The sequence below is a fragment of the Streptomyces sp. NPDC015220 genome (assembly GCF_043079345.1).
In the GTDB taxonomy this organism is placed as follows: Bacteria; Actinomycetota; Actinomycetes; order Streptomycetales; family Streptomycetaceae; genus Streptomyces.
This window is the reverse complement of record NZ_JBIBUK010000013.1, coordinates 112,085-222,901: the sequence shown is the minus strand read 5'-3', so window position 1 is coordinate 222,901 and position 110,817 is coordinate 112,085. Positions and strand designations below refer to the sequence as shown.

The following is a 110,817-nucleotide window of genomic DNA, read 5'->3' as shown; positions in this document are numbered from 1 at the left end:
CGCCGCAGCGCCGGCCTTCTGCCCCACAGCACCCTGAAGGTCTACGACAACGCCGGCCACGGCCTCTACGTCACCCACGCCGACCGGCTCAACGCCGACCTGCGCGAGTTCATGACCACGACCTGAACCGGACCGGCGGCCACGACACACCGGCACCCGCGGCGCCGCTGACCCGGCCGGTGTCCTGAGCCGAGACCGCGCAGCGGCTGTCCTCGGCGCCGAACGGCCGGCGAATGCTCGTGGCTGGATGTTCCTCCTGTCAGGCGTGATCTCGCCGGTTCGGCTGCCCTCGCGCTTCACTACCGGGAGCGGCCACTTGTTACTCTTTGCTGTCATGCGAGCCCTCTTCCCAGGATCCTTCGACCCGGTCACTCAAGGGCACCAGGACGTACTCCGGCGAGCTGCCCTCCTGTTCGACGAGGTCGTCGTGTGCGTGATGGTCAATCCGAACAAGACCGGCCGCTCTCCCATCACGGAACGGCTGGACCGGCTCCGCGCGGCAGCAACCGGCTTGAGCAACGTCACGGTCGACTCCCACACCGGCGGCCTGCTGGTCGACTACTGCCGCCAGAAGGGAATCGACGTCGTCATCCGCGGAGTCCGCGGCGCTTCCGACCTGGACCACGAAATTCCGATGGCCCGCATGAACCACGAACTGGCCGGAGTCGAAACGTTCTTCATCGCCGCAGACCCTGCCCTGGCCCACATCTCCTCCACCCTCGTCACCACGATGGGACAACATGGCCGTGTCCCCGAATGACGATTCGAGCGAGCTTCTTCCAGCGGGTGGGGGCGGCTACGCGCCGGCCACGCGGTGAGCGGCCCGCTGGACGCCGTCCTGGGTCAGTCGGCCGTCCCCGCCGGGACGAACGCCACTGGTCACCGGAGCAACGCGGTGTTGTCATGGGTAGGGAGACGGGTGTGGACGAGCAGGCGGGGAGGCCGCGGTCACGCCCCGTCGCGAAGTGGAGGAGGCCGATGCCATGCCGCACCGCCGCACTGTCGGTGACGTGATGACCGAGGAGGTCATCACCCTCCGCCCCGACACACCGCTCCACGAGATCGCCGCCTTGCTGGACGCCAACGACGTCGCCGCGGCCCCGGTCGTCGACGACGAGGGCGTTCCCATCGGCGTCGTGTCCGCGTCCGACGTGCTGCGGCACGAGACCGGCATGCCCGATCCGCAGGGGCGGGACGGGGACGACGAGCACGCCTGGGGCAAGGCTCGGGCCCGGACCGCGGGCGCGCTCATGAGCAGGCCCGTCTTCACCGCCCGTGCTGACTGGACGATCCCCCGGGCCGCGCGGGAACTCCGCAGCCGGCACGTCAAGCAGCTGCCGGTGGTCGGCGACCACGGACTCCTGACCGGCATCGTCAGCCGCAGCGACCTGCTGGACACCTTCATCCGCTCCGACGCCGAGATCCGCGGCGAGGTCGAGCGGGACGTCCTGGGGCGCATCCTCGGTCTGGAGAAGGGCGCCGTCGCGGTCGATGTCCGGGACGGCGCCGTCACCCTGCGGGGTCATGTCCCGGATCCGCGTCTCGTCCCGGTGGTCGTGGGCCTGTGCCAGGGCGTCGCCGGTGTCGTCGCCGTCGACGCCCACCTTGCGGCCGTCCGGACGGACTAGGCGGGCTGTCCCGGGCAGATGCAGGCCTTCTGGGTCCGGTGTGGATCCGGCGGTACGGTGAGGCCGCGTGCAGGACCGCTCCCGTCGAGCCGCCGCTGCCGGGGCGGGTCCGGCCGTTCGGAGGACCGCGCCTCTCCCGGGTCCTCCGATGGGGCTGACGGCGTGGTGATCCAGGTGCCGGCGGAGGCGGCCGCGGCCTGATCAGAGCATCGCGAGCGCTTTGTCCATACGCCGTGACGTGCCCTTGTGGGTGACCCGTCTGCTCAGGGTCTCCGGTTCCGTCCGCGCTGCCCGGTCCCCGAGCAGAGCCAGCGCGACGATGCCCGCCTCGGCCACCTGAGGCGAGCGGGGAGCGTCTTTGGACCGGTGGTCCAGAGAGGTCTCGACGAGGCCGACGAGGGCAGGGACGGTGTCCGGCAGAGGCGGAAGGAGGGAAAGCATCCAAGCGAGTCCACGGAGCGCGTGGGAGTTGTAGGGGTCGAAACACGCGCGCCCGGGACAGCCTGCCGGTCAAGATCCAGACGCAGCATCGTCGGCCCCCTTGGGCGGCTGAACCACACGAAGGGCTCACCACGTCCGGCAGAACAGCGTGGGGATCAGTTACGGCAACCTCAGGGCCGGCCTCCGTTCACCCGCACCGATCAAGCTGCGCCTCATGAAACGGGTCGCCCCTGTCCTCGCCCTCGCTCTGTCCGCGCTGCTCGCCGCCTCGGTGCCCGCCCACGCCACCGGCTCCCGGTCCCTCGACAGCTACGGGACCAAGGCGTCGTACGAGCCGCAGCAGAACGTCCGCAGCTACCAGCACGCTCCCAGGGGCTACGTCCCCGTCTTCATCGAGACCGTCTCCCGGCACGGCTCGCGTGCCGCGACCAGCAGCAAGGACGGCGACCTCATCCTCGGGCTGTGGGACCAGGCCGCCGACGAAGGTCAGCTCACCCCCGTCGGCAAGCGGTTCGGGCCCGACGTGCGAACGCTCCTTGCGGCCATGGACAAGATCGGCTACGGGAACCTGAGCGGGCGCGGCGAGCAGGAGCTGCGGGGCGCCGCCGCACGCATGGAGCAGCGCCTTCCGGACCTGTTCCGTCGGATCGCCGAGGACTCCGAACCCATCGACGTCGTCAACTCCGGCGAGGCACGCGCCGTCGCCAGCGGGAACGTGTTCGCCGGCACCCTCGCCGCTGACGCCCCCGCCCTGAAGCCGCTCATCCGGCCCGCCCGGTCCGACAGGGACCTGCTCTACTTCCACAAGTCGGCCGGCGGCGCGGCCTACCGCGACTACATCGACCACGACCAGCGGCTGGCCGCCACCCTCAAGGGCATCGCCGATCAGCCCGCCACCGGGCAGGCCGCTCGCAGGATCCTGGAGAAGATCTTCAAACCCGCGTTCGTCCAGCGCATCGCGGACGGCGAGTTCTCCTCCGTCGCCTCGGACGTCGACGCCGCCCAGGCCGTCTACGACCTCTACGCGATCGCCCCGGCCATGAGCGCCGAGACGCCGGACGGCCGCGCCCTGCCCATGGAGCGCTACATCGCGCCGCGCGACGCCGCATGGTACGGATACCTGAGCGACGCCGAAGACTTCTATGAGAAGGGCCCCGGCTTCGCGGACAACGACATCACCTACAAGATGGCGGACGTCCTGCTCGACGACTTCTTCGATCAGGTCGAGGCCAAACGCGACGGCACGAGCACACTGGGCGCGGAGCTGCGCTTCACGCACGCCGAGGAGATCATCCCGCTGGCCGCACTGATGGGCCTGCCGGGCAGTACCGAAGCGGCGACGCCCGACCGGCCGTACGCCTACGCCGACAACGCGTGGCGCGGGGCGTCCGTCGCCCCCATGGCCGCGAACATCCAGTGGGACGTCTTCCGCAAGGGCAACACCTACCTGGTACGCATGCTCTACAACGAGAAAGAGACCGCCTTCAAGCAGGGCTGCCGCCCGGTGTCGAAAGGCAGCACGTTCTACGACCTGAACGAACTCGAACGCTGCTTCGGCCGCACAAGCTGAAAGGACCACACCAGCGGACTGCCGAGTACCTCCCGTACGCCTCCCCCTCCTTCGAGGCGTTCCCCGCCCTCGCCGGCACCGGGCCCCAGGCCCCGGAGCCGGGCCGACCGCCGCCGTCCAAGCCGTCGCCGCCCTGCTGACCCACCAGCGGACCGCCGACCTGACCCGAACACGCACGACGTGACCGTCCGGTCCCGCCGAGACTCACGACGCCTCACCGCCTGCCGTGCACGAGCTCGTCAGACCTTCGCCTCCTGGTACTGGCCCAGGAAGCGCGGCGTCCCGTGCTCCACCCGCCACAGGAACAACCCGGGTTCCTCCTTCGCCTGTCCGGAGTACGTTCGGAAGGCGATCGTCCGGGTGATGCCCCGGTACGCCATGGCCCGCAGCCGGTGGGTGAGGTTGCCCTGGTCCACAGAGCCCGTTCCCACGGTGGCGAGGACCTGCGCGACGAGACCGAGGGCGTCGTAGGCCTCAGCCGCGCCCCAACCGACGCTCTGGACGCCGTACCGCTTCTTGAACGCCCGTACGAAACCGGCGGCCGACGTCAGGCGGGCCGGGTCCACGAACGTCGCCGAGAAGACCCATCCCTCGGCCGCCGCGCCGGCCGCGCTCAGGAACTCGGGTGTGAGGACGGCCTGGGTCGCCGCGGGGGTGCCGGTGAACCCCGCCGCCCGTAGCGCCCGTGCGCAGGAGGCGGCGCGCCTCGGGGAGTCACCGCAGTAGACGACGGCCTGGGCGCGTGCCGCGAGGGCGGCGGCGACGGCGGGGCCGAAGTCACCGGTGTCGGCGGCGATCCGGTGCCGGGTGACCGTGCCGTGGGACGGAGGGCTCTCGACCAGGGGGTGGGCGATCAGCCAGCTGTAGTCCCGGGCCGCCTGGTCCTCGACGAGAAAGGTGCGGCGGGCCGGGCGCAGGCTGGTGAGATAGCGGACCAGGGGCGCGCCGATCGCGGAGTCGGAGGGGCGCAGCTGGAACACGGACGACGTGGGGTTCTTCGTGTCCACGGCGGCGTACAGGGCGTCCGAGCCCGCCCAGGCCGTCACCATCGGCAACAACGCCTTCTTGTAGGGGTCCTCGGCCGCGAGGGCCGTGGCGTCGGACGTCGGCCCGATCACCGCGCACACTCGGCCGTCCGTGACGAGGCGCCTGGCCACCTCCTTGGCCCGGTCCGCGTCTCCCGCGTCGTCGAGGACCGTCAGGACCAGGTCGAAGCGACGGTCCGCGCGCGCGTTGTGCTGTTCCACCGCAAGCCGGACGCCGCGCTCGACCGAGGTACCGAGCGCCTTGCCGGAACCGGAGAGGTCGGCCTGCACGGCGACGGTACGGCGCGGGCGGGAGGTGGCGCGGGGCGGCCCGTTGCCGCGGCCGGTCAGCCAGGCGGCCGTGGAGCCGCCGGCGGCCAGCACGACGGCAGCCGCGCCGCCCAGAGCCAGCAGACGCCGGCGGCTCGGCGCGGCGGACGGCTCGGCCACCGGTGTCCCGGGCGCCGTGGGCCGCTCGGGCTCGGGCAGGTGCAGCACCTGGGCCGTGCGTTCGGCGATCACTGCGGGCAGCCCGGGCGGCAGCCAGTCGTCGGTGCCGAAGTCGCCGAGCCCGGCACGCAGTTCCGGCACGGTCGGACGGGCGGCCGGGTCCTTGGCCAGACAGCGGGCGACCAGGATCCGCAGGCCGTCCTCCGTGATGCCGTCGAGGTCGGGGTCCTCGTGGACGGTGCGGAAGATCACGGCGGGGGCCACTCCGCCGCCGAAGGGCGGCCGGCCGGACGCCGCGTAGGCGAGGACGCAGCCCAGGGAGAAGACGTCGCTGGGCGGGCCCACCCCCTCGTCGCGGGCGCGGGCCTGTTCCGGCGAGAGGTAGCCAGGCGTGCCGATCACCACGTCGGTCGCCGTCAGGGCGGTGGCTCCGCCGGCGCGGGCGATGCCGAAGTCGATGAGGCGGGGCCCGTCGAGGGCGAGCAGCACATTGCCCGGCTTGATGTCGCGGTGCACCAGTCCGGCCGCGTGGACGGCGGCGAGCGCCTCGGCGAGCCGCGCCCCCAGCGCCCGTACGGTGTCCGGGGGCAGCGGCCCGTGTCCTGCGACGGTCTCGGCGAGCGAGGGCCCGGGGACGAAGGCGGTCGCGATCCAGGGTTCGGCCGCCTCCGGGTCGGCTGCCGTGACGGGCGCGGTCCAGCGGCCGTCGACCCGCGCGGCGGCCTGTGCTTCGCGGCGGAAGCGGGCCCGGAACCCCGGATCGGCGGCGTGCTCGGCACGGATCACCTTCAGGGCGACCAGGGCACCGCCCTCGGACCGGGCGAGATAGACGACGCCCATGCCGCCCGCGCCGATCCGCGCGAGCAGGCGGTACCCGCCGACCGACTCCGGGTCCTGAGCGGTGAGGGGACGCACCGTCACCTCCTCTTCGGCTGCGGTGCCCTGTCCGGGGCGGGTCCCAGGTAGCGGAAGGCGCCGTCGCGCACCTGGTGGACGAAGCTGGCGGGGGTGCTGAGCTGCAGGAGCTGCGGATCGAAGGCGAAGTCCCGGGTGATGCCCCGGTACGTGGCGGTCTTCAGCGGAGCGACCAGCGCCTTGCGCGCCGGACGCTTGCCCTTGGTGGCGGTGAGCCGCCGTATCAGCAGGTTCGCCGCGTCGTAGCCCTCGGCCGCCCAGAACCCGGGCGGGCGGCCGTACCGCTTGCGGAACGCCTGGGCGAAGGAGCGGACCTGAGCCGCGCCGGGCCCGATCGCTCCGGCCACGACCGTCCAGCCCGCCGCGCTCTCCTCGGCGGCGAACCGGGGGTCGAGCGCGGGTTCGGCCGCGTACTTCGGCCCGTCGAAGCCGGCCAGCCCCTTGGCCGCCCGGACCGCCCCCTCCAACGGTCCGGCGTAGACGAACGCCTCGATGTCGGCGTCGCGCATGTCCTTCAGGACGGGCCCGAAGTCGGCCGTGCCGGCCGGGACGACGCGGGGGTGGGTGGCGTCGCCGTACTTCCGGACGATGAGGTTGACCATCTGGACGGTCTGCCAGGACACGTCGCCGGCGGTGCGGTCCAGCAGGAGGCCGACGGGGGTGGCCGCACTGGTCGCTTCCAGCTGGAAGGCCAGCTTCATGGCGACCGTGCCGTGCAGGGGGCGGCCGCGCACGAAGGAGCGGGTGTTCTGGTACAGGTTCTGCCCGGCGGACATGCTGATCACGGGCAGCAGGGCCGCGTCGTAGACGGGCAGCGCGGCCTGGGTCGTCCCGTCGGTGCTCGAGCCGAGCACGGCCAGCACGTCCGGGTCGTCGACGAGCCGCTGGGCCGCGGCGGCGGCACGGTCGGCCAGGCCCGCGTCGTCGGAGGTCTTCAGCTCCAGCGTGAACGGCTTGTCGCGGCGGGCGTTGAACTCCTCCACCGCCAGCCGTGCTCCCTGCTCCTGGGCCCGCCCGGCCGCCCGGCCGGCGCCGCTGAGGTCGGCCTGCACTCCGAGCGCCCAACCGGGCTCGGCGGCCCGCTTCCTCCCGGTGCCGCCGTCGTGGCGCAGGGCGGCCCAGGCGGCCACGCCCCCGCCCACGGCGAGCACGGCGGTGCCGCCGGAAGCGACGGCGAGGAACCTGCGGCGCGATGGGTTGGCCCCGGGTGGCGCCTCGGCGAGCGTGGCCTCGATCTCGGGCAGGGCCAGCATCGCGGCCGACCGTTCGGCGACCATGCGGACGACGTCGGCGGGCAGCCACTCGGCGGTGCCCGGGGAGGCGTCCTCCACCAGGGCGGCGTCCAGTTCGGCCGCAGTGGGCCGATCGGCGGGGTCCTTGGCCAGACAGCGCAGCAGGACGGCGGCCACCTCCTCGTCGACGCCGTCGAGGTCGGGGTTGTCGTGGACGGCGCGGTAGAGCAGGGCGTCGACGGCACCGCCCCCGAAGGGCGGTCGGCCGGTCGCCGCGTAGGCCAGCACGCAACCCAGCGAGAAGACGTCGCTCGCGGGCCCGAGGCGCCCGCCGCGGGCCGTGGCCTGCTCCGGGGACAGGAAGCCGGGGGTGCCGACGACGAGGTCCGCCGAGGTGATCGCGGTGTCGTCCAGGGAGCGGGCGATACCGAAGTCGATGAGGCGGGGGCCGTCGGCGGCGAGCAGGATGTTGCCCGGTTTGACGTCCCGGTGCACCAGAGCGGCGTCGTGCACGGCGGCGAGCGCGCGAGCCAGCATCTTGCCGAGCAGACGTACCGTCCGCACGGGCAGCGGGCCATGCCGGCCGACCGCGTCGGCGAGGGACGGGCCGGGCTCGAAGGCGGTGGCCAGCCAGGGCTGTTCGGCGGCGGGGTCGGCGCCGGTGACCTTGACCACCCACGGGCTGTCCACGCGTCGCGCGGCGTTCGCCTCACGGCGGAAACGGGCGCGGAAGGCGTCATCGTGCGCGTACTCGGCTCGGATCACCTTGACGGCGGCGAGCGCGCCCGACTCCGTACGGCCGAGGTAGACGACGCCCATGCCGCCCTCGCCGAGCCGGGCGAGCAGTCGGTGGCCGCCGACGAACGACGGGTCGGAGGGGTGCAGGGAGCGGTCGGTCACTTCTGGGCCCCCAGTTCGCTGCGCACCTTGGTCTCCATCCCGGCCACCGCCCGTGCCTGGACGGTCAGCAGGTCGCCCTGGCCGAAGCCCTTGCCGCCCTCGAGGACGACGGCGATCGTCACCGGACCGAGCCGGACCTGGTTCCAGATGTAGTACGTCGCCCCCTTGCCGAGCGCCGGATCGTCGTACGTGCCCATCTCGATGAGGTAGTCGTCGGCGGAGGTGTTGCCGTTCGTGCCGTAGCCGGAGCCCATCGAGTTCAGGCCGCTGATCCGCTCGGTGGCACGCAGTTGCTGGTCGGGGCAGCGCAGCGCCTCCTCCAGCGTCTCGGCCATCTCCTGGTCGGCCTGCGCTGCGGTGCGGTGCAGGGTGACGGTGGCGGCGGTGCGGACCTCGCCCTTCGAGTCGGCCGCGGGCAGCCGGCTGTAGCGGGTGAAGGTGGCGAGGACGTCGCCGGGCAGGGGCTCCTGCCGCCAGACGCAGTCGGTGCCGAGGACGGGCCAGGCGGCCGGGTCGCTCTCGTACGGGGGGCGCTTGATGTAGCCCGGGCCATAGCTGTCCGGGCCGGCGGTGACGGCGCGGACCAGGTCGAGGGCGGCGAACGGAGTGGTGGGAACGCGCGCGGGGTCGACCGTGAAGCGCACGGTGGGGACACCCGTCCCGCGCTGTCCGGCCGGTGAGGTCACGGAGGCGGAGGAGGCGCTCGGACCGGTCCGGTGGCCGCCGTCACTCGAGCCGGAACACCCCGCGAGCAGCACCCCGCAGACGGCCAGCACCGCGTATCCCCGCCTGGTGCGTCGTTGCGTCGCCGTGTACGTCATGAACCCCCCACTCACCATGCGTCAGTGCCAGTGTCGCAACCGGAACGAGTGTAGGAGACATCGCCCAACTCGCTTTGCAAAAGGGTCGGTTGATAGAGCCACGTGCCAGTTCTGAAGGACGCCGGTGAGTCATCCGGCGGCCGCGCGAGCGGGGGAGGCCTCGGCGACCTGCCGGCCCCGCACTCCTGCTCGCCGTCGCCGAGGACCAGTGCGCCGGTCGGACGCGGTGGGGACCGGCGGACGATACGGCTGGAGCGCGGTCAGGCGCTGGAACCGCGCTCCCGTCGCCGCAGTTGCCTCCTGCGCTGTCGCTCCTGCCTCTCCTCGGCCCGGTAGGTGCGCCGGTACGCGCGGATCAGCACGGCGTGGGACAGCGGCACCACCTCGGGCAGGGCCTGGCGCGCCAGGCCGTACAGGTCGCGGGAGACCGGGGCGCCGAGGGCGGGGCTGGACCCGGGCTCCAGCTTGCGCAGGCCTTCGGCGATCCAGGGGTCCACCCGCTCGGGACGGGCGAGCACCCTGGCGCCGCGCACGGCGTCGTAGCCGTGCGCCGACGGGTGGCTCGCGACGTACCGCCGCAGGATCTCGCCCGCCTCGGGAAAGTCCTCGCAGGCCCGGCAGAGCACACCCGCCAGGTGCTCGGACCGGCGTGCGTTCAGCCCCGTCCGGAGGCGCTCGAACAGCTCCGGCTCGGCGCGCAGCCGTGTCGTCAGGAACCAGTGGGTGAAGGTCTCCGGACCGATCCAGGGCTCCGCCATGCGGGCGGCCGGGCGCGTTCCGCCGTGCAGCGCGAGGGCCCAGGTCACCCAGGCGTGCGCCGCGGGCCGGGTCCGTTCGTCCTCCAGCCCCGCGAACTCGGGGAGCCGTTCGAGGGTGTGTGAAGCGGTGACGTACTCCCGGTGGCCGGTCAACAGCAGGGCCAGCATGACGCGTTCGGGCAGGCCGGGGTGGTCGGACAGTCCGGGCGGCGCGGGAACGCCGGAAGCGGTGAACGACGCGGCGCTGTGCCGCCAGCGCCGGCGCTCCCGCTCGAAGAGCACACCCGCGACTTCCTCGAAGCGCCGGGGGACAGCGGGCACCGGCTCGCCGGTCAGCGCGGTGACGAGGGCCTGGGCGTGCAGATCGAGAGGGGTCTGGAAAGAAGTCCGCTCGGGCCGGACGGGGGCGGCGCCCAGGGCGGCACCGGCGTCAGCGGCCTCCGTGCCGACCACCCGCTCGGTGCCCGCGGCGTCTTCGAGGGCCGCGGTGAAGGCGGCCAGGGCCTCCGCGTGGCGCTCGGCCAGGACGGCCCGGTCGAGCACCGGCGGCGCGAGATGCAGTACGGGAGCGTCGGCGAGGAGGCGGAGCACGTCGGGGTCGCCCCGGGAGTATTCCAGTTCCTCGCCGGCCACGGCGCGGAAGCGTTCGGCGTGTCGGACGACGAACAGCAGGCGCACCGGTGGCGTGTCGGGTGGACGCGCCCCGAACTCCAGAAGCAGCGGGACGACGTCCGCGCGCACCAGCGAGTGCAGATGGCTGTCGACGTCGGAGCGCAGGTCGGCCTCGTCCACCACGACCAGCGCGGGCCTGCCCCGGTCGCGTAGCGCCGGGAACAGCTTCCCGGAGCCGCGCAACAGCCGCCCGGCGGTCCACGACTCGCCGAGCGCCCGCGCGAGTTCCAGCGCCAGCCGTGACGTGCCGACGCCACGGTCACCGGCCAGCAGCATGATCGGGTGCGGATCGGTCTCGTCCTCGCACCAGTGCCGCAGCCGCGCCAACTCGTCGTCGCGGTCGCGGAAGGGCACGGGGCTGTGCAGCGGCGACAGCAGCCGGAAGACACTGGGGTCCGCACCCGGCTCGGCCGGGTGCGGAGCCGGGTTCTCCAGCAAGTCCCGGTAGGCGTGGAAGCGCTTGATCCGCCGGAGGCGCCGTTCGATCCCCTCGGCGCCGGCGGCTGCCACGCCCCCTGCACCCGTCAGGGCGGCGGCCTGCCACCACGGCCCGTCCCACGCACGAGGCAGAGCCATCCGCACGCAGAGCCCGAGCCACCCGACGACGACGCAGGCCACGCCACCCCAGTGGAGCACGTCCGCCGCTCTCCGCAGCCCTTTCCCGGGCCCCGGATCGGCCCAGCCACCCCGCTCCGCGCCCGGACGGTCCCCCGCGCCCACGGCATCCCTCCCCGCCCACGCCTGCCCAAGGCCCCCATGATCACCCGGTACGTCCGGTACGGCAACGTCCCGTCGGCCAGGGGACTGGACCGAGGGGTCGAGCAGGCCGGCCGGAGTGACGGCGAGGGCCGGGCCCGGGGCCCGTACCGGGACCGGTCCCCCTCCCCGAGTCCGAGGCCGGGAACGCCGCTTCATCCGCTGGAAGGATGCCGCGCCCGCGAGTGATCGATCAGGATGACCGGTACATTCCTGTTCGAACACATGGGAGGGGAATCCCTTGCGCATCCTCCGGAGTGCCGGAACCGCCGTCGCCACCGCTCTGTTACTGACCGCCGCCGCGCCCGTGGCCTCGGCGGGCACCGCAACCGCCGCGCCGGCGGCGTCCACGGCCGCACCGGATCCGGCGGCCCTGCGCACCGCCCTGCGCGCCGTCACGGACGCCGGGATGTACGGCGTCTACTCCTCCGTCCGCGACGGCGCGCGGAGCTGGTCCGGGGCCTCCGGGGTCGCTGACGTGGACACGGGCCGCCCGGTCCGCCCGGACATGCGCCAGCGGGTGGGCAGCATCAGCAAGACGTTCACCGCGGTCGCCGTGCTCCAGCAGGTGGAGCGCGGCCGGATCCGACTGGACGCCCCGATCGGCGATTACCTGCCGGACCTGATACCCGGTCAGCGCGGCCGGCAGATCACCGTCCGCATGCTGCTGAACCACACCAGCGGCATCGGGGACTACGTCATCGGCGCCTTCCCCTCCCTCGCCCAGGGCTCGACCGCCAGCCTCGACGAGGAGCGCTTCCGGTCCGTCCGCCCGGAGGAGCTGGTCCGCCTCGGCCTCGCGGCGCCCGCCACCGGCGCGCCCGGCGCGCTGCCCGGCCACTACTCCAACACCAACTACGTCATCGCCGGGCTGCTGCTGGCCGAGGTCACCGGCCAGGACCCCGAGACGTACATCACCCGGCACGTCATCGACCGCGCCGGGCTGCACCACACCTCCTACCCGCGCACCCCCCACATCCAGGGCCCGCACCCGCGGATGTACGAGAGCTTCTACGGCCTGATCGACCCGCCCCGCGACTACAGCGTCTACGACATGTCCTGGGCGTACACGGCGGGCGCGGTCGTCTCCACCGCCGACGACCTGAACCGCTTCTACCGCGCCCTGCTGACCGGCCGCCTGCTCGGCCCGGCCGCGCTGAAGCAGATGCAGACCACGGTGCCCGTGGACGGCATGGCCTACGGCCTCGGCATCTACGCCGTCGACATCCCCGGCTGCGGCCGCTTCTGGGGCCATGACGGCGCGGTGTTCGGCGCGGGCACGATCGCCCTGTCCAGCCCGGACGGCAGGCGGCAGGTCGCGGCGGGCTGGAACCTGATGAAGTACGAGCGCCTGAACGCCGACGGCACCGGTTTCGAACCGAGCCCGATCGACGACGCCCTCAACAGCTACATCGGCGGCGCCCTGTGCTCTTCGTCGACGTCCCCGGCCGTCCCGCGGTCCCTGACGAAGACGCCCGTCCCCGCGGTGCTCCCGGGCATCGACTCCGCCCCGGGCGCCTGGACGAGCGCCCTGCGCTGATCCGGTCCGGGCCGATCCGCCCGGGTCCGCCGCCGCGGGCGGATCGGCCGCGGACGGATCGGCCGCGGACGGATCGGCCGCGGACGGATCGGTTCAGCGGCTGACCGTGGGACGTATCGGACGGCCCGGCAGCCCCGGCTCGCCGGGCACCGCTCGCCGGGCCGTACGACTCTCGCCGTCGCGGCCACCAGGCCAAGGCGGAAGTCCACCGGTCCGGGGCTGTCCCGGAAGCCCTACACGCCCAGCGGCCTCACGGCTCCACCCACCGGGCGCCAGCACCAGCCCGTCCGCGTCGAGTGCCGGGACTCCACGGAGGCTCGTCGGCGGCGGCGCCGCCCGGCGGCCCCGCCCACTCACGCCGCGTCCAGGATCAGACCGGTGCGCTCGACAGGGGTGTTCGCAGGCGTCGTTCGCCGAGCAGGTCGCCGGACTGACGTCCCGGCACGGCATCGGACGCAATCCTGACGGTGGTCCTCAGCACGGTACGCGGGGACGAGCGGGACGGCTTCGCTCAACGCATGGAGGCGTCGGAGGAACGGCGCTCACGCCGACGGCGCGGACCACCGCATCAGGGCACGCTGACCGGTCGGCGTCGGGGGCGCCTCAGGGGCGGGGCTCCAGCACCTCCAGGGCGCCGGTCTCGGTGTCGTAGCTGCGCAAGGTGATGAGCCAGGCCGACAGCGGCGGCGCCGGCAGCAGCTCAGGAACCCGCCGGCCGGCGAAGGCACCCGGGCGCCGGGTACGGCCGAGGGTGATGTGCGGGCTCCAGCGCCCCGGTTCGTGGAGAGGGTTGAGGGTCTCGGGCGGACTGTCCGAGACCACCGCCTCCCACACCCGGCGGTGCAGACCGGCCAGCGCGGAATCGAGATCCAGCGCCCAGGCCAGCACCGAGGTGGGCCGCTCGAAGCGCACCACGCCGGTGAACCGCACCGACAGCGGCAGGACGGCGGCCACCTCGGCGAGCTCCCAGCGGATCGGGGCGGTCAGCTCCGGGCAGGCGGCCAGAGTGAGGTGCGGCCTGTTGGTCGGTGAGCGGTGACGCGCCTGACTGGGCAGCCCCGCGTCCGCGAGCCGTCGCCAGGCCTCCCGGACCGCTGAATCCGCCGCCTCGTCCAACAGAACCTCGACCGTACGCACCGCCGCACCCTACCGGCGAACGCCCGCGGTGTCCCCGCCCGCCCGGCCCGACCGTCCGGAGTGTCTCTCGCTGGGAACGACCGCGGATCGGTGCCCTCGACGGCCGGCTTCAGGATCTTGGGGTGCCTCAGGCAGAACCGGGAGGTGCCGTCCTCGAACACCATCTCCCCGTCGTCCTTCACCAGCTCCTTCGTCGCCGGCCACTGCGCCGGCCTCATCCCCTCCATCTCCTACGCGGTACCAGGGCGGCGACGCCGGCCACATCGAGTACTCGAGCCACCGATGCTGGGCGCGGAACCGGCCTTCCTATCCCCCATCGACCTCCTGGTCGGCGGCTTCGTTGGCGCGGTTGATCTCGGTCATGTGCTCCTCCGCCCAGGTCCGCAGCCCCGCGAGCGCGACTTCCAGGGACAGACCGAGTCCGGTGAGTCGGTAGAAGACCCGCGGCGGCACGGTCGGCTCGACCCGGCGCGACACCAGCCCGTCACGGGTCAGGCTTCGCAGCGTCACGGACAGCATCTTCTGCGAGACGCCGGGCATCCGGCGCCTCAGCTCCGCGAAGCGCACCTCGTCCGGTGCGGCATCGGCGAGCGTCTTGACAGCCATGGACGTCCACTTCGTACCTATACGGTCCAGCAACTGCCGCGTCGGGCACCGGGGATCGAACAGATCGCCGCGCGCCCCGCGACCGGCGGTCCGGGCTCGCCGGGTGGTCACCTGTGGCTCACCACCTTCCCTGAAAGTGCCGTCTAGGCACCGGTCGGACAGTTACCTACCGTTTTGTGGTCACCAATGGTAACCACTGAGGAGCCGTCATGCCCGCCACCACCACACACCGACTGCGCCGCATCGCGACGAACGGCGTCCAACTCAACGTCGCAATCGCCGGGGACGGACCTGCGGTTCTCCTGCTGCACGGCTTTCCGCACACCTGGCGACTCTGGAGCGGCATCATGGGCCGCCTGGCCGAGCAGTACCGGGTCATCGCCCCGGACCTGCGAGGCTTCGGTGCCAGTACACGAGCCGTCGAGGGCTACGACGCAGGAACCCTCGCCACCGACGCCGAAGGGCTGCTCGACGCACTCGGCGAGCCCTCGGCAGCAGTGGTCGGCATCGACGCGGGCACCGCCCCTGCCGTCCTGCTCGCGCTGCGCCGCCCCGGCCTCGTCCGGCGCCTGGTCGTGATGGAGGCACTGCTCGGCCGCCTTCCCGGAGCAGAACACGTCATCGCGGGCGGCGCCCCGTGGTGGTTCGGCTTCCACGCCGTCCCCGGCCTCGCCGAGACCGTCCTGGCCGGCAACGAGGCCCCGTACATCGACTGGTTCCTCGACTCGGGGACGCTCGGGCGAGGAGTGCCCGACGACATCCGCGCGGCATTCGTCCACGCGTTCACCGGGAGCGAGGCCCTGCGCTGCGCGTTCTCCTACTACCGGGCCCTGCCCACCAGCGCGCGGCAGATACAGGACGCCGTCGCGACGGCTCGGCTGACGATGCCCACCATGGCCGTCGGCTCACACCCCGTCGGCACCGGACTCGAACACCAACTCCGTCCCATCGCCGATGACCTGGTCGGACACCATCTCCGGGATTGCGGCCACATCATCCCCCTCGACCGCCCCGACGCATTCTTCGCGCTCCTTGCTCCCTTCCTCCGCGCCGATCCGCCGAAGTCGGAGCAGGGTCGCGGGATCACGGTCGGCGGTTCTGGCGTTCGTCCCAGCGGTGAGCCGTCCGTGACCGACGGATCAGGCTGCGCACGGTGGTGATCGTGTCGGCGAGTTCGAAGAAGGCGTCAACGACAGTGACGCGACGCTCGAAGCACAGGTGGCGGGCTCGCCCCGTAGTCCGCTTTCGCCGGACAGATCTCAGTCGCTCGCGCCGAGAGCCTGCGCAAGTGCGCCGAGGGTCACGTCGACGATGGCGCGCAGCCGCTCCATGCTCGTTCCGGCTCTGCTCATGACCGCGAGGGACTGGTTCACGGCCGCGAGGTGGGTCGCGAAGGACTCGGCCGCCTCGTCGTGCAGTCGGCCGGCCTTCAGCGCGGCGCGTAGCCGGGTGTGCTGGAAGCCGATCGCCTCCTGTGCGCGCGCCGCGACGCTCGCGCTCAGCACCGGGGTCGCCATGACGGTTTGGGCCACCAGGCATCCGTCGGGCAGATGGGGGTCCGCGATGCGTTCCAGGGTGATGTCGAAGAACGCCCGCGCGGCCGCCAGGGGCCGGTCGCCGGCGCAGGACAACGCGGCGTCGTACTTGTCTCCGTAACGCGTGGTGTAGCGCTCCAGGCAGCGCATGAAGAGCGTGTCCTTGTCGCCGAGGGAGGAGTAGATGGAGCTGCGGTTGAGTCCGGTCGCCCGGGACAGGTCGTCCACCGACGTGTCCGCGTAGCCGGCCCGCCAGAACTGGATCATCGCTGCATCGAGCGCCGTGGCGACGTCGAACTGCTTCCTGCCCGCCATGCCGCGCCTCCCTCCTGCTCCGCCTTCTTGGCGGAGACCATCATCCCATCTTGAACCAAACAGTTCAAGATGGGTTAGGGTGAAGGCGTGATCAAGGCCGAATACCCCGCGAACCGCACAGCGCGGCGACACGCGCACCGCGTACTCGCGGTCGGCGCCATCGCGTTCGTCCACATCGCGGCCATGGCGGGCGGAACACTGACGATCCCGCTGTACGTGCTGTGGGCCTCGCGATGCGGCTTCGGACCGCTCACCACCGTCGTCGTGTTCATCGCCTACGTCGTCGCAGTCGTCGGCGCGCTACTCGTGGCCGGTCCCCCTGTCCGACGCCATTGGCCGCCGTACCGTTCTCGCGCTGTCGCTCGCCCTCACGGCGCTGAGCACTCCGGGACCCGCGCCGGCGGACGGCCTCACGGTCCTGCGGTCGTTCGTCGCCAGTGGCGTGCTCGTCGCGGCCTCCTCGGACGTCGACGGGTTCTTCTCCTCGCCGGTTCCTGCGTTCGGCCGACGCACCGAATCAACCAGCGCACCTGACACCTTCAGCAGCCCCTCAACACACCTCACACCAGTGGAGGAGAGTCATGAACGACCCCGCTAGCGCTCCCCGCGTGCCCGGCAACCCGGTCCGCGACCTGCCGCTGCCCGACCTGGCCGGTTTCACCCACCGTTGGGTCGACGCGGGCGGCGTCCGGCTTCACGCGGTCGAGGGCGGCCGGCCGGACGGTCCAGCCGTCGTGCTGCTCGCCGGGTTCCCGCAGACCTGGTGGGCCTGGCGCAAGGTGATGCCGAACCTGGCCGACCGATTCCGAGTCATCGCCATCGACCTGCCGGGCCAGGGCCACTCCGAACGCCCGGACATCAGCTACGACACGCACACGGTCGCCGCTCACGTCCATGCCGCGGTCAAGGCGCTCGGAGTCTCGACATACTGGCTGGTCGCCCACGACATCGGCGCGTGGGTCGCCTTTTCCCTCGCCTCGAAGTACCAGGACCAGTTGCGTGGCCTGGCACTGCTCGACGCCGGCATCCCGGGCATCACACTCCCTGACGCCATTCCGACCGACCCCGAGCAGGCGTGGAAGACCTGGCACTTCGCCTTCCACCTCGTGCCCGACCTGCCCGAGGCACTTCTCGCCGGCCGCGAACAGGAATACGTCGGCTGGTTCCTGAAGGTCAAGGCCCTCTCCTCCGACACCTTCGACGACGCCGATATTGAGCATTACGCCGCGTCCGTGGCCGCCGTCGGCGGTCTCCGCGCATCCCTGGCCTACTACCGGGACGCCGCCGAGTCGGCGCGGAAGAACCACGAAGCGCTGGGACAACAGCGCCTGACGGTCCCGGTCCTCGGGATCTCCAGCAGCCACGGCTCCATCCCCGACATGGCGGCTTCCATCAGGCCGTGGGCCGACCACGCCGACGGGATCGTCGTGCCGGACGCAGGACACTTCATCCCCGACGAACAGCCCGATGCCGTCGCTGCCGCGCTGACCGACTTCATCACCGAAGACGATTGAGACTCGACGGAAGCGCGTGTCAGGACCGGCACGGCACCCGCACCCCTGACCGACTCAGCTGTCCGGCATCGCAGTGCCGCGACTCCCTCCTTCTTCTTCAACACGACACCCGAACGCAGCCCGCCGATCACCAGAGGCGACGACCCCGCCCGGTTCGCTCGCTCTCGTGACCGGGCTGGACACCACCGGACGGAGCCGGCACGCCAGGCGTTGGCCAGGGGGACGGTGTGATCGACGTCGCGCTGCTGGTGTCCGGGTATCCGGCCACCGCGGCCGGGGCCGCATCGGCCGCCACTGCCCACCCGTCCTACGTCGACTCACGCGCGGTGGGTGCCGCGGATCGGGTACCGATCACAGACCGGGCGCCGCAGCGGGGGCCGGCGGCAGGCTCACCGGCAGGCGATCGACGTGATCCGTCTCGGAATTGCGGATCGGAACGCGGTGGGTCCTCCTGGGTTCGCCCGGAAACCGGCGTTCATGCGCTTACCGGGATCGCCCGTGCTCCGGCCCCCACCTCCCTCAACGCCGGTCCAGGGCGTCCACCGCAGGCGCTGCTGAACTCAACAGATATCCGCATCTCTGTGGAAAACGGAATGCTGAACACGCCTTGAACAACAGGGCTTGTCCAGGCCAGAGTTCGGGTCTGCGGCGCCACTTCCCCAATGCGCCGCCGGACCGGCATTCCACGTACCGCTGACGACTGTCTCCCTCCCCAGGAGACCTTCCGGCACCCCACCTGCGAACGTGACATGCCCATGCAGAGAGGAAGAGTAGTGCGCGTTTCTCGAATATCCCTGGTGGCCACCGCCGTCGGCACGCTGCTGACGGCCGCCGTCGCCACGGGCACCGCTCAGGCGGCCCCCTCCCCCACCGCACCCCGCTACCAGCCGGCGATGGTCACGGCGCTGGCCCGGTCCCTCGGCGTCAGCGAGGACGCCGCCGTGGCCCGGCTCGATCACCAGGCCGCCCAGCAGGGCGAGTTGACCGAGCTCGGCCGTTCGGGCGTGGTGACGGACGGCGCCTACTTCGGCGCGGACGGCAAGCTGACGGTGAACGTCCCTTCCGCTGCGGCGGCCGCACAGGTCAGGCAGCACGGCCTGGAGGCGCGCGTACCGCAGCGCGGCGAGCGTGCTCTGGACCGGATCAAGGCGTCGCTCGACACACAGGCCCTCCGCAACGCCCCCGACGGCGTCGCCTCGTGGGCGGTGGACCTGCCGAGCGACACCGTCACCGTGCACGTCACCCCCGGCCGTACGTCCGCGGCGGCCAGGTCGTTCCTCGAGGTCGCTGCCTCCCACGGCAGCGCGGTGCGGGTCGTCCGTGACGGGCAGCGCCTCGCCCCCCAGGCGCTGGTGTACCCGGGCAGCAGAATGACCTGGAACAACAGCAGTGGCAGCTGGGTCTGTTCCGTCGGGTACGGCGCCCACGACTCCTCAGGGCGCCAGTACCTGGTGAGCGCGGGACACTGCGTGGCCGACCTCACCGACCTGTACTACAGCAACGCGCACTTCGCGAAGGGCGTCCACAGCCGCTACGCCCTGGGCCGGCAGAGTGTCGACATGGGCATCGCCCAGGTCGACTCCGACGACTCGATCGCCACCCAGGTCGGCACCTGGGGCAATGGGACGAACGTCGCCGTCAAGGGCAGCAAGCGTGCGGCCTCCGGGGCTACGCTGTGCAAGTCGGGCCAGACCACGGGGTGGACCTGCGGCGCGGTGAAGTCGTACAACGTCTCGGTCACCTACACCGACGAGCACGGCGGCCCCAACACCGTGGTCACCGGTCTGGCCAGTTCGTCGGTGTGCACGCAGGGCGGTGACAGCGGCGGCGCGTACATCTCCGGCAACCAGGCGCAGGGCATGACCTCGGGCGGCCCCACCGGCCAGAAGTGCTCGGGCACCAACTCCAGCGGCTCGTCGTACTTCCAGCCCCTCGATGACGCCCTGTCGTACTACGGTCTGACGCTCAACACCAACTGACCGCCGGCTCGGAAGTCAGAGGGCGGGCCCGCTGAATGCGGGCCCGCCCGGTCAGGCATATGATCCCACACCACAGGACCCGCACCAACAATGCGGAGGTGCCATGAGAAGACCGCACCGGCCCGAACCCGCCGATGACGACTCCACCTCCTCCATGCACGCTGCCGCCCCGGACACCACTGGAGCCTTCGCCGCCGTCTTCCGGGACGCCGTCCAGCGGCGAGGCCTCTCACTCGACCGGGTCCGCGAGCGGCTGGCCGCGCAAGGCATCAACGTCAGCCTCGCCACCCTGAGCTATTGGCAGCGCGGGCGCAGCCAGCCCGAACAGGCGCGCTCCCTGCGCGCCGTGGACGCCCTCGAGAGCATCCTCGATCTCCCGTCCGGCACCCTGCGATCCCTCATCGGGCCGAGCCGGCCCCGCGGCCGTACCACCGGCAAGGCCCCCGGACTGGACGTTTCGCGCCAGGTGTTCGGAGAGCAGTCCCATATCGAGCTCGCCCTGGGCCCGAAGTTCTCCCGGTTCAACGACGACCTCGTCATGGTGACCGTCCATGAGACGGCACGGATCGACGGGCACCGCCGTCTCCGGTCCGTCACCGTGAAACAGGTGATGCGGGCGACGCGGGACGGGGCGCGTCACATCACGGTCGTGCATGACGAGATATCCGCCGAGTCCGCGACCGTCACCGCTCACTACGGCCGGCTCGGCACAGTACGCCGGCTGCCGGAGCTGCGGACCGTCGTCGCGGAACTGGGGTTCGGAAGGCCTCTCGCCCGCGACGAGACCGCGCTGATCGCCTACACACTGCGGTACGGCCCCGAGGCTACGGAATCCCCGCAGCACTACGAGCGGCGAATGCGCACCAGCCCGCGCGAGTACCTGCTGCACATCTGCTTCCACCCCGACGCTCTGCCGACGAGCTGCAATCGCTACTCCAAGGAGCGGATCGACGCGCCCACGCGCTCCGAGCGCCGCACCGCCCTGGACGTGTCGCACACCTCGCACATGCTGCTCCACAAGTGCCCGCCCGGAGTGTACGGGATGTCCTGGGAGTGGCCCCGCTGACCGGCCGGCTTGATCGTCCGCCTGAAAAAAATGGAGACAAGGTGCTTCGTCCGCGCTCGATCCCGGCCTCGGGTGCCGCAACCCGGTAAGGCAGTACCTCTCACACGTATTCCTCCATCCCGAACGCCTTCCGTCAGCCGGGTACGCACACCACGGGCGAGACTCCGGCGCGGAACGGCGGGACATCCGGCCTCTCGTCCTGGACGCCGCGCACAGCGTGCACATCACGCCCGCCGCATACGGCGCCGGGAGCTACGGGATCGCGTGGGAACAGGATGGGTCCGACCGTTGACGAGGGGCCGCCCCGCAACCGTGCGGCGCCCCCACCGAGGAGACAACACCGCATGCCCCGCTCCCGCTGGACCTTCGCCGCCACTCCCGTCGCCGTGCACACCGTGCGGAAGGGGATGTGCGCGGCCGTGCAAGGTTGGGGTGTCGTACTCGATGACGAGCAGCGCTCGGCCCTGCAACTGGTGGCATCCGAACTGCTGACCAACGGTCTGCTGCATGCCGGCGGGGAACTGACCGCTGAGGTCGCGCTGGAACACCCGTATCTGATCCTCGAGGTCACCGACGGTGACCCGCGGCCTCCCCACCGGGCGGACTCGGACCAGTGCGCCGAGCAGGGCCGCGGTCTCGCCCTCCTCGACGCCCTCTGCCTGCTCCGGGGGTACGAACCCGCGGGCACGGGAAAGCGCTGCTTCGCCGTCCTGTCGCTGGAACACCGGCTGCTCGGCCCGACGCCGGAGATCCCGGAAGAAGGGCACGTGCCTCAGGAGCGGGCCGACCGCTGGACTCTCACCCCGGCCGCGCACCGCCTGCTGCGGCGGCTCCTCCCCGCAGATCCGCAGGCGCCCGAGGAGGTCGACGCGCTCAGCGGGTGGCGGCGCCCCTGACCTCCGCTGACCGGCGTCGTCCCGCTGACGGCGCTGTCCTGGCCGTCCTGACGCCGGCCCAGTACGACGCCGCCGGGCCGGTGGTGGGGGTCGGCCCGCACGTGGTGGAGATGCCCGGCAGCAGCCCGCCCGGTCAGGCAGAGGGGCGCCGTCTGGTGTCGCCGCCGCTGCCGTTCAGCGGGATCAGCGTTTCCAGATGAGCGCCTTCGACCCAGGAGCCCAGCGTGCCGCCATCACTCCCCCGTTCCCCAGCCCGGTGCCCCGCCGTGGGCGCCGAGGGGCGCCCTCCGGCCCGTACCTGCGCGGGGACTCATCGGCCGGCCTGGGTGACGCCGCTCGCAAGCCGTCCCAGGACGTTCGAGATCCCCTGGCCCGCCGGGGTGGGTGCGATCAGGACGCCCAGCGCCAGGACGATGACGACGGTCAGCTTCTCGTCGAAGCGGCTACGGGCCTCCGTACGCCGCCGCAGCCGCCAGAGGACGATGACTGCGAGCAGCACCGCCACGTCGATGGTCAGCAAGCGTCCCAACCTCCCCCACACAACCGGCCGACACCACGCGGGGACGGCGGCGCGCCACCCCGGCCTCCTTGTGTAGCCGGGCCTCAGCGACGCTGGGACCGAATTGGCGACAAATGGCACAAAGCAATCGGGTCTGGCCGAATACCGCACAGCGGATCAGCCGTGGACATGCACGGCGAGACATACGATCTTCACAAGCCGAGCACCGGCGGACGGCGCGAGGCCCCGGCACGGTCCACCTGACAGGCCATCGATGATTCCTCTCGCGGCGAGGGACGGTGCGAACCCTTGCCGTCCGTGGCATGCGCGGGTCCGGCCCGGACCGAACGATCCGGGCCGCCTTTCCGCCTCCCGGTCAGCTCGACGTACTGGCGAACATGCCGAGCTCGTAGGAGCCCCCCGGGTTGTGCACGATCACGTTCATCCGGGTGGCCGCGTTGATCAGAGAGACCAGGCAGACCAGCGCACCGACCTGGTCGTCGTCGTAGTACTTGCGTACCTCGGCCCAGGTCTCGTCGGAAACGCCGCGGTCGCCGAGCCGTGTGCCTTCCTCGGCGAGCGCCAGCGCGGCGCGCTCGGCCTCGGTGAACACAGTGCTGTGCCGCCAGGCGGCGACCAGGTTGAGCCGGAGCGCGGTTTCCCCGGCGGCCGCGGCCTCCTTGGTGTGGACGTCGACGCAGAAACCGCAGCCGTTGATCTGGCCGACCCGCAGCTCCACCAGTTCCCGCAGGGCCTTGGGCAGCGTCGACCCTTCCAGGGCCAACGAGGTGTTGTAGAACCGCTTGGCGACCTTCGCGGCGGTCGGGCTGTCGAACAGGTTGAAACGAGCTTCCATGACGTCGTCCTCACTCCTGGTGTTGCGTGCTGCCGCACTGGACGAACACAAGATGCCGACGGCCCGGTCCTTGTGACGACGCGATGATGTGGCGTGCGTCACCGATGGCGGGCGTCACAAAGCGATGGGGGCCGGCGTCTGGTGCACGGCGCAGTCGACAGCGGACGGACAGGAGCCGGCGATGAACGACCGAACTACGAGCGACTGGAGAAGGGCCCCCTCCGAGCCGGTCGCTCATGGCGACCGCACGGGCAGCGTCAAGGCGTTCGTCGCCCACCGCAACCTGCTGTTCACCGTCGCCTACGAGATGCTCGGCTCCGCCGCCGACGCCGAGGACATCCTCCAGGAGACCTGGTTGCGGTGGGTGGGCGTCGATCTCGACACCGTGCGGGATCAGCGTGCGTACCTGGTCCGGATCACCACCCGGCAAGCGCTGAGTCATCTGCGCACGCTCGGTCGGCGCAAGGAGTCCTACGTCGGCCCCTGGCTGCCCGAGCCGCTGCTCACCTCACCCGACGTGGCCGATGACGTCGAACTCGCCGACAGCGTCTCGATGGCGATGCTGCTGGTACTGGAGACGCTCACCCCGACCGAGCGGGCGGTGTTCGTGCTGCGCGAGGTGTTCGACCTCGGGTACGACGAGATCGCCGAGGCCGTCGGCAAGAGCCCGGCCGCGGTCCGCCAGATCGCCCACCGGGCACGGGCCCACGTCGCCGCGCGCCGACCGCGCCGGGTCACTTCCGCTGCCGAGAACCGCCGCACCGTCGAGGCGTTCCAGCGGGCAGTCGAAACGGGCGACCTGCAGAGCCTGCTCGACATCCTCGCGCCGGACGTGGTCCTGCTGACCGACGGCGGCGGAGTCGTGCAGGCCGCACTGGCGCCTGTCGTGGGGGCCGACCAGGTGGCCCACGTGCTGGGCAGGATCGCCGCCGCGCTGTCACTGCAGCCGACACAGGTCAACGGCGACCCGGCGCTGATCGTCCGGCAGAACGGCGAGATCGACACCGTCGTGGCGATGCGCATCGACGACGGCCTCGTCACCGGGCTCTACGCCGTGCGGAATCCAGAGAAGCTGTCGCATCTGGAGCGGGAGACCACCTTGCGCCGCTGAGCCTCGCTCCGGCGAGCAATGGCCGTTTTGGAGCTCGGACATGAAGAGGCGGATGCCCGAGGACCGACCTCCGGGTCGACGGCGGACGCGGCGGCAGCGTGGGCGGCGGTTGCCGTTCTACCGGTGGAAGGCTCCTGAGGGGAGCACGGGCACAACGTACGCAGTCCGCCCCTCGGTGGCAGCGGTGTTCCTGGCCGCTCAGCTCGGCGCTGCGTGATCTGCGCAGCACCAACTGATCGCCGGCGTCCGTGACCTGCGGCCGTCTTGTCGATCGACGTTCCGACCTGCTGCTGGGCTGTCGGCAGTTGTCGGCGTCGGCCGAAGAGTTCCAGCGCGTGTGGACTCGGTGAGCGGGCCGGAGAACCACCTCAGGAGAGAGGCTGGGTGGTCCCGGGCCTGAGCTGCGGCCGCGCCGTCTCGGGAAGCGAGCCGCCGACCGACGGCGGGGACAGCGGTGTTGACCGTGGCTGACCCCGGCGCCAGGCACGGTGGTGGCACGGGCCTGAGCCGGCGACAGCCGGCCACGGTACCGTTCGTGCCGTCGTTGCCCGTGCCGAAGGCAGTGGAGGTGCTATGAACTCGGGAACCTCGGGTGGTTCACCGACGGCTGACGACGCCCTCGTCGCGCGCCAGTTGATCGCCATCCTGAACGACCCCGACGCTCCCGAGGGGGACCGACTCGACGCCGCGAGCGATCTGGAGTTCCACTCGGGTGCATGGTTCGAACAGGAAATCTTCGAGATCCTCCGGAGGGAGCGGTTCGCAAGCGTCCTCGCACAACTCTGCGCGGAATCGCTCGCCGGGACCTGGGCGCGACAGGGCCGGATCGACCAAGACTTCTTCTCGGAGCTTCGGGGCCCGGCGCTGGACGAGGTCCTCGGCATCCTGGGAGCTCGCGCCGCGCACTTGATACCGGCAGGACCCGAGAACGTGTGAAGGGGCCGATCGCCTCACTGATCCGACTGCGTCGCCGGTGGCCGGTCTGTTGATCAGGCGTCTCGCTGACCGGCGGGACTGACGAGGCCCACGGCTCTGAACCGCTCGGATGCCGTGGGCTCCTGTCGTTGTCGGTCGGCGTCGGTCGGCCTCGCACGGCCCAGGGACGGCCCGAACGTCACCTGGGCTTGCGGGATGGTCCGGAGTCCCGCCGACGAAGATGTGCGGGGCCGGGTCGGACAGCGCGGCAGCCGTCTCCTCGGCGTACTCGATGTGCGGCTGCGGTGGGTCCAGCCGCCTGGTGCTGATGGCCTGGGCCGCGAGGGTGCTCAGGCCGCGGCCGTCTTGGGGCGTTCGACGAGCCGGCCGTGTTCGAAGCGGGCTCCGTCGCGGACGAGGGCGGCGAGGCGGGGCGTGTTCACGGCCCGCCACCGCTGCTGGGCGCACCAGCCCGATCTGGCCCGCCGTGTCCGGCGTACTGCCCACCGCCGTCAGCGGCGCGGCGCCAGGTGCAGCAGTGGGGCCCCGGCCGGGAACAGGTACTTGGCGGCCAGGACCGGCCGGCCCGCGATGGAGACGGTCTGGGTGAGAAGGAGTGCCGGTGTCTCCGCGGGCCGGGAGATGGCCGCGCCGCGCTCCTTGCCGAGCAAGGTGGCGCCCAGGGTGCTGCGGGACGCCATCGACACGGTGGCGGTGTCGAGGAAGGCGGAGAGCATGGTGGCGGCCCGGCCCGGGTCGGCGGGCCCGGTGCCGACCGCCGTGGCCAGAGCCGGGTCGACGGCTCGCAGAGTCTCCGTGTCGGCCGCCCACTCGTGCGCGAAACACGCCGGGGTGCCGTCGACGTCGACGACCGTCTCCCAGAAGCAGGTGCGTGCCGAGGGGGCCAGGCGCAGGTGGAAGCCGGAGAAGTCCGTGGGCTCCTCCAGTTCGACCGCGAGGCGTCGGCAGCGTACGGCCCCTGGGCCGAGCAGTGTCTCGACGGGCAGCAGACGCTCCAGGCCCGGCGCCGGCGGCAACTGGTTCACGGTGCTGCCGGAGCCCTGCCGGCGGGTGATGACGCCGTCCTCCTGAAGGAGGATCAGCACCTCGCGCAGGGCCGGGCGGCTGACGCCGAGCCGTACGGCGAGGGCGGGTTCGGAGGGCAGCCGGGCGCCCGGGGGGAAGGTGCCGTCATCGATCGCCGCGACGATGCGCTGGTAGAGCTCGACGCGGGGTGAGTGGCGGCGGTCTCCCTGCTGAGGCATCGAAGCTCCCCTTATTTGTCTGACATATATCGCCGACCGGCATCCGGTTCGGTCAAGAATAGCCCGTCGGAGCGCCGGCCGTCCCGTCACGGCCTCCGGTCCGACCTCCCCCTCCCTGCCTGCATGAACTGCTTCCTCTCCTTAGTCGCCACCGGAAGGTGACGTGTGCAGCATCACCCTTGTGCTCCCGGTGAGGCCGTGCCTAACCTCTCGCCAGCCATCCGAAAGATGTCAGACAACTTAAGGATGGCGTCCATCGGGTGACGCTTTCGCGCGGCCCCCAGTCCCCCTGAAAGAGGCGACATGTCCGTCCTCGCATCACGTCCGCTGCTCATGGACTGCGACACCGGCGTCGACGACGCCGTCGCGCTGATGTACCTGTGTCAGACGCCGGGCGTCGACCTGCGCGCGGTCACCACGGTCGCGGGCAACACCAGCGCCGAGCAGGCCGCTCGCAACACCCTCCAGGTACTCGAGGTCGCCGGCCGCACCGACATCCCGGTCGCCGCGGGCGCCGCGGCCACCCTCCGCGGCGACGTGAAGGCCGAGGCGAGCTTCGTCCACGGTGAGGGAGGTCTCGGCGGTGTCACCCTGCCCCCGCCCTGTGCCGCGCTGGACCCACGGCACGCCGCGGACCTCATCATCGACACCGCCCGGGAGTCGGGCGGGGACCTGCACATCCTCGCCACCGCTCCCCTGACCAACCTCGCGCTGGCCCTGCGCAGGGAGCCCCGGCTGCCGGAGCTGGTCTCCCACGTGACCGTGATGGGCGGCGCCGTCCACCATCCGGGCAACATCAGCCCGGTCGCCGAGGCCAACATCGGCAACGACCCCGAGGCCGCCGCCCTGGTGCTGGCCGCCGACTGGGACCTGACCCTCGTCCCGCTCGACGTGACCATGCGGGAGAACCTCACCGAGACGCACCGGCAGCGGCTGCTCGCCAACGGGACGCCGGTGAGCCGGCTCGCCGGCGAGATCCTCGACTTCTACTTCACCTTCCACGAGCGGACCGCGCTGCCCTTCCGCGGCTCCGCCTGCCACGACCCGCTCGCGGCCGGCATCGCCGTCGGCGAGGTCGCCCCGAAACTCGCGCCGCGCCTGCACGTCACCGTCGACACCGCGGACGGCGCGGCCCGCGGCGCCCTCGTCGCGGACACCCGCGGTCTCCACCTCGGCTACCCCGAGCAGCCCGGCGCCCACGCGGCCGTCGTCCTGGAGACCGACGGCACCTTCCCGGACCTCCTCGTCGACCGGCTCTGCCAGGTCCGGAAGTGAGACGGCGCGATGACTACTGACCTGACGACCCGGCCGGCGAAGGCGGCGGCCGGGACGGCGGCGCTGATGACGGCGCTGCTCGCCGCGTGCACGGCCTTCCAGCTGAACGCCAGCATGCTCAGCCCGGCCCTGGTCACCATGGCCCGGGAGCTGCACACCGACGAGGCGAACACCGGCCTGTCGCAGACCGTGTTCTTCACCGCGTCCGCGATGTTCTCCCTGTTCCTGCCCCGCTTCAGCGACATCGTGGGCCGCAAGCGCGTCCTGCAATGGATGCTGGTGCTCATGGCGGCGGGGACGGTGCTCGCGGCGCTGGCCCCGAACATCGCGGTCCTCGACGTCGCGCGGGCCGTCCAGGGCGCCTGCGGTCCCGTGGTCCAGATCTCCCTGCTGATGCTGCGCTCCGAGGTCACCGACCCCAAGCGTTTCGGGACGCTGATGGGCGTGGTCGCGGCCGTCAACGGCGGCATCGCCGGGGTGGACGCGCTGGTGGGCGGCTGGCTCGCCGACCACCACGGCTACCGCAGCATCTTCTGGGTGATCGCGGTCGTCGCGGCCCTAGCGGCGGTGCTGGTCCGGGCGGGCTGCCCGGAGTCCCGGCCGTCCGCCAGCACCCCGATGGACTGGGCGGGCGTGGTCCCGCTCGTGGTGAGCGTCGCGGCGCTGCTGGTCGCCGTCGACCAGGCGGAGAAGCTGGGCGCGGCGAACTGGCCGCTGGCCATCGGCCTGCTGGTCGTCGCGGTGGCGGCGTTCGCGCTGTTCTGGCGGACGGAGAAGCGCGGCACGCACCCCCTGGTGCGGATCGGCGACCTGCGCCGGCGCGCGACCTGGGCGCCGCTGCTCACCACCCTGTTGACCCTGATCGGCGTCTTCGCCACCGTCAACGGCGTGCTGATGTCGTTCGTGCAGAACGACACGGTGGGCTTCGGCATGGGCTCGAGCCTGGCCTCGGTGGTCTTCCTGACGCCGTTCGCGCTGGTGGGCTGGCTGGTGGGTCCGTTCACCGGGCGGCTGGCGCCGGTCCTCGGCTACCGTCGGATGCTGCGCTGGGGCCTGGCGGGCAGTGCCGTGGTGATCGCGGTCATGGCGCTCGCGGGTGTGCACTCGCTGCCGGTGATGGTCGCCTGCACCGTGCTGCTCGGCGTGACGTACGCGGGGGTGGCCAACATCGTCCTGAACCTGCTCGGTGTCGTCCTCGCCCCGAAGGAGAACCCCGGGTTCCTGCCCGGGCTGGTCTCGGCCGCGTTCGGCCTGGGCGCCGGACTGAGCTTCGCCCTGCTGTCCGCCGTGCAGGTCGCGGGGAGTCCGGCGGGCAGCGACTCGTCCAGCGGGTACGTCACGGCGATGATCATCGGAGTGGTCGTCGTGGTGGCCGCGTGGGGCGCCTCCTTCCTCATCCCGCGGCCCGAGGACGCCGAGGTCTCCGCCTGACGCAAGGGCGCTGTTACGCATGCGGGCGCCGGGCGGCACACCCACCGGTCGGCGCGAGGCGATCACCGGAGCGCACGCCGGCCGCTGGGCCACCATCGTCCCGCCCCGGCGCAGTACGCGAGCGGAACGCCGTTGTCGGTGACGGATGCCCAGAGGGCCGTACTCGAGGGGCGGGTGCGTGGCCGGTCGACGGCTCGGGCTCTTGGCCTGCGGTCCCGGATCGTTCCGGAGCGTGCCCAGGGGCACTCGACCACGGGGGTGTCGCGGTGGCGGCAGGTCGCTCCGGACACGGTCGGTACCCGGCGCAGGCGCTTTCTCGACGGCCGCCTGGAGGGCCTGTCCGCCGAGCCAGGACCCCGAACCGCACCGCCTTATCCACTCCTGCCATGGCCACGTCGCTCCGTTCACCCGTCGCTGACCACCGAGGACAGCCCGATTCCAGACTTCCCGAAGGTTTCGCGAAGGCCGGCCACGCATGGTGAGAACACAACACCCGGGCTGCCGACGGTCACGAAGCACATCCGCAGGAAGGCAGTCCGCAGTCGGTAAGCAAGGTCCTCGACCGACACGAAGGAGACATCACCGTGCGCATGAGCACACACCTCGCCGGCGTCGCCATGGGCGTCGCCCTTCTCGCCGGTGGTATCACCGCCCCGGCTCAGGCGGCGTCCGAGGCCGTCGCGACGAAGGCTGCCCCGGCTTCCAGCACCGCGCCGGGCCACGGCCCCGCCGTGGCGGCTGAAGGCTGGACCACCGCGCTCAGGGCGGGCGATCCGGTCCGGGACGGCTACAGCGCGTCCAACTCCGTGCTCTGGCGCACCTCCGGCGCGGGGCAGTCTCTCCACTACTACAGCACCAAGGTCAACTCGGCCGGCAACCGCTGGTACCAGATCGACTCTCCCAAGTGGGGCTGGATCTACTGCGGGAACGTCTCCGCACCCTGCTGACCTGGCCGGTCCCCCCGCTGCGACAGGTGGGGAGGCGCCTACGGCTCCTGGGTCCAAGTACTCGGGTGCCGTAGCCTCTCCGTCCGGCACGGGCCGATCCCTCCCGGCGCCGCTCCCACCGGTGACACCAAGCCGGTGATCATGGACGTGTGCCGTACCGCGCCCACGCTGCTTGCTCGGAGACGCCGAGCGCGTCGCCGATCTGCGACCGGGGACGGTCGAGGAAGCAGGCACGCATGGCCACGTCGCGGGCCCGGCGAGTGAAGCAGCCGTCCGGCGGGCGGATCGCGGCCAGGGCGGCCACGGTTCGTCCGCCCGGATCAGGGCATCGAGCTGTCGTCAACGGCACAGATCCGCTCGCGCGGGCGGCCGGGGCAGCGATGCCTGCGACATGCTCGGTCGGCCACTCGTCGACCCTCGCCCTCGGCGGCCTGCTCGTCCTCGCCCGTGGCACACACCTGCCCGCAGACATGGTTGTTCCGCTCGTGATCCTCACGGGCCTCGTATCGCGAAGGAGTACCGCATGAGTAAGTCCGCGCTGATGAAACGTGCCCTCACGGTGGCCGGGGTAGGTCTCGCCGCGACCGCCCTGGCAGCTCCGCAGGCCCTGGCCGGCACTTCCCACCCGAACGTCAGCTGGTACGACGGGTCCTTCACCGGTACCTCCGTGGTGGTGAACCCCACCAACGTGAAGACCTACGGCAAACTGACGGATCTCGCCAATCAGACGGGCGGCACCCAGCTGTGGGTGTACATCGTCACTTCCGCGGGGACGTACAACGAGCCCGCTGGAAGCGTCGCGAACGGCAGGACGGTGACCGGGCAGATGCAGACGGTCCCGTTCGCCGGCACGTTCAAGAGCGGCAAGATCACCGTGTGCAGCACCGTCAGCGGTGGTGGCTGCGGCACCTCCGTCTCCATCAGCTGATCCTCTCGAGGCCGGCGGCCATGGCCCTGTACCTGGGTGCACGGCACACCGGCGAACCGGCCCACCCACGCCCTTCTCCCCGTCGATGGGAGAAGGGCGAGCCGAAGTGAAGTGACCTGCCGCCACGGGGGACGGCAGGCGACGAGCGCAGAGGCCCGTGGCCGGAAGTGGCTGCGGGCCTCTGACCTGCCGCTCCCGGCCGCGGCGGGAACGTGTTCGAGCCCGGCGGATGGCGCGGACCACCCGGCTGGGCACGACGTGCGTGCGAACGCCGGGCGCCCTGTGCCCGACCTCGGCCGGCAGCACGCGGGGAAAGGCTCTACCGGATGTCGGCGTCCGGACGGGGCCGGCCCGGAACCGTTCGCGCATGGACCTCCTGCCCGAACGACTCGGCCGCCCGCATCCGAACCGCCCCCGGCGCCCCGCGCCGGTCTACCCGCCGCCATCGCGCCGGTCGCGTCGGCGTCCCACTTCGCCGCCGCCGAGTGGTTCTGATCGCCCACCTCCGCCGCCGCCGTGCGGAGGGCCGACCGTGTCACCGAGATGATCTCCGACTGGGAAAGGCTTGCCCGGGCCACGTTCCGTGTACGCCGACACGCGGCGGTCGCGGCACCGCGGCCCCCGCCGCCGCCCGCATTGGTCCTCTTCTCACCGGTAGGCAGGTTCGTCCTGCCGCGACGATTCGCCGGCAGGCGTGGTGGCCCGGATCGACGCCGACCGGAGGAGGACGGCCACGAGCCCGGCTGCCCTGGCCATGGCCGCGCCGCCGCAGCGCAGTGCCAGATGAAGCCCTTCCATGAAGGCGGTGTTCACGGCGTCGTGGACGGGTGCGGGCAGGACCTGGGATCTGTCTGCTCCTGTGCCGGCGACCGAGTCCGCGATGCGGTGGCGGGACGCGGGGGGAACGTCGAGCCGATCGAGCGACCGGTCCAACGTGGCGGCCAGGCGGCTGGTGAGGACGGCTCCCCGTGCGGCCACACCGACGACGCCGCCGATCTCACGCAGCATGTTGAGGGTCGCGGAGGCCATGCCCGCCTGGGCGAGGGGGACACGCTTCATGACCATCACGGACGCCGGTGTGCAGGTCATCCCCATGCCGATCCCCATGGCGAGCAACACCCACAGGTACTCCGGGTAGCGGGCATGCTGATCGTAGAGGGAAAGGCCGCCGAGAGCCGCCGCGCACAACGTCAGACCGGTCACCAGAGGAACCCGGGGACCGCAGCGCGGAGTGAGCGCGCCGGACAGCGGCGCGGCGAGGACGATCATCGCCGTCATGGGCAGCCCCGCCAGGCCCGCACTCGACGGCGCCCAGCCCATCACATCCTGCATGAGCAACGGCGGGAAGAACGACGCACCGAACATGCCGAAGCTGATCATGAATCCGCAAGCCGAAGTCGCCGTCCACGTGGCTCACAACCCGCGGCTCCGCTGAGCACCGGATCTAGGAAGAAACGCAGGTCGAGCATGGGGTCGGTGGTACGGAGTCCGACCGCGTCGAGGGGAAGCCCTGACCCACGGGCGACCGTGCCTACCGCGCCATTGTCCGCGGCACGTTCGCCGGTCTCGACGAGCCCCGGCGTGCCGCACTCGCCGGGACCGCCGCCGAACACAACCTCCTCGACGCCGCGTTGAGACCAACGGTGCCGCGCTCCCCTTCGGGCGGGACTTCGCCCGCGGGCCGCTGGCGACCGAGAGGGTGTGGGCGTCGTCCGGCGGTGACGGCTCATCGTCTCTCCACGACCCGGCCCCACGGTCCCGACGGCGATGTGTGCGCGTCGCTCAGCGGACCGATCAGGCACGCCGGACCGTGTCGCCCCGGCGCTCATGGCCGCGCACGAGCGGTGATGTGGTCCGCCCGCCGGTCCACCGACCGCCCGAACCGGGCACCTGGGACGGTTCACGCGGGCAGCGATAAGGAGGTGCACCGCGCCGCACGAGTGTGACCTGGGACTTCGCGTCGCCGCTTCGGGCGCCATCGGGCAGCTTCGAGCCCGCTCCGGGCCCTTTCGCGCACAAAGGTGGTTGGTATAAATGTGCGTCAAGACCGGGCGTGCCGTGCCCGGACCGGTCGTACGGAAGACGAGGTGAATGCGATGAACGCCGCGGAGCGTCAGAGCCGGATCCTCGCGCTCGCCCGTCACCAGGGACGTGTCGAGGTCACCACCATGGCCGTGGACCTCGCCGTCGCGCCGGAGACCATCCGGCGCGACCTCGGCGTCCTGGAACGCAGGGGCCTGCTCCGCCGTACCTACGGCGGCGCCTATCCCGTCGAGGGCGCGGGTTTCGAGACGGGCCTCACCGAACGGGAGACCCTGCACGTCGAGGACAAGCGCCGGATCGCCGCGGAGGCGGTCAAGCTTCTCGGTGACGCGGAGACCGTGTTCGTGGACGAGGGCTACACCCCCCAGCTCCTCGCCGCGCTCCTCCCCGGCGACCGGCCCCTGACCGTGGTCACCGCGTCACTGTCCACCGCGGCCGCGATCGTGGACTCTCCGCAGATCACCGTGTTGCTCCTCGGCGGCCGGGTGCGGGCGCGGACCCTGGCCACGGTGGGCTCCTGGGCCTGCGCCATGCTCGGGCGGTTCGTGATCGACCTGGCCTTCATCGGTTCGAACGGGATTTCCCGGGAGCTGGGCCTGACCACACCCGATCCGGTGGTGGCCGACGTCAAGGCCAAGGCGCTGGCCGTGTCACGCCGGCATGTGTTCATGGGGCATCACAGCAAGTTCGGAGCGAGCAGCTTCTGCCGCTTCGCCGAGGTGGGTGACTTCGAGGCCATCGTCACCGACACCGGACTGTCCAGCGCCGAGGCGCACCGCTACTCACTGATGGGACCCCGCGTCCACCGGGTCTGACCCGTACTCCCCCGCCGGGGACGGCTCCGCCCAGGCCGTGCCGGCAGCACCTCTGCGCCCGCACGGCCGGACCACGACCGTCCGACGGATCCCGCCTCCTCCTTGCCCTTCGCTGCTCACACCGACAGTTCACGAAAGGGACGATCATGACTTCACGACCGACCGGTCCGCGGAACGCCGTGCCCCTGTGCGCGGTGGCCGTGTGCGGCGCACTGCTCACAGCGTGCGCGGGCGCCGGTGGCGCGGGGGGTGGCTCCGGCTCGCACTCCATCAACGTACTGATGGTGAACAACCCGCAGATGGCGGACCTGCAGAAGCTGACGGCGGCCAACTTCACCAAGGAGACCGGCATCCAGGTCAACTTCACGGTGCTGCCGGAGAACGACGTCCGCGACAAGATCAGCCAGGACTTCTCCAGCCAGGCCGGCCAGTACGACGTGGCGACGATCAGCAACTACGAGACGCCGATCTACGCCAAGAACGGCTGGCTCGCCCCACTGAGCCAGTACGCGAAGAAGGACACCGCCTTCGAGCAGGGCGACATCCTGCCCGCCCTCCAGCAGTCCTTGACGGTGTCCGGCCAGACGTACGCAGAGCCGTTCTACGGCGAGTCGTCCTTCCTGATGTACCGCAAGGACGTCTTCGAGAAGAAGGGGCTGACCATGCCGGCCAACCCCACCTGGCAGCAGGTGGCAGACCTGGCCGCCGAGGCCGACGGCGCCGAGCCCGGGATGAAGGGCATCTGCCTGCGCGGTCTGCCGGGATGGGGCGAGGTGATGGCTCCTTTGACCACAGTGGTCAACACCATGGGCGGCACCTGGTTCGACAAGGACTGGAAGGCCCAGGTGGACAGCCCCGCCTTCACCAAGGCGACCGAATTCTATGTAGACCTGGTGCGCGCCCACGGCGAGAAGGGCGCCCCGCAGTCGGGGTTCGCCGAGTGCCTCAACAACGTGGAGCAGGGCAAGGTCGCCATGTGGTACGACGCGACCTCCGCCGCGGGGTCCCTCGAAGCCAGTGGCTCGCCGGTGGCCGGGAAGATGGGCTACGCTCCCGCGCCGGTCGACCGGACCAGGAGTTCGGGCTGGCTCTACACCTGGGCCTGGGGCCTGCAGAAGGCGAGCAAGCACCAGGACGACGCCTGGAAGTTCATTTCCTGGGCGTCCAGCAAGAAGTACGAGGACCTGGTGGGCCGGAAGCTCGGCTGGTCCCGGGTCCCGGCGGGCAAGCGGAGCTCCACCTACGTCAACCCGCGGTACGTCGCCGCCGCGTCGGCCTTCGCCGGGGCCACCGCGAACGCGCTGAAGTCGGCCGACCCAGGCAATCCGGGTGTGCAGCCCCGGCCCGCCCCCGGTATCCAGTTCGTCGGCATCCCCGAGTTCACCGACCTGGGGACGCAGGTCTCCCAGCAGGTCAGCTCGGCCATCGCCGGCAAGACCAGTGTCGAGCAGGCGCTGAAGTCCGGTCAGACGCTCGCCGAGAAGGTCGCCGCCAAGTACGCGGACAAGTGATCCCTCCCGATCCACCCGACGTTCCCGGACTTCCGGTTGCGCCCCGCGGGGCCGGGGACGGGAGCACAGCGGAGACACACGATGACCCTCACCCACTCGCTCATCAGGCGTGCCCGCACGCCGCAGACCGCGGAACGGGCGAAACCCCCGCGACGGTATCGCGGAGCATGGGCCCGGCGGGCCCCGCTGCTCCCGGCCCTGCTCTTCATGATCGTGGTCACCCAACTGCCCTTCGCCGGCACCGTGGTGATCTCGTTCATGCGCTGGAACGCCCTCGACCCCGGCGACCGCGCCTTCGCCGGCCTGCGGAACTACCAGGAGGCCGTCACCGACCCGAAGTTACGTTCCTCCCTGCTGACGACCGTCACGCTGACGGTGACCGTGGTGCTGGTCAGCCTGGTGCTGGGCTTGGGGCTGGCCCTGCTGCTCGACCGCCGGTTCCGCGGCCGCGGCATCGTCCGCACCATGCTGATCACACCGTTCCTCGTCGTACCCGTGGCCTCCGCGCTGCTGTGGAAGCACGCGCTGTACAACGCCACCTACGGGCTGATCAACGGCTCGCTGACCTGGCTGTGGAGTCTGTTCGGCAGCGACGACGCGCCGCAGCCCGACTGGCTGTCCTCCCTGCCGCTGATGTCCGTGGCGGCGTCGCTGGTCTGGCAGTGGACGCCCTTCATGATGCTGATCCTGCTGGCCGGACTGCAGAGCCGCCCCATGGACGCCGTCGAGGCGGCCCGCGTGGACGGTGCGAGCACCTGGCAGGTGTTCCGCTACCTCACCTTCCCGCACCTGCGCCGCTATCTCGAACTGGCCGCGCTGCTCGGCAGCGTCTACGTGGTGCAGAACTTCGACGCCGTCTTCACGCTCACCGGCGGCGGCCTGGACACCGCCAACCTGCCCTACACCGTCTACGAAACCTTCTACCAGGCGCACGACTACGGGCAGGCCTCGGCGGAAGGCGTCCTCGTCGTCCTGTGCTCCCTCCTCGTCGGAAGCTTCGCGCTCAGGACGGTCTCGTCCCTGCTCCGAGAGGAGACCCGCTGATGGCCCTGACCATCGCCACCCGCCCCGGCACCGCGGTCCGCCGCGGCGCACTCGGCCTGCTGGCCTGGCTCTGCGGCATCGTGTTCTTCCTTCCGGTCGCCTGGATGTTCCTCACCTCGCTGCACGACGAGTCCGACGCCGCGACCAACCCACCGAGCCTCGAGGCGCCGCTGACCCTCCAGGGCTACCGGGAGTTCTTCGGCGCGAGCACCGGTGTCTCCCCCTGGCCTCCCCTGATCAACTCCTTCTCCGCGAGCCTCGTCTCGACGCTCCTGGTGCTGGTGCTGTCCATACCGGCCGCCTACGCGCTGTCCATCAAGCCGGTGCGCAAGTGGACGGACGCCATGTTCTTCTTCCTGTCCACCAAGATGCTGCCCGCGGTGGCCGGACTGCTGCCGGTCTACCTGATCGCCCGGAACAGCGGCCTGCTCGACAACGTCGCGCTGCTGATCGTCCTCTACACCTCGATGAACCTGCCGATCGCGGTGTGGATGATGCGTTCGTTCCTCGCCGAGGTCCCCGTCGAGATCCTGGAGGCGGCCTCCATCGACGGCGCCGGACTGCCCACCGTCCTGGCCCGGATCGTCGCGCCGGTCGTCGCCCCCGGCATCGCCGCCACCTCGCTGATCTGTTTCATCTTCAGCTGGAACGAGCTGCTCTTCGCACGGGTCCTCACCGGCGTCGTCGCCGGCACCGCACCCGTGTTCCTCACCGGCTTCGTCACCAGCCAGGGCCTCTTCCTGGCCAAGGTGTGCGCCGCCGCCGTCTGCGTCTCCCTGCCGGTTCTCATCGCCGGATTCGCCGCCCAGGACAAACTCGTCCAGGGCCTGTCCCTTGGAGCAGTCAAGTGAAAGCCGCCGTCATCAGCTCGCCCGGCCAGGTCGGCGTCGAGACCGTCGACGACCCCGCACCCGGCCCGGGGCAGGTAGTGATCGAGGTCTCGGCCTGCGGCCTGTGCGGCACGGATCTGCACATCCTCCAGGGCGAGTTCGCGCCCACCCTGCCCATCGTCCCCGGGCACGAGTTCGCCGGCGAGGTCGTCGCGCTGGGCTCCGGAGTCCGCGACCTGGCCGTCGGCGACCGGGTCGCCGTCGACCCCTCCCTGCACTGCCACGAGTGCCACTACTGCCGTATCGGCCGCGGAAACCTGTGCGAGCGCTGGAACGCCATCGGTGTCACCGTCCCCGGCGGCGCGGCGCAGTACGCGGCCGCCCCCGCCGCCAACTGCGTGAAACTCCCCGAGCACGTGCGCACCGAGGACGCCGCCCTCATCGAACCGCTGTCCTGCGCGGTGCGCGGCTACGACATCCTGCGCGGCACGCTCGCCGACCACGTTCTGATCTACGGCTCGGGCACCATGGGCCTGATGATGCTGGAACTCGCCAAGCGTACCGGGGCGTCCACGGTCGACGTGGTCGACATCAACGCGGACCGGCTCGCCACGGCCCGCACGCTCGGCTGCAGCAACGCGGTGACCTCGGCCGACGCCCTCGATCGTCCGCGCGGCTGGGAGGTGGTCATCGACGCCACCGGCAACGCCGACGCCATCCAGGACGCCCTCGGCCGGGTCGGCAGGGGAGGCACGTATCTCCAGTTCGGTGTCGCCGACTACGCGGCCCGGGCCACCATCGACCCGTACCGGATCTACAACGAGGAGATCACCATCACCGGCTCGATGGCGGTCCTGCACAGCTACGAACGCGCCGCCGAACTGTTCGCCGGCGGAGTGCTCGACCCGGAGATCTTCATCAGCGACCGGCTGCCCCTGGCGGACTACGCCGAGTCCCTGCGACGGTTCCAGGCCGGTAAGGGCCGGAAGATCCAGGTGCTGCCGTGACCGGTGACGCCGGACGCGGCGACATGCGGGTGCGCGCCCTGCCGGTTCCCAGGGGTCCGAATGGCAGCGGCGACGCGGAAGTCGCCGCACCGCCGGCGCTCGTCGTCGGCGAAACGCTGGTGGACATCATCGTCGGCCTCGACGGCTCGCGCCGGAGCCACCCCGGTGGGAGCCCCGCCAACGTGGCGCTGGCCCTGGGCAGGCTGGGCCACCCTGTCAGGCTCGCCACCCGTGTGGGAAACGACCGCTTCGGAGTCCTGGTGCGACAGCACCTGGAGGGCAGTCGGGTCGAGCTGGCACCGGGATCCGTGGTCGACGCCGCCACCTCCACAGCGACCGCCGTACTCGACGCCGCGGGCGCCGCGAACTACACCTTCGACATCACCTGGGCACTGTCGGCGGCCGTCGAACAGGCGCTGCGCGACGGCCCGCCGGCGCACGTCCACACCGGATCCATCGCCACCGCCCTGGCTCCCGGCGCCGACCAGGTCTTCAGCACGCTGCACGCCCTTCGGGCCTCGGCCACCCTCTCCTACGACCCCAACCTGAGACCGGCGCTGCTCGGCTCCGCGGAGCGGGTGCGTGAACGGGTGGAACAACTCGTGGCCATCAGCGACGTGGTGAAGGCGAGCGAAGAGGACCTGGCCTGGCTCCACCCGGGCGAGAGTCCTGACCGGACCGCGGCCCGATGGGCACGCGACGGCCCGGCACTGGTCGTCCTCACCATGGGAGCGAACGGTGCCCGGGCCTGGTGGCGACACGGCTGCCAGGACATCGCGCCGGTGCCGGTCCGGGTGCGGGACACCGTCGCGGCGGGCGACGCCTTCACGGCCGGCCTCGCCGGCCGATTGCTGCACGCCGGGCTGCTGGGCGGTGGTCCGGGCGGGAAGGCACCGCCGGCACGCGCGGCACTGCGCGCGGCGACGGACACCGATCGGCTGCCCGCGGTTCTCGGCGAGGCGCTGGCGGCGGCCGCCCGCACGGCCGCGCTCACCTGCACGCGTGGAGGAGCGGACCCGCCCACAGCGGCGGAACTGGCGGTATGAGCCATGGCCGTCCGTCTCGCTTCCGGTGCGGCCGGACGGCTCACTGCCCTCCCCCGTGCCGCGGCCCGCGGGCCGACGCCGACCGTTGCGGAGACGGAAGGTATCGGCCGGGTCGAAGTGGCCCCGAGCGCGCGCGAGGGAGTTCGGGCCAACGGCCGACGAGGGAGAGGTCGGCTCACCTCACGGCGTAGCCCCGGCTCACCTCACGAGACGGGCGTAGGCACGCAACTCCTCCACGAAGAGCCGGGGTTGTTCGAACGCGGCGAAGTGACCGCCCGCCGGGGTGTCGTCGTTGAAGTAGACGAGATTCCTGTACGCCCGCTGCGCCCACACCTTCGGGGTGCGCACCAGCTCTCCGGGGAAGACGCTGACCCCCACCGGCAGGTCGACGACGAGGTGGCGGCACGGTTCTTCGAGGAGGCACTGTCCGCTCCGGGTGCCGGCGAGTGGCCCTTCGACAGGGCGCGTGCGCAACTCGCGCAGGGAGAGCGGCTGCGCCGCGCCGGGGCGGTGTCGGAGGCCGAAGGCTCGCTCATGGCCGCACACGCGACCTTTCGGCGGCTGGGCGCCCGCCCCTGGGCCGCACGGGCGGCGCAGGAGTTGCGCGCCGTGGGTTCGAGTGTGCCGGACACGGACGACCGGAGAGGGACCCAGCTCACACCGCGGGAACGCGAGATCGCCGAGCTGGCCGCGTCCGGGCTGACGAACAAGCAGATCGCCGAGAAGTTCTTCATCTCGCACCGCACCGTCGGCGCCCACCTGTACCAGATCCATCCCAAGCTGGGCATCACCTCCCGGGCGGCTCTCGGCAACGCGCTCTGCACACAGACGAGGGACGGCGCGGACCGGGGGCGTGTATCGAAAGCACGGACAGGCCGGGCGGGGTGATGCCCCGGTCCGGCCCGTCCGCTCTCCGCTAAAGGTCGAGCTGATGCTGGTGTGTCGTGTGCGTGGGTGTGTAGCCGAGACCGTCGTTGATCTGTCTCATGTGCGTGTTGCTGTCGGCGGTGTCGGTCAGGAGGTCACCGAGGTCCGGATAGTCCCTATGGGCCTGTCGGATCGACTCGGCCTTCATCCATCGGGCGAGGCCGTGTCCACGGTGCTCGGGCAGCACGCCGGTGCCGTAGTGCTGGCCGTCACCTGCGCCGTTGCCAGGGATGACGAGTTCCGTGAACCCGACGATCGAGCCGTTGGAGGCGTCGATGGCGACGACGGTGTGCAGGTGGTCGCCGCGCTGTTCGACGGCCTTCGCCGCGGCCCGCACGCGGTCCACGTCCCAGGTCACGGTGCCGCAGTCGGTGTCGTCCATGGGCATGTCGTCCATGGCGCGGCGTGAGGCGGCGAACGTCTGGGCAAGGTCGTCGGGAACGGTTCCCTGCCATGACATCAGCCGATATCCGGGATGCGGACGCTCGATGATCTCGGCGAGGACGGCGGTATCCACGTCGGCCAGTGGCAAGCGGGTGAACCTCAGGGTGAGGACCTTCCGGAAACCGCGCGCTGCCAGGAAGTGGTCGCCGGGCGATCCGGCTTCTGCCTGCGCGACGACGCGGCGTCGGGCATTGTCCCGGGCGGTGGCCACGGCGGTGTCGAGGAGCCGGGAGCCGACGCCTTTGCGGCGCTCCGCGGGATGAACACGGAGGTCGAGCTCGGCCAGGTGCTTTCGTCCGCCGTCGAACAGGCGCAGAAAGGCCGTCCCGGCAGGGATGGAATCGGCGTCGGACGCCAACCAGGCAAGACGCCGGCCGTGCGGCCCGTGAGCGGGGTCGGTCAGTGGGGTGATGCGAAGGGACAAGGTGTCTCCGTCGTGAGGAGGTGGCAAAGGCCAGTACGCGAGCTCAACTCCTGGGCACTCCTGCGCATGTGCTCCACACCTCCTCGTCGACAGTGCCGTCTCTGCACCAATGCAGGCGGCTGGGTGAACCTAGCTGGCCGATTGGCTCCTGGGCAACGGGTTAACGAAAAAGCGGTGCGCGTGTGTGGTCACAGCCACTCGTTGATGGCCGCGACGAGGACGGTCGCCTCATAGCGGACCGCGAGCTTGTCGTATCTCGTGGCCACGGCGCGATGCCTTTCGAGGCGATTGATGCCACATTCGACCGCGTGCCGAGCCTTGGAGTCCTCGGCGTCGAACTGGGGCGGCCGGCCGCCGCGAGCGCCGAGTCTCTCGCGGTCGCGGGCCTGGTCGGCCTTGTCCGGGATGGTGCAGCGAATGCCACGTCGGCGCAGGTAGGCGCGGTTTCCGCGGGAGGCGTACGCCTTGTCGGCCCGCACGCGATCGGGGCGGACGCGGGGTCGGCCCGGCCCGATGCGGGGCACGCGAACCTTCTCCCACACTGGTGCGAACTGCGGCGAGTCTCCACGCTGCCCGGCCGTCACCACGATCGACATGGGCGTCTGCCCCTGCTCGACGGCCAGGTGCGGCTTGGTGGTGAACCCACCGAGCGAACGCCCCAGCCCGTGATCACCAGGCCTGACCAAGCACTACTAGGAGCGTGTCTCGGTAACGCCGACGGGGTGCGTCTCCTCGGACAGGCCGAGGTGGTCCCGAAGCGCGCGCCAACCGATCTCGGTGAGGGCGACGGCGCGGCTGGTGCCGATCCGAGTGATCCAACCAGAGCTGAAGGCGTGGCGGCATATGGCTGCACCGACGGCGCCGGCCAGGTGAGGGCGGCGTTCGGTCCAGTCCAGGCACGATCGGACGGGCGGACGCCGTGTAGCGGGTGGCAGCGCGATGCCACGGTCGGCCAGCCAGGCGATCCCGTTGCCGGTGAGCGTCGGCCCCTGCTCCCAGTCCAGCAGCCCCCGGTCGGTCATCGCCTCGGTGATGGCGACCCCGAGGGCGCCCGCGAGGTGGTCATAGCACGTCCGGGCGCGGGCCAGCGCCCGGCTCCGGCTGACGGCGGGCAGTGAGCGTGGCGGAGTGACGCGGCGGGGCGCCATGGAGGCAAGGGTCTCGATCAGTCGGGCCGTCTCGGGATCGGCGAGGCGGACGTAGCGATGACGACCCTGACGCTCCTGGGCGAGCAATCCTCCGCCGACCAGGAGGTTCAGGTGTTCGGTCGCAGTCGAGGCGGCCACCCCGGCATGGCGCGCCAACTCGGTCGCGGTCCATGCCCGACCGTCCAGGAGGGCCAGGCAGAAGCTTGCGCGGGTGCCGTCCGCCAGGAGTCCGGCCAGAGCGGCCAGGTCCGGGCCTTCCAGGCACGCGTCATGGTTTCTCATCGTCGTCCATCATTCACCGGCGATCCTTCGGCGATGGCCGAAGAGTCTCCACTCTACGGTCGACTCCCATGAACACCGCGACACCCAGCACCACGCCCGACAACACGTCGGCCGCCCATGTGGCCGTCGAGCCGAGCATCCTGTACTTCGGCACGCCGGTCGTACTGCTCTCGACAGAGAACGAGAACGGCTCCTTCAACCTGGCGCCGATGTCATCGGCCTGGGCACTCGGCCACGTCATCGTCCTCGGTCTGGGCCCCGGGGGACAGACCGCGCACAATCTGCTCAGCCGCCCCGATCTCGTGGTCAACCTCCCCGCGCCTGCCCAGTGGCCGGCGGTGGAGCGGCTGGCGCCGCTGACCGGACGCACCCCGATCCCCTTGGACAAGCGCGGCGCCTACCGTTTCGAACCGGACAAATTCGCCGCTGCCGACCTGCGACCTGAACCCTCCGAGCTGGTCCGGCCACCCAGGGCCGCCGAATGCCCCATCCAGTTGGAGGCCCGCGCCGCACGGGTTCAACCCGACGCCTCCGGGGCGTTCCTCATCGTCGAAGCCCATGTGCTCAAGGTCCACGCCGACCCACGTATCGTCGTCCCCGGCTCCCAGCACATCGACCCAGCCGCGTGGAGCCCACTGATCTACAACTTCCGCCACTACTACGGACTGGGCCCTGAACTCGGCCACAGCTTCCGCTCCCGGACACCCCGGCAAAGCCACTGACCGGCCTCGAAGCCGGTAAACGGTCAAGGAGGACTGAAGCAGGGCCGCCACTGGTAACCCGCGTGCATCTCGTGACCATTCATACGGGATGACTCCGGTATGCGTGATGGGGAGGGCCTGCTCAAGGCCGGGCCAGTCGAGAAGAGGCGGCCTCAGGCGCGTGCGGCGGCGGTGGACAAGCGGTTCCGGGTATTCGCCCCGCACCAGGTCCTGCTGCTGCCGCCGTCACTGGACGACTGGCTACCCGAAGATCACCTGGCCCGCTTCGTCGCCGACCTGGTGGACCGCGCGTTCGATCTCTCGCCGATCCTGGCGGACTACACCGAGAAGCGCGGCTTCCCGCCCTGCGACCCGCGGCTGATGGTGCGCCTGCTGATCTACGGCTACACCACGACGGCGTCCGGCACCCGCTCGTCACCGGCCTGCGGGTCCGCGTCCTCGGTCATCTCCCGTTCCCCCTCCGGGGCAGGGAGCGGCAGCGCCCCGAGCGTGGAAGTCGTGTTCGTCGTCGGCGAAGACGGTCGTGGTCCACGGCCGCTGCTGCCAGGGTGTGCTCCTGAATACGACACCGGATGGACGGCCTGTGCCGCCCGCGCATGCCGACGAGCGCGCCATGCTGGAGGCGTGGCTGGACTTTCACCGTGCGACTCTGGTTCTGAAGTGCTCGGGCCTGGAGGACGATCAATCACGGCTGGCCGCGGCGTCACCGTCGTCGATGACGCTGCTCGGTCTCGTCCAGCACATGGCCGTGGTGGAGCGCAACTGGTTCCAGCGTGTGTTCGCAGGTCTGACCGTGTCGCCGGTCTTCGGGGAGGGCAACCTCGACGGCTTCGCCCTCGAGCCGGAACGAGGACTGGACGAGGCGACGGCCGCCTGGCAAGCGGAGGTCGCCAGAGGCCGTGAACTGATCGCTGACGCTACGCTGGACGACTCCGGTCACCTCACCGAGCAGGAAGCGGGTCATGTCGGCGATCAGACGGTCTCCCTGCGCTGGATCATGGTCCACATGATCGAGGAGTACGCACGTCACAACGGTCATGCCGATCTCATCCGCGAGCGGGTCGACGGGGCCACCGGCGTGTGAGACATGCCTGCTCGGTGGCCGCGCCATCGTCCGGCGGGCGCCTGTGACATGCCGCGCGGCCGCCGGGCGGCGCCGGAGGCCGCCGCAGGTGTGTCCGGCCCAACCACCCGACGATGCGCGGTGGGCTGACCATCACCGACGTCAACCAGCGAAGCTTCCACGGGGCCCTGCCCTTGCCGCGGTCCGAGGCCGCGGACATCGTGGTGGACGGAGTGGCCGCCCTCCTGCGTCTGTACCGCGCACACCATCCTCCGGTGCCCGCGGTACCGCGGGCACGGTGGGGCCGTTCCGCCCCGGTCTGACGGCGAACCGGGCGTCAGGCCCGCCGTCGGGCACGTCAGTTCAGTGAGGCGTCTGCTCAGGACACGCCTGTGGGGGTTGTGCGTCCGCGGCCCGCTCCGGACCGCGCGCCGCTCCGACTGCGACTGAGGCCCGGGAAGGGGACGGACTCGCCCCGGTCTTCGGGCAGGTGCTTTCGAACCCGGAGTGACTGGCCATCGCGGAGGCTCTGCCTGTCTTCTTCGCGCCCGCCGACGCCTGCATGAATTCGGTTGCGGCGGCACCGGTGCGCCCGGTGAGGTACCTCCATGGACCGTGCCACGAAGCAGGCGCAACCTTGGAAAGCAGGAGGAAAAGACCGCGCGGTCACGGGGCGACCGGCTCCATGGCACGCACTGGCAGTGCTTGTGGCCCTGATGCTGGCTGCCTTCACCTTCAACACCGCGGAGAACCTGCCGGTGGGTCTCTTGCAGCTCATCTCCGACAGTCTTCGGGTGTCCCTGTCGGCAGTCGGTCTCCTGGTCACCGGTTACGGCGTGACAGTGGCCGTCGCTTCCGTGCCACTCGTCCACCTCGTGCGGTCTGTGCCCCGACGTCATGTGCTCACGGGACTGCTGGCCGCGCTCGTCGTGTCCAGTCTGGTCGCGGCGCTGTCGACCTCCTATTGGCTGCTCCTTGTGGCGCGACTGCTGACGGCGCTCGCCCAGGCGCTGTTCTGGGCCGTCATGGGCCCGGTCGCGGTATGCCTGTTCACGCCCGAGGTCCGTGGGCGTGTGGTCGCGGCGCTGTCCGTCGCTGGTTCGCTGGCCCTGGTGCTGGGTGTTCCTGCCGGAACCTGGCTGGGCCGTGGGAGCGACTGGCGGGTGCCCGTCGCCATGCTGGCGGCTCCTGGGCTTGTCTCTCTGATGACGATCGCCGTTCTGCTGCCGACCTCGCGTCCGGAAGAGGGGCCCGCCGCCTACGGAACCAGCCCCGACGTCCGCCGGTTCGGGACGGTGCTCGTGGCCGGGACCCTGTCTGCCACCGGGGCGTTCACCGGATACACCTACATCGTGGAGTTCCTGGGTGACGTCAGCGGGTTCTCCCCGAGCATGGTCAGCGCCCTGTTCGTCGCTTTCGGTGTTGCCTGTCTGGCCGGCGTGAGCATCACCGGTGCGTTGCTCGACCACTTTCCGCAGTCCGCGCTGACCACGGCCGTGGCCACGCAGGCGGTGGGCATGCTCGGCCTGTACTCGGCCGGCGCCGATCCGGTGGCGGCGGTGGTGTTCCTGGTGCTGATGGGCGGGGCGCTCGGGCCGGTGTTCATGACCACCCAGAACGCGATGCTGCACTGCGCACCCGGACGCACAGATGTCGCACTGGCAGCCAACTCCGGCTCGTACAACGCCGGCATCGCGGCCGGCGCCGCGCTCGGTGGACTGATCCTGCCGCTGGCCGACGTGCGGGACGTCTTCCTTGCCGGCGGGCTGCTGACCGTCGGAGCCTGCGCGGTGCTGCTCGGCGGACGGTCCCAGCGTTACGGATCTAAGAGATTCCGCGGGTGGAGGACAAGGCGTCATGGTCGGCGGGCTGGCCGTGTGCCCCAGCGTTGACTGGTCCAGGCTTCGCGGAGGATGCGTCGGATCGCGATGATCGCAGTCATCGACGCGAGCAGTGCGTCGATGACGACCGCTCGACGTTCCGTGCGGGACGGGGTGAAGTCGAAGCCGCGGCTGTACCAGGAGTTGGTGCGCTCGACGACCCAGCGGCGACCCACAAGGGCTCGATCGCCCATGCTTCGACGGCGGGCACCGGTGCTCCGTTTTCAGACGTAGAGATGTAGGAGTCCCACTTCAAAACGGATCCCGGTGCCCGCGTCACATAGCCTGACGCCCCTACCCGCGAATTTCTCACCAATCGGCCGAACTCAGGAGCAGTCGGTCGACGTCAGTCACTTCGGTGCCCACGGGCACGTTCCACTGCGCGTGGTCCTGCTGCCGGCCGCGGTGGCGGGCATCCTGCTCACCGCGCTGGCGGGCAGCGCGCGGATCATGCAGTTGGGCGCGACCGCCCGCAAGCACCGCCGGGCCGACCACAGGGCTGCGAAGGCCGAGGCCAAGAACTCGTCGAAGGCCCGGCGGTAGCCCGGACTACCGGGAGCCCGCCACAGGCTGCCGCTTGTAGAAGGACTCCTCCAGGTAGACGACCTCGTGCGGCTGGTAGGGCTCCTCCAGGTAGGCGGCCTCGTCTTCGTCGAGTTCGACGTCCACCGCGGCGACCGCGTCGGCCAGCTGGGCCGGCTTGGTGACCCCGACGATGGGCGAGGTCACCACCGGGTTGCGCATGACCCAGGCCAGGGCGACCTGGGCCGGGGACAGACCCCGCCTGCCCGCGATCTCGTGGACGCGCTCGACCACCGCCTGGTCCCCGTCGCGGTAGAGGATCTCGCCGCCCGGGTCTGTTGCGGCACGCGCCGTGGCGGTGTCCCGGACCCGCGTCAGCCTGCCCCGCGCCAGCGGACTCCACGGGATCACGCCGATGCCCTGGTCGGCGCAGAGCGGGAGCATCTCCCGCTCCGCTTCCCGGTGGATGAGGTTGTAGTGGTCCTGCATCGACACGAACCGCGTCCAGCCGTTCAGGTCAGCCAGGTACAGGGCCTTGGCGAACTGCCAGGCGTACATGGAAGAGGCGCCGATGTAACGGACCTTCCCAGACCTGACCGCGTCGTGCAGCGCCTCGAGGGTTTCCTCGATCGGAGTGTCGTAGTCCCAGCGGTGGATCTGGTACAGGTCGATGTAGTCGGTCCCCAGTCGCTTCAGGGAGGCGTCGAGTTCGGCGAAGATCGCCTTGCGGGACAGCCCGGCGCCGTTCGGGCCGGGGCGCATCCGCATCCAGACCTTGGTGGAGAGAACGACCTCCTCGCGCCGGGCGAAGTCCTTGACCGCCTGGCCGACGATCTCCTCGCTGCTTCCGGCGCTGTACCCATTGGCCGTGTCGAGGAAGTTGACGCCGCTCTCAAGGGCCTGCTTGATGATGTCCCGGCCGGCGTCCGCGCCCAGCGACCAGGGCTCGCCGCCCCGGTCCGGCTCGCCGAAGCTCATGCAGCCGAGGGTGATGGCGGAGACTTCCAGTCCGGTCGTTCCGAGTTTGACGTATCGCACGCCTCCGAACCTAGGAGTTGGACTGTGCTCTAACGCAACACGTCTCGGTCCGGGATTCGGAGGCGTGGGGCAAACCGGGAGGCACCGGCGCTTCGAAGTCGGCAGCGGTCACCCGCGGCGGCAGGACTGGCGGTTCGACGACCCCGACGAACAACTCCGGCTCAGCGAGCGCGTGTTCAAGAGGCTCGTCGCCGCAGCGGACGGGAGCGGGAAGGGGCGTCGACCGGCCGGACGGCCGCGCCGTGTGTCCGGCCGGTCTCGCGGCTCAGCGGGCGTCACCGCAGCTGGTTCAGTGCCTGCTGGAACGCGCTGGCGTGTTTGGCCTCGTCGGCGGCCGTATCGCGGAAGAAGCGGGCGGCGGCGGGGTCGCCCACGGCCGTGGCCCGCTTGGCGAACCCCGGATACAGGCTGGTCGCTTCGGTGCGTTCCCCAGTGATCGCCGTGCGCAGGTTCGTCTTGGTCGTGCCGACCAGACCGGCCAGGACCGCCTCGCCGGCGAAGTGCTCATGCAGCTCGACTCCGGCGGTGCCCTCGAACAGGCGGGCCAGCGCGGTGTTGCCGGTCTGCCGCGCGCGGGCGGCGAAGAGCGTGTACCTGGCGTGTGCGAGCGCCTCGCCGTGCAGGGCGGTGTCCAGGTTGGCCTTCGTGCGGGCGGCCCTCACCTTCGGCAGGCCGGCGGGTACCGACACCACGTCGGCCTTCGGCGGAGCCGGTATGGTCCCGCGGCCGGTGGTCACGGCCGTCAGAGCGGTGCGGTAGGCCTCGCGGTGACGGCCCTCGTCCGCAGCGATCTCGGTGAACAACTTGGCGGCCTCGAGGTCTCCGTCCTTGCGGGCCTGCTCGGCGAAGCGGCGGTACATGACCTGGTGCTCGTAGGTCTCGCCGTTGATGGCCTGGCGCAGATTGGCCGCGTTCGTGCCGACGACACCGGCCAGGGCGGCCGCCTCGTGCAGGTGCTCGTCGAGCTCGGTCCGCGCCGTGGCCCTGAAGAGCTCACCGACCGCGGGCCGGGGCTGGTCCACGAGTTTGCCCTTGGCCGCCTGAGCCTGGCCATCGGCTTCGGCCGCGAAGAGGCCGTAGACGGCGAACGCGTACGCCTCGCCCTTCATGGCGGTGCTCAGGTCGGCCAGCGTCCGCGCGCGAAGAGCCGGAGCAGCCGTGCGCATCGCCAGGTGGTGATCGGTCGGCACGGCAACGGCCATTGCTGTGGCCGCCTGGGACGCGGCGGTCAGCGCGCACAGGCTGACCAGCAACGCACGCATCGAATGGCGGAACATACGTCCTCCTTTCGGGGCTGCTCCAGATGGGGAGCGCCCCTCCTCATGCGACCAGCACACGCACACCCCCACCCCTTCACGTAAACCGATCGAGTGAATACGCTGAGCGACACCGTCATGCCCGCACCCGTGCGCGAACCTTGCTGTGGGCCACGTCCGATCGGTGGGTCTCCGTACCCGTACGACGCCTGACCTGCGAAGAGACACCGCTAGGACGGGACCGCGCGCTGGTCCGGCCCAGGGGGTGCGAAGTCTCCGGAGTGGCCGAGGGCCGACGCGCGACTTCCGCCGGCCCCCGTCCCGGGTCGGGGGCGGGCGGTGGCCCGCGCATGGCCGATGCACTCGGCGCACCGGGCAGCCTGCCCGCGGTCAGCGCCGGAGGATGTGCGGCCCCTCCAGCGCGGCGCCCCCGTGTGCCTACGTCGCGATGGGGCCGGCGCGAGGTCAGGCGTCGTGTGAGGAGCGGGCCGGGACACCGTCCGGTACCACGAGGGAGCAGGTTTCCCCCGGCGCGATGGTCACCGCCCGATCGGCCAGCATGAGGCGGATCGGTGACTCCTCGGACGCCGGCACGCTGATCTCCAGTTGCCCGCTCCGGCGACGTATGCCGACACCGCAGTGACCGCGGTAGTGCGCGGTGAACCCGTACTCGGAGAGCGCCGGGAGGGGCACCGGGTTCAGCCATAGGGCGCCCTCGCGTGTTTCCAGGCCCGTCAGACCGCGCTGGACCAGGTCCAGGGTGCCGGCCATGGCCCCGAGGTGGATGCCCTCTCCCGTGGTGCCGCCCTGCAGGTCGGCGATGTCCGCCTCCAGTGCGTCGCGCATGTACTGCCACGCATCCGCTCGTCTGGCCTGGGCGAGGACCAGGCCGTGCACGAGTTCGCTGAGGGTGGAGCCATGACTGGTGCGCCGCAGGTAGTAGTCCACGGTGCCGCGCCAGAGGTCGTCGTCCAGGTCGTACCCGAGCTGCCGGAACAGGGCGCGCAGCTCGGCGGGCGAGAAGAGGTAGCCGAGCATCAGGACGTCGGCCTGCTTCGACGCCTTGTAGCGGTTGACCGTGTCGCCCTCGGCCTCCAGGATGCGGTCGAGCCGCCGTATGGTGCCGTAGCGGGTGCGATAGGCGTTCCAGTCGAGTTCGGCGAGGGTGTCATAGCTCTCGAACTGGCTGATGACTCCTCGGTGGAACGGCACCCGCAAGCGACGGGAGACGTCCTCCCACTTCGCCAGCTCGTCGGCGTCCAGCCGGAGCCGGTGGAACAGTTCCTCACGGCACCGCGAAGGAAGCCGTCGCAGGAGTTCCAGAGCGCGGGTGATGACCCAGGCCGCGGTGACGTTGGTGTACGCGTTGTCGTCCAAGCCGGGCCGGTCGGCACCCGGGTAGCCGTCGTGGTACTCGTCGGGGCCGACCACGCCCCGGATCCGGTAGTGGTTCGTGCCGGGGTCGAAGACGGCGATCGCTGCCCAGAAACGGGCGATCTGGAGCAGCATCTCGGCGCCCCTGCTGTGCAGGTACTCCGTGTCGCCGGAAGCCTCGCAGTACTGCCAGATGTTGTAGGCGACCGCCGAACCCACATGGTGCTGCAGCCGGGAGTGGTCCGGCAGCCAGTGGTCCGAGGCGGGGTTGAGATGCCATTCCTGGGATTCCTCCCGGCCGTTGCTTCCGCTCTGCCACGGGTACATCGCGCCGGACAGGCCGGCCCCGCTCGCCGCTCCGCAGGCCCGGGGAAGCCGCCGGTAGCGGTAGTTCAGCAATGCCCGTGAGACCTCCGGGAAATGCAGGTTGAGATAGGGCAGGACGAACAACTCGTCCCAGAACACATGGCCCCGGTACGCCTCGCCGTGCAGGCCGCGGGCAGGCACGCCCACGTCCAGGTCGGCGGTGTGCGGCGACAGCGTCTGCAGCACGTGGAAGAGGTGGAAGCGCAATATACGGCCGGCCTCACCGGGCACCTGGATGTCCGCCCGTCGCCACAACCGCTCCCACGCGGCGACGTGCGAGGTCAGCAGCTCCGGGAAGTCCACCGCCGCGGACACCCGGTCAAGCGCTTCGCCGAGCGGGTCGCTGATCGCCATGTCCCGTGAGGTGTGCAGCGCGACCGTCTTGTCCACGATGACGGGCTGGTCGGGAACGATCGGTACGACCAGACGGTGAACGACGTGACGGCGTCCTGGACGAAGTACCGATGAGGCCGGAACCGGGCCGACGGCAACGGTCGTCCGGGCGGCCAGGACCATGACGATGTCCGATGTGCCGGTCCGGCAGGTGAGCCAGACCGTGTGGGGTTCCTTCACTCCCGTGCGCACATCGGTCACATGGTGGTGGTCGAGGGCGCGGTACCGGTCCACGTTCGCGTTGACCACCTCGCCGTCCAGGCAGCTCTCGATCTCGATCTCTCCCGCCCGGTCCTCGGCGGTGAAGACCGTCCGCAGCGCGGCCAGGTGCGGATCGCCCATGTGGACGAGGCGCGTCTGCTCGACCCTGAGCGATCCCATCCCTTCGGCACGGTGACGGAAGGACCGGGTGAGCGTGCCGCGCCGCAGGTCCAGGGTGTGCCGATGGTCGGCGAGGGTGTGGGTGCCGGGAGAGACCCAGGGACCCCACCGTCCTGCGACGGGCCGCAGGCGGAACCGGAGAAGCAGCCAGTTGGGGAGGTTGACCAAGTCCTCGTTCACCACCCGCCGACCCGCCACGGTCGACTCCAGCCGGTTGTAGCACCCGGCGACATAGGTCGCCGGGTAGTGCACCGGACCGGCCCGGCACTCGGGCACCGCACCCCGTGTCGCGAAGAAGCCGTTACCCAGCGTGCACAGGGATTCGCGCAGTCGCTCGGCAGCCGGGTCGTAACCCTCCCACTCCCATGTCCACTCCGCCATCCGCCACCTGCCCATGTGCCCGGTGGGCCCTTCGACGCCGGTTCAGTGGCGAGTATCCGGTTGAACCGTGGCCGTCCGCTGATCGGCCGGAGTGATCCGCCGTCCCGTCAGGCTCGTGGGCCGGATCGACACCCACATCTCGCGCTCTCCGCCCGCCCAGGGCGTCGTGTGAGCGCGCTGGACGAGTCGACGCACGGCCCCGGGGTCCGTGACCGCGCTTGCCGGGCCGACGGCGAGCACGCTCCAGCCCTGGCTCAGGGCCTCGTCCACGTGGTCGACCTCGAAGGCGACCTCCTGGTTCGCGGCCGCCGCCGTCATGGAGTCGGGCGCGGTCCGGAAGACGATGGCGTCGTCGACGACCCCGTAGTTGACCGGGACGACCAGCGGGCGGCCGTCGGACGCCGACAGCGCGACGCGTCCCACACCGTGCGTGGAGAGCAGGGTCCGGCACTCCTCCGGTCCGAGGTCCCGCAGCCGGGGGCGCAGCAGTGCCTGCCCCTGACCCGGCGGGAGTTCGGTGCCTCCGCCCCGCAGTGCGCCGACCGTGGTGCCCAGTGCGTCCGCCAGCCTGACCAGAGTCGCCAAGGTCGGGTCGGCGGGCCTCTCCTCCAGGTAGGCCAGGTAGCCGGGCGACATCCGGGCCCGGGCGGCCGTCTCCTCCCGGGTGAGCCCGCTCCGACGGCGCTCGACGGCCACGCGCCGGCCGATGTCCCCCGGGTTGTTCGCCCCGGCCGCCCGGGGTGCCGTGGAGACCGGGGCCGCCTCTGGGGTGTCCGGCGCTGTCCGGCGCGCGGCCACGGGCTCCCCGTGCTCGAGGTGGTGGACATGGGCGTCGGGGCCGGGGAAGACGAGCGTCACCTCGTCCGTGTCCGACCAGCGCACGTCGTAGGGGGGTGTGCCGTCCTCGTGACGCAGTCCGACGATCTCGCCGTCGCGCCGGGCGCCGCCGGCCTCCGGACTCTCGATGACGAGTTGGTCGCCGAGGTGAGCTCGCATGATCGCCGCCCTCTCCTCAGAATGGTGCTGTATCCAACCTGCCACGCGGGCCACATCGCCGCACGGGGCGGCCGACCCCGCATCCGCGAGGCGGGTGCCCCACCCCCGGGAGGCGACATGCACCACCGAACAGTCGAGGAGCTCATGTCCCGGGACGTCGTCCGGGCACGGCCCGAAACGCCGTTCAAGGAGCTCGTCAGACTGCTGGAGGAGAACGACGTCACCGCCGTGCCCGTGGTGGACGAGCTCGACCGTCCCATGGGTGTGGTGTCCGAGGCCGACCTGTTGCGCAAGAGCGCCGACCGGACCGACCCGTCCGGCAGGACCCCCATTCCGCACCTGGAGGCATGGGAACGTGCCAAGGCCGAGGGTTCCCGGGCCGAGGAACTGATGTCCGCTCCCGCCGTGTGCGCACGGCCCGAGTGGACCGTGGTCGAGGCCGCCCGCCTCATGGAGGCCCAGAACGTCAAACGCCTGCCCGTGGTGGACGAAGCCGACCGGCTGCTGGGCATCGTCAGTCGTGCCGATCTGCTGCGGGTCTTCCTCCGCCGTGACGAGGCCATCCGCGAGGAGATCAGCAAAGACGTACTGCGGCGCACCCTGGGGCTCGACCCGAGGGACGTGACCGTGGAGGTGCGTGACGGACGGGTCACCCTTGCGGGCAAGGTGGAGCACCGGAGTCTGATCCCTGTCATCGAGCAGTTGTGCCGGGGCGTCGACGGGGTGGTCTCGGCCACCGCGCAGATCGCCGTGGGGACCGACGACGCCCGGGACACACCTACCGGGACCCCGTGAAGCGGCTGGGACTCACAGGTGTCGTCCGGTGGACCGACGGGTGCCGGGCCGTGCTGCGGCCATGCCCTGCATGTCGCGTTCGGCGGTCTCCAGCAGCTGATGGGCGAGATCGACCAGCGCCCTGCTCGCCGCCAGCTCGTCGCCGATCTCCGGCACGTTCGTGTCCGCCGGATGGCAGTGCGCGGTGCCGTGGCCGGTGAGCGCCGTGGTGCCGGTGTCCAGCACCAGGTGTGCCTTCGTCGTTCCGTCGTCCTCCTCGAAGAGGTCGAGACGTACTCTCCACTCGCCTGTGTGCGACATCGTTCTCTCCTCGCCTGGCACGTCTCCACGATCCGACGACAGCCGTCGTGGATCACCGGGGCCGAAGGTCCCCGGGGCTGGCGACCGGTCCTGGAAGCCGGCGGCCGCCCGTCGCTCGTCCCGCGGCGGTCACATCTGGGGGACGACGGCGACGGGACACGGTGCGTGATGCAGCAGCGCGTGATTGATCAGGCCGAGTTGCAGGCCCGGGTGTCCCAGTCTCCTCCGGGTGCCCACCACCAGCAGATCAGCCGTCGACGCGGCCTCCAGCAGCGCCGGACGCGCCGGTTCCTCGATCAGTCGCCGGCTCACCGTGGCGTCGCGGTACCTTTCCGCCGGTCGGCGCAGAGCGTCGTCGAGCACCTGCGCCGGGGGACGCCTGTGGGCTTCCAACTGCCACGAGGGTGCCTGTGGTGTCGTAAAGGCCCCGGACGGGGCGCTCCAGGCGTGCACCGCCACGAGTCGGCAGCGCCGCAGGTGGGCCTCGCGCACTGCGTAGTCAACGGCCGTGCCGCTGCTCTCCCCGTCCTCCACACCCACGACGACACTTCCGAAACGGGCGTCGCGATGCTCGGCAGTGCCCCGGACCACCACGACCGGACAGTCGGCACGCGCCGCCACGGCGAGGCTGACCGAACCGAGGAGCATTTCGGGAAGATCTCCGAGTCCCCTGTCTCCCAATACCAGCGCGTGGGCGTTGCGCCCACGGCCGACCAGAGCGAGAGCCGCGTCCTCGTGCGACACCTCGCTGGACAGCCGCACCGCCGGCGCGCTCCTCCTGGCACGTTCGGCGGCGGCGCTGATCACGTCGGACGCCTCCCGCTCACCGACCGCCGCGTGCAGGAGATGGAGCCGGACCTCGTGCAGAGCCGCTTCTGCGGCGGCCCAGTCGACCGCCTCCAGGCTCGCCTCCGAGCCGTCGACGCCCACCACCAGCGGAATCGCCACCGCGCCCGTCTCCTCTCGCCGGCCGCATGCCACGGCGCCGGCCCCTCGCCTCGGGTCCGCGCGCGCCGTATCGGCGACCGCAGGGTCCTCGAAGCGGGAGAACTCATCGCACCCGGCGTGCGCGCGGCGTCCGGTACGTCACCGGGCCGGCCCACCGCGAGGTTTCGAACAGCGTCTCCCGTGTTCATGATGAGCCTCTGCCGGGCGGGGAGACCAAGGGCCCTTCGGCCTCACTCCGGGGCCGCTCGGCACCTCGTGCGCCCGCCGGCTGTGGTCGACCCGGCATGCCGCCACCCCGCCACGCGGCGCGGGCCCGCTCGGCCGGGGATGCGTTTCGTACATCCGTCCAGGTCGCGGCTCCGATCCTCCGGTTCCGGCAGGGGCCGGGGCACTCGGGCCCGGCGGCCGCGCGGTGCGGCGTACCGTCGCCGCCGGCGGTCACCTGCCCGTGGTCGCCTTGCCACCACGGGCATGCGGCCCGGGTCGACGGGACCTTTGGGCCCCACTCCCCCGTCCACATGGCTCTGTCGGCGCGGCGCCGCATCCGCGATGCTGCGATCGTGGGCTCGAGGGGACGGCGGGGCGCCGTATGCCGTCCGCTGTCGTGAAGGAGGCCGGTCATGAGCGCCGACGCCGATGTGAACGTCTCCCGGCCGTCCGCGGCCGACGGTCTCGTCATGGGCAAGGACGGCATGGCCGCGCTCGTGGACGTGCTGAACCGGCGGGGTTTCACCGTGATCGGACCCACGGCGCGGGACGGCGCCATCGTGCTGGCGCAACTGCGCTCGGCCGACGAGTTGCCGTACGGATGGGGCGTGGAGCTGGAGGCCGGGCGCTACCGCCTGCGGGAACGGTCCGACGGCGCGGCCTTCGCGAACGCGGCGGGCCCCCAGTCGTGGAAGTCCTTCCTGCACCCGGCGCGGGTGCGGGAGTGGAGCGCCGACCGGGTGGAGGGGGAAGTGGTCTTCACGGCCGGCCAGGCCCCGCCTCCTCGGTACGCCTTCCTGGGCGTGCGTCCCTGCGACGCGCGGGCCATCGCCGTCCAGGACCGGGTGCTGACCGGGGGGACGTACCGTGACCGCGGCTACGCGCGGCGGCGCTCCGGGACGCTGCTGATCGTGGTCGAGTGCACGGAGCCCGGCGCCACGTGCTTCTGCGTCTCGATGGGCACCGGGCCCGCTGCCGGTCCCGGCTTCGACCTGGTGATGACCGAAGTGGTCGACGAGGGCGGGCACCGCTTCTGGGTCCGCGGCGGCAGCCGGGAAGGCGCGGAGATCCTGGCCGAACTGCCCGCCCGTCCGGCGGACCCGGAGACCCGGGAGACGGCCCGCGCGGGCGTCGCGGCCGCCGCGGACCGCATGGGCCGGACCATGCCCGAGGCAGACCTGCGGGAGCTGATGGCCGGAACGCTCGACGCACCTCGCTGGGACGACGTGGCCGGGCGGTGCCTGACCTGCGGCAACTGCACCATGGTGTGTCCCACCTGCTTCTGCACCACCACCGAGGACGTCACCGACCTCACGGGTGATCACGCCGAGCGGTGGCGGCTGTGGGACTCGTGCTTCGACCTGGACTTCTCCCACCTGCACGGCGGCCCGGTCCGTGCCTCCGCGCGCAGCCGCTACCGGCAGTGGCTGACCCACAAACTCGGCACCTGGTACGACCAGTTCGGGTCGTCCGGCTGCGTGGGATGCGGACGCTGCATCGTGTGGTGCCCGGTCGGTATCGACATCACCGAGGAAGCGGCCGCCCTGCACGACTGGACACAGTCCGGGCAATCGGCGTCCGCGTCGGAGCCGGCATGAGCGACGTCGCGCACCCGCTGCCCTACCGGGTCGCCGACACCTGGACCGAGACCGGCGACACCCGGTCGATCGAGCTGGTACCGACGGGGGAGGAACTCGCGCCCCTCTCGCCGGGGCAGTTCGCGATGATCTACGCCTTCGGGGTCGGTGAGGTGCCCGTCTCCGCCAGCGCACTGCGCGGCAGGCATGGCGGTCTCGTGCACACGGTGCGCGCGGTGGGTGCGGTCTCGGCCGCGCTGTGCCGGCTGCGCCCGGGTGACGGCGTCGGGCTCAGCGGGCCGTACGGCACCGGCTGGGACCTTCAGGCGGCGGCCGGCCACGACGTACTGGTGGTCGCCGGCGGCATCGGGCTGGCTCCGCTGAGACCGGTCGTCCACGCGGTCCTGGACCGGTCCGCCGAGTACGGTCCTCTCGCGGTCGTGGTCGGCGCCCGTACCCCCGCCGACCTGGTGTACCGGGAGGAGATCGAGAGCTGGCGCGCTCACGCCCGGGTGGAGGTGACCGTCGACCGGCCCGGTCCGGGCTGGCAGGGCGCGGTGGGCGTGGTCACCACGCTGCTGGACCGCCTCGACCTGCGTCCCGAACGCACCCGCGCCCTGGTGTGCGGGCCCGAGGTGATGATGCGCCACACCGCACGTGACCTCGTGACACGGGGCCTGGTCCCGCACCGCGTCCAGGTGTCCCTGGAACGCAACATGCGCTGCGCCACCGGCCACTGCGGCCACTGCCAGCTCGGTCCTCTCCTGCTGTGCCGCGACGGGCCGGTCGTCGGCTACGACCGCGTGGCGGAACTGCTCCTCGTGAGGGAGTTGTGACATGGTCACCGAACCCGGACCGGCCACCGACCCACGGCCGACGCTCGCCGTGTGGAAGTTCGCCTCCTGCGACGGCTGCCAGCTGACCCTGCTGGACTGCGAGGACGAACTCCTCGGCCTCACCGAACGCGTACGGATCGACCACTTCCTGGAGATGACCCCGGCCGAGGGCGCGGACCGGGAGCGGGCACGGCCGGCGGGCCGGGGGCCGTACGACCTCTCCCTGGTCGAAGGATCGATCACCACCGCCGAGGACGCCGAGCGGATCCAGCACGTCCGCCGCGTCTCCCGCCGTCTGGTGACCATCGGCGCCTGCGCCACCGCGGGCGGCATCCAGGCACTGCGCAACTTCGCCGACGTCGACGACTTCCTCGCCGCCGTCTACGCCCGGCCGGAATACATCGCCACCCTGGAGACCTCGACACCGATCTCGGCCCATGTGCCGGTCGACTTCGAACTGCGCGGGTGCCCCATCGACCGCCGCCAGCTCCTCGAAGTCATCACCGCCTGCCTGGCCGGGCGCAAACCCCGGATCCCGGACCACAGCGTCTGCTTCGAGTGCAAGAGGCGCGGCACCACCTGCATCACCGTGGCCCACGGCACCCCCTGTCTGGGCCCGGTCACGCACGCCGGGTGCGGTGCCATCTGCCCGGCCTACGGACGTGGGTGCTACGGCTGCTTCGGACCGTCCGGCAAGCCCAACCTGCGCTCGATGGTCGCGCAGTTGCGCCGCGACGGGATGAGCGAGCGGGACATCCAGCGTGTCTTCCGCACCTTCAACGCCGCGTCACCGGAATATGCCCCCGTACCCGACCTCGCGGCCGAGGAGCACCAGAGCCCTCCGGCCTGACGGATCCCGCCCGGAAGGCTCGCATGAACCATCGCGGAACCCGCGTCCTGAGACTGGACGCGCTGGCCAGGGTGGAGGGCGAGGCAGCCCTCCACCTGCGCGTCGATGGAGACACGGTCACGGAGACGAGGCTGCGCATCTACGAACCGCCGCGCTTCTTCGAGGCCTTCCTGACCGGCCGGGGCCACACCGAGCCACCCGACATCACCGCCCGCATCTGCGGCATCTGCCCGGTCGCCTACCAGATGAGCGCCTGTCAGGCGATCGAGGACGCCTGCGGTGTCACGGTCGACGGCCCCCTCGCGGAACTGCGCCGCCTGCTGTACTGCGGCGAGTGGATCGAGAGCCACACCCTGCACATCCACCTGCTGCACGCCCCGGACTTCCTCGGGCGTGCCGACGTCGTGGAACTCGCTCGTGACCAGCGGGCCGCCGTCGAACGCGGTCTGAGGATCAAGCAGGCCGGCAACGCGATCGTCGAACAGCTCGGCGGCCGCCCCATCCACCCGGTCAACGTCCGGATCGGCGGTTTCTACCGGACGCCCGCGCCGGACGAGCTGCGTCCGCTGGCCGAGAGGCTGCGTCAGGTCCGGGAGGACGCGCTGGATACCGTCCGCTGGGTGGCGGCATTCGACTTCCCCGACGCGGTGTGCGACCACGACCTGCTGGCGTCGCGCGACCCCGGCCGGTACGCCATCGACACCGGCACGCCGGCGGTCCTTCCCGCTGCCGGCGACCGCCGGGCGCCGCGCGAGTTCCCGCTGCCCGACTTCGAGCGGCACGTCCGGGAAGAGCAGGTGCCCCACTCCACCGCTCTGACGGCCACGCTCGACGGCCGTCGCCACCTGACCGGCCCGCTGGCCCGCTACGCGATCAACGGCCAGTGGCTGCACCCCGTCGCCGCCGAGGCGGCACGGGAGGCCGGGCTGGGTGATCCGGCGGCCGGCGCCATCTGCCGCAACCCCTTCCGCAGCATCGTCGTACGGGCCGTCGAGGTGGTGCAGGCCGTCGAGGAGGCCCTCCGGATCATCGCCGGATACGAACGCCCTCCCCGGCCGGCCGTCGAGGTCCCGCCGCGCCGGGGCGTCGGCGTCGGGGCCACCGAGGCGCCCCGGGGCCTGCTGTACCACCGCTACGTCCTCACCGAGGACGGCTCGGTGGCCGAGGCCCGTATCGTCCCGCCCACGGCGCAGAACCAGACGGCCATCGAGGAGGATGTGCGCAGGGCGGTGCAGTCACGCCTGGAGGGGGCCGGACCCGCCGCCGACGACGAGGAGCTCACCCGTCTGTGCGAACGGGCCATCCGCAATCACGATCCGTGCATCTCCTGCGCCGCCCACTTCCTCGACGTGACCGTGGAACGCGCATGACCGGCCGGGTCGTGGTGATCGGCGTGGGCAATCCCCTGCGCGGTGACGACGGGGTCGGCCCGGCAACCGTGGAGGCCTTGCGGGGCCGGGTTCCCGACGGAACCGTCCTGGCGGTCAGCGACGGCGAACCCGCGCGCATGCTCGATCTCTGGCGCGGCGCGGACACGGTGATCGTGGTGGAGGCCCTCCGGGCACGGCCGGCCCGGCCAGGGGAGCTGCACACTCTCACGGCGGCGGACGCGGCCGTCCCGACAGCGGGTACGGCGAGCACCCACGCGCTCGGTCTCGGGGAGTGCCTCGCCCTGGCGGGGGCCCTCGACCAGCTCCCGGCGAGGCTCGTCGTGCACGCCATGGAAGCGGCCGACTTCGAGCTCGGCGCGCGCCTGAGCGAAGCGGCGCGGTCGGCGCTCCCCGAACTGATCGACCGGATCGCCGCCGCCGTGCGACAGGCGTACGGGCTGAACCGCGTGCGGTAGGGGACCGAAGGGCCCCCCGGTTCGGGCCGGAACGCCCTCGCGGCCTCGGCCACTGGGTGCGACCGTGAAGGTCACCCCCTGGTGCCGTACGACAGGCGGCCCCGTGAAAGGCGGTGGGGACGATGACACTTCCCCTGGTGGTGGGCGTCGACGGATCGGACTCCTGTCTGCGCGCGGTCGACTGGGCGGTCGGTCTGGCCGTGTCGGCCCGGGCGCACGGCCCGGTGATCGTCGTCGGCGGCAGCCTGGCGATGCCCTCCGCGTTGCGGACAGTGCGCTTGCCGGCGGACGTCCGGCCGGCCGGTGACCGCACGGGCGCCGGGTGGACGCGGGCTACGACCACCGCCTCGTGCCCCGGTGGGACCGGGAGGGGGAACGCATGGAGCCCGGACGGGTGACACGCCGGGGACGCCGGCTGTGCGCCGTCGTCCGGCATGCCGCCGGATGGTCATCTGCGGCGGCGTGGTGACGAGTCCCCCGGCGCGGAGGACACAGGCCGCCCGGCCCGGTGGACACGGACGGCAGGAGAGGAGTGGGACGCATGGACAAGGATGACTCCGAGCGCCGGGTGGTGGTCGGTGTCGACGGGTCACAGTGCTCGTACGAGGCCCTGCGCTGGGCTGTGCGCTACGCCGCCCTGGTCGGCGGCACGGTGGACGCGGTCGCGGTGTGGGAGCTGCCGGGCCTGTACGGCTGGTCGGGGCCCGCCGTGGACATGAACGTCGACGAGGACGAGACCCGGCGGAAGATGAGCCAGGAGCTGACCGACGTGCTCGGCGCGGACGCCGCCGGCTCGGTCCGGTCCCTCGTGGTGCAGGGCAACGCCGCCGACGTCCTGCTGAGAGCCGCCGAAGGAGCCGAGGTCCTGGTCGTCGGCAGCCGGGGAAGAGGCGGGTTCGCCCGCGCCCTGCTCGGCTCCGTCAGCCGGCACGTGTCTCAGCACGCCGACTGCCCGGTCGTGATCGTACGTTCCAAGGAGCGGTGACCCGAGGCCCGCGTTTCAGGGCTCGTCCTCGGCTCAGGCCCCCTGAGGCGGCCCCGGCGGCTCCTGCAGGACGCTCCAGGCGACCGGCCCCAGCAGGTCGGCGAACCGTCGGAAGAGATCGAGGAACAGGTCGTCGATCGTCAGCACGCCCACCACTCGGCCCGCGTCCAGGACCGGAAGCCGGCGGACCCCGGTGCGGCGGAACGTCCGGTAGGCCACCTGAAGGTCGTCGACGGCCTCGACCGTGACGACGCGTGGCGACATGACGGCATCCGCCCGTGCCCCCGGGTCCAGGCCGCCTCCCAGGCCGCGCACGGCGAGGTCGCGGTCGGTGACGATGCCGCGCAGTGCTCCGTCCTCGACCACGAGGACGGAGCCGACGGCGCACTCGGCCATCCGCCGGGTCACCTCGGCCAGGGAGACACGGGGCCCGACGCACACCGGAGGAGCGGTCATCACCTCGGAGACCTTCATGCGACCACTCCCCGGTGTCCGGTGCGTGTCCGACGGGGCTGTTCAGAGAACGTCGAGCAGATCGGCGACCGGCCGCCGTGGGCTCGCGGGGCCTTCGGGGCCGTACCCGAGCCGGATCACCATCTGGACGTGCGCCATCGCCGAGACGGGGTCGCGGACGGCCCACCGGATCTCCGGCCACTCCAGAGGCTGGGAAGCGACCGAGGCGACCAGCCCGTCCGCGGTGGCCCGCAGCAGCACCCGCTCCAGTGCCTGACCGGCCACGAGCCAGTCCACCGGCCCGTCGCGGGCCGTACCCAGCAGGGCGATGTTCGGGTGCCTCTCGAAGGACGCCCAGCCACGCCCGGGCATCGGACGGCCGACGGCGAAGTCACGCATGGGAGCCGAGGTGCCGCGCTGGCGCGGGCCGAACGCCTCGCCGGGGATGCCGTCGGCCACTCCAGCGGCGTGGGGCAGCTCCGTGTGCGTCCAGCGTGCCGTCTCCTCACGCACCTCCGGCGCGATCGCCTCCCGGTCCGCCGCGTCCCGCACCAGTTCGATGATCGATTGCACATGCCACGCCCCGGGGAACAGCAGCTGCGCCCCCTCGGCGCGGGCCGCCCCGGACAGCCCCTCCCGCACCGCGCCGGGGATCTCCTCGTCGCGGAAGGGGAGCCGGCTGGAGTGACGGCGGCGGACCGCGGGATCCAGCCGGGCGAGCGCCCCGTCGCACAGGCCGCCGCCGCACAGATCGACCTCGGCGAGGAAATCCGGGTGGGCGGGGTCGGGCAGCAGCCGGACGGTCGGAGCCAGTCCCGTTGCCGCGGCGGCCACCCGGAGGTTGAGCAACGCGGCGCCGCACCCTATGTGCAGGCCTCGATCGTCCGGGTCGGTTCGCGGCAGGGCGCGTTCCCGGTCGGCGTACAGGCGCAGGACTCCGATGTCCCGCAGGTAACGGAACGTCCAGGGCTGGGCGTTGTGCAGCGAGGGCGCAGCGGCGGCCTCCGTCACGAGCGCGGTCACGGCGTTCAGGCCGGGAGGTTCTGCGGTCACGGTGGCTCTCCTTCCTGCCGGTCCGGTGACTCACTCACGTGTCGGGACCGCGATGACGGGGCAGCCGGCGTGGTGCAGCACGCCTTGGCTGACCGAGCCCAGCAGCATGCCGGTGAAGCCGCCACGGCCCCGGGTCCCCACCACCAGCCCCAGCGCGTGGGCCGATGCGTGGGCGAGCACCTGGACGGGGTGCCCGACGAGGACTTCGTGACGCAGGTCCACCTCGGGGTAGCGGTCGTGGCGGCCCGCCACCGTCTCGGAGAGCAGCCGCCGGCACTCCTGCCGCGGTTCGTGCTCGTCGAGGATGCGAAGCGGTCCGGGCTCCCACACGAGCAGGGCGCGCAGCCCGGCTCCGCGCAGAGCCGCTTCCTCGAACGCCACGTCGACCGCGGTACCGGAGTGTTCGCTGCCGTCGACGCCGACGACGAAGAACGGGGGGTCCTGGGTGATGTGCTCCGGCTCGGGGACGATCACCAGGGGACAGCGCGTCTGCGCCATGACCGGAACGGCGACCGACGAGGAGCCGAACACCTCCTGCCGCCGGCTCAGGTGCCGCGATCCCAGCACGACGGCGGTGGCGTCGCGGCTCTGCTCGCGCAGCACCCACACCGGGTCGCCCTCCGCGAGCAGAGGATCCACCTCGAGCCGCGGGTGCCGCGCCGCGACGAAGTCCGTGGCCTCCTCCAGCACCTGCTGCCCGGCCTTGTGCAGCGCCTCGTTCCACTCCTCCCACGACGGCGGGACCTCCCGCCCCCGGTAGCCCCGGGTGGGCACGCCCTCGGCGTGGACCGGGCGCAGCGGCAGATGCCGGCGGGCGGCCTCGTCGGCAGCCCAGGCCAGTGCCATCCGGTGGAGGGGATCGGGATCGACGCCCACCACGACCGGTCGCCGGTCACCGGGCCGGGTCATCGTCGCCTCCGGTCGCCAAGTGCCGGACGTACCCGTCAGGACCCGGGAGGTACGGGGTCACCCGGCCGTTGCCGAGCCGGCGCACGTCGCAGGGCGGACTGCCGTCGGGAGGGTGGAGACCGACGATCCCGCCGTCGCGTGCGACGACGACCCCCGCCTCGGTTCCGCGTACGCCGAGCTCGTCGCCCACGTGGGCGCGCCTCGACGCACCGGCCGCGTCGAGGCCGGTACCCGTCACGGCCTGGCCGTTCCTCTTCGCTGGTGCGGGAGCGGACATCGCCCTCGCCTCCTCCCTGCCGCGGCGCGGGAAGACGTGCCGCCGCCGATTCCATGGAAGGCTCCGACAGCCTCGGCCTGCCAGGGGCCATAGGTCCTCACGACGGGCCTGCCGGCCCCCTCCGGGACCGGCTCGGTCAGTGTCCGGAGGCCGAGAGCGCCGGTCAGGCAGCGCCGTCGGCGATCAGGTGGCAGTCCACGTCCACGACACCTTCCACGCCCCGGACCAGGCGCGCGGCCAGCGGAATCAGAGCAGGGTCGCGAACGCGTCCGGTGAGGGTCGCGACGCCGTCGGTGACCATGATGTGTACGGGCTCGACCGGGGCCGGGAAGAGGACGTCGACGATGTCGCGGCGGATCTCGTCGGCGAGTTCGTTGTCGGTGCGCAGGAACACCTTCAGCAGATCGCCACGGCTGACGACGCCTTCGAGCACGCCCTCGGGGCTCACCACGGGCAGCCGCTTGACGTGCCTCAGCGCCATGATGCGCGCGGCCTCGGCGAGTGTGGCGTCCGCGTGGACGGAGACCGCCGGCGCGCTCATGAGCTCCTCGGCGCAGACCGCTCCGGCCTTGGCGAACTCGGACACGTGCGGCTGTGCGGGCCGGTCCGGATCGCTGTCCCGGAACGCCTCCTTGGGCAGCAGGTCGGCTTCGGAGACCACCCCGATCACCCGGCCGTCGCCCTCCAGCACCGGGAGGGCACTGACCTGCCACTGTTCCATGCGCTCGACGATGTCCTTGAACGAAGCCCTGCGGCCCACCGCCACGGCGGCACGCGTCATCACGTCACCCACTCGGTGCGGGCTGTCGTCCATGCTCGCGCCTCCTCTCCTCCGGCCGCCGGAGCGTCCGTGTGGTCAAGCCGGGACCCCGCCGCCGTACGGGGCGTAGAGGTCGAGCAGCCGGACGCGCGAGGCACGCAGCCGCTGGGCGACCACGCGTCCCACCCACACCGCCGTCGCCCGCCCGAACTCGGCATCGTCCCCGCACAGCGTTCGCACGGCCCCGGCGTCGAACTCCCAGGCCCGCACCGGGCTCATCGCCTCGGCACCGAGGTGCCAGACGTACGGCGGGAAGTGCCACGACCACCCCACCAGTTCGCCGTGTCCCAGCGTCTCGACGACGGCGGGCCGACGGCCGGGTACGTACAGGTCGAGGGCGACGGTGCCGGTGCGCACGATCCAGAAGCGGTCGGCCTGGCGGCCCTCCTCGAACAGGCGGGCGCCGGCGTCGAAGGTGACCTCCCGGGCGAGGCGCATCAGCCGTTCGCGGTGTGCGGGCCCGAGAGCCGTGGTCATGGTGGTGGCCGAGGTCATCGCACCGGCTCCCTTCGTGGGCTGTCGGTTCCAGCGTGCGCGCCCTCCCGCCCCCGCGCCACGGGTCGCTCGGGCCCCGACCGGGGCTCTTCGGCCCTACGCCCGCTCCGCCGCCCCACTTGCCGGAGGCACCCGCACGAAGGCCCCCTCGGGCTGCCCTCCGCGGACCCCGGCCACGGCACGAACGGACGAGAAGGGACCGCGCTCCTCGCGGATCCGAACCGCCCGGTGCACAATTGCCGACCGCGTGTCCGGACCGCCCCCTTCTCACGGCGTTCGACCTATTCTGGCGAGGTCGGGGCAGAGACCGAGGCCCCGGCACGGCGGCCGGCGAGCGCCTGCGAACGCTCCCCGGCGGGCCGATCCCGACGGGCTCCGGTCCTGTTCGGGACACGCGGCAGACTTCCGGGCGCCATGGCCCGGGTGCCGCCCCCGGGCGAGCCGGGCAGAACCGGAAGCCGCCCCCGGTCCGGGGGGAACGGCCGGGTCGGGCACCGGCGGGGCGGCCGCCGCGGATCGAAGGCTGGACATCGTCACTCCGGAGGGAGCGCCTGCGATGACCGAAACCGAGCAGACTCCGGTGCACGCCCTGCTGGCCGACGGCACCACGGTCCGTATCCGCCGGCCGAACCCCGGCGACCGGGCCGGGGTGCTGCGTCTGTACGAGGAGATGTCCGACGAGAACCTGCGGCTGCGGTTCTTCCTCGTCAGCCGCCCCTCCGCCCGGCAGGCCGCGGAACGCGTGACCGGGCCGCCACGCCCCGGCCACCGCGCCCTGGTCGCCGAGCACGCCGGCCGTCTGGTCGGTCTGGCCGAGTACGAGGCCGAGCCGCACGGCGTGACGGCCGACGTCGCGCTCGTCGTGGCCGACGACTGGCACCACCGCGGAGTGGCCACGCTGCTGCTCGAACACCTCGCGGACGCCGCCCGGACGGCGGGCATGACCGCCTTCACCGCCGACGCCCTGGCCGAGAACCTCGACGTGCTGAGGGTCTTCCACGACCTGGGCCTGCGCGTGACCCGCCGCTACGACGGCCCCGAAGTGCACTGCGTGGTGGAACTCACCGAGGACGAGACCTACTTGAGTGCCGTGGACACCCGCGGCCGGCGCGCCGACGTCGTCAGCATGCGGCCGCTGCTGCGTCCCCGGTCCGTCGTGGTGATCGGGGCCGGCCGCAGACCCGGTTCGGTCGGGCGGGCGATTTTGCGCAACATCCTCACCGGGGCCTTCACCGGGCGCGTGTTCGCCGTCCACCCGGTGGCCTCCGCGATCGCCTCAGTGCACGCGTACCGGTCGGTGGCCGCGCTGCCGCACGTGCCCGAGCTGGCGGTCGTCGCCGTCCCCGCGCCGGCCGTTCCCGAGGTGGCCGAGGAGTGCGGGAGAGCCGGGGTGGGCGCCCTGCTCGTCGTCTCGGCCGGACTCGACGCGCACCAGGCGGGCGCCCTGATGGCCACGTGCCGCCGGTACGGCATGCGGCTGGCGGGTCCCAACTGCCTGGGACTGGCCAACACGGAGGACGCGGTCCGCCTGGACGCCACCTTCGCCGCCCGGCATCCGGGAGCCGGCTCCGCGGGGATCGCCGTGCAGTCGGGCGGAGTCGGCATCGCGCTGCTGGACGGACTGGCCCGCCTCGGCGTCGGCGTGTCCAGCTTCGTCTCCCTCGGCGACAAGTACGACGTCAGCGGCAACGACCTGCTCCAGTGGTGGGAGAGCGACGGGCGCACCGGCCTGGCGCTGCTGCACCTGGAGTCCTTCGGCAACCCGCGGGCCTTCTCCCGTACCGCCCGCCGGGTGGCCCGTACGATGCCGGTGCTCACCGTGGACGCGGGGCGGTCGGAGGCCGGGCGCCGGGCCGCGGCCTCGCACACCGCGGCGGCCGCCACCCCGACCATGACGCGGCAGGCGCTGTTCACCCAGGCCGGCGTCACGGCCACCAGGACGATCGGTGAACTCCTCGACGCGGCGGCCCTGCTGTACTCCCAGCCGCTGCCGGCGGGCACGAGGGTCGCCGTCGTCACCAACGCGGGCGGGGCCGGCGTACTGGCCGCCGACGCCTGCGCGGACGCGGGACTGAGTGTGCCACCGCTGCCCGCCGGCCTGGCCGGCGAGCTCCTCGCCCTGCTGCCCGCGGGCGCCGCCGCGACGAACCCGGTGGACGCGACCGCTGCCGTCGGCGAGGAGGCGCTGCGCGCCTGCGTGGAGCGCCTGGCACGGGACGGAGCCGTCGACGCCGTGCTCGTCGCCCTCGTCCCGACGGCGGTGGCCTCGGCGATGGGCGAAGACCTGGTGCGGGCCCTCACCGACGTCCCGGGACCGCTTCCCCGGCCCGCCGTCGCGGTTCTTCCCTCGCAGCCGGCCCGGGTGGAACTGCTCGACACCTGTGCCGAGGGCACGGTGCCCGCCTACTCCGACGCCCAGGACGCCGCGCGCGCCCTGGCCCACGCGGCCGTCCGTGCCCGATGGCTGGGCCGTCCGCCGGGGGACGTGGCGGAGCCGGCGGACGTGGACAGCCCACGGGCGCGCGGGATCGTCGCCGATTTCCTCGCCGTCAACCCCGAGGGCGCCTGGCTCGACCCGCGGACCGTCTCCGACCTCATCGGCTGCTACGGCATCCCCCAGGTTCCCTGGGCCTGGGCACAGGACGAGGCCGAAGCGGTCGCCGCCGCCCGGCGGCTGGCCGGCCCGGACCAGGGCGTGGTCATGAAGGCCTACTGGCCCGGGCTGCTGCACAAGAGCGAGCAGCACGCCCTCCACCTCGATCTGCGGGGCGCCGCCCGGGTCAGAGCAGCCCACCGGGACCTGGTGGGCCGGTTCGGCGACCGGCTGACCGGCGTGGTGATCCAGCCGCTCGCCGAACGCGGGACGGAACTGTTCGCCGGTGTCGTCCAGGACGAGGTCTTCGGACCCCTCGTACTCTTCGGACTCGGCGGAACGGCCACGGAACTCCTCGCCGACCACGCCGGCCGGCTCGCCCCTCTCACCGACCACGACGTGCGCGACCTGCTCACCTCCCCGCGCTGCTCCCCGCTGCTGAACGGCTACGCCGGCGCACCGGCCGTCGACCTCACGGCCCTGGAGCAGCTGCTGCACCGCCTCTCCCGCATGGCGTGCGACCTGCCGCAGCTCGCCGAGGCCGACCTCAATCCCGTACTGGCCGGACCGCACGGCATCACCGCACTGGACGTACGTGTCCGGCTCATCCCCCGCCGCCGCTACGACCCGTACCTGCGCCGCCTGCGCTGAACGGCCTGGACCGGCCGGGCGGGGACGGGCCCGGGCAGGGACGGGCCCGGGCAGGGACGGGCCCGGGCGGTGGGCCGCGCGCTCCGCGCCGCCACCGCCACCGCCGGTCGTCCGGGTTCGACGCGCGCGCCGCCGCGCGTCGTCGACCTCGTGTTCGACCCGCGGTCCGTGCCCTTCGTCGACCGTGCAGGACCAGGGCCGTCGTGCCGGGAACGCGACCGTGGGGCGACCCGTGGGTCCCCGAACCGAGACAGGCCGCGCCGACGCGGCCGCTGCCCGGGCGTCCGTTGGTCCCGGCGGGGCGGGGCCCATCGGCCCCTCTTCCCGCCACAGGCGGGCCCGGTCGGACGTCGGACGCCACCTGACCGGCCCATGCGCGCCTCCCTTCCCCCTGTCACCTTCGGAGGTACGGGGGGAGGTGGGTGCCGATGCGCGGCAGGAGGAACCGCGAGCGGCGGCCGTGGGGCCGAGGCCCCTGAGCCGACCGCCCGCCGAGAAGGCCGTGCGGTCGGCGGGCGACCCGTCCCGGCCGCGCCGCCGGAACGACGACATCAGGAGGTGGCGCATGCGCTACGAGAACCGCGCGGACGCGGGACGGCGCCTGGCCCGGCGTCTGGAGCACCTGCGCGACGCGCACGTCGTGGTACTGGGTGTTCCCCGGGGCGGCGCCCCGGTGGCGTTCCAAGTGGCCCGACACCTCGCCGTGCCGCTGGATCTGGCCGTCGTACGCAAACTGCGCGTGCCCTGGCAGCCGGAACTGGGCTACGGCGCCCTCGGTGAGCACGGCGTCCGAGTCATCGACGAGCACCTGCTGGCGGAAAGCGGGCTGAGTGCCACCGAGCGGGAAGCCCTGGAACAGCATGAGCAGGCTGAGCTCGAACGGCGCGTGCGCCGCTGGCGGGGCGCCCGCTCGCCGATGCCCCTGGCCGGCCGCGACGTCGTACTCGTGCACGAGGCGGTGGCGACCGGGGCGGTCGCCGAGGCCGCCTGCCGGGTGGCCCGGGTCCGCGGCGCGGCCCAGGTGGTCCTCGCCGTTCCGGTCGGGCAGGAGGAGGCCCTGGCGCATCTGCGGACCGTGGCGAACGAGGTCGTATGTCCTCGGCCCGTGCGGCACCTCGGCTCCGTCGGCGCCTGGTACGAGGACTTCGCGCCCGTCGGCGACACGGACATCACCGCGCTGCTCGCCGAGGCGGGCCGGCCTTCGCCGGCCGCTGGAGACGGTCCCGCGCCGGAGCGCCCGTCGCCGGGCCGGCCGGTGGAGGTGCCGGCCCACCAGGTACGGATACCGAGCCTGCTCACACTGCCCCCGACGGCGCGGGCGGTGGTGGCCTTCGCCCACGCCGGCAGCCGGGGCGGGAGCGACCCGCGCAGCCAGTGCGTCGCCACCGCGCTCCAGCGTGCGGGGCTGGGCACCCTGCTCCTCGATCTGCTCACCGGGGACGAGGAACGCAACCAGCACAACGTCTTCGACATCACCATGCTGGCCCGGCGCCTGCAGGCGGCCTGCGGCTGGCTGCGCCGGGAAACCGGCCTGCGTGTGGGCTGCTTCGCGACGGACACGGGCGCCGCGGCCGCACTGGAGGCGGCCGCGGCCGACGAGGACATCGGCGCCGTCGTCTGCGTCGGCGGCCGCCCCGAACTGGCCGGCCCCTCGGCGCTGGCCCGGGTGCACGCCCCCGCGTTGTTCGTCGTCGGCGCCCTGGACACGCGGTTGCTCGGCTGCAACCACCTGGCCGCGGACTGGCTGCGCTGCGACCACCGCGTCGAAGTCGTCCCCGACGCCACCCACCTGTTCACCGAGCCGGGCGCGCTGGAGACGGTCGCGGAACTGACCCGCGACTGGTTCACGACCCGTCTCACCAGGGCGGACACCCAAGTGCTCACGGGATCACCATGACCACGCACCCGCAGGACCATGCCGGGCACCGGCCCGACCCGAACATCCGGCGGCACGGACGGAGCCCGTGAGGGCTGTCCGGGGACGACCGGAGGCCGATCGGCCCCCGGGTCCGCCGCTCACGCCCACTGGGGCACTACGGCGACCGGGCAGGGCGAGTCGTGCAGGACGGTGTGCGAGGTCCGCCCGAGCTGGAGCCCGAGGTGCCCTGGGCGGCGCCGGGCCCCGACGACCAGCAGGTCGGCCTTGTACGCGGCTGCGAGCAGCACCTTGCGAGCCGCCCCTTCCACGGTGCTGTGCCGCACCTTCACCTCCGGCGGGACGCCCAGCAGCGCCGCTTCCAGGGCGTCGGCGGCCCGCTCCTCGTACACGCGCTCCGGCTCCCCGGTGATCAGCGGGTGGTCGATCGTCTCGTGCGCGGGGCACCGCCAGGCCCGCAGGGCGTGCAGTTCGACCGCGCGGAGTCGGGCCTCCTGGGCGGCGAACCGCACGACGGCGGCGGACTCGTCGCCGACACCGACGACCACCCGGCCGTGCACCGCCGCACGGACCTGGTTGTCGTTGCCGCCCCGGACCACGACGACGGGGCAGTCGGCGTGCGCCGCCACGAACAGGCTGACCGAACCGAGCAGCAGATTCACCACGCCGCTGCGGCCCCGGCTGCCCACGACCAGGGCGCAGGCGTTTCTTCCCTCCCGCACCAGCGCGTACCCGGGCTCCTCGGGCAGGACGGCGACACTGATCCGCAGTGCGCTCTGCCGGCTGCCGGCGCGGCGGGCGCCGGCCCGGACGACGTCCTCGGCCGGAACGCGTGCGTCGGGTCCGTCGAGGTCCCGTGGGAGCACGGCGCCCTCGTAGCGCTGCCAGAGCGAGGCGTACACCACGCGCAGGGGCACCTGCCGCAGGGCTGCCTCGTCGGCCGCCCAGTCCACGGCCCGCAGGCTGGGCTCGGACCCGTCCACACCGACGACCAGGGGAAGATCCATCGTCCTCACACTCCCGTGCGCGTGGCGCCGCCTCCGTGCCGCCCCGAGTCACAGATGGTCCCCGCCTCCCGCGACGAGCGATCCGTTCCGAGCATGCGCGGCCCGCGCCCCGCGGGAACAGGGCCACAGGTCCCCGCTCGGGGCCGTCAGACCCCCGTCCGTGGTGCTCGCTGCGGGGACACGGGAGCGGGACAGGGCCGCACGGCCCCTGTGCGGCGTGGTCCTGCGGCCCCGGACCGGGACCCGAGAAGGATCACGCCGGCGGTGTCCCGGTCGGTGTCGTCCCGCGCTTCCGGATCGGCTGCCGGGCCGGAGCCGGGCTCCCCGTGGTGCGGGAACCCGGCGTTACGGCCTGGGGTGTCTCAGCGGACGGTCAGGGACTCCGAGGTAGTGACCGGGGTGCCGGGGCCGTCCGGTACCGCGCGCTGACGGAGACGGCGCAGCGGGCGCGGTTCCCACCAGGCCCAGTGGGGCGGGTTCGACACGACGGGAGGGTGTGCTGGGAGAGCGGGTCAGAAATGAGTGGCGATCCCGAATGCCTGCCGGAGCCGGGCCATGTCGTGACGGTCGTGATCAGCCGGTTCGTAGCCCTGGTGGAAATGGACCTGCTGCTCCGGTGAGAGGCACGGGACGGTGGACCCCAGGATGGTGCCGGTGGTGAAGCACGAGGCGGGATAGACGAACGGGTGCTCAGGGTCGGGTGATGCCTGCACGGCGGATCCGTCCGCAGCGAGAACCAGAGGATGAAGATCGATCTCCCGACCACGGGGATCGGTGAGGACGAACCGCACGGGGCGCCAGTCGAGGGTCTGGACGAATCCGGCGTTCGCGAGAGCCGCCACGACATCCGGTTCCTGGCTCTCGCGGTGCATCAGGTCCAGGTCGCGGTGCCGGCGGGTTTGCCGACCGACCAGGGCATCGATGCCCCAGCCACCGCCGATCCAGATGTCGGCGTCCGCGTTCCGCAGCACGGCGAGAATGGTCAACACGTCCTCAGCCGTCATCACCCCGCGCAGGCTAGCGCTGATCACTCGGGCGGGCGAGTGGATTCGCTGGCGTACGTGACGGTCGGATCGTCATCGTCTTCCGGCCGCCAGGCTCCTGACGGGCCGGAGTCGGTAACGTCGTGTGACGGAGCGATGCGGACAGGAGAAGAATGCGACCCGAACGACACGAGGCGGCTGCCGACACCGCGGCCCTGCGTGAACGGCTGCGGCACGTCTACTGGATCGGTGGCGGGAGCGGTGCGGGCAAGTCGACGATCGCTCGCCGCTTGGCGGATCAGTACGGATGGCGTCTCTACGCGACCGACGACGTGATGTCGGACCACGCCCGCCGGACCACCGCCGAAGAGGCCCCGTTCCTGCACCGGTTCATGGCCATGGACATGGACGAGCGATGGGTGAACCGGTCTCCCGTCACCATGCTCGAGACCTTCCACTGGTTTCGCGGTGAGGGCTTCGGGCTGATCGTCGAAGACCTCCTTCGCCTGCCGTCGCAGCCCTGTGTCATCGTCGAGGGCTTCCGGTTGTTGCCACACCTCGTGAAGCCGCTGCTCGCGGTGTCCGGTCACGCGGTCTGGCTCCTCCCGTCACCCGACTTCCGCCGGACCGCGATCCAGGGCCGGACCGCCCCCGGAGAAGGTTTCATCCGGAAGACCAGTGATCCGGAGCGAGCCGGCCGCAACATCGCCGAACGCGACCATGCCTTCGTGGAACGCCTCCACGAGGAAACGAGGCGTCTCGGACTGCATGCCATCGAGGCCGACACCACGATGACCGAAGACGATCTGGCCAATCGGGTGAGCGAAACGTTCTTGGGCCGCCGCTCGGCTCCTCCCGGATGAACGGCAGACCACCCGGCTTCTCGGGAGCGGGGCACGACGCGGTCGCCCACGAGCAGGCGCGGGACCTTCAGAGATCGTGATCCTGTCCGTGCCGTCCGGCAGCGCGGACGAGGACACGTCTCCGACCCGCCACGGCCGCCGGCGTCGACGGCACGGTGAGGCGTTCGCGCCGGGACACGACGAGCACTTCGAGACCCGGCCCCGTGTGAGCGGGACGTTACCGACCCCTCGCCCTGCCCGTCGCGGCGGGTGAGCGCTTCGTCCCGCGGGGTTAACTCCGTTCTGACGTCCCGGCAAGGACCCACTTCGATCCTGGGCGGTATGAGTGACACCGTTCCCACCGCACCGTCGAAGTCCCCCGCACCGACCCTCTTCGAGCAGCTCGGCGGCGAGCCCGCGGTCAGTGCCGTCGTCGACATCTTCTACGACAGGGTTCTCGGCGACCCCGACCTGGAGTCCTACTTCTCCGGCGTCGACGTCGACCACCTCAGACATCACCAACGACGTTTCGTAGCACAGGCGTTGGGTGCCCAACGGCCCTACTCCGGCCGCTCCATGCGCAAGGCCCACGAACACCTGTCGATCACCCAGGAGGCCTTCGGCCGGGTCGTCGACCACCTCGGCGCCGCGCTCGCCGAGGTGGGTGTCGACGCGGCCGCGATCGACGCGGTCGCCGAAGTGCTGCTGCCGTTGAAGCAGGAGATCGTCACCGCCTGACGGCACGCGCCTCCCCCACGTCGGGCCGCGTCGCCGGGGACGTCGCCGCGCCGACCGTGCTCACCCACCGCTCGCCGTGGCGATCGTGGGCGCCGCACGTCCCGGCGACCGGCTCCGGCAGGTGGCCGCGTGCGCGGACGCGGCGGATGACGCGGCGGTCCGAGGAGCCGCTTCCGGTTCCCGGGTGCCGCAAGCGGCGCGGTCCGTCCCGCCCGGGCACAGCGTTTCCGGGCGGGACGGGCCGCGGCGGTGTGCGTGAACGGCCGACCGGTCAGACGTCGGTGACCGGGCTGGTGCCCAGGCGGATGTTGTCGATCGCCCAGAACCAGTTGTTGCCCGCGTTGAAGATCCGGAACTTCGCCTTCACGGACGTGGCCCCGGACGGCACGGGACTGGAGAGACGGACGAGCCGGTTCTGCTGGTCCACCCCCTGGTTGGTGTTGCCCGAGGAGTCGCTGCTGTAGTGGAGCAGTCGCGTCGTCGCGCCCGAGTCGAACTCGAGGACGACCTCGGCCTCCTGCGGGCTCTCCTGCCGGTAGTGGGAGTCGAACCCCAGGTACAGGGTGGAGGTGCCCGCGGGGATCGTCACCGACGGGCTGGTCAGGGTGGAGTCGAAGCGGCCCCGGGCGGACGGATTGCCGGTGTCGTCCCAGTCGTCGGGGTCCGCGACGGCGACGACTCCGAGGGACCGGGTGAAGCCTGAGCGGTCCTGTCCGGCGGGGAACCAGAACTGCTTGGACAGGAAGGTCCAGCCCTGAAGCTCCCGTGTGCCCTGCGGCATCGCCGCCGCGTTGGTGACCGTCCAGCCCTCGGGCGCGGTCCGGGTCCATCCGAGCAGGCCGGGCCGGCTGAGATCGGCCGCCGCGGTGAGAGCGGGGGCGATGGACTCGAAGTCCTCCGCGAGCAGGTATCCGGTCATGAGGGGGCCGGTCCTGACGGGCAGGGACGCTGACGCCTTCATGGCCCCGCCCGTCAGCTTCGCCGTGACGGCGGCTTCGAGGGTGCCGGCGGCGCGGACCGCCGAGACGGGCGCGACGACGTCCCAGGTGAGGGTCACGGACGAGCGGACCGCGACAGAGGTGGGCGTGGCGCCCTTCGCCGTGGAGCCCCAGCCTTCCGGGAGGGCCAGCGTGGCGGCCAGACCGGTGAGGGGCGTGCTGCCGGCGTTGGTGACGGTGGCTGCCACCGTGGCGGGTCTGCCCGGCGAGAGCACCGTGCCGTCGGTCCCGGGTGAGCCGGCCGGACCGGTCAGCGTGACGCTCAGGGCGGGGGCGACGCCGGTCCGCAGGCGCGCGTCGGCGAGCCTGAGCAGACCGTCGCTCTCGGCGTGTGCGGCGACGACCAGCCGGCCCGCGGTGGCGCTGCCGGCGGGCGTGACCGTGAAGCGCACGTCGGCCGACTTTCCGGCCCCGAGCCCTCCGGGGACCGCACCGGTCCGCTCGACCGTCCAGCCGGACGGGGCGAGCAGGGCGACGGCGAGTCCTTTGAGCCGACCGCTGTCCTGGTTCCGTACCGTCACGACGACCTCGGTCGGGTTTCCCTGCGTGAGCGGCGTGTCCAGCGGCGGAACCGCGGCGGGCGGAGCGATCGTCGCGGCCAGCGCCGGCACGGTGCCGGTCGCGGGGTCGGTGACCCCGGGTCCGCCGTCCGCCACTCGGCCGGTCATGCGGCGCAGGAAGGCGGGATCGCCCCTGTCGAGGACCGCGATGTCGTACCAGCCGTGGTCCGGGAGGCGGAACCGGACCGTACGGGACGTGCCGGGCCTGAGGGTGACGGCGCGTACGGGCTCGCCGTGCCGGTGGGAGTACACCGACTCACCGACGAGGAGGGTGCGGGTCGTGGAGGAGGGGTTGGAGCATACGACGTCCACCCGGCCGGCGGACGGGTGCTCGACGACATGGGCGTCGGCTCCCACACCGGATCCGCGCAGTTCCCAGGTGGACCAGCCGGGGCCGTGGACCTGCAGATCGTAGCCGTCATCACCGTACTCGACCGTCGTGTCGGTGCTCCTGCCCGCGGGCACCGTCCAGGCGCGCGGAGCGGTCCCGTCACCCGGGTAGGCGGTGAGCGTGGCGGCGACGGCGCCCTGGTTGCCGAGCCGCAGGCGGCAGCCGGAGCGGGTGATGTCGCTGCGCAGGGAGAGCCGGTACGGCAGGGGACGTGTCGGGCGGGTGCCGGTCTCCTGCTTGGGCAGTGACTGGTTCTTCGGCGGTACGGGGTTCCAGCGGGCGACCGCCGCGGGCACCGGTCCGGGCTGCTCGACCTTGGGCTGCCGGTGGCCGCGGTCGAAGTCGAAGACGGAGGTCAGGTCGCCGAACACGCTGCGGCGCCAGTCACTGATGTTGGGCTCGTGGACGCCGGTCCACTTCTCCAGGAACCGGATCACCGAGGTGTGGTCGAAGGCCTGGGAGCTGACGAATCCGCCGACGGTCCAGGGCGACACGATCGTCATCGGCACGCGCGGACCGGGGCCGATGGGAGTGCCGTTGAACCAGTCGTCGCCGTTGCCGGAGGACGGCTGTGGCGCGACGGGGGCGGGGACGTGATCGAAGTAGCCGTCGTTCTCGTCGAAGTTGATGAACAGCGCCGTCTTCGACCAGGTCTTCGGGTCGCTCGCGATGGCGTCGAGGAGGTCGTAGACGAGGTTGGCGCTGCCGACCGGAGTGGAGCTGCCGGGGTGCTCGGAGAGCGCCGCCGTCGGAACCACCCAGCTGACCTTCGGCAGTGTGCCCTTCTCGATGTCGGACCGGATCCGTCGGACGAGCGTGTCCGGTTCGGAGCGGTAGGCACCGCGCAGGAAGAGCCGTCGCTCGGCCTCGGTCAACGCATCGACGCCCCGCTGGAATTCGGCCAGCGCGGCCCTCCTCTGCTCCGCGGTCCTGTTCCACAGGCTGTCGTAGAACTGCTCGGTGGTGGAGTACTGGCCGGTGACCTTGGAGAGGATCTTCCGGCCGATCTCCTTCCACGGCCGGAAGTACTCCACCGCGTTGTCGGTGAAGTTGTCCCACTCCTGGTAGATCTGCCAGGAGACGCCCGCGGCCTCCAGACGCTCGGGGTACGTCGTCCAGGTGTAACCGGGGTGGTTGTAGTCGTACGCGGCGTTGGTGACGGCCCGGTTGACGCCGTCCGCCTCGTAGCCGGTCGTGCCTGACCACAGGTACAGGCGGTTGGGGTTGGTCGAACCGTAGACGGAGCAGAAGTACGCGTCGCAGATGGTGAAGCGGTCCGCCAGTTCGTACTGCAGCGGTATGTCCCGCCGGTCGTAGAAGGCCATGGTGCTCTGCGTCTTGGCGGCGATCCAGTCGTTCCACCAGCCCTTGGCCCGGGCCTGGGTGGCGTCGGAGAAGCCGTGCGCGAGCGATCCCAGATACTGGATGTCGCTCTCCTCGCGGCCCGCGTCGAGCGCCGCGCGGCGGGCGGAGAACGGCAGCACCGTGCCGCCCTGGCGCCGGGGCTGCTCGAAGACGCTGGTCCCGGTGGGCAGGCGCAGGGGCGTGCGGTCGCCGAAGCCGCGCACGCCTTGGAGGGTTCCGAAGTAGTTGTCGAAGGAACGATTCTCCTGCATCAGGACGATGACGTGCTCGATGGCGCGCATCCCGCCGCGCGGCATGGGCGCGGCCATCGCCTGGTGCAGCGACGGGGGAAGGAGGGAGAGTGCGGCACCGCCGGTGAGGGCGCCGAGAACCTTGCGACGGGAAACATCAGACATGCGCGGAAGGCTAGATCGCCCCTACCGTGCTCATAACCCCGTGCGGCAGGATTTCGCCGACCGTTCAGGCAACGGCATCGATTGTTCTCCTGATCCGATCCGCCGACGCACCGTCGGCTCGCCGCTTCGCGGCCGGTGTCCGCCCTCCGCCGTCCGGGACGGGACACCGGGGCCCGGACCCGCGAAGACGGATCCGGCCGCCGGCGGCACCGCGACGGCGATCGACGACGGCATCCGTCCCGGACGACGGCCGTACGCCGTGATCGACCGCGCGGCACGGACGGTCATCGCGCCGGGAAGCGACGGAGAGGTCCAACGCCTCGGCAGCGGCCGAGGGGGCCTTCGAGGGGCTCGCCGAGCGCGCCGGGGAACCGGCTGTGCCGGGCCCGGGCGCGCTTGTCCGAAGGGCCGCCGGCGGCGCACGGTTCGATGCCAACGGCCCCGCGAGCACGTCCGTAGCGTGTCCTCTTTGTCCCCGCGCGACGATCAAGTACATTGAAATTGCTACTGGTTGAGAGGGGGACTCGATGGTGCCGGAAGCGATCACGGCGCTGGCGGGCACGGGGGCCGGGGCGCTCGTGTCAGCCATGGCCTCGGATGCCTGGCAGACGGGACGCAGTGGTGTCATCCGTCTGTTCCGGCGAGGAGGAGACGCACGGCAGGCCTCCGTGGAAGGGCAGTTGGACGCACACGCGATGCTGGTCGAACGGTCGGGCGATCCGGATCAGGCCAGACAACTGATCCTGCGTACGTGGCAGGTGGAGCTCGCCCAGTTGCTGACCGAACACCCTGACACCGAGTCGGAGCTCCGCCGCCTCGTCGAGGAGATACAGAGCGAGCTCCCCGGGGGCGGGAAGAATTGGGTGATGACCAACATCGCCCGTGATCACGGAACGGTGTACGGGGTGATGGGCGGGAACGTCATCCACTACCACCAGGGAATGCCCTCGGACCCTCCCACCGGTGAGGGCCCGCGGCAGTGAGACCGGGTGCGGACGACGCGGGGTGGAACGCTCTGCAGGAGATCAGGGTCGAGTCCGGGTACGCCTACGGCACGATCGGCGCCGACATCCATGTCTTCGGTGACGGTACGCCCGTGTACCGCCTCTTCCGGCACCAGCCGGTCACCGCCCTGGACACCGGGTGGCTGCGGGCCCAGCCCTCCCGGATGCTCGACTCACGCTCCGCGGTGGTCGACTTCACGGGACGCGACGAAGAGTTACGGGAACTGATCGCGTGGCGTGACACCGGGCAGCGGCTCGCCGTCCGCTGGCTGCACGGCGAAGGCGGACAGGGCAAGACCCGGCTCGCCCTCCAACTGGCCTCCGATGCCGGCGCCAGGGGCTGGAAGGTCGTGGACGCGGTCCACGGCACCGACACCCACCCCCCTGCGGGGCTCGAACAGGACCTGCGTCCGGACGGACACACGGGGGTGCTCGTTCTCGTCGACTACGCGGACCGCTGGCCCGTCTCCCATCTGAGCTGGCTGTTCCACAACCGGCTGCTGCACAAGGACGTTCCTGCCCGTGTCCTGCTCCTGGCCCGGTCGGTCGACCAGTGGCCGGCGGTCCGCGGGAGGCTCAACCGGCTGAGGGTGAACGCCGACTCCTCAGACCAGTACCTGGCTCCGGTTCCCGAGGCCGGAGAACAGCGGGCGCGTCTGTTCGGCGTCGCTCGTGACAGCTTCGCCCGGCACTACCGGCAGATCACACAGCCGGAGAGGATCAGGCCGCCGGAGGCGCTGAACGATGCGGAGTTCGGGCTGACTCTGGCCGTGCTCATGGCCGCCCTCGTGGCCGTGGACGCCGCGGCCCACGGCCGGCGCGCCCCGGCCGGAATGACCGGACTCACCGCCTATCTGCTCGACCGCGAGCACGAGAACTGGGAGCAGCTGCACGAGACTTCCGGAGCGGGGTCCGGCTACCGCACTCCCCCGGCGGTGATGGCACGCATGGTGTTCCTGGCCGGCCTCATCGGCCTCAGCCACCGAAGCCACGCGGAACGGCTGGTGGGAGCGGTGTGCGACGAGATCCCGCCCGAGGTTCTCCTCGCCGACCACTCCGTGTGCTACCCGCCCACGGAACTGTTCCCGGAGGGGGTGCTCCAGCCCCTGCTCCCGGACCGCCTCGCCGAGGACTTCCTGGCACTCACCCTGCCCGGCAGCCCCGTCACCGCCTACCCCACGGACCGGTGGGCCGGCGCCGTGTGCACCACCTTCCTGCAGCCCCTCTCCGCGGAACTCCCGCGGCACTGGATCACGCGTGCGGTCACCTTCCTCGCGGCCGCGGCCGCCCGATGGCCGCATGTCGGCACCGGTTACCTCTATCCGATGCTCCGAGCGCACCCGGAAGTCGCCACTCACGCGGGCAGTACCGCTCTGCTGCGGCTGGCCTCCGTCCAAGACGTGGACCTGGACATGCTGACCATGGTCGACGACACGATCGAGGACCTCAGCGGGGAGCTGACGCGGCTGGACCTGGCCACCGGAGCCGTGGCCACATGCGAGCGGGTCACCCCTTGGCGGCTGGAAGCCACGTCCGCACCGGACCAGCGGATTGGGCTGCTGAACAGGCTGGGGCTGCGGATGCTGCACGCCGGGCGCCCGTTCGACGCCGTCAAGCCCCTGGAAGAGGCGGTGGACCTCGGCAGGCAGAGCATGGCGGAGGCCGACCCTTCCGTGCTTCCCTTCCAGGTCAAGGCACTGATCCGACTGAGCCGGGCGCTGATGGACACCGGGGGCCTGCTCACTAAGGCGTTCGCCCTGTCCGTCGAGGCCACCCAGGTCGCCCGGGCACTCGTCGACGACGGTACGGACAGCGAACTGCTCCTGCTCGCGGAGTGCTGCTCCACCGCCAGCGACAACGCCCATGCCCTGGGACGGGGTGAGACGGCTCTGGAGTACATCGATGAGGCCGTCTCCATCTACTCGTCCGTCCGGGAGACCTCGCACGCCTCCGTGCTGCCGCAGCTCGCTTCGGCGCTGAACACCCAGGGCAGACGGCTGCGTTCACTGGGCCGGATCCAGGAGTCGGCGCGTCCCACACTCGAAGCGATGCAGATCCGCGACGAACTCACCGACGCCGACTTCGCGACCCATTTCGCCGACAAACTGCGCTCCATGATCGACGTCGGCGTCTGTACGGCTGAGATGGGGCTGCCGGACCGAGCGCTCGGTTACTTCACCATGGCCGCCGATCACCTGCGTCAGTTGATCGCGGTCCAGCCGGCTCTCCTTCCCGACCTGGCCGACGCACTGGAATGGACCGGACGGCAACTCGCCGAGGCGGGGCGGACGGACGAAGCGCTCGCCGTCACCGAGGAGGCGGTGGCGATCCGCCGCAGGGAGTGGGACACCGAGTCGACCAACGCGCAAGCGATGGCGGACTCGCTGCATCTGCTCGCGCTCCGGTTCGAGGAGTGCGGGCGCACGGGCGAGGCCGCCGATGCCGCGGGGCAGGCGTTCTCGATCCGCTGGGCCTTGGCGAACACCGTGCCGGAGGTGGACTGCTTCGGCGCCATCGCCCTCGACCTGGGTCTGAGGGGACACCTCCTGCGGCGGCTGGGCCGACCGGGCGAGGCGGAGAGCGACCTCATGAACGCCCGCACGACCATCTCGCACTTGACGGACCGGCAGCTGACTCCGGGACTGCCGGAGCGCCTTGCCCGCATCCTGGACGAGTTGGCCGGTGTACTGCGCGAACTCGGCAAGTCGCGCGAAGCACGGGACGTCGCCGCGGAGGCTGCGACGATGCGGCGGCGCACCCCACCGCCACCCTCGCAACGCCGTCGTCGTGTGTACTCACGTTCGAGTGAATGGCGACCGCCGGACCCGGCACAGGCGGAGGAATCCGCGGTCCGTCTCACCCTGGAGGCCGCGATCCTCGTGCACCGCCCATTGGCGGAGAAGGAGCCGGACCGCTATCTGCCCCCACTCGCCGTAGCCCTGCACAACCTCGGACGACACCAACTGCGCCACGGCGGCCGCCCGGACGATGCCATCGCATCGCTCCGGGAGTCGTGCGCCGTCTTCCGGGAGCTGTCCCGGAACAACGTCTTCTTCGTGCCACAACTGGCCCTCACCCTGAACAATCTGGGGTCCGCCCTGTACCAGCTCGACCTTCGGCAGGACGCTCTGGCGCCGTTCGAGGAAGCCGCCGGCTACTACCAGGCCCTTGCCGACACCGACGGCTCCTACCGGGAGCTTCTGGTGTCGGCGTTGAACAAGGTGGGCCTGGTGCTGCACGAGCTCGGGAGGCCCGAGAAGGCGAGGGAGGTCTTCCTGCGGGCAGCGCGGATCCGCGACTTGCCGCCGCCCCACCGTTCGTAGCCCCACCACGCCGTTCCCCGCGGGCACACCGGTGGTCGGGTGGGTCCGGTGCCCACCGGTCGGTCGGTCGCACGGTGGCCTGAGGCGTTTTGGCGGGCGATGGGGCACATCGTGCCGCGCGCCGGGCGGGATGAGCGCATCCACCCCGCCGCGACCGCCGCCACCCACGCCGACGCCGGTGGCGGTGGCGGAGGTGGCCGTCCGGCCGGCGGCGGTCGAGGCCCGCGAGCGCTGCGTCGGTGAGCGAGCCCGCGCGTCGGCGTCCGCCGTGAGGGCGGCCGGCCGGGTGTCCCGTGCCTACGCTTCACCGGCCGCCCGGCGGGCGGTGGTGGGGCCGACGGGTGTGTCGCCGCGCAGGGTGATGCGGTGCATCACGCGGTGCTGGTCGCCGTAGTCGCGGTTGGCGTAGTGGGCCGTGCTGCGGTTGTCCCACAGGGCGACGTCGCCGGACTGCCAGCGGTGGCGTACGACGTGTTCCGGCTTGGTGAGGTGGGCGTAGAGGATGTCGAGGATGCCCCGGCTCTCGTGCTCGGAGACGCCGACGATGTGCGAGGTGAAGCCCGGGTTGACGAACAGTCCCTTGCGTCCGCTCTCGGGGTGCACCCGCACCACCGGGTGTTCCACGGGCTTCAGTTCGGTGAACACCTCGCCCTCCCAGAGGTTGCCCCGGCCCCCGCGGCGCTGGGCCAGGTAGTAGCCGAACTCTCGGGTGCCGTCGTGGACGGCGGTGAGCGTGTCGATGTGCGCCCTGAGGCCCGGTGACAGCGACTCGTAGGCGAGCTGGCTGTCGGCCCAGTCGGTGTCGCCGCCGGTGGGCGGCAGCAGCACGGCCCGCAGTACGGAGATGGCGGGCGGCCGCTCGACGAACGTCACGTCCGTGTGCCACACGTCGGCGAACCCGTTGTCCTGGCTGTCCAGGGAGTACACCTCGGGCGCCACGTCACCGGAGTCGTGGACCGGGTGCCCGACGGTGACCTCGCCCAGGCGTCGGCCGAACTCGATCTGCCGGGCGTCGTCGAGGCCGCCCTGGCCGCGCACGAACAGCACCTTGTACCGCACGAGCGCCGCGCGCAGCGCGAGGACCTGGTCGTCGTCGAGGCGGCCGAGGTCGATGCCGTGGATCTCGGCGCCGAAACGCGGGCCGAGCGGGGTGATCGGCAGTTGCCGTGGCTCGGGCCCTGCGGCCGTTTCGGGCCGGACGCCGACGATGCTCATGTGGTTGTCCCTTCCTCGTTTTCCTGTACGGATGTGCGGGTACGGCGCTCTGCTCGCCGTGGAGGCGGATTCAGGCGGCCGCGGCGGTCTTCACCGCGTGCGAGACCCGCGCCCGCAGCTCGGCGAACTCCGCCGACTCGCGGAGCTCTTCGGCGTCCACGTCACCGCGCGGCAGGTCGATCGGCAGGTCCAGGGCGACGGTTCCGGGCCCCTTGGTCAGCACGACGATGCGGGAGCCGAGGAACACCGCCTCGTCGGCCGAGTGGGTGACGAACACGGTGGTGCTCCCGGTCTGCGCCGCCACCCGGCGGAGGTCCTCCTGGAGCCGTTCCCGGGTGAGCGCGTCCAGCGCCGCGAACGGCTCGTCCAGCAGGAGCAGCGGGTTCTCGGCGGCCAGGGCGCGGGCGATCGCGACGCGCTGCTGCTGGCCGCCGGAGATCTCCCAGACGCGCCGCTCCTCCGTGCCCTCCAGACCGACCCTGGCCAGCAGCCGCGCCCGGTGCTCGCTCCAGTGGGCGCGCTCGACGCCGGCGTAGCGCAGGGCCAGGTCGATGTTGCCCCGCACGGTCCGCCAGGGGAACAGCCTCGGGGTCTGGAAGACCACCCCGGCCGTCGCGCCGGGCCGCGGTGCGGCGCCGGAGACCCGCACGGTCCCCCGGGTGGGCCGTTCGAACCCGGCGATCAGGCGCAGCAGCGTGCTCTTGCCGCAGCCGGAGGCGCCCACCAGGACCAGGAACTCGCCGGCGGGCACGGTCAGGTCGACGGGTCCCACGGCGGTGACGCTCTCGCCGCCGCGGCCGTAGCGGTGGACGACGTCGTCCAGCCGGACGGCGCCGTCGGGCACGGCCGGCGCGCTCATGGCGGCCGTCGTCGTCTCACTTGAGTACATCGGGCAGCCCCTTGAGGTAGAAGGCCTTGCGGACGGTGTCGGCGGAGGGCGCGGCGTCGATCTGCTTCTGCTCGGCCAGGAACTCGGCGGTGTCGGCGACGTAGCGCCGCAATGTGCCGGGGCTGCCGCCGGTGCCCAGCCAGTCGGCGGAGGTCACCTGCTCGGGGGTGAGGAACACGCCCTGCGCGAGCTGGGCCCTGGCGTCCGCCGCGGGGATGCCGAGTTCGGCGGAGACGGCCTTCACCGATCCGTCGGGGTCGGACTTGAGGATCCGCAGCGCCTCGGCCTCGGCCTTGCGCCAGGCGTCGATCGCCCCGGGATCCCTGGCGATCAGGTCGTCCGACACCACGGCGAGGTCCAGGGTCGGTTTGCCCGCGGCGCCGATCCGCTTGCTGCTGGTGAGCTGGGTGCCGGTCCTGCGCAGTTCGTCCAGGGTGGGCAGCCAGACGTAGGCGGCGTCGATGTCCTCCCGCTGCCAGGCGGCGAGGACGGCCTGCGGCTGGAGGTCCACGAGCTTGACGTCGGACGGTTTCACACCGGCCGTGTCCAGTGCCGCGAGCAGGCTGTAGTGCGAGGTGGAGGCGAAGGGCGTGGCGACGGTCCTGCCCTTGAGCCCGGCAATGTCGGTGACGCCGCTGCCCTTGCGGGCGATGAGCGCCTCGTTGTCACCGGCCACGTCGAGGATCCAGGCGACCTTGTACGGAATCGGCGAGGACCCGGACAGTCCGCGGGCGAACGGGCTGGACCCGAGCGCCGCGATGTCGAGGGACTTGCCGATGAACGCCTGGTTGACACTGGCCCCGGAGTCGAACTTGATCCAGGTGATCCTGTAGTCGGGCAGGGCCTTCTCCAGCAGCTTCCTGTGCTTGACGACCAGATCGCCGCTCGGGAAGGCGAAGTAGCCGATGCGCAGGCGCTTGGCACCACCGGAGGATCCGTCACTGTCCGACGAGCAGCCGGTGAGGGCCGCGGAGGCGACGGCGAGCGCGCCGGCGAGCAGCAGTCGGCGGGAGGGGCCTTGGGAGACGCGGGACATGTCGGGGCCGTTTCTGTGCAAGGGGACCGAGGGCGGAAGGAGTTGACGGAGCGGACGTCTGGTCAGACGCGGCCGCGCCAGGGAACGACGGCGCGCTCCAGGCGCAGCAGCAGGCCGTCGATGACCAGTCCGGAGACGCCGATGGCGATGATGCCGACGAGCACGACCGGTGTGTTGTTGTAGTTGGCGGCGTCCTTGACCATGCCGCCGATGCCGGGCAGGCCGTTGACCAACTCGGCGGCGACCAGGGATGAGTAGGCCACGCCGACGGCCAGCCGGACTCCGGTGAGCGTCTCCGGGAGCGCGGAGGGGACGATGACGTCCCTGACGACGTCCCACCGCGACGCCCCGAGGGCGCGGGCCGCCTCGACCAGGCTGCTCGGCACGGCGGCCACGGCGGTCGTGGTGGACACCGCCACCGGCGGGAAGGCGGCCACCGCCAGCAGGGTGATCTTCGGTTCCTCGTTGATGCCCAGCCAGATGATGAGGAGCGAGAAGTACGCCAGCGGCGGCAGCGTCCGCAGGAAGGTGATCCAGGGCTCGAACAGCGAGCGGAGCCAGCCGACGGTCCCCATCAGCAGGCCGAGGACCACTCCGGCGGCGATTCCGATGCCGGCTCCGAACGCGATGCGGCGCAGGCTGATGCCGAGGTGTTCGACGAGATAGGTGCCGTTGTAGCCGCGTACGCCGTCGTGGGTGGTGGACACGTCGACGAAGGCGGCCCACACCTCGGCCGGCGGCGGGACCAGCGTCTGGCTCCACGTCCCGCTCGCGGCCAGCAGTTGCCACCCGGCGAGGAACAGCAGGAGCGAGCCGAACGGCAGAGCGACCCGGCGCGCCCGGGACGCGGCGCGGCGGGGACGTGGTGGCGGGACCTTTCCGGTGCCGGCCTCTTGTGGACGGGTTGCCGAGGACATGGAGGGGCCTCCAGGGAACGCCGGTGCATGCGGAGCGGATGCCGGCCGGCGTGAGTGGACAGCCCTGCGCGAAGGGGGACTTCGGGGCATCAGGGCTTCAGGGGGAGAGAACGGCCCCGGCGGAGAAGGGCGGGAGGCCGTGCGTCACCGGCTCGGGCCGGACCGCGGAACCGGTGGTGAGGGGCGTCAGGGTCGCGGGGTCAGCGACAACAGGGAGCCGCGCGTCGGCACAGGTCGATGACCAGGCGTCGCACCAAGGGCTCGTGATTCATGGGGCCCATTTCTACAGCAGCCCGCCGCACCTCACCAAGAGCCGTCCCACGTGGTGGACGGGCGATGAGACGGGACGGTGCGCTCGGCACCGCGAGCGCCGGTCCCGGCCCTTGTCCGACTCGCTGGTCCGGGATTCCTCCCGTATGGGCTCCGGGGCGCCGTTGACAGTCGACGTAGCGATGCGAACGGGACAGGTGATCAGCTCTTTCCGGCCAACCTGCGCGGCAGCGGCCGAGCCGCCGTCCCGGCGTGGACCAGCCGTCCCGACCTCCTGACTTCGCGACACGAGGCGGAAGCGGGCGGTGTGGTACGGGATCGCCGCCTTCGCCTCGGTCGTGCGGCGCGGTGAGCCCGTCGGGGCGGCACACCGCCTGGGGAACTCCGCTCCGGGCGGATGTGGGAACGTTTCGTCGTCAGAGCCGTCGAGTGTCCGTGCTGGTGCCGAGGTGGTCGAGTCGTCGTGGCGAGGGGAACGCATCGGACGCCTGGCCGCCCTGGCCGACCGGCTCGACCCGCACCACCGGCAGGCACCCACCGCGTCGTTGCCCGCACTCCTGGAAGGCCCCCCTCGCCGCTCGACGACCCAGCAGGCCGACGGCACCGCTTCCCCCTGCCCAGCCCCACCCGGAAGGAACCATGCCATGACCGCCCCGCACGCCTTCCCCCTGGAACCCACCCCGATCCATGTGCCCGACAAGGTCCTCGACGACCTGCGCGCCCGTCTCACACTGACCCGTCCGCCGCTGGACGAGGGAAACGAGGACTGGTCCTACGGCGTTCCGGACAGCTATCTCCGTGAGCTGGTCGCCTACTGGCGGGACGGCTACGACTGGCGCAAGGCCGAGGCAGCCATCAACGCCCATGAGCACTACCGGGCGAACGTCGCCGGTGTCCCCGTGCACTTCATGCGCAAGCCCGGCCGGGGCCCCGGCCCGATCCCGCTGATCCTCACCCACGGCTGGCCGTGGACGTTCTGGCACTGGTCGAAGGTGATCGACCCGCTCGCCGACCCGGCCGCGTTCGGTGGTGACCCCGCCGACGCGTTCGACGTCATCGCACCGTCCCTGCCCGGCTTCGGCTTCCCCGGCCCGCTCACCGGCTTTCCGGACGTCAACTTCTGGAAGGTCGCGGACCTCTGGCACACCCTGATGACCGAGACCCTCGGATACGAGAAGTACGCTGCCGGGGGCTGCGACATCGGCGGGATCGTCTCCAGCCAGCTCGGCCACAAGTACGCCGACGAGCTGTACGGCATCCACATCGGTTCCGGGCTGCCGCTCGACTTCTTCACCGGCCCCCGCGCCTGGGACTTCGCCCGGAACCGGCCCCTCACCGACGACCAGCCCGCCGACGTCCGCGCCCGGATCACCGAACTGGACCACCGCTCGGCGTCCCACCTCGCCGTGCACACGCTCGACGGCGCCACCCTGGCCCACGGCCTGAGCGACTCACCCGCCGGACTGCTCGCCTGGCTGCTGGAGCGCTGGAACGCCTGGAGCGACAACGGCGGCGACATCGAGACCGTCTTCAGCAGGGACGACCTGCTCACCCACGCCACGATCTACTGGGTGAACAACTCCATCGCCACGTCGATGCGCTACTACGCCAACGCCAACCGCTACCCCTGGACCCCCGCCCACGACCGCACCCCGGTCGTGCAGGCCCCGGTCGGCCTCACCTTCGTCACCTACGAGAACCCGCCCGGCATACGCACCGCCGACGAGCGCGTCCGGGCGTTCAAGAGCGGCCCGCAGGCCGACTGGTTCAACCACGTCAACGTCAACGCCCATGACCACGGCGGCCACTTCATCCCCTGGGAGAACCCCGCGGCCTGGGTGAGCGACCTGCGCCGCACCTTCCGCGGCCGCCGGCCCTGAACGACCCCGCGGACCCGTTCGGCAACGGGCCGGGCGAACGTCGCCTGGCGGGAGCGTGCGGGCCGGCCGACCGGCCCGCACCGACCGCCGCACCATCACCTACTTCTTGGCTCCCACCTGCCTGTCCGCGGCGGAGAGGATGCCGTTGACGACGCTCTCCACATTCTCCCTGGCCGGAGTGATCAGGGCGATGCCGAAGACGTTTCCGGTGCCCCGCTTGCTGGGATCCTCCGGGTGTTTGGGGTGTTAGGTCTCGCTGAGCCCTCGATCCTCGACGTACTGTGCGATGGAGTTCTGGGCCGCGGTCAGTGCCGCGTCCACGGCACTCGGCGTGGCGTCACGTCCCAGTCGATCATCTGCACATCGCCGTGTCCCGATCGTCCTGGGACGTGGCGAGCGCCTGTGGGACGGACTCGAAGGACTCGAGAAGCGCTTCCAAGCCGAGTCCGTGACCACCCCCAGCGGCGTTACGCACATGACCTTCACCCGGCCGTGACAACCGCCCTCCCAGGTGGCGATCGGCTTCGGTCTCCCACCCCGCACGCACGGCACGACACCACGTTCGCCGTCGACACGACCAGCCAGGGCGCGCCGCCCATCCTGATCGGCAGCGCCTTCGACGAGTGCGCGACCGTGGCCGGAGCTCGCCGACATGACGGCACCGCAAGCACGGGATCCCCTGGTCACAGAGCGTCGCAACGCCGCGATCACGGAACCTGCGCCTGCCCCGTCTGCCCATGGGCCCCGCCCGTGCCCATCGGCACGGCCTCTTACTCGGGGCGTCGGCGGCCGAGGGCGCGCGCGAGTTCACCGACCGGTGCCAGCATGTGTCCGCCGTCGCCCTCGCACCACCACACGACCTCGCCCTCCCGCTCCGAGGCGTGGACGCCGAGGTCATGCCGGGGACACACCGGCCAGACCCGCCAGGTCCGTTCGAGCAGGCTCTCCTGGATCATGATCGTCAGACTGGTCAGTGCCGCGATCGGGTCGTCGCACATGCCCGGCAGGATGGGGCCGCCCCAGTTGAGTCCTTCCCCGTCGGCAAGGCGGACACCGGCTCCCACCGGGAGCGAGTCCTCCAGGACCTCGATCTCCGGTTCGCCCTCGATCCCGCGCGTGGGCAGGTCGCGGGCAACGATCCGCAGCGCGGCGCGCAACGTCTCCAAACGCTCGGGGGCGAGGTCGAAACCGGGATCGAAGCCCGAGTCGTCCAGGACGCGCCGGGCCAGGGCCGTCATCTCCGCCTGCGGCACCTCGGCCGGGTCCCGTTCGACGACCTCCAGGACCGCGTCGGTGCGGTGGAACCAGTCGAGCAGTTCACAGGCGAGGGCGACGACGTCCTGTGGGTCGAGGTCGCCCTCGCGCAGGCCGAGGTAGACCTTCCGCGCCAACGGTTCCGTATCCGCTTCGTACTCATCCATCATGCCGCTCACCGGCCCAGTATCCCGACGCGGCGCGGGTCCCCGCTGCCCGGCGCCCGGTGTGGCGCCACCCTGACCGATCTCGTACGGGGCCGGTCCGCCCCGGCCATGACGGATACGCCCAGGCTTGCACCGGGCCTGGGCCGCCGCACTACGGAGGGCCGCCCACCGAGCCACTGCGCGGGTGATCGCCCGGGATGCCCCCATGCCGTGGGACCCGGCCCGGGGTGAGTACGCGTACTCATCACAGACCCCGGCTCCACGAGCAGACTTGCGGCAACACAGCTTCGTGGAAGGCCAGCACACCCATGCCGCAGCACCAGCGCACCCCGCTCCTCCTCCTTGTCCTCGTCAGCGCGGTGGCGGCCCTCCCGCTGACCGGCTGCGCCGGCCGGCAGGAGCGCGTCTGCTCGCCCGGCCGGGATCCGGTGCTCGCCGTGAACGACTCGGGCAGCGACTGCATACCCTCGGACGAGGAGCCCGCTCCCGGCTGGGCGCGCTACCCCCAGGGCAAGGTGCCCGTCCACCTGGACGACAAGTGGGACCGTTACTGGGCCGACAAGACCCTCGACCAGCACGGCCGGGTCGTACCGCTGCCGCGGTGAGGTCTCTCGGATCGCACTGCGCACCGCGGTCCGAGAACGGGCCTCCGCGTCCGGCTGGGTGCCCGCCCCCGGCGGGCCGCCAGACCCGATTGAGTTGTTCCCGCAGTCGGCCTCCCTTTCCCACAGCCCCCGCCATGACAAAGGCGGTTGAAGCTTCCCCAGGGTTTTGAACAATGATTCAATCCTTGCCGTGCCGGGGAGCCCTCGGCTCAGCGGCCCCACGAGGATGCGGAGGACCCTTCGGTGAACCTGACGTGGATGCTGGAGGGGTCGGCCCGCAGTCGCGGCGGGAAGCCGGCCCTCGTGTCCGATCTGGGGTCGATGACGTACGCCGAGCTGCTCGCGGCTTCCAAGCGGGCTGCCGCCGTGCTGCGGGAGCGCGGGGTGCGGCCGGGGGATCGCGTGGGGGTGATGACGTACAACACCCCCGCCTTCGCCGTGGCGGCGTTCGGGATCTGGCGGGCCGGGGCGGCCCTGGTGCCGATCAACCACAAATTGACCGCGCTCGAACTGGCCTACCTCGCGGAGCACTCGAAGCTGCGGGTCGCCGTCGTCGCGGAGGAACTGTCCGGGCGCATGCGCGAGGGCGCCCCCGTAACCGATGTACTCACCACGAACGACACCGGCGACGGAGAGTTCGACAGGCTGGTCGCCGGGGCGCCGGAGTGGGAGGGGGTGGAGGTCGAGCCCGAGGCCGTCGCGCAGGTGCTGTACACCTCCGGGACGACCGGCGCGCCCAAGGGCTGTCTGCACTCGCACCGCGGGCTGTCCGCCGTGCCCGCGTACACCACGGCCGCCGCGGGGCTGCGCCGCGAGGACCGGTTCCTGCTGGCCATGCCGATCTGGCACGCCTCGCCCCTGAACAACTGGTTCCTGTCGATGATCTATCTGGGCGGCACCGTCGTCCTGTTGAAGGAGTACCAGCCCCTCGCCTTCCTCGAGGCCGTGCGGAGGCACCGGGTCACGGCCTTCTTCGGTGCCCCCATCGCCTACCTCGCCCCGCTGAAGGCCCTGCCCGCGGCGGGAGTCGACCTGTCCGGCTTCGATCTGTCGAGCGTGCGGCTGTGGGCGTACGGCGGAGCGCCGCTGGGCGCGGAGACGGTTCGGACGCTGGAGGCGGCGTACGGCAAGGACCGCTTCTGCCAGGTGTACGGGATGAGCGAGATGGGCCCGGTGGGTTCCGTGCTCCACCCGCAGGAGCAGCTCGCCAAGGCCGGGTCGATCGGGGCGGGTGGTATGCCGGGCGTGGACATCCGCGTGGTCAGGGACGACGGCCTGGACGCCGGGGCCGGCGAGACCGGGGAGCTGTGGCTGCGGTCGGGGACCCGCATGCTGGGGTACCTCGACGATCCGGAGGCGACGGAGCGTGTCTTCGAGGGCGACTGGTACAGGTCCGGGGATCTCGCGCGGGTGGACGAGGACGGGTACCTGTTCATCGTCGGCCGGGTCAAGGACGTCGTCATCACCGGCGGGGAGAACGTCTACTCGCCCGAGGTGGAGGAGGCGATCCTCCGGCATCCGGCGATCCGGGACGCCGCCGTCGTCGGGCGGCCGCACCAGGACTGGGGCGAGACCGTCGTCGCCGTGGTGGAGGCGGACTCGCCGGTGTCGCTCGAGGAGTTGCGCGGGTTCCTCTCCACCAGGCTGGCGAAGTACAAGATCCCCCGGGATCTGGTGGTGGTCCCGTCGCTGCCGCGTACGCCCTCCGGCAAGGTGAAGAAGCACGTACTGCGTGAACAGGTGCGGACCGGCCCATGACTCGCCTGGCGCCGTGGGCCGGTCAACCGCCCCGTCGACCGGCCCCGTTGCATCTCAGTCCTCTTGCTTGCCCGCCCTCACGATCGTCCCCTGCGCCACCGCGACCAGGTGCTCCTCCCCCTGCCCCGAGACAACGTAGACCGAGCACTGGCACACGGCCTGACGCCGGGTTGTGACGGTCGCCTTGGCGCGGGCGACGACGAGGTCGCCCACCGCCGGCCGAACGTAGTTGATCTTGTATTCGGCGGTGAGCGCATCGCCGCCGAGGGCGAGTCCTCCCGCGAAGGTCAGGGCGTTGTCGGCCAGGTAGCTGAGGACTCCTCCGTGTACGAAGCCGTGCTGCTGCTGGATCTCGGGCCGGTTGACGATGCGGATCTCGGCCGAGTCGGGGCCCACGGAGGTGAGTTCGGCGCCCAGGAACGTGCTGAACGGCTGGGCCTGGAAGATGCCGCGGGCGAAGCCGGCGAGGTCCGTGGTCATGAGTGCTGTCCTGTCGCTCGGGAGGAGGTGGGGGCGGCCGCGTCCGGGTCGGTGAGCCGCTCGTCGATGGTCCGCTGGAACATCGCGAGCAGGCCCTCCGCCAGTCCCAGGACGTGGTGGTCGCTGCCCCCGTGGAGCAGATGCCGCTGCACGTCCTCGGCGATGGCGAAGTCCTCCTGGTCGAAGACCGTGTCATTGGTGAACCGGAAGCGCTTGGCCAGCGCGCTCTGTCCCGCGGACCCGGTGAAGTCGCCGTCGCGGTAGAGCATCTCGTGGGTCCAGATCGTGCGGTCCGGTGCCAGGGGCCAGAAGGTGTTGATGGACACGTAGTCGGGGTGCAGTATGAAGAAGGTGTTGGGGAAGAGCGTGTAGTACACCGAGGCGTAGTCCAGGATGCGCCACTCCTCCCGCGGTTTCAGGGCCGTGTCGCCGATGTTGGTGCGCGCCGCGGACAGCCGGATGTGCGGCCCGTCCTCGTCGTGCGCGATCACCCCCTTCTTGAAGGCGAAGGCGAGGGTGTCCCGGTGCAGATACGGGACGTGGTAGCCCTCCAGGTACGTCTTGATCAGCAGCTTCCAGTTGGCCTCCTTGATCACCTTGGTCTTCTTGTACTGGACGAGGGAGGCCACGTCGAAGTTCACCAGGTCCTCGTGGAACGTCCCGAGGAATCCGGGGATGTCGAGCGTTTCCCCGGGCGTGCGGCCGACCCAGATCAGGCCGCCGGCCTCCGCGGCGGGCAGTTCCACCAGCCCGTAGTCGCAGGTCTTGACGCCGGGGAAGTCATGGGCCCGGGTGATGCCCTTCAGGGTGCCGTCGAGCCCGTAGACCCAGCCGTGGAAGGGACAGATGAAGTTCTGCACCGTCCCCGCCGGCTGCTCGGCGAGGCGGGCTCCGCGGTGGCGGCACTGGTTGTAGAAGGCGCGGACCCGGCCGTCCTCGCCCCTGACGACGACATAGGGGAACCGGTCCCAGTCGCTGGTGAGATAGGCCCCGGGCTCGCCGAGCGCCGAGGCGTGCCCCGCGATCAGCGGGTAGCGGGAGAAGGCCGAGGCGATCTCGCGCTCGAGGAGCGCCTCGTCGGTGTACTTGGTGACCGGAATCGTGACGACCTCGTCGAGCATCTTCTCGTCGCGGCGCGTCTCGCGCAGCGCGAGAAGACGCTCGATCATCGCCACTTGTTCGCTGTGCCGCATGGGGTCCCCCGTCGCAGGTCAAGCTCTGAACGCTCGTTCAATTCATGTTACGGAGGGTACGGGGAGGAGGCAACGAACTTCGGGTACGGGGCGCTCAGGATGCGCAGCCGAGGGCTCGCAGGCAGAACTCGCGGATCTCCGCCACCAGTTGCTCGTCCGGCGGCTCCGCCTTCCGCGCCGCCTCCGGCGAGAGCCTGCCGACCAGCGCCTCGGAGATGGCGCCGATGACCGCGCCGGCCGCGACTGCCGCGTTCTGCCGGGCGAACCGCCCGGCCGCGACACCGTCCCGGATGACGCCCTCGCACAACTGCGCGTACTCGCGCCGGTACACCAGCCGCTCCCGCTCCACCACCGGCGAGACCGGTTCGAAGAGCAGGGACCACGCCAGCCGCCGCCCGCGCAGGGCACGCCGCGTGAACGTGTCGGCGAACGCCTCGAGCCGGGCCTCGGGACGTGCGGGCGGCGCGGCATCCACCGCACCGCGCACAGCGGCCAGTTCCCGCCCCGCGGCACGCCGGAAGACCTGCGCCAGCAGCTCGTCCCTGCTGCCGAAGTACGAGTAGAGCGAGCCCGCACTCACCCCGCACGCCCCGGCCACCGCGGCCACCTTCGCCCCGGCGAAACCCTCCCGGGCCACCAGCTCGTGCGCGGCGCGCACGAACGCCTCCTCCTTCGTCTGGGCGTGCCGCTTCGTGCGTTCCGTACTCCGATACACCATGGCGGGAGCTGAGCCTTCCGTGTCGCTGCCGGGAAGCAAGGGTACGTTCCGGCCGGACAAGCTCGTCAGAGCGCTGCCCGTCGGCCTGGACCGGCTCCGGCAAGGTCGCATCCTCGAAGAAGCCCCCGCCGACGGCGCCGCCCCTCTCCACCTCGCGCATCTCTCCTCCCCGCACACCGGGACCAGCATGCGCCATGCCCCAGCGGTGACCGCCCCAGCCGCGGCACAGGAGCCACAGCGCTCGGGAACCGATGACGCCGTCAGGGAGACGTAGCGGACACTCCGCCGTGGGCATGAGGGGGCCGAAGGACTCCGCTGTACTTCGTCAGTACTGGTCGGCCACTTGCTCGGAGAGCGAGAACTCCGTCCCGCACTCCGCGCACGTCGCGTTGCCGAAGAGGTGGGTGAGGCCCGCCGCGACACGCCCGACCCCCGCTTCGCGGGCCGCTTCGTACAGCTGCCTGGCAGGTCCCTCCAGGTCCTGCGGAAGAGCCGGGCGCAGTGGTATGGCCGAGGAGTCACCCGGCTCGTAGTCGCCGACCGCGGAGAAGCAGCCTGCCTCGCCGATCGCGATGAGTACCCCCATGTCGCACTCGGGGCAGGAGACTTCGTACTCCTCGTCTGCCAGACCCTCGAGACACTCGGACCACACCGGGACACCGTCGAAGGCCATGGCGGCCTGGAGCAGGTAGACGTACACGTCCGGATCGGCCGGCTCGCGAACGCGGCCGTGGGCGAGCAGCCGCAGGGCCTCGATCTCGTCCATGTGGCGGGCACGGGTCCCCTCGTCCGCCCCCGCGACGATCGCCCCGGCCAGGATCAGGGCGTTGTCACCGTCCTTGCCGGCCTTGTCGCCCAGGTCGGCCAGCGGGGCGAGGGCAGCGAAGCTCGCCGAGTAGACGCTGCCTTGATGACACAACCGGGACCACAGGTCGCTCCAGACCTCGTCACTGGGCCCGGTACCGAGCCGGTCGAACAGAACCGGGATGTCCTCGGCAGTGCCATAGGCGTGCTTCAGCAGGGACCAATCGATCATGCGGGCACTCAAGCAGGCCGCGTCCGCCCAGCTCACGCCGGGCAGGGGAGCGTCGAACCCGCGGCTCGCGCGTACCCATGTCCGTTCTCGGATCCTCAGGATCCGGTGTCTCGTGTGTCCAGGACCAAGGGTCCAGGCCCGCCGTCGGCCGGCAGCCGGTCAGCCGGCCGCGTTGCGGTACTTGCGTACCGACAACCAGGAGAACAGCGTCAGGAGCAGCGAGGACCAGTGTGTCCCGCTCCTCGGGTGGTGACGATCGCCAAGTCACCTCTCACCCTCCCCGTGAGCTGGTGACCGGCTCCTCCCCCGCGGCCCACTGCGCGTCCGGCGGATCGCACGCAGCCACCACCGCGACCGCTCCGCCGTGTCAAGCCGGTCGAGGAAGCCGTGGGGGTGGTCGCGAGGTCCCCCGGGCGGCCGGGGTGGTGGAGGGCGCCCGCGACGAGGAGGGTGCGGAGCGCGGTGGTGAGGCGGGCGGCGGTCAGGAACGCTGCTCGAGGTAGTCCTCGACGCCCGGCGCCCGGTGCGCGTCCTCGACGCCGACCGTTCCGCCGAGCGCCTTCGTGTCCGGCTTGAGGACGTAGGTCGACAGGCCGGCGGGGCGTGCCGGGTCGGAGAAGTCCTGCGGGGTGCCGAGACCGGTGTCCAGGTCGGACTGCGAACGGTGCGCTGCGATCACGTCGGCGCGGGCCAGGCTGCCGGCCGCGCACGCCTTCTCCAGGTCCTCGCCCATGAGCTCGGCCGCGTTGTAGCCGGAGAGCACGCCGGAGTCGACGGAGGAGTCCGGGTACTTCTTCCGGTAGGCGGTGACCATCGCCTTGACGCCGGGCAGGTCGGAGCTCACGGCCGGGGCGGCGCTGACGATGCTGAGCATCGAGACCAGCGCGGGCGCGGCCTGGGTCTTCAGCAGCTGCGGGGCGAAGCCGGGCGCGCTGGTGACCACCGGGACCTTCAGGCCGCTCGCGGCGGCGACGCCGACCAGGGAGGCGGTCTGGGCGGGTCCGGCGCTGATCAGGACGGCCTTGACGCCCGCCTTGGTGAGCGCGGCGACCTGCGCGGACAGGTCGGTGTCGGTGGCCTGGATCTTCTGGCCGACGACCGTGATCCCGGCCTGCCTCGCCGCCCAGGTGGAGCCTTCCAGTGCGTTGTCGCCGTAGTCGCCCTCGAAGTAGACGTGACCGATCTTGTCGCCCTTCTTGATGTTCTTGGTGCGGGCGAGGTAGTCGACGGCGGTGAGGGAGTCGACGTCGTAGGTGGTGCCCAGCACCTGCACGGCGTCCTTGTCCAGCAGGGAGGCGGACCAGGCCTGCGGGAAGGTCAGTATCCTGTCCCGTTCGATGTCGTCCAGGAGGGCGGCGACCACCGGGGAGCCGATGACCTGGGGCAGGGCGACGATGTCGGGGGCCAGGTCGGCGTAGGCGGTCACGGCCTTCTGGACGTCGTAGCCATGGTCCTTGACCACGATCTCGATCTTCCGGTGGCAGATCCCGCCCTTGTCGTTGATCTGGTCCGCCCACAACTGCTGCGCCTGCACGATGCTTTTGCCGAGGGTGGCGTAGGGGCCGGTCAGGTCGGTGAGGGCGCCGAGTCTGATGGTGTCGGCGGTGACGCCGGGCCCGGTGCGCACACCGTCGGATCTCTTGTCGCCACCGTCGCCGCTCCTGGCCTTGGTGCTGCAGCCGGTGGCCGCGACGAGCAGGGCCAGGGACACGGCGAGGACTGCCCGGGTGGTGCGGTTCAGCGAGTTCACGGGGTGTGCTCCTTGGTTCGTACGGCGCTCGCGGTGGACATGGGGGCTGGTGCGCGGGGCGTGGAGCCTTCGGCCGGGCGGCGTCGGATCCGGGTGCGCAGCCGGCGCAGGAGTCCGCTCAGGCCGTCGGGGGCGAAGAGCAGGACGAGGACGACGGCGGCGCCGTAGAGGTAGCGGGAGGCCTCGGTGGGGCCGATGGCGTTGCCGGCCGAGCCTGGCGTGGCGATCAGCGGGAGCCGGTCGGCGTACCGGGTCATCAGCAGGGGCAGCGCGGTGACGAAGACCGCGCCGGCGGCGGCGCCGGCCACCGAGCCGAGGCCGCCGATGACGATCATCGCGAGGTAGTCGACGGACAGGGCGAGCCCGAAGTAGTCGGGGACGACCCGGCGGAAGGCGAGCGCCAGCAGGGCACCGGCCAGGCCCGCGTACATGGAGGACATGACGAACGCCCCGGCCCGGTAACGGGCCACCGGTACGCCCATGACGGCGGCGGCGGTCTCGCTGTCACGCAGCGCCCTCAGGGCGCGGCCGGCCCGGGAGCGCAGCAGGCCGCGCGCGGTGAACCAGGTGAACGCGAACAGTGCGAGGCTCAGGTACCACAGCCGTTCCTCGGCGCCGAACGGGACACCCAGGACGACCAGTTCGGGGCCGCTCGCGTCGAAGGTGAACGACCCGGCCGAAAGCGGCGGCACGGAGAGACCGTTGAAGCCTCCGGTGACCTGCTCGGCGCTGACCAGGATGTGGTGGCCGAGGAAGACCAGGGCCAGCGTCGCGACGCCCAGGTAGACCCCGCGCACCCGGCCGGCGACGGGGCTGAACACTCCGCCGGCCAGCCCGGCCAGCAGGACCGCCGCGACCAGGGCCAGAGCGGTGGGCAGTCCGGCGCCCGGCTCCTCGCCGGCCAGCCAGGTGTAGCCGTACGCCCCGATCGCGAGGAAGAAGGAGTGGCCGAGGGAGAGTTGGCCGGCGGTGCCGGTGAGCAGGCCGAGTCCGACGGCTCCGATCGCCGCGGCCATGGCGAACAGGCCGACGCGCAGCCAGAAGGCGTCCAGGTAGAACGGCGGCGCGCACAGCGCCAGGGCCACCAGGAGGATCGCGAAGGTCCGGCGGACACTGCGCCGGGGGAAGTCAGACACGGGCGGCACCCTTCGCGCCGAAGAGGCCCTGTGGCCGGACGATCAGGACGACGACCATCACCGCGTACGGCGCCACGCCGCCGAATCCGTCGCCGAGCACGTGCAGCTCGGACTGGTAGCCGGCGGCGAACGCCTCGGTGAGCCCGATCAGGAGGCTGCCGGCGAGTGCGCCGACGGGGGAGGCGAGACCGCCGAGGATCGCGGCGGGGAACGCGGCCAGCGCGATCTGGCCGGTGGTGCGCTCCAGGCCGGGGGCGGGGAACGCGGCGAGGAACACGGCGGCCGACGCGGCCAGGGCGCCCGCGAGGCACCAGGCGCCGGTGCGCACCCGGGCGAGCCGGATGCCCATCAGGGCGGCCGCTTCGCCGTCCTCGGCGGCGGCGCGCAGGGACAGCCCCCAGGCGCTGTACCGGAAGGCGGCGAAGACCGCGCCGATGACCAGGCAGGAGACCACGATCGCGGCGAGCCGGCTGTCGGCGACGGTGACCGGGCCGATCCGGGTGACCGAGTCCGCCCAGGGGTCGCCGAGCGGCAGCAGTTCGCCGCCGATCCGGCGGGACAGTTCGGTGAGCAGCAGCACGTCGACGCCGATGGTCACGATGGTCTGCGCGTGGGCGGCGTGCGGGCCGGCGCCGCCGCGCTGGAGCAGGAGCCGGTCGACGGCTCCGGCGACCGACGCGGTGACCAGCACCGCGGCGGCGAGCGCGCCGGCGAAGCCGAGGTGGGTGTGCCAGACGGCGATGAGGTAGCCGCCGAGCAGCAGCAGGGAGCCGTGGGCGAAGTTGAGCACGCCGGAGGCCTTGAAGATGACCACGAAGCCGAGCGCGACCAGGGCGTGCACGGCGCCCAGGGACAGGCCGTTGAGGAGGCTGGTGAGGAAGGCGTTCACGCCGCGTCCTCCCGGTCGCTCGCGGTGCCGAGGTAGACGCGCGACACCTCCGGGTGGGCGCGGACCTCGTCGGGGGTGCCCTGGGCGACGGGGCGGCCGAAGTCGAGCACGGTGACATCGTCGGCGAGGCGCATCACCAGGCCCATGTCGTGTTCGACCAGCAGCACGGACAGGCCGAGCCGGGCGCGGATCCCGGTGACGACCTCGGCGGTCCTGGCCCGCTCCGCCGCGTTCATTCCGGCCACCGGTTCGTCCAGGAGCAGCACCCTGGGCTCCAGGCAGAGCGCGCGGGCGAGTTCGACGCGCTTGCGGTCGCCGTACGGCAGCAGCGCCACCGGCCGGTCGAAATGGACGCCGAGACCGGTGAGTTCGGCGATCTCGCGTGCCTTCTCCAGGTGCTCTCGCTGCTCGCGCACGGCGCGCGGCAGGCGCAGCGCCCCGGCGGCGAACCCGGCGCGGGTCAGCGCGTGTCGGCCGACCATCAGGTTGTCGGCGACGGTGCCCTCGGTGGTCACGATGTTCTGGAAGGTGCGGGCCACCCCCAGGGCGGCGATGCGGTGCGGGGCGAGCCGGGTGAGGTCGGTGTCGCCGAGGTGGACGGTGCCCGAGGAGGGCCGGTGGAGCCCGGACAGGACGTTGAAGCAGGTGGATTTCCCGGCGCCGTTGGGCCCGATGAGGGCGTGCACGGTTCCGGGGGCGACGGTGAACGAGACACCGTCCAGGGCGGTGAGCCCGGCGAAGCGGACGGTGACGTCACGGACGTGGAGGGGCGGGATGCCCCGGCCGGCCGGGGGCGCGCCGCGGGTGGCCGGCGGGGTGCGCGGAGCGAGCGGCGCATCGCCCTCGGCGTCCGGCGGGACCTGGGGGGAGTTCACGCGGCCCCCTGCCCGGGGGTGTCGGCTTCCTCGCCCAGGTAGAGGCGGCGGACCGCGTCGGTGCGTGCCAGTTCGGCGGCCGGGCCGGACAGCCGTACTTCGCCGACGTCGAGGACATGGCAGCGGTCGGCCAGCGAGAGGGCCATCCCGGCGTTCTGCTCGACCAGCAGCACGCCGGTGCCCTGGGTGTTGATCTCCCGGATCGCCTCGGTGATCCGCTCGACCATCAACGGTGCGAGTCCGAGGGAGGGTTCGTCGAGCAGGAGCAGGCGCGGGGCGGCCATCAGGGCGCGGCCCATGGCGAGCATCTGCTGCTCGCCGCCGGAGAGCAGCCCGGCCGCCTGTCGGCGGCGTTCGGCCAGCCGGGGGAAGAGGGCGAACACCTGCTCCCTGGCCTGCCGTTGCCGGGCCGGGGTACGCCGGCCGAGGCCCAGGGCGCCGCTGCGCAGGTTCTCGTCCACCGTGAGACTCGCGAACACCCGTCTTCCCTCGGGGACTTGCACGACTCCGGCTCGGACCGCAGCGACCGGGTCGCGTCCGTCCAGGACGGTGTCCCCGTAGGTGATACGGCCCGCGGTGACCGCGCCCCGGTGCAGCCGCAGGGTGCCGGACACCGCACGCAGCAGGGTGGACTTGCCGGCTCCGTTGGCGCCGAGCAGGGCCACCACCTCACCGGGAGGCACGGTCAGGGACACGGCGCGCAGGGCCGACACGGCACGTCCGTAGGTCACGTCAAGGTGCTCCACGGTCAGCGTCGGCCGGTAGTGCGGGGGTGATGCGGGCATCACGGCTCCTCGGGTCCGTGCCGGTGCGGCACGGGGGGTGCGGGTACGGGGCACTCACGACAGCACGCCCCGCGAGCGGCGGTACAGGGCTCCCGGCCCGCCCGGTGCGCCCGCCCAGCACGGGCGGCACGGGCCTGTGCGCGAGCCCAGCGGGGGCGGGCGGCGCGCTCGCGGAGGAAGGGGTGGGCGAGGCGGCGGTCCGGGGAAGGCGGGGTATTCGCGGGGGAAGGACGAGGGCCCGGCCGCAAGGGTCGGGCACGGGCGGGGAAGGAGCGGAGCGCGCGCGGACGCGGGCTCGCACATGCCGCGGGGCCGGTCCGCGGTGGAACCGGGGACCGGCCCGGCGGCGGGGAGCGGGCACCGGGCCACGCCTCCACCGGCAGAAGCCGGTTGCGAGCACGGCCCGGCGGCGGGCGGCGAGAGCCGCGCACGGCCCGAACGCGGGGAGCGGGCACCGGGCCACGCCGCCACCCGCAGGCGCCCGCTGCCGGCTCGGCCCGGCGGCGGGCGGCGGAGGACCTGGACTTGGTCCTTCGGCCAGGGCGTCGTGGGCGCCCGAACGGTAGCGGCGGGTCAGCGCGGTTGGAGCCGGCGCGCGATGAGTGCGAGGCTGATCTCCACCACGTCGGACGGTCTGGACAGCGAGCGCCCCGTGAGCTGTTCGTAGCGGCGCAGCCGGTTGAGGACGGTGTTGCGATGACAGTAGAGGCGTTCCCCGGCCCGCTGCGCCGAGCCGTCACAGGCCAGCCAGGTGGCCAGGGTGTCCACCAGCACGTCCGCGTCGGCCGGTTCGAGCCCGGCCAGCGGCCCGAGGACCCTCTCGGTGAGCGACGCGGCGAGTTCCGGCGCGGACACCACCATCGCGGAGGGCAGTTGCTCCGCCAGCCGGACGGTTCCTCCCTCTGCGGGACACAGGCTCAGCGCCAGATCGGCCTGGGTACGGGCGTCGCCGACCGCCGCGAGACCACCGACCACGTTGCCCATCCCGACCCGGGTGCCCGGCGCGGGCGGCGCCGCCGGCTCGGGGAGTTCACCGTCCTCGGTGAGCAGGATGCCGTAGTCCACGTCGACACCGGTGTGCCAGTGCGCGCGCAGTGCCCCCTCCGGCAGCGCGGCGCGCAGGCCCACCGGTCCGAGGGGGCGCCCGCCAGTGACCGCGACCACCACGTACCGCCCCTGCTCGGGCAGTCGGAGCGCCTCGGCGGTCTCGGGCAGGTCGGCGATGCGGCTGGTGCCGTCCAGCAGCGCGGCGGCCAGCAGCCGGACCCGGTTCTCGCGCCGCCACATCATCTGTCTCTCCACCTGCCGGTAGGCGTCGGCCACCAGGGTGCAGTGTTCGTCGACGAAGTTCCACACATCGGCCGCCACGTGCACGAGCAGCCGGACGTCCTCGGGTGCCGTCCGGGCGGTCTCCTCCACCAGCCCCTGCCACACCAGCGACCCGCCGAGCCGGAAGGCGTGCAGCAACGCGTCGAGTGGCAGGCCCTGTTCGGCGCGGGCGGCACCGATCTTCCAGGAGCAGCGGCGGGCCGCGTCCCAGGTCCCGCGCGGGTCGATCAGCGAGGTCACGCTGTGCCGCAACGAGCGGTGCGCCTCCTGCCAGGTGCTGTGCGGGTCGGTCTGGAGCGCCGACCGGTACGCCGGTTCCTGGTCCCGGAGCACCATGAGCAGGCGGTCGGTGAGACCTGCCAGATCGACCAGGAGCGCTCGGGCGGCCCGGTGCAGCACACCGAGCGCGTCGGTGTCCACCAGTGAGCGTGTCCGTGGCGGCCTGGGCCGGGGTACGGCTGTCGGGCCGGGGCGGAGCTCCGTCGGTGTCCGTAGAGCTTGGTGCATCGCGGTCATCCCCCAGAGTCGGCTCGGCGGCGGCGCGCCCGCGGACTCCTCGGCGGCTCACGGCGGGCCGCTGGGTCCGTGCGGCGACTGGCGCCCGTCTGGTCCTGCCCCGAAGGATGACATACCATCCGGTCGGTCTGTAGGGCTGTGCATCGCGTTTCTCCCGCCGGGGCCGGCCTCCCGGAGGTGACCGGTGTGGATGCGCCACCGGATGCGTCCCGCCCGAAGAATGACATACCGTCCGGTCGGCCCCTAGGGGGGTGCGGCGGTCCCCTCCGCCCGCTCCATGAGGCGTGCCAGCTCGACCCGGGAGCGGACGCCGAGAGCGGCGAAGACGTTGCGCAGGTGGTAGTCGACGGTGCGGTTGCTGACCGACAGGCTGAGCGCCACCTCGCGGTTGGTGGCTCCCCGGGCGACACAGCGGGCGATGCGCAGTTGCTGCGGGGTCAGTCGGGCCAGCCCGCTCTGTCGCGCTCCGGATGGGGCCGCCGCCTCGTCGATCCCGGCCACCCCCATCGCCCGGAGTTCCGCGACCGCCTGCTGCTTCCACGGCCGGGCGCCGCAGTGCTCGAAGCCGAGCAGGGCGGCCCGCAGGTGACTGCGTGCCTCGCCTGGTCTGCGGCGTCTGCGCAGCCACTTGCCGTACAGCAGTTCCGTGCGGGCCCGTTCGAAGTCGCCGCCGGCCTCCTCGTGCCGCCGCAGTGCCTGCCGGTACAGCGGGTCGGCGGCCTCGTGCGGAGCGAGCAGCGCACGGCAACGCAGTAGCTGGGCGGGAGCCTGGCGGTCGGCGCCGAAGGCCGCCCAGAGGCCGAAGTCCTCGACCGCCTCCGGGGCGTGGTCCGGCTGTCCGGAGAGCGCGCAGGCCTCCACGAAACAGGGAACGGCCAGCATCCACACGGCGAAGTGGCCACGCCGTGGACCGGGCCGGACCAGCGGGCCGAGCCGGTCCACGGCCTCGCGGGGTCGGCCGCCGCCCAGATCGGCACGGGCCGCCGCCCACTGGGCGAGCGTGGCGGCCTGGGCCAGACCGTGCCGCCGGGCGGTGGACAGTGCGGCCGACACATGCTCGGCGACGGTGGTCCGTTCCCCCTCGATCGATGCCGCGAGAGCGAGCACGGCGTGATGGTGAGCGGCCGTGTTGTGCTGCCCGGCACGGTGTGCGCAGCGCAGCCCCTCCTCCGCGTGGGTACGGGCCAGCGCGTGCCGTCCGGCCCGCAGCTCGCCGTAGGCCAGGTACTCCAGCGCCCGCGCCTCGTGCGCGCCGGACCGGCGGACGCGAGCCACCGCCACCGCCCTCGCGCCGACCCGGCGGGCGGCGGTGACGTCACCGAGCAGCAGTGCAGCCGCCGCCGACCGCAGCAACCAATCGGGGTCGTCCGTCCTCATGGCCTGGTCCACAACGCGGCGAAGGGGGGCGACGGCCCGGTCGAAGCGGCCCCGCAGCACGGCCTCGATGCCGGTGCGGTGGTCACGCAGCAGGTCTGGGGGTCCGGCGAGGCCGGCCGGGTCGGCCGGGTCGGCCGAGGCACGGCCACCGCCCAGGCCGCCTGTACCGCCCGAGCCGGCCGGCCGGGCTTCCCGGCCCCCGTATCCCGACATGTGCTCGGTGCCACGCGCACCTCCTACGGCGCTCTCTCCCCGCCCGTCCGGCACGGCGCCGTCGTCCGCGTCGATCGCCAGTGCCCGCAGGCACGCCGTGACGTCTCCCGCTGTCCAGGCCGCCTCCGCTGCGGCCAGGACGGCCACGCCGAACCGTTCTCGGTCGTGCGGTGCGAGCAGTGCGGCGGCGAGGAGAAGGGTTTCGCGCGCGACGTCCACCGGGCCGTCCCCGCACAGGGCCAGCCCGCGCAGCAGCTCGGCACCGGCGCGCACCGGCAGGGGTGCCGGGTGGGTACGGGCCTCGGCGAGCAGTCGCCGCGCACGGGGCGACTGCCCGGCGAGCAGGGCCTGTTCGGCAGCGGCCGTGTACCGCCGGAGCCAGGACGGGCCGTCCGGCGCGAGGTCCGCCGCGCGGGTAGGAGCGCCGCGGCGCGGCGACGACGGGTCCTGGAGCGCGGGGTCGGCCGCGACGGAGGCGAGGTCGGCCGCGAGGCCGGGGTCCGGCGCGGCGGCGGCCCGGGAGCGGTGCGGCAGGGTGATCAGGTCGCGGCAGCCCGCACAGGCGTCGGCCAGGGCGTCGTGAGTCGCGCGGAGCCGTTCGGCCGACACGCCGGCGTACACCGCCCGTTCCACCAGTGTGCTGGGAAAGCGGAGGTGGCCACAGGCCGGATCGAGCAGTTCGGTCAGCGGGTCGAGACCTGGCGGGGAACCCGAGAGCCGGGCGAGCGCCCGTAGGACCGAGCGGGCCTCGGCGAACGGCTCACCCGCCACCGCTGAGGCGGCGACCGCGGTGGTCAACAGCGGCTCCGCCCGCTCCGGCGGCAGCCCGATCAGACGGCGGTCCGCCGGGCCGGTGAGGTCCGCCGGGCCGGTGAGGTCCGCCGGGCCGGTGAGGTCCGCCGGGCCGGTGAGGTCCGCCGGGCCGGTGAGCGTTCCGGCGTCGGCAAGGGGCCTCGGCATGGGCATGCGGCCGCACGGCTGCGCTGGGGTCAGCCGGTGGAGCAGCCACAGCAGCAGGGCGGGGTTGTCCTCCGCCACAGCCGTGATCCCCGCGCCTACTTTGGGGTCGAGGCCGCCCGGGGCTGCCTCGACCAGCAGGGCGGCGGCCTCCGTCGGGGTCAGGGCGCCCAGGCGCGGCAGCGGCAGCGGCAGCGGCAGCCCTGCGAACTCCACGTCGAACGGACGATGCCCGGCGACGGTGAGCAGGAGGGGGAACCGGCCCGTGACGGGGAGCCGGGCGGCCGGTCGCCCGAGGACGGCACGAGGACCCACCTCCCAGAGGTGGGCGTCGAACAGGCGGACCAGTACCGGCCCAGGGGCGGAGGCCGCTTGCAGGGCGCCGAGCAGTTCCGACCCCGAGTACGCGCCGCGGGCGGCAGGTGAGCCGGCCGCGGCGCACAGGGCTCGCACGCCGGTGTGGTGCCCAAGGGGCCGAGCGGGATCGGGGGCGACGGCGACCACCGGCCCCGCGCCGAACGAGCGGGCCGTGAGCGCGAGGAAGGTCGAACGCCCTTGACCGGGCTCACCCGTGACGACGCACGTCCCGCCGCCGCTCCGCATGCTGTTCGACAAGGCTGCCGCGACGTCGTCTCGCGGACCGGGCCGGTGTCCCGGCGCAGCGGAGCCGTGGTTCGTTCGTCCGCTCATTCCCGCGACCTTACTGGGGCGGCAGGACAGGTGTAAGGCACCCGTCCTGGTCGGCTGTCGCCCCGAAGGCGCTGCGACCTGCGGCTCCGCGGGGTGGGAGCAGTACCCGGCCTGTGGCACGGCCCAGCATGCCCGGCCCCGCGCAGTGCACCGGCACAACGTCCGCGGCCGTCCCGTCCGCGACGGGACGGCCGTGCCGTGCCGTGCCGTGCCGTGCCGTGCCGTGCCGTGCCGTGCCGTGCCGTGGGCGAACGGTCAGGAGGTGTGCGGGCAGTTGCCCCGGTACTCCTCGATGGTCAGGCTCGGCCGCGGCAACGGGCACAGGAACTGCTCGTAGCGGGTGTCGTTGTCGATGAACCGTTTCAGCCACGCGGTGCTGTACTTCGCGATCGTCGTGTTCGACGTGTTCGGCGTGAAGTGGGTGGCGCCGTTCAGTTCCAGGTACGCCCGGTCGAGCGAGGCGGGGAGAGTGTTGTAGAAGGGCTCGGCGTGGGTGGCGACCGGGGCGATGGTGTCGCCGTCGGCGCCGAAGACGAGTGTGGGGGTGCTGATCTCGGGCCAGGTCTTGTCGAGGTTCCACGGAGTCAGGGGGATCGCCGCCTGGAGCGTGGGGCGTTCCTTCGCGGCTTCGAGGGAGCCGCCGCCGCCCATCGAGTGCCCCATGACGCCGAGGCGTGTGCCGTCGATCCGGCCGCGGACTGCGCTGCTCTTGGTGAGGTAGTCGAGGGCAGCGAGCAACTGGCGCCCTCTGGAGTCCGGTTGGTCGAGCGTCGTCAGCGTGTCGATGGTGAAGACGACGAAGCCCTGGGACGCCAGGCGAGGGCCGAGCCAGGAGATGGACGACTGGGTGCCGGTGTAACCGGGTGAGACGGCCACGGCTCCGAAGGTACCGTCGGAGGTGTCGGTCGGGTAGTAGATGGTCCCCCCGCCGAAACCGGTCACGGCGAGCGGGGAGACGGCCGACTGGGAGACGGCGTACGGGCCGCGCGACGCCTCGATGCTCGCCTCCGTCGGTGCCGGGCCCCGCTCATAGGGGTTGTCCGCTCCGTGGGCCGCCGGTCCGCCCAGGGTGGTGAGGCCCACGACGGCGACGGCTGTGGTGGCGAGCGCGGCGAGCCGGCCGGTACGGCGGGCCGAGGGCGGACGGTGGGCAGGGATCGCGGTGCTGCTGTGGGGGTGCTGCACGATGGATCGTCCTCTCCGTCGATGGCGAGCCGCCCGTGGGACACGTGCCGCCCGCGCGGGCGTGCATGGTCCGACGGGCGCCGCCGCTGGACTGGCGGTGCCACCTTCGCCGCTGAGCGGCCTGGCGGTCACCGGTGAAACCACCAGTCCCGCCCCCGCGTTCACCGTGCCCTGCCGACGTACACGAGGGGTCGTGCGCCTGAACTCCCGGCGTCCGGACCGGAGACGGGCCAGCGCCACTGGCCGGATCATGTCCGAGGCGTTCGCGGCCAGTGATCGCGCGAGACGTCCAGGTGTGCCGGTGGCACACGTCCGACCGACCTGCCGGGGCACCCAGCGGGAGCCCGCTCCGTGCCCGGTCGCCTTGGCGCGAAAGTGCGCGGTCGGCGAGGCGCCCGGTGAGGCATGGGAGTCACGCTCGTGCGGCGACGACGCCGAGGGCCCGCGCGCCCCTCACCGGCGGCCGTCCGGCTCCCGGTGATCGAGGACTTCGACGGCGAGCGGCCCACCCGTCACCGCTGGGCGCCGACCCGGCGCAGGACCAGCGGTGACGAGTGGGCCGCTCCCACGGTCGTGCCCCGGTGGACGGCCGGCGTCGACCGGCTCGTGCGCGTTGCCGGGCGCCGGTGGGCGATCGAGCAGTGCTTCCAGGCCGTGAAGAACGAGTGCGGTGGTGTGCGGCCGCGCGTCGGCCGCTTTCGTGTCGCACGCCTCGCGGTGGGGCATCCACGAGTCAGCCGTCGCGGTCGGCGAGGCGCACACGCGGTGCCCAACGCGCCATCACGGTCGCCGTGTCGGCCACTCGCTTGATGACAGGCCGCCGCCCGCCCGAGACCGCACGGTCTCGGGCGGGCGGCAGGAGTCACTCAGGGGGTCGTCGACCCGCTGTACGCCCGTCCCGGCCGGCTGCCCAGCTCCTGGCCGATCTCCTGACCGGCCTCCTGGTCGACGAGGACGAGCCGTCGATCGGCAGGACCCCGTACTCGCCGACCCGCTGAACTCGCCCGCGTCCGCGACGGCGGCGGACCGGGGAGGGTGGACGAAGGGGTGCGCCTCGGCTGACCGCTCCGGTCAGGCGGTCGGGCCGTCGTCGGAGCCGGCCGCGGTTGTGGTGTCGGCCGCGAGCAGGTCGTAGGTGTGTGTCAGCTCGAGCAGTCGCGTGGGCTGCGGCTGCAGCCCTGTGACCGTGAGGCGGCCGCCTTCGGCGTCGAGGCGTTGGCGCAGCAGTATCAGCAGGTTCAGGCCGCTGGAGTCCATGAAGGGCACGTCTGCCAGGTCCAGGCAGAGGCTGTTGCCGCCCAGCGGGGCGACGGCCGCGGCCCGGGTCAGTTCGGGGCAGGTTTCGAGGTCTATGTCCCCGCGCACTGTGATCACGGTGCGGTCGGGATGGTGTCGTGTCACCACGGTGAAGCCGTTCATGGTTCGCCCCTCAATCCTGGGGGTCGAGCCCGTCACGCCTCCGGCGAAGAAGGCGTCAAGCACACGGCATGGGGCCGCGTGAAGCCGAGCGAGACAACCCGTACCGCGACCCGGTCACTGGGAACGCTGACCTTCAAGGGCGGCACGGGGCCTCTCACCAGACCAGGCTGGTTGCTCCCCCGAGCCTCGCACACGCGGGTCCGTGACGGCCAGCCCGCTTGCGCGGCACGTCGGGCCTGCGGCAGGCCGGCCGTCCTGGCCCCGGACGGGCGGGACCGCGTCGAGCGGGGTACGGGCCCGGCTGACGTCGTCGCGGTTGCCGCCGGTCGGCGAGACGGCGAGCGGGGAGCCGTGCGTGACTTGATCAGGTCTACTCGGAGGCGGTCCGAGCCCGGCCGACCGGCGACGGGCCCGTGCGGAACCCCCTTCGACGCCTGCCGTGAGACGAGCCGGCCACGCACCCCCGGACCGGTCCAGCCGGGCTGCCGCCTCTGCTCGGCCGGGGGACCCCGCTGTCCGCCTGGGGGGGCGCTTCCCCGGCCGCGGCCGTCCTGCGAGGCTCCCTGCGGCACCTCGTCGCAGGGAGCCTCGGATCAGCGCCCGCAGCCGGGCCGGCGACTCGGCTCAGCCGAACGCCGGGGCGAGACGGCTCAGCGGCACCTTGCGGCGGTGGGGGCGCGCCGCGCTGGTGCGCAAGCCCATCAGGTGCGGGACCGACACCTGCGGTAGCCGCCTCGCCGGTGCGTGGATCTCGTGCGCCTCTGGGGCCGTGGGGACTGCGACGGGGCCGAGGAGAGCGGTCACCTCGTGCGAAGCCTGCTTGCTCATGTCGTACTCCTTACGCGTCGCCCGGCAGGGCGCCCGCCCCGTTCCGGAAGCCAGAGCGGAACTTCGCCACGTCAGACCTGACCGTGCCGATCGGGATGACGAAGCCGAGACCCACGCCGCCCATGCTCGATGGGGCCGGTGGTGTCGCCGACGTCCTCGCCGCTGTGAGAACTCTGGTCACGGAGTAAAGAGTGTCCCGCGATCATGAAAACCGTCTGAGTCTGCCCTAAGAAGAGCGAAAAAACCCGATATGCGGACATAAGGATCGCCGCACGCGGCGCCCTGGCACCCAGCCCGGAGCGCCCTGGCCACCACCCGCTCGGCGCCGGAGGTCACGGTGGGGACCATGGAAACTGGTTTCGTCTTTCAAGTAGTTTCCAGCAGAGACGAGCGACGTGGGGCGTGATCGTGGAGGCGGCCGGCCGGCTGTCCCCCGGGGCGGGCCTCGCGCGGGTGCGCAGGGACGATCTCGCTCGTGAGCTCGGGACCCCGACGGGCCATGCGCCGCCACCCGCTTCCGGGCGGGCCCGCCGACGGCGCGCCCGGTCCGCTCCCGCCCGGTGGATCACAGCCCGAGCCGGGACAGGTCGCCGGCCACCGCCTCGGCGAAGGCTCGGACCCGGGTGTTCTCCCGGTCACGGTGCCAGACCAGGCCGAGCGCGGACTCGGGCAGTCCGGTCACCGGAACGTAGGCCACGTCCCGGCGGTGGTGGTACTCGGTGGTCGGGCGGCAGAGCAGCATCACGCCCCGGCCCGCCGCGACCAGGGACAGCCCTTCCTGGAGCGTGCCCACCGCCGGCCCCTGGGGCACCGGGGCGCCGGCCGGGGTGCGGGTGGGCGCCTGGACCTCGCGCCAGTAGTCCGGCGCCGGGGCGGCCACCCCGACGAGCGGCGAGTCGGCCAGTTCCTCGGCGTCCAGAACGGTCCGCCCGGCGAAGGGGTGCCGCCGGGAGACCGCCAGGTACTGCGGCTGGCGGGAGAAGACGGGCCCGAGCACGAACTCCGGTTCCCGGACCGGCAGCAGGACGACGGCGGTGTCCACCTCGTCGCGGTGCAACGGCCCGAAGGGGTCGCAGAGCGGCAGTTCGGTGATCCGGGACGCGCAGCCGGGACTGCGGTCCTCGAACTCCCGCACCACCTCCATGAAGCCGTACCCCGCCACGCCCTGGAAGCCGATGCGCAGGGGGGCGCCGCCGAGCGCCGCCGCACGGGCGTTCTCCACGGCGGTGCGCAGGGCGGCGTAGGCGGGGCGCAGGGCGCCGAGGAAGTCCTCGCCGAGGGGGGTCAGCCGCACCCTGCGGCTCGTCCGGTCCACCAGGCGGGCGCCGACACGCTGCTCCAGGGCGCGGATCAGCTGGCTGACCCGGCCCTGGGAGACGTACAGCCTCTCCCCCGTGCGCCCGAAGTGGAGCTCCTCCGCGAGGACCAGGAAGCACTCCAGCTCGCGGATCTCCACGGAGCCCACCGGCGGGGGACTCCCACCGGTGGTCCCGGGCC

Annotated in this window: 93 protein-coding genes and 5 pseudogenes (1 of these 98 running past the window's edge); 46 read left to right on the top strand and 52 right to left on the bottom strand. The window is 72.0% G+C overall.

Features of this window, described 5'->3' with window-relative positions; translation table 11 throughout:
• Positions 1-334 precede the first annotated feature (334 nt).
• Positions 335-760 (top strand): pantetheine-phosphate adenylyltransferase, encoded by a 426-nt coding sequence (gene coaD / locus ACF061_RS24905; protein ID WP_392269166.1) that lies wholly within the window; start codon positions 335-337, stop codon positions 758-760.
• 223 nt (positions 761-983) lie between these two features.
• Positions 984-1,628 (top strand): CBS domain-containing protein, encoded by a 645-nt coding sequence (locus ACF061_RS24900; RefSeq protein ID WP_392269165.1) that lies wholly within the window; start codon positions 984-986, stop codon positions 1,626-1,628.
• Between the two features lie 201 nt (positions 1,629-1,829).
• On the opposite strand, the gene ACF061_RS24895 is transcribed toward ACF061_RS24900, so the two are convergent.
• The gene (locus ACF061_RS24895; RefSeq protein ID WP_392269164.1) at positions 1,830-2,069 is read right to left on the bottom strand and encodes a hypothetical protein; all 240 of its coding nucleotides are present in this window, start codon (positions 2,067-2,069) and stop codon (positions 1,830-1,832) included.
• Positions 2,070-2,283: 214 nt separating this feature from the next.
• Between ACF061_RS24895 and ACF061_RS24890 the strand changes: the two genes are divergently transcribed.
• Positions 2,284-3,639 (top strand): histidine-type phosphatase, encoded by a 1,356-nt coding sequence (locus ACF061_RS24890; protein ID WP_392269163.1) that lies wholly within the window; start codon positions 2,284-2,286, stop codon positions 3,637-3,639.
• 239 nt (positions 3,640-3,878) lie between these two features.
• Here the strand turns inward: ACF061_RS24890 and ACF061_RS24885 are convergent, their stop codons facing one another.
• From ACF061_RS24885 to ACF061_RS24870, 4 genes are all read right to left on the bottom strand, one after another.
• Positions 3,879-6,029 (bottom strand): bifunctional serine/threonine-protein kinase/ABC transporter substrate-binding protein, encoded by a 2,151-nt coding sequence (locus tag ACF061_RS24885; protein WP_392269162.1) that lies wholly within the window; start codon positions 6,027-6,029, stop codon positions 3,879-3,881.
• Positions 6,030-6,031: 2 nt separating this feature from the next.
• Positions 6,032-8,161, bottom strand: a complete 2,130-nt coding sequence (locus tag ACF061_RS24880) for an ABC transporter substrate-binding protein (RefSeq protein ID WP_392269161.1) — start codon at positions 8,159-8,161, stop codon at positions 6,032-6,034.
• On the bottom strand, positions 8,158-8,982 hold the full coding sequence (locus ACF061_RS24875; protein WP_392269160.1) for a hypothetical protein: 825 nt from the start codon (positions 8,980-8,982) through the stop codon (positions 8,158-8,160). Before ACF061_RS24875 ends, ACF061_RS24880 begins: the two co-directional genes overlap by 4 nt.
• A 260-nt stretch (positions 8,983-9,242) precedes the next feature.
• Positions 9,243-10,922, bottom strand: a complete 1,680-nt coding sequence (locus ACF061_RS24870) for a hypothetical protein (protein WP_392269159.1) — start codon at positions 10,920-10,922, stop codon at positions 9,243-9,245.
• A gap of 487 nt (positions 10,923-11,409) precedes the next feature.
• On the opposite strand from ACF061_RS24870, the gene ACF061_RS24865 reads away from it, so the two are divergent.
• Complete coding sequence (locus tag ACF061_RS24865; protein WP_392269158.1) at positions 11,410-12,708, top strand: serine hydrolase domain-containing protein; 1,299 nt, start codon at positions 11,410-11,412, stop codon at positions 12,706-12,708.
• Between the two features lie 603 nt (positions 12,709-13,311).
• On the opposite strand, the gene ACF061_RS24860 is transcribed toward ACF061_RS24865, so the two are convergent.
• Together ACF061_RS24860 and ACF061_RS24855 are read right to left on the bottom strand one after the other, a co-directional pair.
• Complete coding sequence (locus ACF061_RS24860) at positions 13,312-13,845, bottom strand: 2'-5' RNA ligase family protein (protein ID WP_392269157.1); 534 nt, start codon at positions 13,843-13,845, stop codon at positions 13,312-13,314.
• 306 nt (positions 13,846-14,151) lie between these two features.
• Positions 14,152-14,562: a winged helix-turn-helix transcriptional regulator gene (locus tag ACF061_RS24855; protein ID WP_392269156.1), complete on the bottom strand. Its 411-nt coding sequence runs from the start codon at positions 14,560-14,562 to the stop codon at positions 14,152-14,154.
• Positions 14,563-14,660: 98 nt separating this feature from the next.
• On the opposite strand from ACF061_RS24855, the pseudogene ACF061_RS24850 reads away from it, so the two are divergent.
• Positions 14,661-15,515: pseudogene (locus ACF061_RS24850) on the top strand (alpha/beta fold hydrolase); the annotation flags it as partial.
• A 19-nt stretch (positions 15,516-15,534) separates the two neighbouring features.
• On the opposite strand, the pseudogene ACF061_RS24845 reads toward ACF061_RS24850, so the two are convergent.
• A pseudogene (locus ACF061_RS24845) lies at positions 15,535-15,666 on the bottom strand (IS5/IS1182 family transposase); the annotation flags it as partial.
• 44 nt (positions 15,667-15,710) lie between these two features.
• Positions 15,711-16,301 carry a TetR/AcrR family transcriptional regulator gene (locus ACF061_RS24840; RefSeq protein ID WP_392269155.1) on the bottom strand — a complete coding sequence of 197 codons (591 nt, stop codon included), beginning with the start codon at positions 16,299-16,301 and terminating at the stop codon, positions 15,711-15,713.
• 581 nt (positions 16,302-16,882) lie between these two features.
• Between ACF061_RS24840 and ACF061_RS24835 the strand changes: the two genes are divergently transcribed.
• From ACF061_RS24835 to ACF061_RS24820, 4 genes are all read left to right on the top strand, one after another.
• A complete protein-coding gene (locus ACF061_RS24835; protein ID WP_392269154.1) occupies positions 16,883-17,815 on the top strand; it encodes an alpha/beta fold hydrolase in 933 nt (310 codons plus the stop codon).
• Positions 17,816-18,570: 755 nt separating this feature from the next.
• Positions 18,571-19,794 carry a S1 family peptidase gene (locus ACF061_RS24830; RefSeq protein ID WP_392269176.1) on the top strand — a complete coding sequence of 408 codons (1,224 nt, stop codon included), beginning with the start codon at positions 18,571-18,573 and terminating at the stop codon, positions 19,792-19,794.
• A gap of 103 nt (positions 19,795-19,897) precedes the next feature.
• Positions 19,898-20,860 carry a multiprotein-bridging factor 1 family protein gene (locus tag ACF061_RS24825; protein WP_392269153.1) on the top strand — a complete coding sequence of 321 codons (963 nt, stop codon included), beginning with the start codon at positions 19,898-19,900 and terminating at the stop codon, positions 20,858-20,860.
• Positions 20,861-21,204: 344 nt separating this feature from the next.
• Positions 21,205-21,756, top strand: a complete 552-nt coding sequence (locus ACF061_RS24820) for an ATP-binding protein (RefSeq protein ID WP_392269152.1) — start codon at positions 21,205-21,207, stop codon at positions 21,754-21,756.
• A 310-nt stretch (positions 21,757-22,066) separates the two neighbouring features.
• Here ACF061_RS24820 and ACF061_RS24815 read toward each other — a convergent pair whose 3' ends face one another.
• Complete coding sequence (locus ACF061_RS24815; RefSeq protein WP_392269151.1) at positions 22,067-22,276, bottom strand: hypothetical protein; 210 nt, start codon at positions 22,274-22,276, stop codon at positions 22,067-22,069.
• Positions 22,277-22,631: 355 nt separating this feature from the next.
• Complete coding sequence (locus ACF061_RS24810) at positions 22,632-23,111, bottom strand: carboxymuconolactone decarboxylase family protein (RefSeq protein WP_392269150.1); 480 nt, start codon at positions 23,109-23,111, stop codon at positions 22,632-22,634.
• A 181-nt stretch (positions 23,112-23,292) separates the two neighbouring features.
• On the opposite strand from ACF061_RS24810, the gene ACF061_RS24805 reads away from it, so the two are divergent.
• From ACF061_RS24805 to ACF061_RS24795, 3 genes are all read left to right on the top strand, one after another.
• Positions 23,293-24,222 carry an RNA polymerase sigma-70 factor gene (locus tag ACF061_RS24805; protein ID WP_392269149.1) on the top strand — a complete coding sequence of 310 codons (930 nt, stop codon included), beginning with the start codon at positions 23,293-23,295 and terminating at the stop codon, positions 24,220-24,222.
• A gap of 40 nt (positions 24,223-24,262) precedes the next feature.
• The gene (locus ACF061_RS24800) at positions 24,263-24,439 is read left to right on the top strand and encodes a DUF6416 domain-containing protein (RefSeq protein WP_392269148.1); all 177 of its coding nucleotides are present in this window, start codon (positions 24,263-24,265) and stop codon (positions 24,437-24,439) included.
• 356 nt (positions 24,440-24,795) lie between these two features.
• Positions 24,796-25,158 (top strand): hypothetical protein, encoded by a 363-nt coding sequence (locus ACF061_RS24795; RefSeq protein ID WP_392269147.1) that lies wholly within the window; start codon positions 24,796-24,798, stop codon positions 25,156-25,158.
• Between the two features lie 491 nt (positions 25,159-25,649).
• On the opposite strand, the gene ACF061_RS24790 is transcribed toward ACF061_RS24795, so the two are convergent.
• Entirely contained in the window at positions 25,650-26,402 is a 753-nt protein-coding gene (locus ACF061_RS24790) for a GntR family transcriptional regulator (RefSeq protein ID WP_392269146.1), read from the bottom strand.
• 303 nt (positions 26,403-26,705) lie between these two features.
• Here ACF061_RS24790 and ACF061_RS24785 point away from each other — a divergent pair, with 303 nt between their 5' ends.
• The 4 genes from ACF061_RS24785 to ACF061_RS24770 all read left to right on the top strand — a co-directional run bounded on the left by ACF061_RS24785 (position 26,706) and on the right by ACF061_RS24770 (position 30,983).
• Positions 26,706-27,677, top strand: a complete 972-nt coding sequence (locus ACF061_RS24785) for a nucleoside hydrolase (RefSeq protein WP_392269145.1) — start codon at positions 26,706-26,708, stop codon at positions 27,675-27,677.
• 9 nt (positions 27,678-27,686) lie between these two features.
• Positions 27,687-29,108 carry an MFS transporter gene (locus tag ACF061_RS24780; RefSeq protein WP_392269144.1) on the top strand — a complete coding sequence of 474 codons (1,422 nt, stop codon included), beginning with the start codon at positions 27,687-27,689 and terminating at the stop codon, positions 29,106-29,108.
• Positions 29,109-29,698: 590 nt separating this feature from the next.
• A complete protein-coding gene (locus tag ACF061_RS24775) occupies positions 29,699-30,055 on the top strand; it encodes a hypothetical protein (protein WP_392269143.1) in 357 nt (118 codons plus the stop codon).
• A gap of 523 nt (positions 30,056-30,578) precedes the next feature.
• The gene (locus tag ACF061_RS24770; protein WP_392269142.1) at positions 30,579-30,983 is read left to right on the top strand and encodes a hypothetical protein; all 405 of its coding nucleotides are present in this window, start codon (positions 30,579-30,581) and stop codon (positions 30,981-30,983) included.
• 648 nt (positions 30,984-31,631) lie between these two features.
• Here ACF061_RS24770 and ACF061_RS24765 read toward each other — a convergent pair.
• Positions 31,632-32,369 (bottom strand): annotated as a pseudogene (locus tag ACF061_RS24765) (MFS transporter); the annotation flags it as partial.
• Between the two features lie 149 nt (positions 32,370-32,518).
• On the opposite strand from ACF061_RS24765, the pseudogene ACF061_RS24760 reads away from it, so the two are divergent.
• The 7 genes and pseudogenes from ACF061_RS24760 to ACF061_RS24730 form a co-directional block, all read left to right on the top strand.
• Positions 32,519-32,929: pseudogene (locus ACF061_RS24760) on the top strand (hypothetical protein); the annotation flags it as partial.
• A 150-nt stretch (positions 32,930-33,079) separates the two neighbouring features.
• On the top strand, positions 33,080-33,841 hold the full coding sequence (locus ACF061_RS24755) for a DeoR/GlpR family DNA-binding transcription regulator (RefSeq protein ID WP_392269141.1): 762 nt from the start codon (positions 33,080-33,082) through the stop codon (positions 33,839-33,841).
• A 146-nt stretch (positions 33,842-33,987) separates the two neighbouring features.
• A complete protein-coding gene (locus tag ACF061_RS24750; protein WP_392269140.1) occupies positions 33,988-35,352 on the top strand; it encodes an ABC transporter substrate-binding protein in 1,365 nt (454 codons plus the stop codon).
• An 81-nt stretch (positions 35,353-35,433) separates the two neighbouring features.
• On the top strand, positions 35,434-36,396 hold the full coding sequence (locus ACF061_RS24745) for a carbohydrate ABC transporter permease (RefSeq protein ID WP_392269139.1): 963 nt from the start codon (positions 35,434-35,436) through the stop codon (positions 36,394-36,396).
• Positions 36,396-37,247 (top strand): carbohydrate ABC transporter permease, encoded by an 852-nt coding sequence (locus ACF061_RS24740; RefSeq protein ID WP_392269138.1) that lies wholly within the window; start codon positions 36,396-36,398, stop codon positions 37,245-37,247. Before ACF061_RS24745 ends, ACF061_RS24740 begins: the two co-directional genes overlap by 1 nt.
• A complete protein-coding gene (locus tag ACF061_RS24735) occupies positions 37,244-38,233 on the top strand; it encodes a zinc-dependent alcohol dehydrogenase family protein (RefSeq protein WP_392269137.1) in 990 nt (329 codons plus the stop codon). Before ACF061_RS24740 ends, ACF061_RS24735 begins: the two co-directional genes overlap by 4 nt.
• Positions 38,230-39,279, top strand: a complete 1,050-nt coding sequence (locus tag ACF061_RS24730; RefSeq protein WP_392269136.1) for a carbohydrate kinase — start codon at positions 38,230-38,232, stop codon at positions 39,277-39,279. Before ACF061_RS24735 ends, ACF061_RS24730 begins: the two co-directional genes overlap by 4 nt.
• Before the next feature lie 198 nt (positions 39,280-39,477).
• Here ACF061_RS24730 and ACF061_RS24725 read toward each other — a convergent pair whose 3' ends face one another.
• Positions 39,478-39,753 (bottom strand): hypothetical protein, encoded by a 276-nt coding sequence (locus ACF061_RS24725; RefSeq protein WP_392269135.1) that lies wholly within the window; start codon positions 39,751-39,753, stop codon positions 39,478-39,480.
• A 60-nt stretch (positions 39,754-39,813) separates the two neighbouring features.
• Here ACF061_RS24725 and ACF061_RS24720 point away from each other — a divergent pair, with 60 nt between their 5' ends.
• A complete protein-coding gene (locus ACF061_RS24720) occupies positions 39,814-40,167 on the top strand; it encodes a response regulator transcription factor (protein ID WP_392269134.1) in 354 nt (117 codons plus the stop codon).
• Between the two features lie 28 nt (positions 40,168-40,195).
• Here the strand turns inward: ACF061_RS24720 and ACF061_RS24715 are convergent, their stop codons facing one another.
• The 3 genes from ACF061_RS24715 to ACF061_RS24705 form a co-directional block, all read right to left on the bottom strand.
• Positions 40,196-41,074: a GNAT family N-acetyltransferase gene (locus ACF061_RS24715; protein ID WP_392269133.1), complete on the bottom strand. Its 879-nt coding sequence runs from the start codon at positions 41,072-41,074 to the stop codon at positions 40,196-40,198.
• A 188-nt stretch (positions 41,075-41,262) separates the two neighbouring features.
• The gene (locus ACF061_RS24710) at positions 41,263-41,760 is read right to left on the bottom strand and encodes an IS5 family transposase (protein ID WP_392269132.1); all 498 of its coding nucleotides are present in this window, start codon (positions 41,758-41,760) and stop codon (positions 41,263-41,265) included.
• A gap of 6 nt (positions 41,761-41,766) precedes the next feature.
• A complete protein-coding gene (locus ACF061_RS24705) occupies positions 41,767-42,504 on the bottom strand; it encodes a winged helix-turn-helix domain-containing protein (protein ID WP_392269131.1) in 738 nt (245 codons plus the stop codon).
• A gap of 68 nt (positions 42,505-42,572) precedes the next feature.
• Here ACF061_RS24705 and ACF061_RS24700 point away from each other — a divergent pair, with 68 nt between their 5' ends.
• From ACF061_RS24700 to ACF061_RS24675, 6 genes and pseudogenes are all read left to right on the top strand, one after another.
• Complete coding sequence (locus ACF061_RS24700; protein ID WP_392269130.1) at positions 42,573-43,226, top strand: flavin reductase family protein; 654 nt, start codon at positions 42,573-42,575, stop codon at positions 43,224-43,226.
• Between the two features lie 117 nt (positions 43,227-43,343).
• Positions 43,344-43,649: pseudogene (locus ACF061_RS24695) on the top strand (transposase); the annotation flags it as partial.
• 133 nt (positions 43,650-43,782) lie between these two features.
• Positions 43,783-44,310: a DinB family protein gene (locus ACF061_RS24690; protein ID WP_392269175.1), complete on the top strand. Its 528-nt coding sequence runs from the start codon at positions 43,783-43,785 to the stop codon at positions 44,308-44,310.
• 113 nt (positions 44,311-44,423) lie between these two features.
• Positions 44,424-44,612, top strand: coding sequence for a hypothetical protein (locus tag ACF061_RS24685; RefSeq protein WP_392269129.1), 189 nt, complete (start codon positions 44,424-44,426; stop codon positions 44,610-44,612).
• A gap of 393 nt (positions 44,613-45,005) precedes the next feature.
• Entirely contained in the window at positions 45,006-46,181 is a 1,176-nt protein-coding gene (locus ACF061_RS24680) for an MFS transporter (RefSeq protein WP_392269174.1), read from the top strand.
• 372 nt (positions 46,182-46,553) lie between these two features.
• On the top strand, positions 46,554-46,712 hold the full coding sequence (locus ACF061_RS24675) for a hypothetical protein (protein ID WP_392269128.1): 159 nt from the start codon (positions 46,554-46,556) through the stop codon (positions 46,710-46,712).
• 6 nt (positions 46,713-46,718) lie between these two features.
• On the opposite strand, the gene ACF061_RS24670 is transcribed toward ACF061_RS24675, so the two are convergent.
• The 4 genes from ACF061_RS24670 to ACF061_RS24655 all read right to left on the bottom strand — a co-directional run bounded on the left by ACF061_RS24670 (position 46,719) and on the right by ACF061_RS24655 (position 52,876).
• Positions 46,719-47,729, bottom strand: coding sequence for an aldo/keto reductase (locus ACF061_RS24670; RefSeq protein WP_392269127.1), 1,011 nt, complete (start codon positions 47,727-47,729; stop codon positions 46,719-46,721).
• Positions 47,730-48,004: 275 nt separating this feature from the next.
• Positions 48,005-49,006, bottom strand: a complete 1,002-nt coding sequence (locus ACF061_RS24665) for a ferritin family protein (protein WP_392269126.1) — start codon at positions 49,004-49,006, stop codon at positions 48,005-48,007.
• A gap of 444 nt (positions 49,007-49,450) precedes the next feature.
• Positions 49,451-51,880, bottom strand: coding sequence for a glycoside hydrolase family 65 protein (locus ACF061_RS24660; protein WP_392269125.1), 2,430 nt, complete (start codon positions 51,878-51,880; stop codon positions 49,451-49,453).
• A gap of 42 nt (positions 51,881-51,922) precedes the next feature.
• On the bottom strand, positions 51,923-52,876 hold the full coding sequence (locus ACF061_RS24655) for a pyridoxamine 5'-phosphate oxidase family protein (protein ID WP_392269124.1): 954 nt from the start codon (positions 52,874-52,876) through the stop codon (positions 51,923-51,925).
• Positions 52,877-52,993: 117 nt separating this feature from the next.
• Between ACF061_RS24655 and ACF061_RS24650 the strand changes: the two genes are divergently transcribed.
• A complete protein-coding gene (locus ACF061_RS24650; protein ID WP_392269123.1) occupies positions 52,994-53,671 on the top strand; it encodes a CBS domain-containing protein in 678 nt (225 codons plus the stop codon).
• Between the two features lie 12 nt (positions 53,672-53,683).
• Here the strand turns inward: ACF061_RS24650 and ACF061_RS24645 are convergent, their stop codons facing one another.
• Positions 53,684-53,971, bottom strand: a complete 288-nt coding sequence (locus ACF061_RS24645) for a DUF1876 domain-containing protein (RefSeq protein WP_392269122.1) — start codon at positions 53,969-53,971, stop codon at positions 53,684-53,686.
• A 129-nt stretch (positions 53,972-54,100) separates the two neighbouring features.
• Entirely contained in the window at positions 54,101-54,919 is an 819-nt protein-coding gene (locus ACF061_RS24640) for a universal stress protein (RefSeq protein WP_392269121.1), read from the bottom strand.
• Positions 54,920-55,539: 620 nt separating this feature from the next.
• Here ACF061_RS24640 and ACF061_RS24635 point away from each other — a divergent pair.
• The 6 genes from ACF061_RS24635 to ACF061_RS24610 all read left to right on the top strand — a co-directional run bounded on the left by ACF061_RS24635 (position 55,540) and on the right by ACF061_RS24610 (position 61,220).
• Positions 55,540-56,724, top strand: coding sequence for a 4Fe-4S dicluster domain-containing protein (locus ACF061_RS24635; protein ID WP_392269120.1), 1,185 nt, complete (start codon positions 55,540-55,542; stop codon positions 56,722-56,724).
• Positions 56,721-57,539, top strand: coding sequence for an FAD/NAD(P)-binding protein (locus tag ACF061_RS24630; RefSeq protein ID WP_392269119.1), 819 nt, complete (start codon positions 56,721-56,723; stop codon positions 57,537-57,539). The genes ACF061_RS24635 and ACF061_RS24630 overlap by 4 nt, the downstream gene beginning before the upstream one ends.
• Position 57,540: 1 nt before the next feature.
• On the top strand, positions 57,541-58,389 hold the full coding sequence (locus ACF061_RS24625) for an oxidoreductase (protein WP_392269118.1): 849 nt from the start codon (positions 57,541-57,543) through the stop codon (positions 58,387-58,389).
• A 23-nt stretch (positions 58,390-58,412) separates the two neighbouring features.
• Entirely contained in the window at positions 58,413-59,759 is a 1,347-nt protein-coding gene (locus ACF061_RS24620) for a Ni/Fe hydrogenase subunit alpha (protein ID WP_392269117.1), read from the top strand.
• Positions 59,756-60,235, top strand: a complete 480-nt coding sequence (locus tag ACF061_RS24615; protein ID WP_392269116.1) for a hydrogenase maturation protease — start codon at positions 59,756-59,758, stop codon at positions 60,233-60,235. The genes ACF061_RS24620 and ACF061_RS24615 overlap by 4 nt, the downstream gene beginning before the upstream one ends.
• 541 nt (positions 60,236-60,776) lie before the next feature.
• Entirely contained in the window at positions 60,777-61,220 is a 444-nt protein-coding gene (locus tag ACF061_RS24610) for a universal stress protein (RefSeq protein WP_392269115.1), read from the top strand.
• Positions 61,221-61,253: 33 nt separating this feature from the next.
• On the opposite strand, the gene ACF061_RS24605 is transcribed toward ACF061_RS24610, so the two are convergent.
• From ACF061_RS24605 to ACF061_RS24580, 6 genes are all read right to left on the bottom strand, one after another.
• Complete coding sequence (locus ACF061_RS24605) at positions 61,254-61,694, bottom strand: CBS domain-containing protein (RefSeq protein ID WP_392269114.1); 441 nt, start codon at positions 61,692-61,694, stop codon at positions 61,254-61,256.
• A gap of 42 nt (positions 61,695-61,736) precedes the next feature.
• Entirely contained in the window at positions 61,737-62,726 is a 990-nt protein-coding gene (locus ACF061_RS24600) for an Acg family FMN-binding oxidoreductase (protein WP_392269113.1), read from the bottom strand.
• Positions 62,727-62,756: 30 nt separating this feature from the next.
• Positions 62,757-63,635 (bottom strand): universal stress protein, encoded by an 879-nt coding sequence (locus ACF061_RS24595; RefSeq protein WP_392269112.1) that lies wholly within the window; start codon positions 63,633-63,635, stop codon positions 62,757-62,759.
• Positions 63,619-63,873: a DUF1918 domain-containing protein gene (locus tag ACF061_RS24590; RefSeq protein ID WP_392269111.1), complete on the bottom strand. Its 255-nt coding sequence runs from the start codon at positions 63,871-63,873 to the stop codon at positions 63,619-63,621. Before ACF061_RS24590 ends, ACF061_RS24595 begins: the two co-directional genes overlap by 17 nt.
• A gap of 202 nt (positions 63,874-64,075) precedes the next feature.
• Positions 64,076-64,726, bottom strand: coding sequence for a CBS domain-containing protein (locus tag ACF061_RS24585; RefSeq protein WP_392269110.1), 651 nt, complete (start codon positions 64,724-64,726; stop codon positions 64,076-64,078).
• Between the two features lie 42 nt (positions 64,727-64,768).
• Positions 64,769-65,227: a cyclic nucleotide-binding domain-containing protein gene (locus tag ACF061_RS24580; protein ID WP_392269109.1), complete on the bottom strand. Its 459-nt coding sequence runs from the start codon at positions 65,225-65,227 to the stop codon at positions 64,769-64,771.
• A 556-nt stretch (positions 65,228-65,783) separates the two neighbouring features.
• Here ACF061_RS24580 and ACF061_RS24575 point away from each other — a divergent pair.
• The gene (locus ACF061_RS24575; RefSeq protein WP_392269108.1) at positions 65,784-68,471 is read left to right on the top strand and encodes a GNAT family N-acetyltransferase; all 2,688 of its coding nucleotides are present in this window, start codon (positions 65,784-65,786) and stop codon (positions 68,469-68,471) included.
• A gap of 565 nt (positions 68,472-69,036) precedes the next feature.
• Positions 69,037-70,368, top strand: coding sequence for a phosphoribosyltransferase family protein (locus tag ACF061_RS24570; RefSeq protein WP_392269107.1), 1,332 nt, complete (start codon positions 69,037-69,039; stop codon positions 70,366-70,368).
• A 119-nt stretch (positions 70,369-70,487) separates the two neighbouring features.
• Here the strand turns inward: ACF061_RS24570 and ACF061_RS24565 are convergent, their stop codons facing one another.
• Both ACF061_RS24565 and ACF061_RS24560 read right to left on the bottom strand, forming a co-directional pair.
• A complete protein-coding gene (locus ACF061_RS24565) occupies positions 70,488-71,354 on the bottom strand; it encodes a universal stress protein (protein ID WP_392269106.1) in 867 nt (288 codons plus the stop codon).
• Between the two features lie 512 nt (positions 71,355-71,866).
• Positions 71,867-72,358, bottom strand: a complete 492-nt coding sequence (locus ACF061_RS24560) for a nucleotidyltransferase domain-containing protein (protein WP_392269105.1) — start codon at positions 72,356-72,358, stop codon at positions 71,867-71,869.
• A gap of 269 nt (positions 72,359-72,627) precedes the next feature.
• Here ACF061_RS24560 and ACF061_RS24555 point away from each other — a divergent pair, with 269 nt between their 5' ends.
• Positions 72,628-73,200, top strand: coding sequence for a hypothetical protein (locus ACF061_RS24555; RefSeq protein WP_392269104.1), 573 nt, complete (start codon positions 72,628-72,630; stop codon positions 73,198-73,200).
• Positions 73,201-73,521: 321 nt separating this feature from the next.
• Complete coding sequence (locus tag ACF061_RS24550; protein WP_392269103.1) at positions 73,522-73,917, top strand: group 1 truncated hemoglobin; 396 nt, start codon at positions 73,522-73,524, stop codon at positions 73,915-73,917.
• Positions 73,918-74,188: 271 nt separating this feature from the next.
• Here ACF061_RS24550 and ACF061_RS24545 read toward each other — a convergent pair whose 3' ends face one another.
• The gene (locus ACF061_RS24545; protein WP_392269102.1) at positions 74,189-77,626 is read right to left on the bottom strand and encodes a phosphocholine-specific phospholipase C; all 3,438 of its coding nucleotides are present in this window, start codon (positions 77,624-77,626) and stop codon (positions 74,189-74,191) included.
• A gap of 680 nt (positions 77,627-78,306) precedes the next feature.
• Here ACF061_RS24545 and ACF061_RS24540 point away from each other — a divergent pair.
• Positions 78,307-78,609, top strand: coding sequence for a hypothetical protein (locus tag ACF061_RS24540; RefSeq protein ID WP_392269101.1), 303 nt, complete (start codon positions 78,307-78,309; stop codon positions 78,607-78,609).
• Positions 78,606-81,953: a tetratricopeptide repeat protein gene (locus ACF061_RS24535; protein ID WP_392269100.1), complete on the top strand. Its 3,348-nt coding sequence runs from the start codon at positions 78,606-78,608 to the stop codon at positions 81,951-81,953. Before ACF061_RS24540 ends, ACF061_RS24535 begins: the two co-directional genes overlap by 4 nt.
• Before the next feature lie 297 nt (positions 81,954-82,250).
• Here ACF061_RS24535 and ACF061_RS24530 read toward each other — a convergent pair whose 3' ends face one another.
• From ACF061_RS24530 to ACF061_RS24515, 4 genes are all read right to left on the bottom strand, one after another.
• A complete protein-coding gene (locus ACF061_RS24530; RefSeq protein ID WP_392269099.1) occupies positions 82,251-83,168 on the bottom strand; it encodes a TauD/TfdA dioxygenase family protein in 918 nt (305 codons plus the stop codon).
• 70 nt (positions 83,169-83,238) lie between these two features.
• Positions 83,239-84,057: an ABC transporter ATP-binding protein gene (locus tag ACF061_RS24525; protein ID WP_392269098.1), complete on the bottom strand. Its 819-nt coding sequence runs from the start codon at positions 84,055-84,057 to the stop codon at positions 83,239-83,241.
• The gene (locus ACF061_RS24520; protein WP_392269097.1) at positions 84,044-85,093 is read right to left on the bottom strand and encodes an ABC transporter substrate-binding protein; all 1,050 of its coding nucleotides are present in this window, start codon (positions 85,091-85,093) and stop codon (positions 84,044-84,046) included. The genes ACF061_RS24525 and ACF061_RS24520 overlap by 14 nt, the downstream gene beginning before the upstream one ends.
• Positions 85,094-85,155: 62 nt before the next feature.
• The gene (locus ACF061_RS24515; protein ID WP_392269096.1) at positions 85,156-86,010 is read right to left on the bottom strand and encodes an ABC transporter permease; all 855 of its coding nucleotides are present in this window, start codon (positions 86,008-86,010) and stop codon (positions 85,156-85,158) included.
• Between the two features lie 914 nt (positions 86,011-86,924).
• On the opposite strand from ACF061_RS24515, the gene ACF061_RS24510 reads away from it, so the two are divergent.
• Positions 86,925-88,160: an epoxide hydrolase family protein gene (locus ACF061_RS24510; protein ID WP_392269095.1), complete on the top strand. Its 1,236-nt coding sequence runs from the start codon at positions 86,925-86,927 to the stop codon at positions 88,158-88,160.
• A gap of 770 nt (positions 88,161-88,930) precedes the next feature.
• On the opposite strand, the gene ACF061_RS24505 is transcribed toward ACF061_RS24510, so the two are convergent.
• The gene (locus ACF061_RS24505) at positions 88,931-89,584 is read right to left on the bottom strand and encodes a hypothetical protein (RefSeq protein WP_392269173.1); all 654 of its coding nucleotides are present in this window, start codon (positions 89,582-89,584) and stop codon (positions 88,931-88,933) included.
• A 305-nt stretch (positions 89,585-89,889) separates the two neighbouring features.
• Between ACF061_RS24505 and ACF061_RS24500 the strand changes: the two genes are divergently transcribed.
• A complete protein-coding gene (locus ACF061_RS24500; protein WP_392269094.1) occupies positions 89,890-90,186 on the top strand; it encodes an SCO0607 family lipoprotein in 297 nt (98 codons plus the stop codon).
• Positions 90,187-90,429: 243 nt separating this feature from the next.
• On the top strand, positions 90,430-91,944 hold the full coding sequence (locus ACF061_RS24495; RefSeq protein WP_392269093.1) for a class I adenylate-forming enzyme family protein: 1,515 nt from the start codon (positions 90,430-90,432) through the stop codon (positions 91,942-91,944).
• Between the two features lie 54 nt (positions 91,945-91,998).
• Here ACF061_RS24495 and ACF061_RS24490 read toward each other — a convergent pair whose 3' ends face one another.
• From ACF061_RS24490 to ACF061_RS24420, 15 genes are all read right to left on the bottom strand, one after another.
• Positions 91,999-92,424, bottom strand: a complete 426-nt coding sequence (locus ACF061_RS24490) for a PaaI family thioesterase (RefSeq protein ID WP_392269092.1) — start codon at positions 92,422-92,424, stop codon at positions 91,999-92,001.
• Positions 92,421-93,593, bottom strand: a complete 1,173-nt coding sequence (locus tag ACF061_RS24485) for an aromatic ring-hydroxylating dioxygenase subunit alpha (RefSeq protein ID WP_392269091.1) — start codon at positions 93,591-93,593, stop codon at positions 92,421-92,423. The genes ACF061_RS24490 and ACF061_RS24485 overlap by 4 nt, the downstream gene beginning before the upstream one ends.
• 118 nt (positions 93,594-93,711) lie before the next feature.
• On the bottom strand, positions 93,712-94,335 hold the full coding sequence (locus ACF061_RS24480) for a TetR/AcrR family transcriptional regulator (protein ID WP_392269090.1): 624 nt from the start codon (positions 94,333-94,335) through the stop codon (positions 93,712-93,714).
• A 325-nt stretch (positions 94,336-94,660) separates the two neighbouring features.
• The gene (locus ACF061_RS24475; protein WP_392269089.1) at positions 94,661-95,371 is read right to left on the bottom strand and encodes a hypothetical protein; all 711 of its coding nucleotides are present in this window, start codon (positions 95,369-95,371) and stop codon (positions 94,661-94,663) included.
• Positions 95,372-95,852: 481 nt separating this feature from the next.
• Positions 95,853-97,112, bottom strand: a complete 1,260-nt coding sequence (locus ACF061_RS24470; RefSeq protein ID WP_392269172.1) for an ABC transporter substrate-binding protein — start codon at positions 97,110-97,112, stop codon at positions 95,853-95,855.
• Positions 97,113-97,117: 5 nt separating this feature from the next.
• Positions 97,118-98,257 (bottom strand): branched-chain amino acid ABC transporter permease, encoded by a 1,140-nt coding sequence (locus tag ACF061_RS24465; RefSeq protein ID WP_392269088.1) that lies wholly within the window; start codon positions 98,255-98,257, stop codon positions 97,118-97,120.
• On the bottom strand, positions 98,250-99,146 hold the full coding sequence (locus ACF061_RS24460) for a branched-chain amino acid ABC transporter permease (RefSeq protein WP_392269087.1): 897 nt from the start codon (positions 99,144-99,146) through the stop codon (positions 98,250-98,252). The genes ACF061_RS24465 and ACF061_RS24460 overlap by 8 nt, the downstream gene beginning before the upstream one ends.
• On the bottom strand, positions 99,143-99,922 hold the full coding sequence (locus ACF061_RS24455; protein WP_392269171.1) for an ABC transporter ATP-binding protein: 780 nt from the start codon (positions 99,920-99,922) through the stop codon (positions 99,143-99,145). Before ACF061_RS24455 ends, ACF061_RS24460 begins: the two co-directional genes overlap by 4 nt.
• Before the next feature lie 95 nt (positions 99,923-100,017).
• Positions 100,018-100,806 carry an ABC transporter ATP-binding protein gene (locus ACF061_RS24450; RefSeq protein ID WP_392269086.1) on the bottom strand — a complete coding sequence of 263 codons (789 nt, stop codon included), beginning with the start codon at positions 100,804-100,806 and terminating at the stop codon, positions 100,018-100,020.
• A gap of 573 nt (positions 100,807-101,379) precedes the next feature.
• Positions 101,380-102,642, bottom strand: a complete 1,263-nt coding sequence (locus tag ACF061_RS24445) for a PucR family transcriptional regulator (RefSeq protein ID WP_392269085.1) — start codon at positions 102,640-102,642, stop codon at positions 101,380-101,382.
• Positions 102,643-102,894: 252 nt separating this feature from the next.
• Positions 102,895-105,888, bottom strand: coding sequence for a LuxR C-terminal-related transcriptional regulator (locus ACF061_RS24440; RefSeq protein WP_392269084.1), 2,994 nt, complete (start codon positions 105,886-105,888; stop codon positions 102,895-102,897).
• A 255-nt stretch (positions 105,889-106,143) separates the two neighbouring features.
• Entirely contained in the window at positions 106,144-107,076 is a 933-nt protein-coding gene (locus ACF061_RS24435) for a dienelactone hydrolase family protein (RefSeq protein ID WP_392269170.1), read from the bottom strand.
• A 1,068-nt stretch (positions 107,077-108,144) separates the two neighbouring features.
• Positions 108,145-108,492, bottom strand: a complete 348-nt coding sequence (locus ACF061_RS24430) for an STAS domain-containing protein (protein WP_392269083.1) — start codon at positions 108,490-108,492, stop codon at positions 108,145-108,147.
• A 624-nt stretch (positions 108,493-109,116) separates the two neighbouring features.
• Positions 109,117-109,320, bottom strand: a complete 204-nt coding sequence (locus ACF061_RS24425) for a hypothetical protein (RefSeq protein WP_392269082.1) — start codon at positions 109,318-109,320, stop codon at positions 109,117-109,119.
• A 565-nt stretch (positions 109,321-109,885) separates the two neighbouring features.
• On the bottom strand, positions 109,886-110,817 hold the 3' portion of the coding sequence (locus tag ACF061_RS24420) for a LysR family transcriptional regulator (RefSeq protein WP_392269081.1). It continues 13 nt past the right edge of the window; the window shows 932 of its 945 coding nt (coding positions 14-945); the start codon falls outside the window, past its right edge; its stop codon occupies positions 109,886-109,888.

Coding starts and splice junctions, on each gene's coding strand:
- ACF061_RS24840 (WP_392269155.1), bottom strand. CDS start 16,301: ATGGCGGGCAGGAAGCAGTTCGACGTCGCCACGGCGCTCGATGCAGCG.
- ACF061_RS24875 (WP_392269160.1), bottom strand. CDS start 8,982: ATGACGTACACGGCGACGCAACGACGCACCAGGCGGGGATACGCGGTG.
- ACF061_RS24775 (WP_392269143.1), top strand. CDS start 29,699: ATGAGCACACACCTCGCCGGCGTCGCCATGGGCGTCGCCCTTCTCGCC.
- ACF061_RS24585 (WP_392269110.1), bottom strand. CDS start 64,726: ATGGACGACAGCCCGCACCGAGTGGGTGACGTGATGACGCGTGCCGCC.
- ACF061_RS24580 (WP_392269109.1), bottom strand. CDS start 65,227: ATGACCTCGGCCACCACCATGACCACGGCTCTCGGGCCCGCACACCGC.
- ACF061_RS24810 (WP_392269150.1), bottom strand. CDS start 23,111: ATGGAAGCTCGTTTCAACCTGTTCGACAGCCCGACCGCCGCGAAGGTC.
- ACF061_RS24500 (WP_392269094.1), top strand. CDS start 89,890: ATGCCGCAGCACCAGCGCACCCCGCTCCTCCTCCTTGTCCTCGTCAGC.
- ACF061_RS24770 (WP_392269142.1), top strand. CDS start 30,579: ATGAGTAAGTCCGCGCTGATGAAACGTGCCCTCACGGTGGCCGGGGTA.
- ACF061_RS24795 (WP_392269147.1), top strand. CDS start 24,796: ATGAACTCGGGAACCTCGGGTGGTTCACCGACGGCTGACGACGCCCTC.
- ACF061_RS24510 (WP_392269095.1), top strand. CDS start 86,925: ATGACCGCCCCGCACGCCTTCCCCCTGGAACCCACCCCGATCCATGTG.
- ACF061_RS24610 (WP_392269115.1), top strand. CDS start 60,777: ATGGACAAGGATGACTCCGAGCGCCGGGTGGTGGTCGGTGTCGACGGG.
- ACF061_RS24550 (WP_392269103.1), top strand. CDS start 73,522: ATGAGTGACACCGTTCCCACCGCACCGTCGAAGTCCCCCGCACCGACC.
- ACF061_RS24825 (WP_392269153.1), top strand. CDS start 19,898: ATGAGAAGACCGCACCGGCCCGAACCCGCCGATGACGACTCCACCTCC.
- ACF061_RS24895 (WP_392269164.1), bottom strand. CDS start 2,069: ATGCTTTCCCTCCTTCCGCCTCTGCCGGACACCGTCCCTGCCCTCGTC.
- ACF061_RS24615 (WP_392269116.1), top strand. CDS start 59,756: ATGACCGGCCGGGTCGTGGTGATCGGCGTGGGCAATCCCCTGCGCGGT.
- ACF061_RS24425 (WP_392269082.1), bottom strand. CDS start 109,320: ATGAGCAAGCAGGCTTCGCACGAGGTGACCGCTCTCCTCGGCCCCGTC.
- ACF061_RS24570 (WP_392269107.1), top strand. CDS start 69,037: ATGCGCTACGAGAACCGCGCGGACGCGGGACGGCGCCTGGCCCGGCGT.
- ACF061_RS24900 (WP_392269165.1), top strand. CDS start 984: ATGCCGCACCGCCGCACTGTCGGTGACGTGATGACCGAGGAGGTCATC.
- ACF061_RS24635 (WP_392269120.1), top strand. CDS start 55,540: ATGAGCGCCGACGCCGATGTGAACGTCTCCCGGCCGTCCGCGGCCGAC.
- ACF061_RS24440 (WP_392269084.1), bottom strand. CDS start 105,888: ATGAGCGGACGAACGAACCACGGCTCCGCTGCGCCGGGACACCGGCCC.
- ACF061_RS24525 (WP_392269098.1), bottom strand. CDS start 84,057: ATGTACTCAAGTGAGACGACGACGGCCGCCATGAGCGCGCCGGCCGTG.
- ACF061_RS24505 (WP_392269173.1), bottom strand. CDS start 89,584: ATGATGGATGAGTACGAAGCGGATACGGAACCGTTGGCGCGGAAGGTC.
- ACF061_RS24575 (WP_392269108.1), top strand. CDS start 65,784: ATGACCGAAACCGAGCAGACTCCGGTGCACGCCCTGCTGGCCGACGGC.
- ACF061_RS24430 (WP_392269083.1), bottom strand. CDS start 108,492: ATGAACGGCTTCACCGTGGTGACACGACACCATCCCGACCGCACCGTG.
- ACF061_RS24835 (WP_392269154.1), top strand. CDS start 16,883: ATGAACGACCCCGCTAGCGCTCCCCGCGTGCCCGGCAACCCGGTCCGC.
- ACF061_RS24750 (WP_392269140.1), top strand. CDS start 33,988: ATGACTTCACGACCGACCGGTCCGCGGAACGCCGTGCCCCTGTGCGCG.
- ACF061_RS24655 (WP_392269124.1), bottom strand. CDS start 52,876: ATGCGAGCTCACCTCGGCGACCAACTCGTCATCGAGAGTCCGGAGGCC.
- ACF061_RS24685 (WP_392269129.1), top strand. CDS start 44,424: ATGCGCGGTGGGCTGACCATCACCGACGTCAACCAGCGAAGCTTCCAC.
- ACF061_RS24780 (WP_392269144.1), top strand. CDS start 27,687: ATGACTACTGACCTGACGACCCGGCCGGCGAAGGCGGCGGCCGGGACG.
- ACF061_RS24805 (WP_392269149.1), top strand. CDS start 23,293: ATGAACGACCGAACTACGAGCGACTGGAGAAGGGCCCCCTCCGAGCCG.
- ACF061_RS24705 (WP_392269131.1), bottom strand. CDS start 42,504: ATGAGAAACCATGACGCGTGCCTGGAAGGCCCGGACCTGGCCGCTCTG.
- ACF061_RS24530 (WP_392269099.1), bottom strand. CDS start 83,168: ATGAGCATCGTCGGCGTCCGGCCCGAAACGGCCGCAGGGCCCGAGCCA.
- ACF061_RS24475 (WP_392269089.1), bottom strand. CDS start 95,371: ATGATCGATTGGTCCCTGCTGAAGCACGCCTATGGCACTGCCGAGGAC.
- ACF061_RS24490 (WP_392269092.1), bottom strand. CDS start 92,424: ATGACCACGGACCTCGCCGGCTTCGCCCGCGGCATCTTCCAGGCCCAG.
- ACF061_RS24450 (WP_392269086.1), bottom strand. CDS start 100,806: ATGCCCGCATCACCCCCGCACTACCGGCCGACGCTGACCGTGGAGCAC.
- ACF061_RS24605 (WP_392269114.1), bottom strand. CDS start 61,694: ATGAAGGTCTCCGAGGTGATGACCGCTCCTCCGGTGTGCGTCGGGCCC.
- ACF061_RS24830 (WP_392269176.1), top strand. CDS start 18,571: ATGCAGAGAGGAAGAGTAGTGCGCGTTTCTCGAATATCCCTGGTGGCC.
- ACF061_RS24560 (WP_392269105.1), bottom strand. CDS start 72,358: ATGACGGCTGAGGACGTGTTGACCATTCTCGCCGTGCTGCGGAACGCG.
- ACF061_RS24595 (WP_392269112.1), bottom strand. CDS start 63,635: ATGACCCGGCCCGGTGACCGGCGACCGGTCGTGGTGGGCGTCGATCCC.
- ACF061_RS24445 (WP_392269085.1), bottom strand. CDS start 102,642: ATGCACCAAGCTCTACGGACACCGACGGAGCTCCGCCCCGGCCCGACA.
- ACF061_RS24650 (WP_392269123.1), top strand. CDS start 52,994: ATGCACCACCGAACAGTCGAGGAGCTCATGTCCCGGGACGTCGTCCGG.
- ACF061_RS24800 (WP_392269148.1), top strand. CDS start 24,263: ATGAAGAGGCGGATGCCCGAGGACCGACCTCCGGGTCGACGGCGGACG.
- ACF061_RS24625 (WP_392269118.1), top strand. CDS start 57,541: ATGGTCACCGAACCCGGACCGGCCACCGACCCACGGCCGACGCTCGCC.
- ACF061_RS24720 (WP_392269134.1), top strand. CDS start 39,814: ATGGCCGCACACGCGACCTTTCGGCGGCTGGGCGCCCGCCCCTGGGCC.
- ACF061_RS24665 (WP_392269126.1), bottom strand. CDS start 49,006: ATGTTCCGCCATTCGATGCGTGCGTTGCTGGTCAGCCTGTGCGCGCTG.
- ACF061_RS24790 (WP_392269146.1), bottom strand. CDS start 26,402: ATGCCTCAGCAGGGAGACCGCCGCCACTCACCCCGCGTCGAGCTCTAC.
- ACF061_RS24515 (WP_392269096.1), bottom strand. CDS start 86,010: ATGTCCTCGGCAACCCGTCCACAAGAGGCCGGCACCGGAAAGGTCCCG.
- ACF061_RS24680 (WP_392269174.1), top strand. CDS start 45,006: ATGCTGGCTGCCTTCACCTTCAACACCGCGGAGAACCTGCCGGTGGGT.
- ACF061_RS24755 (WP_392269141.1), top strand. CDS start 33,080: ATGAACGCCGCGGAGCGTCAGAGCCGGATCCTCGCGCTCGCCCGTCAC.
- ACF061_RS24660 (WP_392269125.1), bottom strand. CDS start 51,880: ATGGCGGAGTGGACATGGGAGTGGGAGGGTTACGACCCGGCTGCCGAG.
- ACF061_RS24820 (WP_392269152.1), top strand. CDS start 21,205: ATGCCCCGCTCCCGCTGGACCTTCGCCGCCACTCCCGTCGCCGTGCAC.
- ACF061_RS24545 (WP_392269102.1), bottom strand. CDS start 77,626: ATGTCTGATGTTTCCCGTCGCAAGGTTCTCGGCGCCCTCACCGGCGGT.
- ACF061_RS24485 (WP_392269091.1), bottom strand. CDS start 93,593: ATGATCGAGCGTCTTCTCGCGCTGCGCGAGACGCGCCGCGACGAGAAG.
- ACF061_RS24565 (WP_392269106.1), bottom strand. CDS start 71,354: ATGGATCTTCCCCTGGTCGTCGGTGTGGACGGGTCCGAGCCCAGCCTG.
- ACF061_RS24700 (WP_392269130.1), top strand. CDS start 42,573: ATGAACACCGCGACACCCAGCACCACGCCCGACAACACGTCGGCCGCC.
- ACF061_RS24740 (WP_392269138.1), top strand. CDS start 36,396: ATGGCCCTGACCATCGCCACCCGCCCCGGCACCGCGGTCCGCCGCGGC.
- ACF061_RS24890 (WP_392269163.1), top strand. CDS start 2,284: ATGAAACGGGTCGCCCCTGTCCTCGCCCTCGCTCTGTCCGCGCTGCTC.
- ACF061_RS24520 (WP_392269097.1), bottom strand. CDS start 85,093: ATGTCCCGCGTCTCCCAAGGCCCCTCCCGCCGACTGCTGCTCGCCGGC.
- coaD (WP_392269166.1), top strand. CDS start 335: ATGCGAGCCCTCTTCCCAGGATCCTTCGACCCGGTCACTCAAGGGCAC.
- ACF061_RS24630 (WP_392269119.1), top strand. CDS start 56,721: ATGAGCGACGTCGCGCACCCGCTGCCCTACCGGGTCGCCGACACCTGG.
- ACF061_RS24620 (WP_392269117.1), top strand. CDS start 58,413: ATGAACCATCGCGGAACCCGCGTCCTGAGACTGGACGCGCTGGCCAGG.
- ACF061_RS24785 (WP_392269145.1), top strand. CDS start 26,706: ATGTCCGTCCTCGCATCACGTCCGCTGCTCATGGACTGCGACACCGGC.
- ACF061_RS24645 (WP_392269122.1), bottom strand. CDS start 53,971: ATGTCGCACACAGGCGAGTGGAGAGTACGTCTCGACCTCTTCGAGGAG.
- ACF061_RS24480 (WP_392269090.1), bottom strand. CDS start 94,335: ATGGTGTATCGGAGTACGGAACGCACGAAGCGGCACGCCCAGACGAAG.
- ACF061_RS24745 (WP_392269139.1), top strand. CDS start 35,434: ATGACCCTCACCCACTCGCTCATCAGGCGTGCCCGCACGCCGCAGACC.